The organism is Halobacillus sp. ABA4_118 (assembly GCF_056160205.1).
On sequence record NZ_JBSWWS010000001.1, the window covers coordinates 230,687 to 346,029 of the forward strand.

At 47.5% G+C, this 115,343-nt stretch carries 110 protein-coding genes, 2 tRNA genes and 2 other annotated features (2 of these 114 running past the window's edge); of the genes, 19 read left to right on the plus strand and 93 right to left on the minus strand.

Going from position 1 to position 115,343, the window contains the following annotated elements:
- Positions 1–1,181 carry the 3' portion of a MocR-like transcriptional regulator GabR gene (gabR, locus tag ACXAGL_RS01255; protein WP_474989507.1) on the plus strand. The gene continues 232 nt to the left of window position 1, outside the view, so 1,181 of the gene's 1,413 nt are visible here — the last part of the coding sequence; the start codon falls outside the window, past its left edge; its stop codon occupies positions 1,179–1,181.
- A 149-nt stretch (positions 1,182–1,330) separates the two neighbouring features.
- Here the strand turns inward: gabR and ACXAGL_RS01260 are convergent.
- The 14 genes from ACXAGL_RS01260 to ACXAGL_RS01325 all read right to left on the minus strand — a co-directional run bounded on the left by ACXAGL_RS01260 (position 1,331) and on the right by ACXAGL_RS01325 (position 13,119).
- Positions 1,331–1,404: transfer RNA gene (locus ACXAGL_RS01260), tRNA-Arg, on the minus strand.
- Between the two features lie 13 nt (positions 1,405–1,417).
- Positions 1,418–1,491 (minus strand) — tRNA-Gly (locus ACXAGL_RS01265).
- Between the two features lie 266 nt (positions 1,492–1,757).
- Complete coding sequence (locus ACXAGL_RS01270; protein ID WP_474989509.1) at positions 1,758–2,282, minus strand: metallophosphoesterase; 525 nt, start codon at positions 2,280–2,282, stop codon at positions 1,758–1,760.
- A gap of 15 nt (positions 2,283–2,297) precedes the next feature.
- The gene (locus ACXAGL_RS01275) at positions 2,298–2,891 is read right to left on the minus strand and encodes an XTP/dITP diphosphatase (RefSeq protein WP_474989511.1); all 594 of its coding nucleotides are present in this window, start codon (positions 2,889–2,891) and stop codon (positions 2,298–2,300) included.
- A complete protein-coding gene (gene rph, locus ACXAGL_RS01280; protein ID WP_027955215.1) occupies positions 2,888–3,649 on the minus strand; it encodes a ribonuclease PH in 762 nt (253 codons plus the stop codon). Before rph ends, ACXAGL_RS01275 begins: the two co-directional genes overlap by 4 nt.
- Positions 3,650–3,775: 126 nt before the next feature.
- Entirely contained in the window at positions 3,776–4,855 is a 1,080-nt protein-coding gene (locus ACXAGL_RS01285; protein WP_474969141.1) for a GerMN domain-containing protein, read from the minus strand.
- Between the two features lie 106 nt (positions 4,856–4,961).
- Positions 4,962–5,780 (minus strand): glutamate racemase, encoded by an 819-nt coding sequence (gene racE, locus ACXAGL_RS01290; RefSeq protein ID WP_027955213.1) that lies wholly within the window; start codon positions 5,778–5,780, stop codon positions 4,962–4,964.
- Between the two features lie 21 nt (positions 5,781–5,801).
- Entirely contained in the window at positions 5,802–6,236 is a 435-nt protein-coding gene (locus tag ACXAGL_RS01295) for a MarR family winged helix-turn-helix transcriptional regulator (RefSeq protein ID WP_474972295.1), read from the minus strand.
- A gap of 207 nt (positions 6,237–6,443) precedes the next feature.
- Entirely contained in the window at positions 6,444–6,668 is a 225-nt protein-coding gene (locus tag ACXAGL_RS01300; protein ID WP_008635211.1) for a helix-turn-helix domain-containing protein, read from the minus strand.
- Positions 6,669–6,763: 95 nt separating this feature from the next.
- A complete protein-coding gene (locus ACXAGL_RS01305; protein ID WP_027955211.1) occupies positions 6,764–7,414 on the minus strand; it encodes a response regulator transcription factor in 651 nt (216 codons plus the stop codon).
- On the minus strand, positions 7,411–9,735 hold the full coding sequence (locus ACXAGL_RS01310; protein WP_474989513.1) for an ATP-binding protein: 2,325 nt from the start codon (positions 9,733–9,735) through the stop codon (positions 7,411–7,413). The genes ACXAGL_RS01305 and ACXAGL_RS01310 overlap by 4 nt, the downstream gene beginning before the upstream one ends.
- A 170-nt stretch (positions 9,736–9,905) precedes the next feature.
- Positions 9,906–10,670 carry a succinate dehydrogenase iron-sulfur subunit gene (sdhB, locus tag ACXAGL_RS01315; RefSeq protein ID WP_027955209.1) on the minus strand — a complete coding sequence of 255 codons (765 nt, stop codon included), beginning with the start codon at positions 10,668–10,670 and terminating at the stop codon, positions 9,906–9,908.
- 14 nt (positions 10,671–10,684) lie between these two features.
- Positions 10,685–12,436 (minus strand): succinate dehydrogenase flavoprotein subunit, encoded by a 1,752-nt coding sequence (sdhA, locus tag ACXAGL_RS01320; RefSeq protein WP_474989515.1) that lies wholly within the window; start codon positions 12,434–12,436, stop codon positions 10,685–10,687.
- Between the two features lie 62 nt (positions 12,437–12,498).
- The gene (locus ACXAGL_RS01325) at positions 12,499–13,119 is read right to left on the minus strand and encodes a succinate dehydrogenase cytochrome b558 subunit (RefSeq protein ID WP_474969145.1); all 621 of its coding nucleotides are present in this window, start codon (positions 13,117–13,119) and stop codon (positions 12,499–12,501) included.
- A gap of 280 nt (positions 13,120–13,399) precedes the next feature.
- Between ACXAGL_RS01325 and ACXAGL_RS01330 the strand changes: the two genes are divergently transcribed.
- Positions 13,400–13,843 (plus strand): YslB family protein, encoded by a 444-nt coding sequence (locus tag ACXAGL_RS01330; protein WP_474969146.1) that lies wholly within the window; start codon positions 13,400–13,402, stop codon positions 13,841–13,843.
- 14 nt (positions 13,844–13,857) lie between these two features.
- Here the strand turns inward: ACXAGL_RS01330 and uvrC are convergent, their stop codons facing one another.
- From uvrC to zapA, 12 genes are all read right to left on the minus strand, one after another.
- On the minus strand, positions 13,858–15,672 hold the full coding sequence (gene uvrC / locus ACXAGL_RS01335) for an excinuclease ABC subunit UvrC (protein WP_474989517.1): 1,815 nt from the start codon (positions 15,670–15,672) through the stop codon (positions 13,858–13,860).
- A gap of 117 nt (positions 15,673–15,789) precedes the next feature.
- The gene (gene trxA / locus ACXAGL_RS01340) at positions 15,790–16,146 is read right to left on the minus strand and encodes a thioredoxin (protein ID WP_280513303.1); all 357 of its coding nucleotides are present in this window, start codon (positions 16,144–16,146) and stop codon (positions 15,790–15,792) included.
- 90 nt (positions 16,147–16,236) lie between these two features.
- On the minus strand, positions 16,237–17,217 hold the full coding sequence (locus ACXAGL_RS01345; RefSeq protein ID WP_474969148.1) for an electron transfer flavoprotein subunit alpha/FixB family protein: 981 nt from the start codon (positions 17,215–17,217) through the stop codon (positions 16,237–16,239).
- 27 nt (positions 17,218–17,244) lie between these two features.
- Positions 17,245–18,018: an electron transfer flavoprotein subunit beta/FixA family protein gene (locus ACXAGL_RS01350; protein WP_474971163.1), complete on the minus strand. Its 774-nt coding sequence runs from the start codon at positions 18,016–18,018 to the stop codon at positions 17,245–17,247.
- Between the two features lie 21 nt (positions 18,019–18,039).
- Positions 18,040–18,813 (minus strand): enoyl-CoA hydratase, encoded by a 774-nt coding sequence (locus ACXAGL_RS01355; protein ID WP_474969150.1) that lies wholly within the window; start codon positions 18,811–18,813, stop codon positions 18,040–18,042.
- Positions 18,813–19,415, minus strand: a complete 603-nt coding sequence (locus ACXAGL_RS01360; protein WP_027955200.1) for a TetR/AcrR family transcriptional regulator — start codon at positions 19,413–19,415, stop codon at positions 18,813–18,815. Before ACXAGL_RS01360 ends, ACXAGL_RS01355 begins: the two co-directional genes overlap by 1 nt.
- A gap of 99 nt (positions 19,416–19,514) precedes the next feature.
- Positions 19,515–21,218, minus strand: a complete 1,704-nt coding sequence (locus ACXAGL_RS01365) for a long-chain-fatty-acid--CoA ligase (protein WP_474969151.1) — start codon at positions 21,216–21,218, stop codon at positions 19,515–19,517.
- A 261-nt stretch (positions 21,219–21,479) separates the two neighbouring features.
- The gene (locus tag ACXAGL_RS01370) at positions 21,480–21,887 is read right to left on the minus strand and encodes a DUF350 domain-containing protein (RefSeq protein ID WP_474969152.1); all 408 of its coding nucleotides are present in this window, start codon (positions 21,885–21,887) and stop codon (positions 21,480–21,482) included.
- Positions 21,888–21,917: 30 nt separating this feature from the next.
- The gene (locus tag ACXAGL_RS01375; RefSeq protein ID WP_474989519.1) at positions 21,918–24,266 is read right to left on the minus strand and encodes an endonuclease MutS2; all 2,349 of its coding nucleotides are present in this window, start codon (positions 24,264–24,266) and stop codon (positions 21,918–21,920) included.
- A 22-nt stretch (positions 24,267–24,288) separates the two neighbouring features.
- Positions 24,289–26,007 (minus strand): DNA polymerase/3'-5' exonuclease PolX, encoded by a 1,719-nt coding sequence (gene polX, locus ACXAGL_RS01380; protein ID WP_474989521.1) that lies wholly within the window; start codon positions 26,005–26,007, stop codon positions 24,289–24,291.
- 102 nt (positions 26,008–26,109) lie between these two features.
- Positions 26,110–26,652: a CvpA family protein gene (locus tag ACXAGL_RS01385; protein ID WP_474969155.1), complete on the minus strand. Its 543-nt coding sequence runs from the start codon at positions 26,650–26,652 to the stop codon at positions 26,110–26,112.
- A complete protein-coding gene (zapA, locus tag ACXAGL_RS01390; protein ID WP_474969156.1) occupies positions 26,645–26,938 on the minus strand; it encodes a cell division protein ZapA in 294 nt (97 codons plus the stop codon). Before zapA ends, ACXAGL_RS01385 begins: the two co-directional genes overlap by 8 nt.
- A gap of 151 nt (positions 26,939–27,089) precedes the next feature.
- Between zapA and rnhC the strand changes: the two genes are divergently transcribed.
- Positions 27,090–28,022 (plus strand): ribonuclease HIII, encoded by a 933-nt coding sequence (gene rnhC, locus ACXAGL_RS01395; protein WP_474989523.1) that lies wholly within the window; start codon positions 27,090–27,092, stop codon positions 28,020–28,022.
- A 42-nt stretch (positions 28,023–28,064) separates the two neighbouring features.
- On the opposite strand, the gene pheT is transcribed toward rnhC, so the two are convergent.
- The 3 genes from pheT to ACXAGL_RS01410 all read right to left on the minus strand — a co-directional run bounded on the left by pheT (position 28,065) and on the right by ACXAGL_RS01410 (position 32,595).
- A complete protein-coding gene (gene pheT / locus ACXAGL_RS01400) occupies positions 28,065–30,491 on the minus strand; it encodes a phenylalanine--tRNA ligase subunit beta (RefSeq protein ID WP_474989525.1) in 2,427 nt (808 codons plus the stop codon).
- A gap of 15 nt (positions 30,492–30,506) precedes the next feature.
- The gene (gene pheS / locus ACXAGL_RS01405; RefSeq protein WP_474969160.1) at positions 30,507–31,541 is read right to left on the minus strand and encodes a phenylalanine--tRNA ligase subunit alpha; all 1,035 of its coding nucleotides are present in this window, start codon (positions 31,539–31,541) and stop codon (positions 30,507–30,509) included.
- A gap of 319 nt (positions 31,542–31,860) precedes the next feature.
- On the minus strand, positions 31,861–32,595 hold the full coding sequence (locus tag ACXAGL_RS01410) for a TrmH family RNA methyltransferase (RefSeq protein ID WP_474989527.1): 735 nt from the start codon (positions 32,593–32,595) through the stop codon (positions 31,861–31,863).
- Between the two features lie 111 nt (positions 32,596–32,706).
- Between ACXAGL_RS01410 and sspI the strand changes: the two genes are divergently transcribed.
- On the plus strand, positions 32,707–32,919 hold the full coding sequence (gene sspI / locus ACXAGL_RS01415) for a small acid-soluble spore protein SspI (protein WP_474969163.1): 213 nt from the start codon (positions 32,707–32,709) through the stop codon (positions 32,917–32,919).
- Positions 32,920–32,959: 40 nt separating this feature from the next.
- On the opposite strand, the gene ACXAGL_RS01420 is transcribed toward sspI, so the two are convergent.
- Both ACXAGL_RS01420 and ACXAGL_RS01425 read right to left on the minus strand, forming a co-directional pair.
- The gene (locus ACXAGL_RS01420; RefSeq protein WP_474989529.1) at positions 32,960–34,045 is read right to left on the minus strand and encodes a M42 family metallopeptidase; all 1,086 of its coding nucleotides are present in this window, start codon (positions 34,043–34,045) and stop codon (positions 32,960–32,962) included.
- Between the two features lie 82 nt (positions 34,046–34,127).
- Entirely contained in the window at positions 34,128–34,613 is a 486-nt protein-coding gene (locus ACXAGL_RS01425; RefSeq protein WP_474989531.1) for a dUTP diphosphatase, read from the minus strand.
- A gap of 111 nt (positions 34,614–34,724) precedes the next feature.
- Here ACXAGL_RS01425 and ACXAGL_RS01430 point away from each other — a divergent pair, with 111 nt between their 5' ends.
- A complete protein-coding gene (locus tag ACXAGL_RS01430; RefSeq protein WP_474970425.1) occupies positions 34,725–35,135 on the plus strand; it encodes a sigma-w pathway protein ysdB in 411 nt (136 codons plus the stop codon).
- A gap of 37 nt (positions 35,136–35,172) precedes the next feature.
- Here the strand turns inward: ACXAGL_RS01430 and ACXAGL_RS01435 are convergent, their stop codons facing one another.
- The 25 genes from ACXAGL_RS01435 to citZ form a co-directional block, all read right to left on the minus strand.
- The gene (locus ACXAGL_RS01435; protein ID WP_051254684.1) at positions 35,173–35,745 is read right to left on the minus strand and encodes a TVP38/TMEM64 family protein; all 573 of its coding nucleotides are present in this window, start codon (positions 35,743–35,745) and stop codon (positions 35,173–35,175) included.
- Positions 35,746–35,783: 38 nt separating this feature from the next.
- Entirely contained in the window at positions 35,784–36,056 is a 273-nt protein-coding gene (locus ACXAGL_RS01440) for a DUF1294 domain-containing protein (RefSeq protein WP_474992323.1), read from the minus strand.
- Positions 36,057–36,144: 88 nt separating this feature from the next.
- Positions 36,145–36,501, minus strand: a complete 357-nt coding sequence (gene rplT, locus ACXAGL_RS01445) for a 50S ribosomal protein L20 (protein WP_160836316.1) — start codon at positions 36,499–36,501, stop codon at positions 36,145–36,147.
- A gap of 30 nt (positions 36,502–36,531) precedes the next feature.
- Positions 36,532–36,729, minus strand: coding sequence for a 50S ribosomal protein L35 (gene rpmI / locus ACXAGL_RS01450; protein WP_027955182.1), 198 nt, complete (start codon positions 36,727–36,729; stop codon positions 36,532–36,534).
- A 33-nt stretch (positions 36,730–36,762) separates the two neighbouring features.
- Positions 36,763–37,266 (minus strand): translation initiation factor IF-3, encoded by a 504-nt coding sequence (infC, locus tag ACXAGL_RS01455; RefSeq protein ID WP_160836317.1) that lies wholly within the window; start codon positions 37,264–37,266, stop codon positions 36,763–36,765.
- Positions 37,267–37,347: 81 nt separating this feature from the next.
- Positions 37,348–37,472: a sequence feature (ribosomal protein L20 leader region), on the minus strand.
- A gap of 274 nt (positions 37,473–37,746) precedes the next feature.
- Positions 37,747–39,693, minus strand: a complete 1,947-nt coding sequence (gene thrS / locus ACXAGL_RS01460) for a threonine--tRNA ligase (protein ID WP_474969165.1) — start codon at positions 39,691–39,693, stop codon at positions 37,747–37,749.
- Between the two features lie 334 nt (positions 39,694–40,027).
- Entirely contained in the window at positions 40,028–40,837 is an 810-nt protein-coding gene (gene ytxC, locus ACXAGL_RS01465; RefSeq protein ID WP_474989533.1) for a sporulation protein YtxC, read from the minus strand.
- A 156-nt stretch (positions 40,838–40,993) separates the two neighbouring features.
- Positions 40,994–41,926, minus strand: a complete 933-nt coding sequence (gene dnaI / locus ACXAGL_RS01470; protein WP_474989535.1) for a primosomal protein DnaI — start codon at positions 41,924–41,926, stop codon at positions 40,994–40,996.
- A 17-nt stretch (positions 41,927–41,943) separates the two neighbouring features.
- On the minus strand, positions 41,944–43,296 hold the full coding sequence (locus tag ACXAGL_RS01475) for a replication initiation and membrane attachment family protein (RefSeq protein WP_474971155.1): 1,353 nt from the start codon (positions 43,294–43,296) through the stop codon (positions 41,944–41,946).
- A gap of 58 nt (positions 43,297–43,354) precedes the next feature.
- On the minus strand, positions 43,355–43,819 hold the full coding sequence (gene nrdR, locus ACXAGL_RS01480) for a transcriptional regulator NrdR (RefSeq protein ID WP_027955176.1): 465 nt from the start codon (positions 43,817–43,819) through the stop codon (positions 43,355–43,357).
- 39 nt (positions 43,820–43,858) lie between these two features.
- Entirely contained in the window at positions 43,859–44,233 is a 375-nt protein-coding gene (locus tag ACXAGL_RS01485) for a cytosolic protein (RefSeq protein WP_206935525.1), read from the minus strand.
- 167 nt (positions 44,234–44,400) lie between these two features.
- Complete coding sequence (speD, locus tag ACXAGL_RS01490; RefSeq protein WP_027955174.1) at positions 44,401–44,778, minus strand: adenosylmethionine decarboxylase; 378 nt, start codon at positions 44,776–44,778, stop codon at positions 44,401–44,403.
- 229 nt (positions 44,779–45,007) lie between these two features.
- Positions 45,008–46,042 carry a glyceraldehyde-3-phosphate dehydrogenase gene (locus ACXAGL_RS01495; protein ID WP_027955173.1) on the minus strand — a complete coding sequence of 345 codons (1,035 nt, stop codon included), beginning with the start codon at positions 46,040–46,042 and terminating at the stop codon, positions 45,008–45,010.
- Between the two features lie 130 nt (positions 46,043–46,172).
- On the minus strand, positions 46,173–46,772 hold the full coding sequence (gene coaE, locus ACXAGL_RS01500; RefSeq protein WP_474989537.1) for a dephospho-CoA kinase: 600 nt from the start codon (positions 46,770–46,772) through the stop codon (positions 46,173–46,175).
- 12 nt (positions 46,773–46,784) lie between these two features.
- On the minus strand, positions 46,785–47,381 hold the full coding sequence (locus tag ACXAGL_RS01505; protein ID WP_474969171.1) for a manganese efflux pump: 597 nt from the start codon (positions 47,379–47,381) through the stop codon (positions 46,785–46,787).
- A 44-nt stretch (positions 47,382–47,425) separates the two neighbouring features.
- A complete protein-coding gene (mutM, locus tag ACXAGL_RS01510) occupies positions 47,426–48,265 on the minus strand; it encodes a DNA-formamidopyrimidine glycosylase (protein ID WP_474971153.1) in 840 nt (279 codons plus the stop codon).
- A 16-nt stretch (positions 48,266–48,281) separates the two neighbouring features.
- A complete protein-coding gene (polA, locus tag ACXAGL_RS01515; RefSeq protein WP_474969173.1) occupies positions 48,282–50,921 on the minus strand; it encodes a DNA polymerase I in 2,640 nt (879 codons plus the stop codon).
- 152 nt (positions 50,922–51,073) lie between these two features.
- Positions 51,074–52,003: a protease modulator HflC gene (hflC, locus tag ACXAGL_RS01520; protein WP_474969174.1), complete on the minus strand. Its 930-nt coding sequence runs from the start codon at positions 52,001–52,003 to the stop codon at positions 51,074–51,076.
- Complete coding sequence (hflK, locus tag ACXAGL_RS01525) at positions 52,000–52,968, minus strand: FtsH protease activity modulator HflK (protein WP_474969175.1); 969 nt, start codon at positions 52,966–52,968, stop codon at positions 52,000–52,002. Before hflK ends, hflC begins: the two co-directional genes overlap by 4 nt.
- Before the next feature lie 190 nt (positions 52,969–53,158).
- On the minus strand, positions 53,159–54,916 hold the full coding sequence (pnpS, locus tag ACXAGL_RS01530; RefSeq protein ID WP_474971151.1) for a two-component system histidine kinase PnpS: 1,758 nt from the start codon (positions 54,914–54,916) through the stop codon (positions 53,159–53,161).
- Positions 54,917–55,615, minus strand: coding sequence for a response regulator transcription factor (locus ACXAGL_RS01535; protein WP_422875648.1), 699 nt, complete (start codon positions 55,613–55,615; stop codon positions 54,917–54,919).
- A gap of 214 nt (positions 55,616–55,829) precedes the next feature.
- Positions 55,830–56,306 carry a MaoC family dehydratase gene (locus ACXAGL_RS01540; protein WP_474969177.1) on the minus strand — a complete coding sequence of 159 codons (477 nt, stop codon included), beginning with the start codon at positions 56,304–56,306 and terminating at the stop codon, positions 55,830–55,832.
- Between the two features lie 81 nt (positions 56,307–56,387).
- Positions 56,388–57,326 (minus strand): malate dehydrogenase, encoded by a 939-nt coding sequence (gene mdh, locus ACXAGL_RS01545; protein ID WP_027955163.1) that lies wholly within the window; start codon positions 57,324–57,326, stop codon positions 56,388–56,390.
- 23 nt (positions 57,327–57,349) lie between these two features.
- Positions 57,350–58,624: an NADP-dependent isocitrate dehydrogenase gene (gene icd, locus ACXAGL_RS01550; RefSeq protein ID WP_474969179.1), complete on the minus strand. Its 1,275-nt coding sequence runs from the start codon at positions 58,622–58,624 to the stop codon at positions 57,350–57,352.
- A 103-nt stretch (positions 58,625–58,727) separates the two neighbouring features.
- Positions 58,728–59,846 carry a citrate synthase gene (gene citZ, locus ACXAGL_RS01555; protein ID WP_474989539.1) on the minus strand — a complete coding sequence of 373 codons (1,119 nt, stop codon included), beginning with the start codon at positions 59,844–59,846 and terminating at the stop codon, positions 58,728–58,730.
- A 253-nt stretch (positions 59,847–60,099) separates the two neighbouring features.
- Here citZ and ytvI point away from each other — a divergent pair, with 253 nt between their 5' ends.
- Positions 60,100–61,206: a sporulation integral membrane protein YtvI gene (gene ytvI / locus ACXAGL_RS01560; protein ID WP_474989541.1), complete on the plus strand. Its 1,107-nt coding sequence runs from the start codon at positions 60,100–60,102 to the stop codon at positions 61,204–61,206.
- Positions 61,207–61,238: 32 nt separating this feature from the next.
- On the opposite strand, the gene ACXAGL_RS01565 is transcribed toward ytvI, so the two are convergent.
- The 8 genes from ACXAGL_RS01565 to dnaE all read right to left on the minus strand — a co-directional run bounded on the left by ACXAGL_RS01565 (position 61,239) and on the right by dnaE (position 72,016).
- Entirely contained in the window at positions 61,239–61,631 is a 393-nt protein-coding gene (locus ACXAGL_RS01565; protein ID WP_474969182.1) for an FxsA family protein, read from the minus strand.
- A gap of 100 nt (positions 61,632–61,731) precedes the next feature.
- Positions 61,732–63,495, minus strand: a complete 1,764-nt coding sequence (gene pyk, locus ACXAGL_RS01570) for a pyruvate kinase (RefSeq protein ID WP_027955158.1) — start codon at positions 63,493–63,495, stop codon at positions 61,732–61,734.
- Between the two features lie 30 nt (positions 63,496–63,525).
- Positions 63,526–64,485 (minus strand): 6-phosphofructokinase, encoded by a 960-nt coding sequence (gene pfkA, locus ACXAGL_RS01575; protein ID WP_474969183.1) that lies wholly within the window; start codon positions 64,483–64,485, stop codon positions 63,526–63,528.
- A gap of 220 nt (positions 64,486–64,705) precedes the next feature.
- Positions 64,706–65,668 carry an acetyl-CoA carboxylase carboxyltransferase subunit alpha gene (locus tag ACXAGL_RS01580; protein WP_474969184.1) on the minus strand — a complete coding sequence of 321 codons (963 nt, stop codon included), beginning with the start codon at positions 65,666–65,668 and terminating at the stop codon, positions 64,706–64,708.
- On the minus strand, positions 65,665–66,525 hold the full coding sequence (accD, locus tag ACXAGL_RS01585) for an acetyl-CoA carboxylase, carboxyltransferase subunit beta (RefSeq protein WP_474971148.1): 861 nt from the start codon (positions 66,523–66,525) through the stop codon (positions 65,665–65,667). The genes ACXAGL_RS01580 and accD overlap by 4 nt, the downstream gene beginning before the upstream one ends.
- A 100-nt stretch (positions 66,526–66,625) precedes the next feature.
- A complete protein-coding gene (locus ACXAGL_RS01590; RefSeq protein ID WP_474969186.1) occupies positions 66,626–67,219 on the minus strand; it encodes a FadR/GntR family transcriptional regulator in 594 nt (197 codons plus the stop codon).
- A gap of 78 nt (positions 67,220–67,297) precedes the next feature.
- Entirely contained in the window at positions 67,298–68,536 is a 1,239-nt protein-coding gene (ystJ, locus tag ACXAGL_RS01595; protein ID WP_474969187.1) for an NADP-dependent malic enzyme, read from the minus strand.
- Positions 68,537–68,656: 120 nt separating this feature from the next.
- Positions 68,657–72,016 (minus strand): DNA polymerase III subunit alpha, encoded by a 3,360-nt coding sequence (gene dnaE, locus ACXAGL_RS01600; protein ID WP_474989543.1) that lies wholly within the window; start codon positions 72,014–72,016, stop codon positions 68,657–68,659.
- A 131-nt stretch (positions 72,017–72,147) separates the two neighbouring features.
- On the opposite strand from dnaE, the gene ytrH reads away from it, so the two are divergent.
- Both ytrH and ytrI read left to right on the plus strand, forming a co-directional pair.
- Positions 72,148–72,480 (plus strand): sporulation membrane protein YtrH, encoded by a 333-nt coding sequence (ytrH, locus tag ACXAGL_RS01605; RefSeq protein ID WP_027955151.1) that lies wholly within the window; start codon positions 72,148–72,150, stop codon positions 72,478–72,480.
- Positions 72,480–72,977 carry a sporulation membrane protein YtrI gene (gene ytrI, locus ACXAGL_RS01610; RefSeq protein ID WP_474969189.1) on the plus strand — a complete coding sequence of 166 codons (498 nt, stop codon included), beginning with the start codon at positions 72,480–72,482 and terminating at the stop codon, positions 72,975–72,977. The genes ytrH and ytrI overlap by 1 nt, the downstream gene beginning before the upstream one ends.
- Before the next feature lie 16 nt (positions 72,978–72,993).
- On the opposite strand, the gene ACXAGL_RS01615 is transcribed toward ytrI, so the two are convergent.
- Positions 72,994–73,950, minus strand: coding sequence for a DHH family phosphoesterase (locus ACXAGL_RS01615; protein WP_474989545.1), 957 nt, complete (start codon positions 73,948–73,950; stop codon positions 72,994–72,996).
- 124 nt (positions 73,951–74,074) lie between these two features.
- On the opposite strand from ACXAGL_RS01615, the gene ACXAGL_RS01620 reads away from it, so the two are divergent.
- Positions 74,075–74,377: a YtpI family protein gene (locus ACXAGL_RS01620; RefSeq protein ID WP_027955148.1), complete on the plus strand. Its 303-nt coding sequence runs from the start codon at positions 74,075–74,077 to the stop codon at positions 74,375–74,377.
- Positions 74,378–74,414: 37 nt separating this feature from the next.
- Here ACXAGL_RS01620 and ACXAGL_RS01625 read toward each other — a convergent pair whose 3' ends face one another.
- From ACXAGL_RS01625 to ACXAGL_RS01645, 5 genes are all read right to left on the minus strand, one after another.
- Positions 74,415–75,728 (minus strand): DRTGG domain-containing protein, encoded by a 1,314-nt coding sequence (locus ACXAGL_RS01625; protein WP_474969191.1) that lies wholly within the window; start codon positions 75,726–75,728, stop codon positions 74,415–74,417.
- 175 nt (positions 75,729–75,903) lie between these two features.
- Positions 75,904–76,584, minus strand: a complete 681-nt coding sequence (locus ACXAGL_RS01630) for a metal-dependent hydrolase (protein ID WP_474971146.1) — start codon at positions 76,582–76,584, stop codon at positions 75,904–75,906.
- A 249-nt stretch (positions 76,585–76,833) separates the two neighbouring features.
- Positions 76,834–77,505, minus strand: a complete 672-nt coding sequence (locus ACXAGL_RS01635; protein ID WP_474969193.1) for a PspA/IM30 family protein — start codon at positions 77,503–77,505, stop codon at positions 76,834–76,836.
- 15 nt (positions 77,506–77,520) lie between these two features.
- The gene (locus tag ACXAGL_RS01640; protein WP_474989547.1) at positions 77,521–78,033 is read right to left on the minus strand and encodes a DUF4178 domain-containing protein; all 513 of its coding nucleotides are present in this window, start codon (positions 78,031–78,033) and stop codon (positions 77,521–77,523) included.
- A 94-nt stretch (positions 78,034–78,127) separates the two neighbouring features.
- Complete coding sequence (locus tag ACXAGL_RS01645) at positions 78,128–78,886, minus strand: SDR family oxidoreductase (protein ID WP_474969195.1); 759 nt, start codon at positions 78,884–78,886, stop codon at positions 78,128–78,130.
- 106 nt (positions 78,887–78,992) lie between these two features.
- Here ACXAGL_RS01645 and ACXAGL_RS01650 point away from each other — a divergent pair, with 106 nt between their 5' ends.
- Positions 78,993–80,321: a purine-cytosine permease family protein gene (locus ACXAGL_RS01650; protein WP_474989549.1), complete on the plus strand. Its 1,329-nt coding sequence runs from the start codon at positions 78,993–78,995 to the stop codon at positions 80,319–80,321.
- Between the two features lie 273 nt (positions 80,322–80,594).
- The gene (locus tag ACXAGL_RS01655; RefSeq protein WP_160836355.1) at positions 80,595–81,053 is read left to right on the plus strand and encodes a universal stress protein; all 459 of its coding nucleotides are present in this window, start codon (positions 80,595–80,597) and stop codon (positions 81,051–81,053) included.
- A gap of 171 nt (positions 81,054–81,224) precedes the next feature.
- Here the strand turns inward: ACXAGL_RS01655 and ACXAGL_RS01660 are convergent, their stop codons facing one another.
- The 4 genes from ACXAGL_RS01660 to ACXAGL_RS01675 all read right to left on the minus strand — a co-directional run bounded on the left by ACXAGL_RS01660 (position 81,225) and on the right by ACXAGL_RS01675 (position 84,975).
- Positions 81,225–81,737, minus strand: coding sequence for a MogA/MoaB family molybdenum cofactor biosynthesis protein (locus tag ACXAGL_RS01660; RefSeq protein WP_474971144.1), 513 nt, complete (start codon positions 81,735–81,737; stop codon positions 81,225–81,227).
- A 2-nt stretch (positions 81,738–81,739) separates the two neighbouring features.
- Positions 81,740–82,567 carry an EcsC family protein gene (locus tag ACXAGL_RS01665; RefSeq protein WP_474969198.1) on the minus strand — a complete coding sequence of 276 codons (828 nt, stop codon included), beginning with the start codon at positions 82,565–82,567 and terminating at the stop codon, positions 81,740–81,742.
- Positions 82,568–82,669: 102 nt separating this feature from the next.
- A complete protein-coding gene (locus tag ACXAGL_RS01670; RefSeq protein ID WP_474969199.1) occupies positions 82,670–83,860 on the minus strand; it encodes an acetate kinase in 1,191 nt (396 codons plus the stop codon).
- Between the two features lie 128 nt (positions 83,861–83,988).
- Entirely contained in the window at positions 83,989–84,975 is a 987-nt protein-coding gene (locus tag ACXAGL_RS01675) for a class I SAM-dependent methyltransferase (protein ID WP_474969200.1), read from the minus strand.
- A 230-nt stretch (positions 84,976–85,205) separates the two neighbouring features.
- On the opposite strand from ACXAGL_RS01675, the gene ACXAGL_RS01680 reads away from it, so the two are divergent.
- Complete coding sequence (locus ACXAGL_RS01680; RefSeq protein ID WP_474989551.1) at positions 85,206–86,009, plus strand: NAD kinase; 804 nt, start codon at positions 85,206–85,208, stop codon at positions 86,007–86,009.
- A 47-nt stretch (positions 86,010–86,056) separates the two neighbouring features.
- On the opposite strand, the gene ACXAGL_RS01685 is transcribed toward ACXAGL_RS01680, so the two are convergent.
- From ACXAGL_RS01685 to ezrA, 5 genes are all read right to left on the minus strand, one after another.
- Positions 86,057–87,646, minus strand: a complete 1,590-nt coding sequence (locus ACXAGL_RS01685) for an amidohydrolase (protein WP_474989553.1) — start codon at positions 87,644–87,646, stop codon at positions 86,057–86,059.
- Between the two features lie 106 nt (positions 87,647–87,752).
- Positions 87,753–88,964 (minus strand): tRNA uracil 4-sulfurtransferase ThiI, encoded by a 1,212-nt coding sequence (thiI, locus tag ACXAGL_RS01690; protein ID WP_474969203.1) that lies wholly within the window; start codon positions 88,962–88,964, stop codon positions 87,753–87,755.
- Between the two features lie 7 nt (positions 88,965–88,971).
- Positions 88,972–90,111 carry a cysteine desulfurase family protein gene (locus ACXAGL_RS01695; protein ID WP_474989555.1) on the minus strand — a complete coding sequence of 380 codons (1,140 nt, stop codon included), beginning with the start codon at positions 90,109–90,111 and terminating at the stop codon, positions 88,972–88,974.
- 139 nt (positions 90,112–90,250) lie between these two features.
- Positions 90,251–90,571 carry a hypothetical protein gene (locus ACXAGL_RS01700; RefSeq protein ID WP_474989557.1) on the minus strand — a complete coding sequence of 107 codons (321 nt, stop codon included), beginning with the start codon at positions 90,569–90,571 and terminating at the stop codon, positions 90,251–90,253.
- 11 nt (positions 90,572–90,582) lie between these two features.
- On the minus strand, positions 90,583–92,274 hold the full coding sequence (gene ezrA, locus ACXAGL_RS01705; RefSeq protein ID WP_474989559.1) for a septation ring formation regulator EzrA: 1,692 nt from the start codon (positions 92,272–92,274) through the stop codon (positions 90,583–90,585).
- Between the two features lie 158 nt (positions 92,275–92,432).
- Between ezrA and hisJ the strand changes: the two genes are divergently transcribed.
- Positions 92,433–93,245 carry a histidinol-phosphatase HisJ gene (gene hisJ, locus ACXAGL_RS01710; RefSeq protein ID WP_474989561.1) on the plus strand — a complete coding sequence of 271 codons (813 nt, stop codon included), beginning with the start codon at positions 92,433–92,435 and terminating at the stop codon, positions 93,243–93,245.
- On the opposite strand, the gene refZ is transcribed toward hisJ, so the two are convergent.
- Positions 93,226–93,828: a forespore capture DNA-binding protein RefZ gene (gene refZ / locus ACXAGL_RS01715; RefSeq protein ID WP_474969208.1), complete on the minus strand. Its 603-nt coding sequence runs from the start codon at positions 93,826–93,828 to the stop codon at positions 93,226–93,228. The two genes, hisJ and refZ, sit on opposite strands and share 20 nt — an antisense overlap.
- A gap of 120 nt (positions 93,829–93,948) precedes the next feature.
- On the opposite strand from refZ, the gene ACXAGL_RS01720 reads away from it, so the two are divergent.
- The gene (locus ACXAGL_RS01720) at positions 93,949–94,428 is read left to right on the plus strand and encodes a GAF domain-containing protein (protein WP_474989563.1); all 480 of its coding nucleotides are present in this window, start codon (positions 93,949–93,951) and stop codon (positions 94,426–94,428) included.
- An 87-nt stretch (positions 94,429–94,515) separates the two neighbouring features.
- On the opposite strand, the gene ACXAGL_RS01725 is transcribed toward ACXAGL_RS01720, so the two are convergent.
- Positions 94,516–96,408: a sensor domain-containing diguanylate cyclase gene (locus ACXAGL_RS01725; RefSeq protein WP_474989565.1), complete on the minus strand. Its 1,893-nt coding sequence runs from the start codon at positions 96,406–96,408 to the stop codon at positions 94,516–94,518.
- A 373-nt stretch (positions 96,409–96,781) separates the two neighbouring features.
- On the opposite strand from ACXAGL_RS01725, the gene rpsD reads away from it, so the two are divergent.
- Positions 96,782–97,384 carry a 30S ribosomal protein S4 gene (rpsD, locus tag ACXAGL_RS01730; protein ID WP_027955125.1) on the plus strand — a complete coding sequence of 201 codons (603 nt, stop codon included), beginning with the start codon at positions 96,782–96,784 and terminating at the stop codon, positions 97,382–97,384.
- 36 nt (positions 97,385–97,420) lie between these two features.
- Here the strand turns inward: rpsD and ACXAGL_RS01735 are convergent, their stop codons facing one another.
- Positions 97,421–97,885, minus strand: a complete 465-nt coding sequence (locus tag ACXAGL_RS01735) for a GNAT family N-acetyltransferase (protein WP_474989567.1) — start codon at positions 97,883–97,885, stop codon at positions 97,421–97,423.
- 66 nt (positions 97,886–97,951) lie between these two features.
- Complete coding sequence (gene tyrS, locus ACXAGL_RS01740; protein WP_474989569.1) at positions 97,952–99,217, minus strand: tyrosine--tRNA ligase; 1,266 nt, start codon at positions 99,215–99,217, stop codon at positions 97,952–97,954.
- Between the two features lie 80 nt (positions 99,218–99,297).
- Positions 99,298–99,500 (minus strand) — a binding site (T-box leader).
- A 123-nt stretch (positions 99,501–99,623) separates the two neighbouring features.
- Between tyrS and ACXAGL_RS01745 the strand changes: the two genes are divergently transcribed.
- From ACXAGL_RS01745 to ACXAGL_RS01760, 4 genes are all read left to right on the plus strand, one after another.
- Positions 99,624–102,737 carry a transglycosylase domain-containing protein gene (locus ACXAGL_RS01745; RefSeq protein ID WP_474989571.1) on the plus strand — a complete coding sequence of 1,038 codons (3,114 nt, stop codon included), beginning with the start codon at positions 99,624–99,626 and terminating at the stop codon, positions 102,735–102,737.
- Positions 102,738–102,856: 119 nt separating this feature from the next.
- Entirely contained in the window at positions 102,857–103,504 is a 648-nt protein-coding gene (locus ACXAGL_RS01750; protein WP_474969214.1) for a GNAT family N-acetyltransferase, read from the plus strand.
- Between the two features lie 5 nt (positions 103,505–103,509).
- Positions 103,510–104,163, plus strand: a complete 654-nt coding sequence (locus ACXAGL_RS01755; protein ID WP_474969215.1) for an acetoin utilization AcuB family protein — start codon at positions 103,510–103,512, stop codon at positions 104,161–104,163.
- Positions 104,153–105,325, plus strand: coding sequence for an acetoin utilization protein AcuC (locus ACXAGL_RS01760; protein WP_474989573.1), 1,173 nt, complete (start codon positions 104,153–104,155; stop codon positions 105,323–105,325). The genes ACXAGL_RS01755 and ACXAGL_RS01760 overlap by 11 nt, the downstream gene beginning before the upstream one ends.
- Before the next feature lie 30 nt (positions 105,326–105,355).
- Here the strand turns inward: ACXAGL_RS01760 and motS are convergent, their stop codons facing one another.
- The 10 genes from motS to ACXAGL_RS01810 all read right to left on the minus strand — a co-directional run.
- The gene (motS, locus tag ACXAGL_RS01765) at positions 105,356–106,147 is read right to left on the minus strand and encodes a flagellar motor protein MotS (RefSeq protein ID WP_474989575.1); all 792 of its coding nucleotides are present in this window, start codon (positions 106,145–106,147) and stop codon (positions 105,356–105,358) included.
- The gene (gene motP, locus ACXAGL_RS01770) at positions 106,137–106,961 is read right to left on the minus strand and encodes a flagellar motor protein MotP (RefSeq protein ID WP_474989577.1); all 825 of its coding nucleotides are present in this window, start codon (positions 106,959–106,961) and stop codon (positions 106,137–106,139) included. The genes motS and motP overlap by 11 nt, the downstream gene beginning before the upstream one ends.
- Before the next feature lie 50 nt (positions 106,962–107,011).
- A complete protein-coding gene (gene ccpA / locus ACXAGL_RS01775; RefSeq protein ID WP_474969220.1) occupies positions 107,012–108,013 on the minus strand; it encodes a catabolite control protein A in 1,002 nt (333 codons plus the stop codon).
- A 235-nt stretch (positions 108,014–108,248) separates the two neighbouring features.
- Positions 108,249–109,307 (minus strand): bifunctional 3-deoxy-7-phosphoheptulonate synthase/chorismate mutase, encoded by a 1,059-nt coding sequence (locus ACXAGL_RS01780; RefSeq protein WP_474969221.1) that lies wholly within the window; start codon positions 109,305–109,307, stop codon positions 108,249–108,251.
- A 184-nt stretch (positions 109,308–109,491) separates the two neighbouring features.
- The gene (gene ytxJ, locus ACXAGL_RS01785) at positions 109,492–109,815 is read right to left on the minus strand and encodes a bacillithiol system redox-active protein YtxJ (RefSeq protein WP_474969222.1); all 324 of its coding nucleotides are present in this window, start codon (positions 109,813–109,815) and stop codon (positions 109,492–109,494) included.
- Positions 109,816–109,867: 52 nt separating this feature from the next.
- Positions 109,868–110,290: a YtxH domain-containing protein gene (locus ACXAGL_RS01790; RefSeq protein ID WP_474969223.1), complete on the minus strand. Its 423-nt coding sequence runs from the start codon at positions 110,288–110,290 to the stop codon at positions 109,868–109,870.
- Positions 110,291–110,302: 12 nt separating this feature from the next.
- Positions 110,303–110,722 (minus strand): DUF948 domain-containing protein, encoded by a 420-nt coding sequence (locus tag ACXAGL_RS01795; RefSeq protein WP_027955113.1) that lies wholly within the window; start codon positions 110,720–110,722, stop codon positions 110,303–110,305.
- A gap of 194 nt (positions 110,723–110,916) precedes the next feature.
- Positions 110,917–112,212, minus strand: coding sequence for a UDP-N-acetylmuramate--L-alanine ligase (gene murC / locus ACXAGL_RS01800; protein ID WP_474969224.1), 1,296 nt, complete (start codon positions 112,210–112,212; stop codon positions 110,917–110,919).
- Between the two features lie 190 nt (positions 112,213–112,402).
- Positions 112,403–113,518, minus strand: coding sequence for a nicotinate phosphoribosyltransferase (locus ACXAGL_RS01805; RefSeq protein WP_474969225.1), 1,116 nt, complete (start codon positions 113,516–113,518; stop codon positions 112,403–112,405).
- Between the two features lie 108 nt (positions 113,519–113,626).
- Positions 113,627–115,343: the 3' portion of a DNA translocase FtsK gene (locus ACXAGL_RS01810; RefSeq protein ID WP_474989579.1), read on the minus strand. It continues 1,439 nt past the right edge of the window; only the last 1,717 of its 3,156 coding nucleotides appear in the window; the start codon falls outside the window, past its right edge; the stop codon is at positions 113,627–113,629.

Here is a 115,343-nt window from a genome sequence, read left to right on the forward strand (position 1 = left end):
ATATTACAAGTTACATTAAAAGAAACAAAGAAGACGTTCCTTTCCCAGAGGGTTTGAGAGAGGACTGTACTAAAGATGGATTTCATCCCAAGGTTACATTTTCTCATATTGCCACCGATGCGGAGCATTTCCCTTTTAAGAAATGGAGGAAGTACCAGCAGAAAGTCATGGAGCATCATCGAACCCAACTCGCCCTCCTTCCACATCCTCAAGGGCCATATGAACTCCGCGAATCAATCGCAACGATGATTGCTCTCACCAGGGGCGTTCGGTGCCGGCCCGAACAAATTGTCATCGGATCCGGAACCCAGCCACTAATTCATAAATTAATGTCTTTACAGGCAAAAGATACACAAGTGGCTGTCGAAAATCCTGGGTACCAGCGGTTTTATAATCTACTTAAAAATATGGGTTTCCCGGTAACTCCAGCGACTTTGGACCGACAGGGTATCTCAATTCAGGACCTTTTGGATAGCGATCCTCAATGGGTTTTTGTAACTCCCTCCCACCAGTTTCCTACTGGGACAATCATGCCTATAAATAGAAGAATAGAGCTTCTAAACTGGGCAGCCGAGTCTCCTGGTCGTTACATTGTGGAAGACGACTATGATAGTGAATTTAAATATGGAACGGACCATATCCCTTCCCTTCAGAGTCTCGACCAGAACCAGCAAGTCATCTATACCGGGACCTTTTCGAAAACTCTGCTTCCGAGCCTACGGATCAGCTATATGGTTCTGCCACCCGACTTGTTACAAAGCTACCGGAATGCTTTTGACTATTGGATTGACGGCCCTTCAGGACTCAACTTGTGGACCCTTAAATACTTCATTGATGAAGGGGAATACGGAAGGCACGTTAAGCGGATGAATGCCTATTATAAAGCGAAAAGAGCAGCGCTTATTCGGGAGCTGCGCCAGACGTTTCAAGACAAGATAACAATTCACAACATTCCTGCCGGCCTTCATTTTTTAGTGGATATTGAAACGTCTCTTTCTTATGTTGAGATTGAGGAACGGGCCAGAGAAAACAAAATCGTTCTATATACGATTCGCCGCTTTTTCTTACGGGATTATGAGATGACTGAGAAAGGGAAAAAGAAACTAGTTATTGGTTTTGCTAATATGGAAGATAACAAAATAAGGGAGTCTGTAAGGCGCTTATCTTCTCTTTTCTTCTAGCCGTATGAATTCATGAATCTACATCTTATGGATTATAACGTATTTGTAATAAATCATGAAAAAACTCTAACACAAGGCTTTTTATAGACATAAAAAATTTTCCATAAAAAAACCGAAACCTTTGAAAAGGTTTCGGTTTTTTCATTTAGCGTCCCAGGAGAGATTCGAACTCCCGACCCACAGCTTAGAAGGCTGTTGCTCTATCCAGCTGAGCTACTGGGACAAATAAATATGTATGGAGCGGGTGAAGGGAATCGAACCCTCATCATCAGCTTGGAAGGCTGAGGTTTTACCACTAAACTACACCCGCATATGTAAATGTGTTTCAGCTGCGTTTATCTTTCGCAGCATGCCCCTTCCTCTGAAAGCTTCTTAAGGAAGTAAAGTCCGTCGGGGCAACTCGCAGTGGATTCGGTAGAAGTTCAGCTCGTGGCTGAGATTTTACTACTAAACTACCCGCGCATGTAAAGCTATGTATGTGTGTTTCAAAGGATATTTTTTAACGTCCTTTTGAAGCGGACAAGAATTATTATATTAGGGATTCGCTTATATGTCAACAGATTGCAGCAAAGAATTTTAATTCTTTGCTGCTACTGCTGTTTCCATGGAAAGACCGTCGATTTTCTGCCCGTTCACATGGTAATACTGCAGGCGGACGTGATCGAGATCCTCCCACTCCAGAATGGCGTAGGTCGGTTCTTCGCGGTCACGTGGAAGTCTTGCGCTTCCCGGATTAATGAAGAGGGTGTCCTTCACCTTTTCCGCTCCTGCAATATGCGAATGTCCGAAGCAGGCGATTTGGGCTCCAGCCTCTTCCGCTCTGTAGGACAAGGGCATCAGGGTGGATTTCACTTGAAACAAATGCCCGTGCGTAACGAGGAATGTGATGTCTCCGACAGTGAAAACCTGATCGTTTTCCATTTCGGGTTCGAAGTCACAGTTTCCTTTGGCATAATGAAAGCCTTCCAGCTCCTTCGATCCGTAGGAGAGCTCGGAGTCGCCACAGTGGATCATAGCATCCACGTCGCTGTGACGTTCTTTCACTTCCATTACTTCGTCGGTTAGTCCGTGTGTGTCACTGATGATGAGTACTTTCGGCATCCTTCATCCCCACTTTCAGGATTGAGTTTTCAGCCAGTCTTCGATCTGCACGATGGCATGATGACGGTGGCTGATGGCGTTCTTTTCGTCGGACGTGTGCTCAGCCATCGTCCGGCTGGAGCCTTCCGGGATGAACACAGGATCATATCCGAACCCTTGCTCTCCCTGCGGCTCCCCGGCAATTCGGCCTTCACACGTTCCACGCTTCGTAAACGTCGCTTCTCCCGGTCGTGCGACGGCTACGGCACAGACGAAACGGGCGGTCCGTTCTTCTTCGGACACTCCGTTCAGCTCGTTCAGCAGTTTAGCTGTATTTTTTTCGTCATCTTTTTCTATTCCTGCATAGCGGGCGGAATAAACCCCCGGCTCTCCGTTCAGGGCATCGACCTCTAAACCGGAATCATCGGCTACAACAGGGATGTTCAAGGCACGCATCATCGCTTCTGCTTTAATGACGGCATTCTCCTCAAACGTTTTACCGGTTTCTTCAATATCGATGGAAGGGTCATGATCGAGAAGGGAAACGACGGAGATGCCGTATTTGCAAAACATCTCGCGGAACTCTTTGATCTTCCCTTCGTTCTTAGTGGCGATTAATAGTTCCTTCATGCTTTGGCGGCTCCGGCTTTAGCACGAATCACGTCTGCCCACTCTCCGATTGCTTCTTCCTGAAGCTTGATCAGCTCCTGGACACCTTCGTCGGCAAGAGAAAGCATTTTCTGCAGCTGCTGCATCGAGAAGGTTGCTTCTTCTCCTGTTCCCTGAAGCTCTACGAATTCGCCTTTGCCGGTCATGATGACGTTCATGTCTACTTCAGCACGGCTGTCTTCTTCGTAGCAGAGGTCGAGAACTTCTTTGCCGTCCGGCAGTACCCCGACGGAAATCGCCGTCAAGTAATCGGTGATCGGCAGCTCTTTGATGGATTTTTTGTTCACAAGCTTTCCTAGAGCAAGCACGACAGCTACAAAGGCACCTGTAATGGAAGCGGTCCGCGTGCCACCATCGGCCTGGATGACGTCACAGTCGACCCAGATGGTACGTTCTCCGATTTTATCAAGATCGACGACCGCGCGTAGAGAGCGGCCGATCAGGCGCTGGATTTCCATCGTCCGGCCGGATACTTTCCCTTTAGAAGATTCACGGATGTTGCGTGATTCCGTGGCTCTTGGAAGCATGGCATATTCAGCTGTAATCCAGCCTTTGCCCTGACCACGTAAAAAAGGAGGCACTCGGTCCTCAATGCTGGCATTACAGATCACTTTTGTATCTCCAAAGCTGATGAGTACAGATCCCTCCGGGTGTTTCACATAATCGGTTTCTATTGTGACGGTTCTTAATTCATTGACTTCGCGTTGATCATTTCGCATCAATGATGACCTCCTTTTTCTTCATCATTATCCTTGCCCATCTTAACACAAATTACATACGTGCGGGTAGTTATTCATGAACGTAAAAAGCGCTTCAAAAGTGATTCACTTCTGAAGCGCCGGGTTTTACATTTCTTCAGCACCACTGATGTCGGTTCTTGAAACAGGTTCGGCGAGCGGCTCACCCGCTTCATTGATGACCTGCTCCGATCCTTCGACCTGAACTTCGACCGATTCCACATCCTCAAGATCCGTCATGCTCAACACAAGGCTGGCGAGGGCAGCATCAGACAGGGCCGGCTGATCTGATCCTGTCAGGATTTTTTCATTGAAGGAAAGGGCGAGGACGCCGTTCTCCAGCCGGGAGCTGACCATTTCTGCCCCTTCATGGAAGGGGTTGGTCAATGAGCTGCCGAGCTCAGGCCCTTCAAAAAGGGCCTCCACTCTTGCCGCATATTCATCACTGTCTTCAGCGACACGTGTGGTGACAGGAACGTGGTACACCTGCTCCCCGTTCTGGGCAGGGAAGTAGACGGTAACGGCCTTGCTGTTCAGCACATCGCGCTGCACGCCGACGTTATTATTAATCCCGTCCGCCCGGGAGACGCCCTGGGAGATCGGAGTGCCGTCTACAGGCATGACTTCCTGCTCGTGTCCGTTGATCCACAGCTTAATCCGCTTCACGTTGTCAAACTGAGTGAGTGTGTAGGTCATCGCCTGAAGGATTTTCTCTTCATCCTTGGCCTCGTAATTTTTAAAGTCCTCCGACACATCGACGACAAGCGTTCCATTTTCTTCCGTATTCAACCCAAGAATTTCTGTTCCTGCCGGCAGAACGGCTTCAAACCCGTTCGGCAGCAGATTCGTGACCGGCCCATCCTTCACAAGGTATTCCAACGCCTGGGAAGCGACTTCCTGAGAAGCCGGCAGTTCCACAGTCTGTGGGGCGATCATTCCATTGGCATCCATTAAATAAAGCTCACGAGGGACGGTTGCTGTGGATTCCTGTTCTGTCGAATCCTCTGCTTTCTCTCCATCCTCCTCCGGTGCTGAACCATCCTCTTCCGGTGATGTTGTCACAGCTTCATCCGGAGCATCCATTTTCTCCAGCGACTGTTCTCCTTCAAACAGGCATCCGGCAAGCAGCCCCGTGCACATTAGAAGCACCAGGGCCGTCAAAAAGGATTTATAGCTGTATTTTCTCATTCTTTTCCCCCCTGAGATAGATTGTACTACCATGTATACGAGCCCTCGATTGGAATAGACCAGGGTAATTTGGAGGAGAACAGCATATGAAAAAGCTCCGCCTGTTTCAGGCGGAGCTTGATACGTGTTCCAGTTCTACCGATTTCAGGATCTGAATCGGCTCTTCAAACCAGCTGTTGGCGACGAGACGGAATTTCTCCATATCGCCGGTCGTGTAAAATTCATGCCTTGGTGTATGGTCATCGGTTTCCAGTGCTTTGTGATAGGCAAGAATCAGGCTCGCTTCACGGGCTGTTTCCTCACCGGAGCTGATGACCTGGATGTGATCCCCCATCTCGTTCTGGACCAGATCCTTGATGAGCGGATAATGGGTGCAGCCGAGGATCAATGTATCAATATGATTCATGTCCTTCAATGGCTGCAGCGTTCGGGAAACGATTCCTTCCGCTTTCGGACCGGATAATATCCCCTCTTCGACCATCGGGACAAACGGGGGACAGGCCAGGTCGTTCACCCGGATATCCTGATCAATGGAAGCAAGCGCCTGCGGATAGGCTTTGCTTTCAATAGTCCCTTCTGTACCAATGACGCCGATCCGTTTGTTCTGACTCACCTTGATGGCGGCACGCGCCCCCGGATCAATAACCCCGATGACCGGGATATCCAGTTCTTCCTGCAGCTCAGCCAGCGTATAAGCCGTCGCTGTGTTACAGGCGACAACGAGCATTTTTATATTTTTGCCAAGCAGATAGTTGACCATCTGCCATGTGAATGCCCGCACTTCTTCCTCTGAACGCGGACCGTACGGGCACCGCTTCGTGTCCCCAAGATAGATAAAGGTTTCCTTTGGTAACTGCCTCATCAACTCTCTCGCTACGGTCAGTCCCCCGACGCCAGAATCAATGACTCCGATTGCCTGTTTCACTCTGCATCCCTCTTTTATGGCTTAATGTTCTTCTTCATCGATTTCAATCATGTTCTCATGAAGGACGTGGAGCAGACGGTTCAGCGTTTCCACATCTTCTTCCGGAACATTTCTCAACACGTTTTCCAGGTAGTTCTGTCGTTTTTCGATCACTTCGTGAATGATCTTCTGTCCTTTGCTCAGTACATGGATCCTGACGACCCGGCGGTCCTTCGGGTCCCTGACCCGCTCAACCAGCTCGTTTTTCTCCATACGGTCGACAAGGTCCGTTGTCGTACTGCAGGCCAGGTGTATATGATTGGAGAGTTCCCCGATCGTTAAGTCCCCTTTTTCCATCAGCCACTGCAGCGCTACAAACTGCGGAGCTGTAATCGAGTAATGATTCAGGATAACTCGTCCTCTTTGTTTAATGATCCCGGATATGTAACGAAGTTCCTTCTCTACATCTGCGATCATGGATGTCTGCTGGGTTTCAGCCACATTCAGCACTCCTAACGAAATGACTTGATAAGTATTATTGTGGTCGTTTCTCTCTGAAATTTCAAGGTGAATGTATCCGGTGATACAAAAAACCCTTTCAGGTATGATCATCACCGCGTGACAGACCCTACCTGAAAGGACTCCCTCCAATCCACAGACCAAAGCCTCTGCTGCATCATGGAATTAAAGTTCCAGTTCACCCATACGCAGCAGTTCAACCACTGCCTGGGAACGGCCTTTCACTCCTAGCTTCTGCATGGCATTTGAAATGTGGTTCCGCACAGTTTTCTCCGAAATGAAGAGCTCTTTTGCGATCTCCCTTGTCGTCTTATCCTGTACTAGAAGCTCGAAGACTTCTCGCTCCCGCTTGGTAAGAATTTGTGTTGGCCGATAGCCGTCCTCCTTCACAAGCGTACCCCTCCTTGTTGTTCCTGAGCTTTTCTTGAGGGGAATTATTTAGTCTTTGTATCGTATGAGGGGATTAGCCCCCGTGTGCTACGCATTCATGATTTAGACACAAGCCCGAGTTCCTGGGCTTTGAAAAGGGCTTCGGTCCTGGATCGGACGTTCAGCTTGTTGAAAATTCCGGTGAGCGTGTACTCCACGCTCCGCTGGGACATATGGAGCGTCTGGGCGATTTCCCTGTTGGTGAAACCCGATGCCACTTCCTTCAAAATCGACTGTTCCTTCTCATTCAGGGAAATGCCTTTATTCTCAGCTGATTCGATCGTTTCGGCCGTGCAGGCCTCGGTGCGGCGCAGCTGTTTGAAAAGGTGGAGTGGAATGATCACTTCATCTCTTAGAGCCGCCTTGATCGCTGTAACAAGCTGTTCACTGGCAGCAGTTTTGCTGACAAAGCCGTTGATGTCCGCTTCCACAATCATATTGAAGTGCGTGCTCAAATCAAACCCGGTATAGATCAGCATTTTAATATCCGGGAACGTTTTTCTTAGCCGTTTGGCCAGTTCAATGCCGTTCAGGCCGGGCATATATAAATCCAAAAGCAGCACATCGTAGGCTTTCTTTTCGAGGCAGCTTTCCAGATGATCGGTTTCGTGGATGACATCCACCTGCATATCCCCCTCCTGCTCGAGCATCGCTTTGGTGCCTGCTCCAACAGCGGGGTGGTCGTCGACTATTAATACGTGAATCATACGTGCTGGACCTCCTTGTGTGACGGATAGGGGAAAGTGATGGTCGTCCTGAATCCTTCCCCTGGTGCTGTGGTGATTTCCAGACTTCCATTTAAACCGTTGACCCTCTGCTCAATTCCCGAAAGCCCGATATGGGAAAACAGGTCCCGCTTCATGGAATAATCCATTCCTTTTCCATTATCTGAATAATAGAGAACCACCTGGTCCTTCTTATTGAAAAGAGAGAGTTTGACGATTTTTGCTTCGGAATGCTTCATGGCATTCGTCAACAGTTCCTGGACAATCCGGAAAATTCCGAGAATCCTTTCTTGATCCAGCTCTGATTCAAACCGTTCATGAGAAAAGTAAACGGTGAAATTGGAACGAAGCTGATACTGATGGATCAAATTCTTCAATGACTGCACGAGTCCAAGTTCTTCGATGAAGGCCGGCCGCAGCTCGTTACACGTTTCCCTCGTGAGGTGGATACTGTCCAGAAGAGATTCCTTATACATCTTCAACTCAGCATGAAGACTCGTGGATAAATCGGTCCGGTTGCGGATCAGGTCGTCCATTTTACGGTACAGATACAGCTGCTCCTGGAGCACCGTATCGTGGATATCGATCGACAGCTGCTTCCGCTGGTTCTCCGCAATCGTAAATAAGAGCCGGGACAGCCATGCCGGATACTTCTGCGTCTGATCGTTTCTTAACGTGCGTAGCTCCTTGACCAGATCCTCAATCAAATTCATATTCTCTATCGCAATGTTGGCATGATGGGAGATGGTTTGTAAATACGTTTTTTCATCCCGGTTTAAAGTGGTAAAGTCCTTTTTCCCTCTGCACCAGAGCATCGTCATCTTCTCAAGTGACAGCCCGACGACGACACCAAATCCTTTATCCGTTTCAATGATGGAGCCGATGTCATAAGGGTGATGGAACAGGTGGTCGTCAAAATGGTCGACAATCCCCTCGGGAATTTCATTGTAGACACAGTACATCTTCCGCTTATTATGTTTGGAGAAAATGTAGATGTCGCGTACACTCATCACGTTTTTAATTTCATCCCTCACGACCTTCATCAAATCAACCGCATTGGACTGATCCTTCATGTCGCTGGCCAGCCGGTGCATACTTTCCTGGTAGCTGTACCGTGCTGAAAAGAGAAACCGCTGCATACGGACGTCAAGCCCTTCCTTTAAGGATAAGAAGGCAATCAACGCTGTGTGCATCAATAAATACAGCTGGATATAGGACACCATCGACAAGCCGGATACAATCCACCCGATAACAGCTGTCAGTACGAAAGACGGGAGGACAGAAAGGATAAAGTAATAGCGCAGGCGGTTCATGATGAAATTGATATCAATCAGCTGTTCCCGTGTAATCAAATACATGAATGTGGCTGGAATAGCAATCAGAAACATGGCACCGAACTCCAGCGACACAATGGTCACGCCGGAAACGAGAACAGGGATCAAGTAAAGAAGAATATAAGGGAAAAACGCAACGGTCATTCCGATCGCCATATACTTAAAGACCGGTCCGACAGCGGCATGCCGGTAAATATATACACCCTTGTAGACGATCACAAAGGTAATGATATACAACCCAAGCAGACACGTGAGCGGCACCAGTTGAAAGTAGGACGGGTTTTGAAGAGTTACTAAATAATACGTATCCAGCAGGGAAACACCTGCCATGGCAGCGTATAAGAAATAGAGAATGTTCTTAGAGAACCAGACGACCTTCAATTCCTGAAAGTAATTGTGCAGGAAATGGAGAAGGATAACAGGAGCAATCAGGAATAAACTGGTATTCAAAACAAGACTATACAAGTCATCCCTCACGGCTCCACTGTTACTCAAATAAGCCGTAGCAATTGCCAGGAAATACAAAATTAGCTGTTCGGCCGAATACCGTTTAGGCACCCGTTTATGAACCAGATAAGAGATTCCTAGAATCGCCACAAAAAACAGCGCAGGAAGCAGAATATAAAACACCCAGTGGACCCGGCTGAACTGGTCGATGTCCCTGTACATCCGTACTTGTCCGGAAGATTCCACCGTGAAGGACTGGGCATTTTCCAGTTCATTGAACATCGAAAGAGAATGGTGAAGCCCCGGGTTCCCCCCATCCACAGAGAGAATAACAGATCCCGGCGGGACGTCCTGCCTGTCCGCCCACCCCCCACTCTCTATGTCGGTTATGACCCAGCCGCTTTCCTGCTGTTCAGCATCAATCCCAAGATAAGGCTGGGTTACGGATAAGATTATTAAATAGCACGCTGATACAATAAAAAAGGTCAAAACAATCCATTGAGACCATTTGAAGTTTTTCATACTACGGCTCACCTTCTTACTTGAGCGAATTTCAGTCACATCTATTATACTATCCTTCTCAAGTCCTACAACCCCCTTATAGTCAGAAGAACTTGTAAGTTTTCTGTCCACCTCCTGACAATGACAGTAAAAAAAGGACCCCGGTCGGCTCCGGGGTCCTTCGCAGGGATTTATACCTGTTTATCACTGCCAAAGAAGCTCTTGAAAGATTCAACGGCGGTATCACGGTTCAGTGCCGCGATGGATGTTGTCAAAGGAATGCCTTTCGGACAGGACTGTACGCAGTTTTGTGCGTTCCCGCAGCCCATCAGACCTTCGCCATCCATAATCGTCTGCAGACGCTCGCTCTTGTTCATTTCTCCTGTCGGATGGGAGTTGAACAGGCGCACCTGGGACAATGGTGCAGGTCCGATAAAGTCGGACTTGCTGTTTACGTTTGGGCAGGCTTCCAGGCAGACACCGCATGTCATACATTTGGAAAGCTCATAGGCCCACTGACGCTTGCTTTCGGCCATACGTGGTCCAGGACCAAGATCGTATGTTCCATCGATCGGGATCCAGGCTTTGACCTTCTTCAAGGAATCAAACATCCGGCTCCGGTCAACCGCAAGGTCACGGTTGATCGGGAACGTGGACATCGGCTCCAGGCGGATCGGCTGTTCCAGCTGATCCACGAGCGCTGTACAGGATTGTCGTGGTGTTCCGTTGATCACCATAGAACAGGCCCCGCATACTTCTTCCAGGCAGCCCATGTCCCAATAGACAGGTGTCGTCGCCTGGCCATCTGCATTGACAGGGTTACGGCGGATTTCCATAAGCGCAGAGATGACATTCATATTTTCACGATACGGAATCTCAAACTTCTCTTCATACGGAGACTGATCAGGATCGTCCTGTCGTTTGATGATCATCGTAATCATTTTATTTTCGCTCATGATCGTTACCTCCTTTATTTACTCTTCGAGTAGTCACGTTTACGAGGCTCGATTAAGGATGTATCGACATCGTCATAACGGAAAACCGGCTTGTTATTTTCTTTGTCGTAGCTTGCTACCGTTGTCTTCAGCCATTCTTCATCGTTACGATCCGGGAATTCAGGCTTATAATGGGCACCGCGGCTTTCATTACGGTTATAGGCCCCCTGTGTGATGACACGGGCCAGCTGCAGCATATTCCAAAGCTGGCGGGTAAACATCGCTCCCTGGTTGCTCCAGCGGGATGTATCGTTGATGTTGATGCGTTCATATCGTTCCATCAGCTCAACAATCTTCTTATCCGTCTCCAGCAGCTTGTCATTATCACGGACAACAGTCACGTTATCCGTCATCCATTCCCCAAGCTCTTTATGAATCTGGTAGGCGTTTTCGTCGCCGTCCATACTCATAATGTTCTCGAATTTGTCCTGCTCTTCTTTGACGGCTTTGTCAAACAGCGCTGAACTCATATCGTCTGCAAGGGTTTCAAGACCATCCAGATATTTCACAGCATTCGGACCTGCTTCCATACCGCCGTAAATGGAGGAAAGAAGCGAGTTGGCTCCGAGACGGTTGCCTCCGTGCTGTGTGTAATCACATTCACCAGCGGCAAAAATACCAGGAATGTTGGTCATCTGATCATAGTCGACCCACATGCCGCCCATCGAATAGTGTACGGCTGGGAAAATTTTCATCGGAACCTTCTTCGGATCTTCACCGACGAACTTCTCATAAATCTCTATGATGCCGCCAAGCTTAACATCCAGTTCCTTAGGATCTTTATGGGAGAGGTCAAGGTATACCATGTTTTCTCCGTTGATTCCCAGTTTCTGGTTAACACAAACGTCGAAAATTTCCCTCGTTGCGATATCACGCGGCACAAGGTTTCCGTATGCCGGATATTTTTCCTCAAGGAAATACCAAGGCTCCCCGTCTTTGTATGTCCAGACACGTCCACCTTCTCCACGTGCCGACTCACTCATCAGGCGCAGTTTATCATCGCCGGGAATAGCAGTCGGATGGATCTGGATGAACTCCCCGTTGGCGTAGTTCACACCCTGCTGATACAAGGCTCCGGCAGCAGAGCCCGTGTTGATGACCGAGTTGGTGGACTTGCCAAAGATAATCCCGGGACCTCCGGTTGCCATAATGACGGCATCGGAAGGGAACGCTTTAATTTCATGGGTGCTCAAATTCTGTCCGATCACTCCACGGCCGACACCATCGTCGCCGATAATCGCGGAAAGGAACTCCCAGTTTTCGTATTTCGTTACAAGACCGTTCACCTCGTGGCGGCGGACCTGTTCATCAAGGGCGTACAGCAGCTGCTGCCCTGTCGTAGCTCCCGCATAGGCTGTCCGGTGGTGCTGCGTTCCACCGAAACGTCGGAAATCGAGAAGCCCTTCCGGCGTACGGTTGAACATGACTCCCATACGGTCCAGAAGGTGAATGATGCCGGGCGCTGCATCACACATCGCTTTGACCGGTGGCTGGTTGGCGAGGAAGTCGCCGCCGTAGACCGTATCATCAAAGTGCTCCCACGGGGAATCCCCTTCCCCTTTTGTATTGACGGCCCCGTTAATTCCGCCCTGGGCACATACAGAGTGAGAACGTTTAACGGGCACAATAGATAGAAGATCTACGTGAACCCCTTGTTCTGCTGCTTTAATTGTTGCCATCAAGCCGGCCAGGCCGCCGCCGACAACAACAATATTTTTATTTGTCATGATTGAAGCTCACTCCCTTAAGTACTGAAAATCTATAAAACTGCCATTGTTATGTTCATAGTTTAAATTCCGTAGGCAAACTGAATCAACGTGCGCACTCCCACATAGGAAATGGCAACGAAAACGATGATGCTTACGTAGGTCATGATCTTCTGAGAGCGTGGTGACACGGTGATGCCCCAGCTGACAAAGAAGGACCACAGTCCATTGGAAAAGTGGAAGGTTGTGGAAATTACACCAATTACATAGAACCAGAAGAAGAACGGCTCCGTTAAAATCCCTTCCATCAACTGATAGTTAAGATCCGCCCATCCAAAACCGATGGCGATCCGTGTCTCCCAGACGTGCCACGCAATAAAGATCAGCGTAACAATCCCTGTGATTCTTTGGAAAATGAACATCCAGTTACGGAAATAACTGAAATTAGACAAGTTGCTTTTGGCTGTAAAGGCAATATACACACCGTAAATTGCGTGAAACAACAGTGGTAGGAAAATGATAAAGGTTTCCAGCACATACCGGTAAGGCAGACTCTCCATGAAGTGTGCCGCATCATTGAATGCCTGTGGACCACGTGTTGCAAAATAGTTTACAGTCAAGTGCTGAATCAAAAAGATCCCGATTGGAATAACTCCCAGTAATGAATGTAGTCTTCGATTGACGTATCCGCGCGTTCCCGCCATATTTACCCCCCTCAAGATAGTAACAGATTGAATATGGACATTTTTCAGACAGTTAAGCGCTTTAATTCCGCTTAAAAAAATTATAGGAAAAGCCCCATTCCCTAAACTTGTCTGACGAATGTACAATTTGTGACATGTTTATTGTACTTCTATCCCGAATAAGCGTCAAGAAAGCGGGATTATAAAATGTTCAAAAATACACATTTATTTCCTTTTGATAAAATGAAAGAAATCATATTGCACCACTGAAGATTTCGAGTGATAATAAAGAGAGAAAGGAATGAGCGTTTTGAAAGAATCTACGAAACTAACAACAAGCAACATTTCATCGCTTGTGGGCACCGGAGCAGGGTTCGATTTAATGCGCTACTTCACCCTCCCTGACTTTCTCGGAAAAGATGCCCCTTATCTCCTTTATTACATGGGGAAAAACATGGCCCGTCAGACCAGTCTTGAAACTTTCGATGAGCTCTTTGAATTCTTCCAGTACATGGGCTGGGGAGAGCTCGTTAAAATAAAAGAAAAGAAGACCGAATACACCTTTCACCTGAAAGGGCACATGATCGAAAAACGCCTCCACCAAAAACTGCTGGACGTGGATTTTCGTTTGGAATGCGGATTTCTTTCCGAATCCATTACACAAATGACCGATGATACATATGAGTGCTTTGAAGAAGTAAACAAAAAAGACAATGTCGTGGAAATCAAAGCGATGAAAGCATAAGAAAGAACCAGCTGTTATTCCTCAGCTGGTTCTTCTTGTTCATCAGGATTGTCCTGGTTGTCATTCAAATGAATGAGGATCGTGTTGGCTACAGGTTCCGGGATTCCGAGCTTCGTAATTGAGTGAATATCTGCTTCCTTGATTTCTGTCACGGATTTAAAATGACGAAGCAGGAGGCGTCTCCGCTTCTGACCGACACCAGGAATTTCATCCAGCTCGGACTGGATGGCTCCTTTTCCGCGCAGCTGCCTGTGGAAGGAGATGGCGAATCGGTGAACTTCGTCCTGAATCCGCTGGACGAGGTAAAATTCCTGCGATTTTCTATCCAGATCCACCGGCGAAGGAGGATCTCCATACAGGAGTTCGCTCGTCTTGTGCTTATCGTCCTTGGCAAGGCCGCAGAGCGGAACATCTACCCCAAGCTCGTTCTCCAACACATCAAGGGCGGCGGACATCTGCCCTTTCCCTCCATCTACCACAATCAGATCCGGCAGCGGGAGGTCTTCTTTTAAGACACGCTGGTACCGCCTGCGAATCACTTCACGCATCGTTTCATAGTCATCCGGGCCTTTAACATCCCGGACTTTGTATTTTCTGTACTCTTTTTTATCGGCACGGCCGTCCGTAAAGACGACCATCGCTGAAACCGGATCCGCTCCCTGGATATTGGAGTTATCAAACGCCTCAATCCGGTGCGGGGTTTCGATATGAAGTTTTTCTCCCAGCGATTCCACGGCTTTGATCGTCCGCTCTTCATCACGCTCAATCAAGGCGAACTTCTCTTCAAGGGAAATCTTGGCGTTTTTCATGGCCAGTTCCACCAGTTCCTTCTTGCGCCCGCGCATCGGAATCATCACCTTCGTATCAATGGCGCCTTCCAGAACATCAACGTTCGTCGCCACAGGCACGAGCACCTGCTTTGGATACGGGTGGTTTTGATGCAGGTAAAACCTGGCGATGTAGCTGAGGAAGGTCTCTTCCGGATCATCAAAGAACGGGAACAGCGAGACGTCTCGTTCGATCAGCTTGCCCTGGCGGATGAAAAAGACCTGCACGCACATCCACCCTTTATCATAGCTGTATCCAAAAATATCCCGGTCCACTTGATCGTTCATGGTCATCTTCTGCTGCTCCATGACCGATTCAATGTGTTCAATCTGGTCTCTGAGCTCCTTGGCCCGCTCGAAATCCAGCTCCTCTGAGGCATCGAGCATCTTCTGCTTCAAGTCTTTTTTGATTTCCTTATGACCACCGTTCAGGAAGGATGTAATCTGCTGGACGATTTCATCATTTGTCTGTTTTGTAACCTTGAACTCACAGGGGCCGAGGCACTGGTGCATATGATAGTACAGGCACACACGGTCCGGCATCGTGTTGCACTTTCTCAGAGGGTACAGCCGGTCGAGCAGCTTCTTCGTCTCCCTTGCCGCAATGACGTTCGGATAGGGACCGAAGTATTTCCCCTTATCTTTCTTCACATTCCTCGTTACGATCAGCCGGGGATGACGTTCACCGGTCACTTTCAAATAAGGATAAGTCTTATCATCTTTCAATAGAACATTGTATTTCGGATCATACTTTTTGATCAGGTTCATCTCAAGAATCAGCGCCTCTATTTCAGAGGTGGTGACAATGTATTCAAAATCGACGATCTCCCGCACAAGACGCTGGGTCTTTCCGTCATGGGCTCCGGTAAAGTAGGAGCGCACGCGGTTCTTCAATACTTTGGATTTCCCCACATAAATAATTGTCCCGTGCTTATCTTTCATTAAATAACAGCCGGGCTGGTCTGGTAAAACGGCCAGTTTCTCCTTAATCGTTGAATTCATTGTTTTCACTCCATACTGTCAGAAGGATATATAATGAAAATACCACACGACCGGTACATTTATGCATGATAAAAGCCGCGCTGCATACAGCGCGGCTTTCTACGATCACCTTTTTACTCAGGCATGTTTCGTAATGATTTCAGTTAGCGCTTCTTTAGGCTGGAAGCCGATAACCTGGTCAACAACCTGGCCGTCTTTGAAAAGAAGCAGTGTCGGGATACTCATAACGCCGAATTTACCAGCTGTTTCCTGGTTTTCATCAACATCGAGTTTCACGATTTTTACTTGGTCGCTCATTTCCGCATCGATTTCTTCCAATACAGGAGCGATCATTTTACAAGGTCCGCACCAAGGTGCCCAGAAATCTGCAAGGACAAGTCCCTGGCCTGTTTCTTCTGTAAATGTTTGATCAGTCGCTTTTACAATTGCCATACTATAATTCCTCCTCGACCTTTTAGTCTGTAAAGAGTATATCACTATCTATTGTTAGTGACTAATATTTTGTTTATACCCTATTTAAACATGGAATAAAGCCGAAGCCAAATGATCGGCTCCGGCTTTTTCCTATGCGTTTACTTTCATCTGCTTGATTTCTTCGGTCAGTTTCGGGATGACATCGAACAAGTCACCGACGATGCCGTAATCAGCTACATTGAAAATATTCGCTTCCGGATCTTTATTGACGGCTACAATGACTTTGGAATTGGACATTCCCGCTAAGTGCTGAATCGCACCGGAAATCCCGCAGGCAATGTAGAGGTCCGGTGTAACGACCTTCCCTGTCTGACCGATCTGCAGGGAGTAGTCGCAGTAACCGGCATCACACGCACCACGGGAGGCCCCTACGGTTCCGCCGAGCGCTTCGGCCAGCTGTTCAAGCGGCTCGAATCCTTCTGCACTTTTCACCCCGCGTCCTCCGGCTACAATGACTTTGGCTTCGGATAAATCCACGCCATCGGAGGATTTTTTCAGGACCTCTTTGATGATTGTGCGGATGTTGGAGATTTGGACCTCTTTCTCTGATACCGCACCGGTCAAGGAATCATCACGATTCAGGGACGGGATGTTATTTGGACGAATGGTAGCAAAAATCAGTCCGTCTGTAATCTTTTTCTTTTCAAAAGCTTTACCAGAATAAATGGGACGGGTGAAGACGATATCTCCGCCTTCGACTACAACTTCCGTTGCATCTGAAATCAGCCCGGACTCCAGCCTGCTGGCAAGCTTCGGCGTCAAGTCCTTCCCGATGGCGGTATGCCCCATGATGATCCCTTCCGGAGACTCATCGTCAATCACCTGATGGACTGCCTGGGCATATCCATCGGATGTATACGTTTTCAATTCCGGGTTTGAAACAGTGATGACACGTGCGGCGCCGTAATACACCATTTCCTGTGCCATTTCCTTCAAATCCCCGTCTCCGCAGAGGACACCGACCACTTCGCCGCCATCACTGACGAGATTCGCTGCAGCAATTGCTTCAAAAGTGACGTTACGGAGAGATCCCTCTCTCGCTTCTCCAATGACCAATACTTTTTTGCTCATAACCCATTCTCCTTTCCCTTTGTCTATTTACAGGACTTTCGCTTCAGTTTTTAGTAAGGAAACCAGTTCTTTCACCTGATCGTCGACTTCCCCTTCAAGAACCTTGCCGGCTTCTTTCGCAGGTGGAAGGAAAATCTCCATGGTGGTTGTTTTCGCTTCTACATCATCTTCCTCTAAGTCCAGATCATCTATCTCCAGCTCTTCCAGCGGCTTTTTCTTCGCTTTCATGATTCCAGGAAGAGATGGATAGCGCGGCTCGTTCAACCCTTGCTGGCACGTAACGATCAAGGGCAGGGAAGTTTCCACCTTCTCTACATCCCCTTCCACGTCCCGCTCGATATTCACGGTGCTGCCATCGACTTCGATCTTCGTAATCGTCGTCACACAGGCCATATCCAGCCGTTCTGCCAGGCGTGGGCCGACCTGACCGCTGGCCTCGTCAATCGCGACATTACCAGCTAATATGATGTCGGCTTCCTTATCCTCGAAAAAGGCTTCCAAAATCTTGACGGTTGTAAACTGGTCACCTTCTTCAAGGTCATCCTCTGTATTAACCAAGACGGCTTTGTCCGCCCCCATCGCCAGGGCTGTACGAAGCTGTTTCTCAGCGTCCTCTTCGCCGATCGTTACGACCGTAACCTCACCGCCGTGGGCGTCACGGAGATTGATCGCTTCCTCCACGGCATATTCATCATAAGGGTTGATAATGTATTCAGCTCCGTCATCAGCAATCGCTCCACCATTGACCGCGATCTTTTCCTCTGTATCAAACGTTCTTTTAAGCAGTACATAAATGTTCATTGTCTATGACCTCCTAAAGCATTAATGTTTGAAATCAGGTTTCCTCTTCTCAATAAACGCCTGAATGCCTTCTTTGGCATCCTCTTTCCCAAAGACATCGCCGAAGGCTTCCGCCTCAGCGCGGTTCCCTTCCTCGAACTGAGGATTATGTGTCAGAGGAACGAGATTCATCACATGATGAATCGTCGGACCACTCTTCTCCGCAATAGCAGCGGCCAGTTTTGCCGCCTCTCCATGCACTTCCTCAGCAGAAAAGCTCTTGTTGACCAGCCCGCTGGCCGCCGCTTCCTGCCCGGTGATTGGAACACCCGTCAAAATCATTTCATACGCTTTAGCTGCTCCGACGTATCTCGGAAGCCGCTGGGTCCCTGCAAAGCCTGGTATAATTCCAAGGTTGATTTCCGGAAGTCCAAGTTTGGCATCTTCTGCGGCGTAGCGGATGTGACACGCCATCGCCAGTTCCAGGCCGCCTCCAAGGGCAGCTCCGTGTATGGATGCAATCACTGGGATATGGAAGTTTTCGATCCGCTGAAAAAGCTTCTGTCCCTTGGAGGACAGGGACTTGTAATCATCCGCGCCCTGCAGGGTCGTGAATTCCTTAATATCTGCCCCGGCCGAGAAAAATCTTCCTTCGCCTTTCAGAAGGATGGCCTTGACGGATGCGTCCTGCTCCACCTTATCCAGTTCTGCAGAGAGGTCCTTTAGAATATGGCTCGACAAAGCATTGGCCGGAGGACTCTGCAGGGTGATCTCTGCAACATGGTTTTGGATTTCCATCGTTAATGTTGACAACATTACCTCTCCTCTTCTTCACGATTCCGGGCTAATCCATAGATAATTAAGCTATGGACTTCACTTGCCTGGTCTACTATGTTATAACGCTGATCCTTCATGACCCAGTTGGTTACCGTCTCATCCATCATCCCGAAAATCATCTGACGTACGAGACGGCGGTCCAAGCCATTTCGGAACAGCCCTTCCTCCACACCTTCCTCGACGATTTGGTCGATGACATTCAAATAGCGCTTTAAGACATTGTTGATTTTCTGTCTTAAGTCCTTGTTTGATTGTCTCAGCTCCAACTGGGTGACAATAGCCAGATGGTGATCGGCAGCCAGCTGCTCAAAGTGCGTATGGATCAGCGTATGGAGCTTTTCATCCGCTGACTGCCTGGAGGTGGTTTCCTGCTCAATCTTTTCTATGAACTGCCCCATTTTCTCCTGAAACAGTGAAACGAGGATATCTTCCTTGTTTTTGAAGTATAAATAAATCGTGCCGTCCGCCACTCCTGCTTTTTTAGCAATCTTTGATACCTGTGAGGAATGGTACCCATTTTCAGCAATGACCTCGACCGCTGCATCTATAATCTGTTTGAATTTCGGTTTGTTTTTTTTCATGTGGATATCTCCTTGATCTGTATACTGAAAATGAATGAATCATCATTCATTTATTATATTACATTCAAGGAAATATTCTGTCAACTTTCTTTTTTATGTTTATTGAATACTTTCGGATTCTTCATATTTCGCCTTCTCCTCCTCGACGAGCTGACGGCGCAGAATCTTACCAACAGCCGTCTTCGGAAGCTCATCTCTGAATTCATATAACCTCGGTACTTTAAAGGCCGCCATATGCTTCCTGCAGAATTCATTCAGTTCGTCTTCCGTAATATCGCTGTCCTGCTTTCTAACGATGAAAGCTTTGACGGTTTCCCCGCGATACGGATCCGGTACTCCGACTACAACCGCTTCCTGCACTTCGGAGTGTTCATACAGCACTTCCTCCACTTCACGCGGGTAAATGTTGTACCCACCGGCGATGATCATATCCTTTTTACGGTCCACGATATAGAAATATCCATCTTCGTTCATATAGCCCATATCCCCGGTCCGGAACCAGCCATCTTCACTCAACACCTGAGCCGTTTCCTCCGGACGGTTCCAATATCCCTTCATGACTTGAGGTCCTTTGACGACAATCTCCCCGATTTCTCCATAATCCGCTTCCTCATCCGCATCCATCTTGAAAATTTTCGAGTCTGTGTCCGGCCATGGAATACCGATGCTTCCGCTGACCCGATGGCCCCAGATAAGGTTGGAATGCGTGGTCGGTGACGTTTCAGTCAAACCGTAGCCTTCCACGAGACGGCCCCCGGTGATTTTCTCAAACTGTTCCTGCACTTCAACCGGAAGAGGCGCAGAACCACTGATGCAGGCTTCAATCGAGGATAGATCATACTTCTTCAAGTTCGGATGGTTCAACAGCGCAATATAAATGGTAGGTGCTCCAGGGAAAAGCGTCGGACGCTGTTTCTCGATGACTTTCAATACAGCTTCCGCATCGAATTTCGGCATAAGGATCATTTTGTTGCCCATCATAACCGACAAGTTCATCACCGAAGTCATGCCGTACACGTGGAAAAATGGCAGGATGGCAAGCACCCGCTCTTCTCCGTCCCTGCATTTATACAGCCATTTCTTCGCCATCTGTGTATTGACGATCAAATTGTAATGGGTCAGCATTACCCCTTTTGGAAATCCAGTCGTACCGCCGGTATACTGCAGCAGCGCTAAATCCTCCAAAGGATCCACATCAACCGGCTTTACTTCCCGTGTGCTCTCCTTTAAGAGATGGGTCCAGAGGTGGGTGTCCGTCGATTGCTCGGGCTTAACGAGCACTTGATATTGACGCTTCTGTATAAAAGGATAAATCTTATTCTTAGGAAATGGAAGGTAATCCTTAATTCCCGTCACTATAATATGTTCCAGATCTGTTTCCGGCTTCACATTCGCCGCCTTCGGATACAGGATATCGAGACAAATGATGACCTTGGCCCCAGAGTCCTTCATCTGATACTCCAGTTCCCTCTCCATATACAGCGGGTTCGTCTGAACGACAATCCCACCGGCAAGAAGCACACCGTAATACGCAACGACCGACTGCGGACAGTTGGGCAGCATGATCGAAACACGATCCCCCTTCTCCACACCCAGCTGCTGCAGGTAACTGGCTGCAGCCAGGGATTGATCGTACACTTCCTTATAGGAAAGCTCCTTCCCCATGAAATAAAGCGCTTTCTTTTCTCCGTAAGCTTGAGCGGTATCGCGCAGGTAATCCTGCAGTGGACGTTGGTCGTACTCCATTTCCACCGGTACTTCCGGCGGGTAGTACTTGTGCCATGGACGCTGAAAGTCTGTCATACTCACATGCCCCCTTTTTTATCTTCTCTTCTATTATAACGACACTTCCCCAACATTTGAAATACAATTTAAAATTTTGAGAATATTTGACAAGAATCTACAGAATATAAAAAAATTCACCGGAGTCCGTCTCCGATGAATTCAATCGTTCTCTTCTAGTACACGATACAGCTAAATGATGAAATACAAAATACCGACTATGAGAAATAGAGCGGCAACGACCATGAGGACTTTCGCTAAGGTTTCCAAACGACTCGCTCCCTAAATAATATTCGCCCCGATCACATAGGAAAGACCGACGGATATGATAAGGGAAATAAAACCGACAGCCCTGTTGTCCGCAGCAATTTCCTCGTCTATCTTGAACGAAGGCGTTAAAAATTCAAAGATGAAATACCCGCCAATCAGAAGACAGAAGCCGTAAAGGCCCCATCCCATCGTCTGGGTGAGGGCATCATTATGTTCAATGGAGAAGCGGAATATGTTAGCGATTCCGAATAATTTCCCGCCCGTAGCCATAGCTACGGCGAGATTGCCTTTTTTTATTTCCTCCCAGTTGTTATAGGAAGTCACAATTTCAAAAATCGCCATGAATACGACCAGACACAGGACGACAACACTGTAACTGGCGGCTGTTTCCACTAATGGATGTTCCCAAAAATCAGTCATACTTGCTCCCGCTCCCCTTTTCGTTGAACATTAGCGGAGTTCCAGTACGGTGACTCCACTTCCACCTTCATTCATACCCCCTGCACGGTGGGAGGCTATGCTCCGGTGGTTTTTCGCATAGTTCTGAACCGCTGTCCGCAGCGCTCCTGTACCTTTTCCGTGAATGATGGACACTTGCGGATATGCGGCAAGCAGTGCATCATCCACATACTTCTCCAACCGGTTCAGGGCATCTTCGTAACGCTCCCCGCGCAGGTCCAGTTCTGGTTTTACATGAAAACTTTTCCCTTTGACCGTCGCCATCGGCTTTTCTTTATAAGGCTCCTTAGCTTTTACGAATTCCAGTTCTTTTCGTTTCGCTTTTACTTTCATAACTCCAACTTGAACCTGATATTCGTTTTTTCCCGTCTGATCCACGATGGTGCCCTGCTGGTTCAGTGTAAGCAGCTTCACTTCGTCACCCGGCTTCAGTTCTTTTGTTTCTTTCTTTTTAGGTGTCGGAGCTTCCTTGGCTTTTTTCTTCGCCAGTTCTGGCTGCGCCTCGTCGAACATCTTCCGGGCTTCAATCCACTCGTGCTCTTTCATCTGCGACTGGGTTTTCATATTCCGGATTTCGCCGACAATGGTTTCTGCCTCTTCACGGGCCTGCTGGATCGCTTTTTCCGCTTTCTGCTCCGCTTTTTCATACAGCTTTTCCCGCTGATTCTCGAACTGGTTCCATTTTTCCTCCAGTTCACGCTTCAGCTTCTCTGCCTCGGCGAGCATCTCTTCGGCTTCTTCATAATCGCGTTCGGCTTCACGTTTAGATTCTTCGAGAGAGGCAATCATATTTTCCACACTCTGTGAATCGACACCGATATGGCTTTTCGCAGATTCAATCACGTTTTCCTTCAGACCAAGACGTCTGGATATCTCAAAAGCGTTACTGCGTCCCGGGACGCCGATCAACAGCCGGTATGTCGGCTTCAATGTCTGGATATCAAACTCCACAGACGCATTAATGACCCCGTCCCGGTTATATCCGTAGGCTTTCAGCTCAGGATAGTGAGTCGTTGCGATGACGCGGGCATCCCGTTGAACGACCTCATCCAGGATTGACATCGCAAGAGCAGCCCCCTCCTGCGGGTCTGTTCCTGCTCCCAACTCATCGAATAAGACGAGGGATTGATGGTCGACCTTATCTAAAATATCCACGATATTGGTCATATGGGAAGAGAACGTAGATAAGCTCTGTTCGATGGACTGCTCATCCCCTATATCCGCATAAACTTCTTTGAATACCGCAAGCTCACATCCATCAAGCGCGGGGACCTGCAGGCCGGACTGAGCCATAAGCGTACATAAGCCTACCAGCTTCAGGGTGACGGTTTTACCCCCGGTGTTCGGACCGGTGATGACAATGGATGTGTAATCCTCTCCGATCTCGATATCGTTCGGGACTACTTCCTCACCGTCAATCAAGGGGTGTCTCGCCTGTTTCATCTTAATACGGCCTTCATTATTCATGGCAGGCATGGAGGCTTTCATCTGCTGTCCGAGTTTGGCTCTGGCAAACATGAAGTCGATCTGTCCAAGAATCTGTACATTGTACGACAGGACCGCGTGTTCCTCCGCAATCGATTCAGATAGTTCTTTGAGAATCTTTTCAATCTCATTTCTTTCCTTCACGCGAGCTTCCTGCAGGTTATTGTTCAAATCCACGACGGATTGAGGTTCGATAAACAAGGTGGCTCCTGAAGAAGACTGATCATGGACAATCCCTCCAATTGAGCCACGGTACTCTTGTTTGACCGGGAGGACGTAACGTTCGTTACGGATGGTCACAATGGAGTCTGAGAGCATTTTGGATTTTGATTTTGTAAAGGAATCCATTTTGTCCCTCACCCGGCTCTCATACGTACGGATGCTGGAGCGGATGGTGCGGAGTTTTTCAGAAGCCCCATCCATCACTGTTCCATGCTCGTCGATGCAGTTCCTGATTTCCTGCTCCAGTTCTTTTAATGGAACAAGACTGGCGGCCAGTTCTCTCAGAATCGGCATTTCCGGATCTTCCATATCATCTATGAAACGCTTCAGCTGACGGCCGCCGTAAATGGTGCTCGCTATATCCAGACACTCCAGCGGGCTCAGTGTTCCGCCGATGGTCGTGCGCTTGATGCTCGGCTTAATATCAAAAATCCCACCAAGAGGCACATGCCCTTTTAAACGGAGGACCTGCCCGGCTTCATCTGTTTCTTTCTGCAGCTGGATGACTTCATCAAGTTCTGATGACGGCTTGAGTGCTGCTGTTTTCTCTTTTCCCAAAGAAGAGGCTGCCTGCTCGTTCAGCTGTTCAATAATCTTTTTATATTCAAGTACATGAAGGATTCTTTGATTCATGCCTGACCGACTCCTTTTATTCCTACTTACGAATCTTACATTGGTCCATGAACCGCTCTTTCGTCCATGTGTTCACGACCGTTTCTTTTCTTAACCAGCCTTTACGGGCCGTGCCGACCCCGATTCTCATGTGCTCCAGCATAGCGTAGCTGTGAGCATCCGTGTTGATGGCGATATTCACACCAGCTTCCTGGGCCTTCATGAGCCACTCCCAGTTCAAATCAAGACGGTTGGGGTTGGCGTTCAGCTCAAGAATGGTACCTGTGCGTGCCGCTCCTTCAATCAACTGTTCCAGATTTACCGCGTAGCCTTCACGGCGTCCAATCAAACGTCCCGTAGGGTGGGCAATCATATGCACATGCGGGTTCTCAAGGGCATTCATCAATCGTTCCATAATCTGCTCCTCGGATTGTTGGAAGCTTGAGTGGATCGATGCGATTACGAAGTCCATCTCTTGAAGAAAGTCATCCTCAAAGTCGAGGCTTCCGTCTGGGAGGATGTCCATCTCTATGCCTGCAAATATATGAAAATCTTCCATCGTTTCATTGATTTCTTCAATTTCTTTCCGCTGCTCGCGCAATCGTTTTTCATTCAAACCGTTTGCCACTCTCAAATACTTGGAGTGGTCGGTAATGACGATGTAGTCATACCCTTTTTCCTTCGCTCTTTCCGCCATTTCCTTAATGGACTGGGCGCCGTCACTCCACGTCGAGTGCATATGAAGATCGGAGCGTATATCAGGAAGATCGACAAATTGGATCTTTTCCTTAAATTTTTCAACCTCTCCATAATTCTCACGGACCTCCGGAGGAATGAAATGGAGGTCAAAATGCTTAAAGAAGTCTTCCTCGGATTCAAAGGTTTTCACTTCACCCGTATGGATGTCTTCAATTCCGTACTCGCTGATTTTTTCATCCTGCTCTTTCGCCAGCTGTCTCATGGCCACGTTATGGTCTTTGGATCCGGTAAAATGATGAAGGGTGGTCGCAAATTCATGAGGCGCCACAATACGGAAGTCAATGCCGATGTCATAGCCCTCATGGACAACGATGGAAACCTTTGTTTCCCCGGAAGCGACGACTTCTTTCACGTCTGGATAAGCCAGAAGCTCATCTCTTGTTGCTGCCGGATTCTCCGACGCAATAATAAAATCAAGATCCTTGATCGTTTCTCTCATTCTCCGCAGACTTCCTGCGCGGGAAAAGCGCTCAAACGTCTCCGCCTGCTCCAAGTAAGCTTCCACCTTTTCTGCCAGCGGCAGCATGATGGCAATCGGCAGACGCTCCGGGCGGGAATTTGCCTCTTCAAGAGCTTTCAGCATTTTTTCGGCAGACTTTTTACCGAAACCTTCCAGTTCCTCCACCCTGCCGGACTCCAGTGCTTCCTTCAGCGTTTCTGCGTCCGTCACTTCAAGCTTTTGGTAGAGCTTGGCCAGCTTTTTGCCGCCCAGTCCCGGCAGGTCCAGAAGAGGAACGAGTCCTTCAGGCACTTCTGCCTGCAGCTGCTTCAGCGTATCTGATTCTTCGTTGGCGATATATTCGTCGATGACCGCCGCCGTTCCTTTCCCGATCCCATTCATCTTTGTAAAATCATCTATCTCACTCAGGGAGCGGTCATCCCGCTCCAACGCCTGGGCCGCTTTCCGGTAGGCGGATATTTTAAATGGATTTTCGCCTTTCAATTCCAAATAAACAGCGATTTGTTCCAGCAATTTAATGACCTGTTTCTTATCGACAGCCATTGTTCATCGTCTCCTTTTTATATGAGTGATGCAGATGCTCATGAAAAAACCGCCATGATTACTATCACAGCGGCTCAACCTTCATTCCAAAATCGTACCTGCTCAGCCCGCTACGTGTTCAATCCACAGATTTTCCAATTCATTGGAAAGCACCGGCGTATGTTCAATGATCAGCTGGGCTAACAGGGACCCGTCCAACGCACTCTGCACCCCGGCTACAGGTACCAGCGCGGCTATGTACAACACGACAAATAGAATGACATAGTTTTCGACGAAGCCCAGTATGCCACCCAGCAGGGTATTCAATGAATTCAAAATCGGCAGCTCCGATACGAAATCCAGCATGGAGGCTATAATATGAAGCACAATCTTCGCTCCGAAAAACAGGATGGCAAAAGCCACTGCGTTATAAAAAGCCTGTTCAAGCGGGAGGTTATCCAGAAATACAGCCCACGAGGCGTCTGCCGGCAGTTCGGGGTAGGGAACCCACAGGGTCAGCTTCGGGGAGAGATCGTCATAATAGATGACAGCTGCCACAAAGGCAACGATAAATCCGATTAAATGAAAGAGCTGAAGGATGAAACCTCTCTTCAACCCGGTAAGTATTCCGATAAACATAAGAAACAATAGCAGTAAATCAATCATTTTTTCTGTCGTCCTCTTTCTCCAGCTTTTCAATATAATTCATAAGTTCCGCACATTCGTCTTTTAATTTAATGTATTCATTCATTGTATTTACAGCGGTCAATACAGCGAGCATGGAAGTATCCAGACTAGGGTTCGCTTCATGGATTTCGCGCATTTTTTGATCCACCAGACTCGATACCATACGGATATGATGAGGCTCTTCATGACCAACTATCGTGTAAGATCGTTTATTGATCTCCACGGTGATTCTTTTTTTCTCTTGGTCTGACTGCGACACATTCATACCCCCTAGTTTCTCTCAATCCTAAACTTAATATTAACATGACTATTCTCCTTAGGGAAACCAATATGGATGTTTTTCGCAAATGTTCTCATTTTTACGCCGTTCTGCTATACTGTGGTTATTATTTTGGTACGAAAGAAAGGAACGAATTATGCCTCAAGTTGTCTTAACACTGCCCACCTCAACCTTAGAGAAAATGAAAACCTATTACGCATCCCAGAGCAAGCCGAATGTCCCTTCCAGTGCATTATTTGCTGCAAAAACAACGGCCTGCACCATTACCGCCTACCGCTCCGGGAAAGTCCTCTTCCAAGGAAAAAATCCTGAAGAAGAAGCCGACAAATGGGGGACCGGATCTTCTGCATCCGGTCAGAAGAAAAAGAGTTCCTCCCACCACCGCTATCATCCGTCAGAAAGCTTATTCACCAGCTCTCATATCGGGTCAGATGAAGCAGGAACCGGTGACTACTTCGGCCCCATCACTGTCGCTGCCGCTTATGTAACAGCGGAGCAGATTCCACAATTGAAGGCCATCGGTGTTAAGGACTCCAAAAATCTGTCAGATGCACAGATTACCGACCTGGCCAAGGACCTGGCTGCCTTAAAAATCCCATACAGTCTGCTGCGTCTGCCTAATAAAAAATACAACCAGCTGCAGAAAAAAGGATGGAGCCAGGGGAAAATGAAAACGATCCTTCACCACCAGGCCATCAACCGGCTTTTGGAAAAAATCGCCCCCGAAAAGCCGGAAGGAATTTTGATTGACCAGTTTTCCCAGCCGGATGTCTACCAAAAGCATCTGCGGTCTGAAAAACAGCAGCTTCAGGAAAACGTCTACTTCATGACGAAAGCGGAAAGCTATTCCATTGCCGTAGCAGCTGGATCGATCATTGCCCGGTCAGCTTTCGTCAAAGCGATGGACACGCTTGAATTCGATACGGGGCTGCCGATTCCAAAGGGCGCTTCAGGGAAAGTGGATAAGGCCGCTGCCGCCGTCATTGAAGCATACGGAGAAGACAAGCTCGATGAACTGGCGAAAGTCCACTTTGCCAACACCGATAAAGCGAAGAAATTTGTGAAATGACAGAGAAAACCCCCGCCGGGGCATCCCGGCGGGGGTTTTGCATTACCCGCGAAGTTCTGCTTCGTGCTTGTCTTTAACAGCAGCTAAGATTTGCTCATGGGCTTCTTCTACTTCCTGGTCTTTCAGAGTACGAACAGGATCAAGATAAAGCAGACGGAAGGCAAGGGACTTCTTGCCAGCTTCCAGATGCTCTCCCTGATAGACGTCGAACACTTGAACATCTTTCACAAGCGGCGCACCTGCTTCAGAAATCGTCGCTTCAATCGCACCTGCTGATACATCCTCGTCCACGACCAGCGCGATATCCCTTGAAACAGAAGGATGTCTCGGAATGACACGGAACGTCTCTTCTTTTTCATAAGACTGGAACAAGGCTTCAAGGTTTAGATCGAACACGTAAGTTTCTTTCAAGCCGAATTCTTTCTGCAGCTTCGGATGTACCTGACCAGCAAAGCCTGCGATACGGCCTTCATGACGGATGACAGCTGTACGGCCCGGGTGCATGGATGGCAGTTTCGCCTTTTCGTAAGTGAAGGAAAGGCCGAGCTGATCTCCAAGACCTTCGACAATGCCTTTGACGACAAAGAAGTCGACCGCTTTTTTCTCCTGCTGCCACAAATGAGATGTCCAGTCGCCGGTAAGGGCTCCTGAGGCACGCAGCATTTCGGACGGCTGTTTCGTCACTTCCTGCTCATCACTGATGAATACCGTACCTACTTCATAATAGGCCAGGTTCTCTTGTCGACGGGCAACGTTATAAGATAGGGATTCCAGCAATTCAGGCAGGATGCTCAACCTTAGATAGGCGTGATCCTCACTCATCGGCATAGCCAGACCTACAGGGCTCACGGCTGCTTCCTCTACTTCCGGACTGACGAGCATAACGGCTTTATCTTTATGTGTCAGGGAGTACGTAATGGTTTCGTGAAGACCTGCACCTTCGAAGTATGCTTTCACGCGGCGTTTCAACTGTTGATTCACAGTGAGTCCGCCTGCCTGTGATTCTCCTTCCGGAAGGGTGAATGGCAGATTATCATAGCCGTAGATACGGGCAACTTCCTCAAGGATATCTTCAAAAATGGTGATATCGCCGCGGCGGGTAGGAATCGTTACATCAAACTGCCCGCCGTCCTGGTTGTATACAAACTGCAGACGACGGAAAATATCAGCCATTTCCTCGTTGGAAATCTCGGTACCGAGCCGGTCGTTGATCACACTCGTATGGACGGTTACCTGCTTTTCGGAACGGTCAAGCTTGTCGAAGGAAGCATTCCCTTCCAGCACACGGCCTCCGGCATACTTTTGAAGAAGCTCACAGGCACGCTTTCCGGCGCGTTCTACGCGGTTAGGGTCCACCCCTTTTTCAAAACGTGAGCTTGATTCACTGCGCAGCCCGTGGTCCTTGGAAGCTTCACGAACGACAGAAGGGGCAAAATACGCGGCTTCCAGGATGATCGTTGTCGTGTCTTCCTGGACTTCCGATTCCGCTCCGCCCATCACACCGGCGATCGCATGCGGTTTTTCCCCATTCGTTATGACCAGGTGACGGCTGTTCAATGTGCGCTCCTGGTCATCCAATGTGACGATTTTCTCGCCATTTTCCGCTCGACGTGTGCGGATGGTTTGAGAACCGAAGCGGTCATAGTCAAATGCGTGAAGGGGCTGGCCGTACTCCATTAACACGTAGTTGGTAATATCCACAACATTATTGATCGGACGGATTCCAGCAGCTGTCAGACGGTTGCGCATCCATAACGGTGATGGGCCGACCTGAACATCCTTGATAACGAAAGCGCCGTAATAAGGATTGGCCTCTGGGTCGTCTACTTCAACCGCAAGCAGATCAGATGCTTTCTCATCAATGGTTTCAACTTTTTCTTCAGCCAGTGTGTAGGCGCCGTCAATCGCAGCAGCCACTTCATAAGCCACTCCCGCCATACTCATCGCATCCGAACGGTTCGGAGTCAGTCCAAGCTCAATGATCAAATCATCAAGGTTCAGTTCAGAGACAGCGTCGGCACCGATTTCTGTATCCTCCGGGAATACGAATATCCCTTCTGCATATTCCTTAGGTACATCCTTTTCATCCACACCAAGCTCTTGAAGGGAACAGATCATCCCGTTGGAGGCTTCCCCGCGGAGCTTCGTTTTCTTAATTTTGAAGTTCCCCGGAAGGACAGCTCCCGGTACAGCGACTGCGACTTTCTGACCTTCGGCCACGTTTGGCGCGCCACATACGATCTGAAGCATTTCTTCACCAACGTCAACCTGACAGAGATTCAGTTTATCCGCATTCGGATGCTGCACACAGGATGTCACTTGTCCAACCACGACCCCCGTGACGCCCTCTGCTACAGGCTCTACGCTTTCTACTTCAATCCCCGTTTTTGTAATGATTTCAGCCAGGTCCTCCGGAGAGTAGGCGCTGACATCAATGTATTCGTTCAACCAGTTTAAAGATACAAGCATTTTTCCATTCCTCCCTTAAGCTTTATGATACTGTTCCAAGAACCGGATATCGTTGGTATAGAAGTGACGGATATCGTCGACCCCGTATTTCAGCATGGCGATCCGTTCAGGTCCCATTCCGAAAGCAAAGCCGGAGTATTCGCTGGAATCGTAGCCGGCCATTTCCAATACGTTCGGGTGGACCATGCCCCCGCCGAGAATTTCAATCCAGCCCGTTCCCTTACAGACGGAACAGCCTTTACCTCCGCACACTTTACAGGAAATATCCATCTCAACCGATGGTTCTGTGAACGGGAAGAAACTTGGACGAAGGCGGATTTCACGTTCCGCTCCGAACATCTGCTTCGCAAATGCATTCAGTACGCCTTTCAGATCACTCATGCGGACATGCTTATCTACAAGCAGACCTTCAATCTGGGTGAACTGGTGGGAGTGCGTGGCATCATCGGTGTCACGGCGGTACACTTTACCAGGACAGATCATTTTCACAGGTTCAGCACCGTTTCTTGTCCCCATCGTTCTTGCTTGTACAGGCGAGGTATGGGTACGCATCAACAACTCTTCTGTAACATAGAAGGAATCCTGCATATCACGGGCCGGGTGGCCTTTCGGCAGATTCAACGCCTCGAAGTTGTAATAATCGGTTTCTACCTCTGGTCCTTCCTTGATTTCAAAGCCCATACCGATGAATAAATCCTCAATTTCTTCTACAATGCTCGTCAACAGGTGCGGACCGCCTACGTGAACCGGACGGGCTGGAAGGGTTACATCAATGCTTTCCTCTTCCAGCTGTTTCTCAAGCGCCTCGTCCTCAAGACCTGTCTGTTTCGCTTCGATCGCTTCTGCAATGCTCTCACGCACGTCATTGGCGAGCTGTCCGATGACCGGGCGCTCTTCCTTCGATAATTTGCCCATGCCGCGGAGTACTTCCGTGATCGGTCCTTTCTTCCCTAGATACTCGACACGAATGTCTTTCAACCCTTGAATGGAATCAGCGTTCTCCACCTTCTGCAACGCTTCCTGTTTCAGCTGCTCTAAACGTTCCTTCATCAGTAATTCCTCCTTTAATGAAAATAAAAAAAGCCCCCTCCCTGTAAAAAGGGACGAGACTTGTATGGTTTGTTTCGCGGTACCACCCTTGTTGACACCTGTGGTGCCCACTTGTATGAAATAACGGACGTTCATCCGGGCCGAAACGGCCAGCTCCAGAGTGAAATTTCAACGAATGTCACGATGGCAGCACTCCCAGTCTATGGTGCTTCCTCCCTGAAACGATTCCCATTCATTTACTTTGCTCTATCTCAGCTATTGATCGATGTAATTATTAGAACTGCATTTATTATAGTCAAAGTTGCTGCTGGATGCAACCTCAGCTTTTCAAATGATACATAAGAACAGCACCCGCAATGGCAGCATTCAATGACTCCGCCTGTCCATATATCGGGATATACACCTGCTGATCTGCCGCCTCGACAAGTTCTTGAGAGATGCCGCTGCCTTCATTTCCAACCACTAAAGCAGCTTTCTCAGGAACCGCCAGCTCTTTATATGAGACGGCGTTCTCCAGCGCAGAGGCCCAGATTTCCACACCCTGATCCTTCAATTCGTGCACGTAAGCGCCGAGGCCTCCTGTAAAGACCGGTAAATGAAACAGAGATCCTTGAGAAGCACGGATCACTTTATCATTAAAAATATCCACAGAACCCGTACCGACAATGACCTGGTCGAAACCGGCAGCATCTGCTGTACGGATCAGTGTCCCGATATTTCCCGGATCCTGGACAGCATCCAGCATCAAAGTAAGACTTCCCGGCGTAAAAGTATAATCTTCTTTAGCGACAACCGCTGCAATTCCTTGAGGCGTTTCGGTTTCAGCAACAGCCGCAAAAACATCACGGCTGACAATCGTATAAGGAATATCATCCGGAAGTTCGATGTCCGTTTCTTCGCGGACGATCAATTCTTTAACGGTCCAGCCGCTTTTCATCACCTCTTCAAACAGATGAAACCCTTCTACAAGAAACGTACCTGTTTGATTTCTATACTTTCGTTTATGTAGTTTCTTCCAATCCTTCACTTTTGCATTTTGTAAGGAAGTGAGCATTATCGTCCCTCTTTTCCTGGTTATTTCTCATTCATCATACATAGCCGCACCACGGTTGGTCAAACTAATCATGAATAATTTTCGAATCCTATTACAAAGGAGGACTTGACGATGAATTTAAATCTGCGCGCAGCGATTCTGTCCAATGTCAGCAATCATAATGCCGAACAGCTTGAAGCCACTATTGATGATGCCCTGCAGAAGGGTGAGGAAAAAATGCTTCCCGGGCTTGGCGTATTCTTTGAAATGCTGTGGAAAGAATCCGATGAACAAGAACGCCAGGAAATTCTTGATACATTAGAACAAGGCTTAAAACAGAAATAAGCACGAAAAAAGCCAGCCCTTTACGGCTGGCTTTTTAGTATTACTGGAAGGTGATTTCTTTGACTGTATCCGCATCCAGACCTTTAATAACTTCTACAATTAAGCGGACCGCATTTTCAAAATCATCACGGTGAAGCATAGCCGCATGAGAGTGAATATAACGCGTAGCAATCGTAATAGAAAGAGCTGGAACCCCGTCATGGCTTAAGTGGATGGCACCCGAGTCCGTTCCACCCCCGGCAAGGGAATCAAACTGATAAGGAATGTCGTTCGCATCCGCTGTATCCGTAACAAAATCACGAAGTCCTTTATGGGAAATCATAGAGGCATCGTACAGGATGATCTGCGGGCCGTCTCCCATTTTACTGGAAGCGTCTTTGTCCGATACACCCGGAGTATCCCCGGCAATACCGACATCGACACCAAAAGCAATATCCGGGTTGATCAGGTTGGCGGATGTGCGGGCACCGCGGAGACCGACCTCTTCCTGAACCGTTCCGACACCGTAAACCGTATTCGGGTGTTTTTCACCTTTCAACTGCTTCAGCACTTCAATCGCAATGGCACAGCCGATGCGGTTATCCCATGCTTTAGCCAGCAGCATTTTTTCATTTTTCATCTGTGTGAATTCAAAATATGGAACGACAGAATCTCCCGGCTTCACACCGAATTCCATTGCCTCTTCACGGCTGGAAGCGCCGATATCGATGAACATATCCTTGATTTCCACAGCCTTCTTACGCTGCTCCGCAGGCAGGATGTGCGGTGGTTTCGATCCGATCACACCGGTGAGGTCACCATTGCGTGTCATGATCGTGACACGCTGGGCGAGCATAACCTGACTCCACCATCCTCCCACGGTCTGGAAGTAAATATAGCCATGATCATCAATGCGGGTAACCATGAATCCTACCTCATCGAGGTGACCGGCAACCATAACACTCGGGCCCTTTTTATTTCCTACTTTCTTCGCAATCAGACTTCCAAGATTATCTGTGAAGACTTCATCCGCATAGGGAGTGATGTACTGCTTCATGACGTCACGGGCTTCCCTTTCGTTTCCCGGTACACCTTTCGCGTCCGTCAGATCTTTCATCATCTGCAGTGTTTCATCTTTTTTAGCCATATGTATTCAAATCCTCCTTTTTCTATCCAATGTTATTATAAACCTTTTGAAGCGATTTCACAAAAATTCTGCCATTTTGTGATCAATAGCCCTGGTCCTGTCTTTTAAAATTCACTTCATTTTTATTTATATACGCTTCTTTCAGTTCCTCTGCCGTAATTCCGATGGTCCGCCCTAAGGATACGTAGGCACGAAACAGCTTTTCGTAGTTTCCCTTCGTCTGTTCATGACGAAACGTCTCCACACTGCTGTATACGTCCAAAAATGCTTCCGTCTCTGTCACAGAACGGCCCTCTTCTTCCTGGCTGGTATAGCGGAAGTCCAGATCCAAACCAAGGGACAACAGGAAATGAACCCCATCTACATACTCTTCCTGAATGACCGATGGAGCGCTCGGCCCTTTCGTACTCCAAAATTTAAAGCAGCGTGTTTCATTCGCCAGCTCCCCAAGCTCTACAAATAAGGCCAGGATTTTGGATTCGACATAAGCGCTTTTCTCCAAATTGTGCTGCTGTTCAATATAATGATCCAGTTTTTCCTGCATCTGATATAACGATTCCCAAAACATTGGTTGTCCCTCCTAAAAAAATCATCGATAATAATGTATCATTTTCTGAAACAAAAAGACATGCTGATACGTATAGGAGGCACGTACCTTCAAGGAAGGAGTCCGATGTCCATGATCATCCTTTTGTTCAGACTGCTGCTGCTTCTGGCGATAGCCTTTATTATGTACACCGCTTATAAATTCATCGTCAATCCAAGGAGAAAGCTGGATCTTGCCCGGGATAAAAAAGAATTTTACTTTCATGATAACCAGGAAGATACGAAAGAGAATTTCCTGATGACTTTGAAAGGTCATGTGTTTGAAGGGGAAAAATATTTAGGGACAACCGAAGATGCCTTTGAGGTCGTTACGATCAATGTAAGCGCCCACGACCCGAACAAGCTTCAAGGGCTCGAACGGGAGGATATATACTTTATGGAACAAGAAATCCTCCTCCGTTATCCGCATGCTTCCATCGAATGGAAGTACCCGATCAACCGACTGATTATCCATCCCTTGAAAAATAACGATGACTTCCATTAAAACAACCCCCTGCCCTTTGCTGCAGAGGGTTGTTCTTTTATGGATTCGTCTGGAAGAAATCGTTCCATAGAAACACTTCACTTTTCTTCCGGATCATGAAACTTACACCAACAAGCGCGCCTGAAAAAGCGACCATCATCGGCAGCGAAAAAAGCGTGACCCACTGACCGACAGAGGTGTAAATAAAGGCAAGCGGAAAATTAGCAAATAAAGATGATTTCGCATAATCCTTAAAATCTGCGCTGCTCTCAATAAGACAATACGACAACAGGTGAAAGTGAATAAAAGGAACAAGACGCAGCACAGCTACCTGCTTGACGGACAGGGATGCCTGTTTTTTCATCCATCGTTCCTTGATTCCCGCCATCCTTTTCATCACCCAAGGCACCATACGGATCGTCCGGTAAAACAACAGGCTGGATATCATCGTTCCAATCACCGAGTACGCGGTACCCGCAATCGGTCCGAACAACACGCCTCCGGTTATGCAGACAAGCATGACCGGGAGAAACAAAAAAGGCCGAAGCAGATGAATTCCGATAAACAAGAGCGGCGCCCAGGCTTCCTGATGTTCCAACCATGCCAGCACTGCTGTCGTTGTCCCGCCCACGTCAATCCCCTCCCTGCCTACATCTTATGACAGGATACTCAGGTATAGAACCGCACGTACAAATACCCGGTTAACACGACATGCGCGGCTATGAGGAATGGGAAACCGACGGCAAACGATTTATGCTTCGTCTTATGACGAAACACCTTCATCCCGAGTACTCCTCCTAATGCGCCTCCCAGCAAAGCTGCCATCCATAACCGCTTTTCAGGCACTCTCCACTTCTGTTCTCCAGCTCTCTTTTTGTCCACCCCCATCAGGATAAACAGCCAGATATTCACTCCGAAGTAATACAATCCTGCATACATCATCACCTTCACGCTCCCCTTATGTATTCGAACAGGGTATAAAAAAAAAAAGCCATTTCCAACCGGACGGAAATGGCTCTTTCTCATAAAATTACTTAAGAGCAGATTTTGCTTGCTCTGCAAGACTTGCGAAACCTTGGGCGTCGTTGACAGCAAGGTCAGCAAGCATCTTACGGTTCACTTCGATACCCGCAAGTTTAAGACCGTGCATAAGACGGCTGTAGGAAATGTCGTTCAAACGCGCTGCAGCGTTGATACGAGCGATCCAAAGCTTACGGAAATCGCGCTTTTTCTGACGACGGTCGCGGTAAGCGTACTGTCCTGATTTCATTACCTGCTGTTTAGCAGTTTTAAATAGTGCATGTTTTGAACCATAATAACCTTTTGCTAGTTTAAGGACACGGTTACGACGTTGACGTGTCACTGTTCCACCTTTTACTCGTGGCATGGTAATCCCTCCTAATTAAATCAGTCTTTATTAGTCTTTCGGAAGCATATGCTTGATACGGCGGTAGTCTCCTGCAGAAACCAGTGCCTCTTTACGAAGCTTACGCTTTTGCTTAGTTGATTTGTTCGCGAACAAGTGGCTTGTGAAAGCGTGGGAACGTTTCACTTTACCTGTCCCAGTTTTTTTGAAGCGTTTTTGAGAACCTTTATGGGTCTTCATTTTTGGCATGTGAATTTCCTCCTTTAAACTTGATACTTTGTCTTACTTCTCACCGAGAGGAGCAAGCATTAAGAACATGCTGCGACCTTCCATTTTAGGCTTGGTCTCAACTTGGGCGACATCTTTGCACTCTTCAGCCAGGCGTTCGAGTACTTTCTGCCCTAGTTCTTTGTGTGTGATGGCACGTCCGCGGAAACGGACAGATGCTTTCACTTTGTCACCTTTAGACAAGAACTTGCGTGCGTTACGAAGTTTTGTGTTGAAGTCGTGGTCTTCAATCCCTGGACTGAGACGCACTTCCTTCACTTTGATGACGGTTTGTTTCTTACGAGCTTCTTTTTCTTTCTTCTGCTGCTCGAAACGATATTTTCCGTAGTCCATCACTCGGCAAACCGGAGGCTTCGCATTTGGGGCCACCATAACAAGATCAAGATTTGCGTTTGCTGCAATATCAAGCGCTTCGTTACGGGATTTAACTCCAAGCTGCTCACCATTCACGTCGATCAGACGGACTTCACGGGCACGGATTTTTTCATTAACGTTCATGTTATCCTTGCTAATATCGAGCCACCTCCAAATAGTTTTAGAAAACTTATATGAGATCTGTCATCGACAAGATTCCTGCTGAAAATAAAAAAAGTGTCGGTACATATTCTGCACCCACACGTATCCTAACATTTAAGGAATTAGTGACCTGCCAACTGCTTTATCAGCGTCGATCAGGTGAGAAGCGGGTGCTCCTACTTGTCTCTAGATCCGTTCATTCAGTTACCTAAACAATAATAGCATGCCTGATGATGCATGTCAACAATCAAATGTTGTTTATCTGACTACCTAATCAAGGATAATCGAAATCAAGATAAAAATCAATCCCTTTCCTGCAAACCAATACCTGGAGAAGAAAGAAGCGGCCTCTGCCCGTGGATAACCAGCGTGAAAACAAAGCGAGATAAAATGATAAAAACCCATACCAGGATGAGAACTCACCTTGGTATGGGTTTATAAAAACGTCTCCGCTTCATCTGATTACTTTCTCAGAAGCTTCTGCTCAATTTCATTTTTGATTTCAGACTTGAATGTGTCTACAGATTTTGTAGCAGAGTCCTGTTCTCCGTATCGGCGGACGTTTACCGCATGGTCTTCGATTTCCTTATCTCCAACGACAAGCTGGAACGGGATTTTCTGCATTTGTGCTTCACGGATTTTATAGCCGATCTTTTCATTCCGCTCATCCACTTCGACACGCACACCGGCTTCCCGAAGTTCATCTTCCAGTTTTTTCGCATAATCCAGATGGACGTCGGCAGATACAGGAATGATTTTCGCCTGGACAGGGGCCAGCCATGTCGGGAAGACGCCTTTGTATTCTTCAATAAGGAAGGCAACAAAACGTTCCATCGTCGACACGACACCACGGTGAATAACGACCGGACGGTGATCGGCTCCATCCTCCCCGACATATGTCAAATCAAAGCGTTCCGGAAGGTGGAAGTCCAGCTGGACCGTCGAAAGCGTTTCGTCCTTACCAAGCGCTGTTTTCACTTGAACATCCAGTTTCGGACCGTAGAAAGCAGCTTCCCCTTCGGCTTCCACATACTCCAGTTTCATGTCTTCCATCGTTTCTTTCAGCATCCCCTGCGCTTTATCCCACATCGCATCATTGTCGATGTACTTCTCCTTATCCTCCGGGTCACGGTAGGACAGACGGAAGTAGTAATCGTTGATACCGAAATCACGGTAGACTTCCTGAACGAGACGGACTACACGCTTGAATTCATCTTTCAGCTGATCCGGGCGGGCAAAAATATGCGCATCATTCAATGTCATGGCACGCACACGCTGCAGGCCGGCAAGAGCTCCGGACATTTCATAACGGTGCATCGTACCAAGCTCAGCAATACGGACAGGCAGGTTCCGGTAGCTGTGCATCTGATTTTTATAAACCATCATATGGTGCGGGCAGTTCATCGGTCGAAGAACAAGGTCTTCGTTGTCCATTTCCATTGTCGGGAACATATCATCCTGATAGTGATCCCAGTGTCCGCTTGTTTTATACAGGTCAACACTTCCCAGAACAGGTGTATACACGTGATCATATCCCAGACGCTCTTCTGTATCTACAATGTAACGCTCAATCGTGCGACGAATGGTCGAGCCTTTTGGCAGCCACATTGGAAGTCCCTGACCGACCTTCTGATTGATCGTAAAGATCTCCAGTTCCTTACCGAGCTTACGGTGATCGCGTTCCTTCGCTTCTTCAAGCATCTGCAGGTATTCATCCAGATGGGCTTTTTTCTCAAAGGCCGTTCCGTAAATACGTTGAAGCATTTGGTTGTCGCTGTCCCCTCTCCAGTAGGCACCGGAAATGCTCAACAGCTTGAAGACCTTGATTTTACTTGTCTGTGGAACGTGAACGCCGCGGCAGAGATCAAAGAATTCCCCCTGCTGATAAATCGTCACCTGTTCGCCTTCAGGGATAGCTTCGATCAGTTCAAGCTTCAGCTCATCGCCGATTTCCTTATACTTTTCGATCGCTTCCTCCCTTGAAAGCTCTATGCGTTCAATTTCGTGGTTTTCATCTACAATCTTCTGCATTTCCTTTTCGATCTTCGGAAGATCTTCCGGTGTCAGGGATTCCTCCATATCGATATCATAATAAAACCCATTCTCAATGACCGGACCAACGCCAAGTTTGACGTTTCCATAAAGGCGTTTAACGGCCTGTGCCATCAGGTGGGCTGTAGAGTGGCGCACCACTTCCAAGCCTTCTGGATTTTTATAGGTAAGAATCTCAATTTCCCCATCCTGTTCAATCGGACGTCGCAGGTCGTAGGGTTCGCCGTCCAGCTTTACGGCCAGGGCCTGCTTTTTCAAGCCTGAAGAAATCGATTTAGCGATGTCTTCACCTGTCGTCCCTCTCTCAAACTCCTTGATGTTTCCGTCTGGGAACTTGATTTGAATCGCATCCGCCATGTGTAACACTCCTTTTCTAAATAAATATAAAAAAACGCCCATCCCTCAGCATAGTGCTAAGGGACGAGCGTTGTCTCTCGTGGTTCCACCCAGGTTCCCGCATCCTCGCAAGGCTGCGGCTTCATTATCCTTAACGCGGATCAGTCGCTGTCCATTACTCTGAATCATTTCACAGACAGGGCTCCAAGGTGGTAAACGATAAGCCGTTAAGAAGGAGCTTCCAGCCGATGACTCCCCTCTCTGATCATACGCCACTTTCCGTTCGTATCCTTATCAAAGCCATTGATTTAATATGTACGTATTATATCCATTTGCGAAAAGGAAATCAAGGGCTTTAAAAAGGAAATTGCGATTTGGGCTTCCAGACAGCCTTTTCCTCAAAGATATTCATCAGCAGTTCCAAATTGGAATTCTCCGCCTGATCGGAGTAAATAATGATTTCCTCTGGAGCATGGACGAGCGCCGGCGTGACCGGCCATTCAAGAGGAAGATCAGACACGGCTTCATCCGGGTACTGCTTTTGGTAGAGACGCGTCTCCGAATCACTCAGCGGATTGCCTTCATCATGGAAGTAAGTCAGTCCACGGTCCTCGAGAATATGAAGAAGCTGCACCCCCGTATCCTGATGATGAACACGGTGACGCCACGAATCGACCAGCAGCTGATACGATTCCTCCTGCTTATACTCATCAATGACCTTGCCTGTGTAATCCGTCAGGCACCTGTGGACATGTGCCAGACAGCCGGCACTCAAGTCATCAAACAGGACGGTATCCCTTACATGCACGTACTCCTGTATATAGGACTTGATGTAGTGGTGAATAGGCGGAAGCCGCAGACCCGCAGGAGGATGGGAGTCAAAGTCCTGCTCAATCTCAAGAATGCGCTGAATTTCATCGGCATCCTCGAAATGATAGGAGAACCGGAGGACCCCTTCCATCCAGGCAGGAATTTTCCTTTTCCTGACAACATGATGCAGCGCACGCACGACATCCACATAGGCCGACTCCCTTGAGGAAGCATGCATCAATGTGACAGAAAAATGTTTCCCGTTCTCCTCATAAACCCACAGCTTCTGCTCGGAAACGATGGCATTATAAAACGTTTCGGCTTCCAGACGCTTGGAAAAAGATAAGTCAAACACCAGAATTCCCCCCTCATCCCGACTTTCCATCCTATGTCTATCATCAATGCTTCCCGGAAGCATAGAAAATATCATCAAGACCGGCTCGTCTTTTCTTTGTTATATTTATGAGAGGGATAGGTAAATCATGTCACTGACCTTCCTGTTCGCAAAGATTTATGAACGTCTGTTCTGACCGCCGACATAAACCGTTTCACTCAGCTGTTTGATCCGTTCGGTAATCCGCTTGGCTTTCACTTGTTCCACATCGCCGCGGCTGCTTGTCATCAACACTTTTTCAAGTTCGTTCAGCGTATAGTTGGACGTAAAAAAGACGGGCAGACGCTCCATCATCCGATAGTGCAGGATACTGCCTAATATCTCATCCCTGAACCAGGCCGACTGGGATTCTGCCCCGATATCGTCCAGCATTAACACCGGCGTTTCCTTAAAGGCGGTAATTTTATCATTGAGGGAATCATCTTTGATGGATGATTTCATTTCCCTTACAAATTCAGGCATATAAATGATCATCGATGGGATCTGCTTGTCACTGAGAGCATTGGCAATGGCCCCGAGGAAATACGTTTTCCCTACACCGAACGGTCCATGGAAATACAGGCCTTTTGCAGGAAGCTCCTCCCCGAGCGTTTCAATGTACTTGACGGTTTGCGCTACCGCCCCTCCGCGGTCGGGGTCTTCCAGATCCATTCGTTCCAGCGATGCTTCCAGGATTTCTCTCGGCATATGCAGGCTGCTTACCAATGATTTCTGATACGACTGCTGTTCCTGTGAACGCTGGCGTCTGCATTTATCATAAATCAGTTTGATGTCGGTTCCCTCCACCTCCAACGATGGAACGTATCCGGGCAGGATGTTGATACACCCCTCCCTCGACGGACATTTTTCGCAGTTTTTCGATTGGGTCTGGTATTCATAAAGCTTGATCAAATGCTTCTCCACCGCTTTTTCATCCAGGCCTTCATTTTCGTGCATCAGACGCTGGACTTCAGCAGAGCCCAGGACTTCCGCTTTCATTTGATTGTAGCGCTGCTGAAACTGCTTGTTATCTTTCATCCATTTTTTCAACGATTGCTGAATGGGCTCCATTCCATTCACCCCTTACTCTAGTTTCCTCTATTGGTCAGCCTCGCGATTCTGGCTGCGATATCTTCTTTATCGACCTGAGGCTCAGCAGACGCGGCGGCAGGCTGCTTCTCTTCCTGTTTATTAAACCAGACAGGAATAACTTCGTCTTTTTGGGAAGTCCGCTTCTGTGTTTTCTGACGGCCCCACTGCTGATATTTCTGATGTTCTGCCTTGGCCAGATTCATGGCCTGGCGCACAGTGGTCACGTTTTTACGCGCCCAATGACTGGCGATTTTTTCCATGTAGGATTTCGACAGTTTCATATCCGTTTTCAACATCACATAATGGACAAGCACGTTCATAACCCCGGCTGTGATGCCTTGTTCGGTCATAACATCCCGGATCAGCTTCAAATCCTGTTCCGATGCACGGTTGCCATTGGACAAATCCTCAAGGAGTTCCCTCGGAGAAATCTGCTCGAGCATTTCAACAAACTGGTCTTCCTTGGATCCTGTCGTCTCTTTTTCCATGGAGGCCCATTTCTCACGATCATCGACAGAGGCGGGCTGTACATTTTTTTCTTCTTTCATAAAATCGTGACAGGCAGCCTTAAACTCTTCCTCGACCAAGCAGTGATTTTCATCTATAGCCCATGTCACCGCTTTTTCCAATTCCACGTTGGACAAATCATACAACGTCGCCAGCTGAATGATCAGTTTCTTATTCCGCCCCGTTAAAATCCGTTCACTTGGATACATTCTCTTCTGAAGGGCTTGGCGGAGCCAGGTGAAATCGACGCGGCTTTCCGAGGTTCGTGGACCGCGGTATTCCTGAAAACGCTTCTGCTCCGCAATCACTTCGGTTTCCCTCTGCACAGACTCTATCATTTTATGATGAAACACTTCGTCGAAAGAAGCCGTGATTTCTTCATATCCTTCCACCGAAGGCTCGGGCTTAACAAATCGGCTTTTTACCTGTTCATACTTCTCCTGACCCAACTCATGGGTCAGGAGAAGCGCGAGCATGTCATCCTGGAAAAATTCCTCCGGCGTAAAAGGGGGATGGACCGCATATATATAGACGGTCTGATCGCTCTCTTCGTTCGACCGAAACGTTCTCAGCAATCCAAGAGCCTCCAGCCTCCCCCTGGCTTCATAAATTTTATCCAGAGGAGCGGAAAGGTAAGCCATCAATGAATGGTGGGTCTGAATCGCATCCTGATCCGCAAGATCCGCTTCAGAAAGCAGTATATGGTAGAGAGATACAGCCAGACGTCCAACAATCGGTTGGTATAGATGGGATAACGAACGATGAAAATTTCGAGGCATTTCTCCGCCGTTCCTGATTTTAAAACCGTCTACAGGCAGCAGTCTGCCAATGGAATGATTCATCGTCTACACCTCCTTCGTTCATCCAAATCTATGAAAAAGAAAATGAGCCGGCTCAGGCTCATTCGTCATGATCATCTTTAATTAATTCCTTCAATTCGTCAATAAATACGTTTATATCCTTAAACTGCCGGTAAACGGACGCAAACCGGACGTAGGCCACTTCATCAACTTCGGAGAGACGGCCCATGACCATTTCACCGATATCCTCACTCAGCACTTCTGAAACGCCGCGGTTCCTCAGTTCCTTTTCAATATCAAGCGTAACGGCTTCAAGCTTTTCCACTTCAACCGGACGCTTTTCACAGGCTCTGATCAACCCACGCATCAACTTTTCCCTGCTGAATTCCTCCCGCGTTCCCTCTTTTTTCACGACAATCAGAGGGACCTCTTCAATCCGCTCAAACGTTGTAAAACGAAAGCCGCACTGTTCACACTCTCTCCGTCTTCTGATTGTCTGACCTTCCTCTATTGGTCTTGAATCGAGCACTTTCGTGCTTTTGTAGTGACAGTTTGGACACTTCACCTTTGATCAACTCCACATCGTCTTCGTTTCATCATCTGATCATCCGGGATCCACAGCTGTAAACTGCCGGTCCAGCTGTTCATAGAACTGCACGATCAGATTACGGCTGTAGCCGAAATCCACAGGGCCTCCTGAATCAGTGGTGACCGAAAAGTCCACGGCCGTGCGGAACGGACGGACCATAATAATTGTTGCGACAACAAACGCCCGCCGTTTTCCTTTATAAGTGATCGTCAGTTCTCCGCGCTCCCTGGAGACGGCTTTGATCTCAGATGGTGAAGGGAACATTTCTTCCACGGCGCGGAAAACCTCATCATGCTTGGCTTTGTAATAGTGTGTGATAAGCGCCGTGTCCTTATGCTGTTCACTGGTTTCGGAATGAGTGCTGAGATACCTGGAAATAAATGCTTTCACTAATCTGACTCCTTCAGTCCATTCGACATAATCTTAATTTATTTTAACATGACTTTAAAAAATTAGAAACGGTTTTACAGAAGGAGAGGGCAGACAGCCTGATCCAATAGGTAAGCAGAAAAAAAAGCCATGCAGAACCTTCTGCATGACTTTCTCGTTTTGAGCGTTTACAGAGCACGGGCTTCCTTGACTTCTACAGGACCCATCCCTCTTGGTACTTCAACCGTTTCATTCCGGCCGGCTTCCAAAGCTTCCACAATGTAGTGCGCAGCTACATTCGGATCGATCCGGTCTCCACACGTATACACGTCAATGCTTGCATATCCGTGCTCCGGGAAGCTGTGTATCGTCAGATGTGACTCTGAAATGATAACAACTCCACTAACACCGTGAGGGGCAAACTTGTGAAAAGCCACCTCTCTCACTTCTGCACCGGCTTTCAGTGCAGCATCAACAAAAACCTGTTCTATATACGACATATCGTTCAATTTTGATTCATTACAATCCCATAGTTCAGCAATTACGTGTCTTCCCATTGTATCCATAACGGATCCCCCTTTGTACATTAACTTCTTCCCCTCTGAAATTGCGGCCATGTACTACCACGGGGGAAAGTTAGTCCTGAGAGGTCCTAACCCTTTGAGTAGACATGAAGATTTTTGAAATTCAGAAGTTCAAAAGAAAGTATAAAGGGTTTATCCCGTTTTTGCAAGATATATTTAAGAAGCCTGAAAAGGGCCGTGAAGAGTCTTCACCTGGAATCAGAGGCGTCCTTTAAGACACTCTCGCCGTCCTTTCCTGTTTCAATAATTTTCCCACATATTTCGCCAGATCAACAACGCGGCAGGAGTAGCCCCACTCATTATCATACCAGGCAAGCACTTTCACTTTTGAGCCTTCCATCACCTGTGTGGACAGCCCATCAATGATGGCGGAAGACGGAGAGGTCGTGTAATCGATGGATACCAGAGGTTCATCGCTGTACTCCAGAATGCCTTTCATGTCCCTCTGTGAGGCAGATGCGAACGCTTCATTCAACTCTTCCTTCGTAACCGCTTTCTTTAGATCGACGACTAAGTCCACTAAAGAGACGTTCGGTGTCGGTACACGTAAAGCCATTCCATTCAACTTTCCCTTCATACTTGGAATGACATCTCCCAGGGCTTTGGCTGCCCCTGTGGAGGTCGGTATGATCGACTGTGTACACCCTCGGGCTCTCCGCAGATCCTTGTGAGGGTTATCCAGGTTCTTCTGATCATTGGTAAATGAATGAACCGTCGTCATCAAGCCGTTTTCAATACCGAATTCATCTTCCAGCACTTTGACTACCGGCGCCAGACAGTTGGTCGTGCAGGAAGCATTGGAAATAACATCATGCGTTTCAGGGGAATAGGAATCCTCATTGACCCCCATCACAATGGTCGCATCGACTTCCTTACCCGGAGCTGTAATGATGACTTTTTTTGCGCCTGCATCCAGATGGAGAGCAGCCTCATCCTTCGTACGGAACTTCCCGGTAGCTTCGATTACGATGTCCACACCAAGCTCTTTCCAAGGGAGCTCAGCCGGGTTTCTCGTAGAACAGAGCTTGATTTTCTTCCCATTTACCATTAACCCTTCAGGAATCGTACGTACTTCTCCGTCGAATCGTCCATGAACACTGTCATATTTCACCATGTGAGCGATCGTTTCAGCAGGATAGCTGGCATTGACAGCCACAAGCTCCACGGTATCATCTACTGCCGCCTGTCTGAATACCATACGTCCGATTCTTCCCAAGCCATTAATGGCGATCTTTGTTTTCCCCATGATGTTCCAGCCCCCTATATATGATATACTTTTTGGATCATTTCTAGGAATAGTATAACATATTGTAAGCGCTTTTGAAGTGGGTTCAATAATTTTACACAAAAATAACACGTCTTTCTCAGACGTGTTATTATACGAGGTTCCACCGGTGAAGTATGTCTCTTAATTGGAGAAAGCTTTCCTCTTTTGTTCCATTATTATCGATCACCGCATCCGCCATTTCCGCTTTGCGGGTGACAGGAATCTGCGAAGCGATCCGCTTCTGCGCATCTTCCCTCGATGAGCCATCCCGTTCCATCAGCCTTTGGAGCTGCGTTTCCTCATCGACCGCAACGACAAGCACCTTTTCTACATAATCCGTCAGTCCACTCTCATATAGAAGGGGAATATCCAGGACGACAGCATCGGCTTCTTTTGTTTTATAAGATTCCCGCCGCCGGATCATTTCTTCCCGGACACGAGGGTGAACGATGCCGTTCAGTTCTTTCCTTCGTTCTTCACTGCTGAAGATCACCTTCCCGAGCTTTTTCCGGTCCAGTGTTCCATCCTCAAAAAGGACGTCTTTCCCAAAAACCCGTACGATGTCCTCATAGGCAGGCTCACCGGGGCGGACGACATCCCTTGATATTTGATCCGCATCGATGACAGGAATCTCCCACTCATCGAACATGCGGGATACGGTACTTTTTCCACTTGCGATACTACCGGTTAAACCAATGACCAGTGTCATAAAACCCTTCCTTTACGATAGCTTGATCAAGCCGATGATTATTAATAGAACCCCCGGGAGAATGGAGATGCTTTCCACCCTGTTCGTCAATTTTGCACCGGCCATCATCCCAGTTCCAAGCATGAGAAACGTAGATGAAGCGATAAGCCCACCCGTCAATAGAACGGGAAGACCGATCAGCGCTCCGCTTATGCCCGCCCCTATAGTATCAAGGGAGAGGGCGGTTCCAAGCAGCCACACTTCTTTTCCTTGAATTCCTCCGGACCTATCCACATCAGCGGTCACCGGATCATTCAAAACTTTTGCAGGGTTCAGCCAGGGGTCCTGCTGATCCTCAGTATGTTTTTTAAAAAACTGTCTTAAAAAATAAATGCCGATGGCAATTAAGGCCACCGCTCCAGCCTTTTCCGCCATCTCCGGTTTGACAACATGAACGAGCAGCTGACCAAAGTAGGAGGAAAGAAGAAAAACCATACCTGAAACAGAGGCAATCACCACAATGCCCCAGAATGCGAGTTTTACTTTTTTCAACCCGAGCACACAGCCAATCCCGAAGCTGTCGACACTCACGGCTGTCACAAATAAAAAAATGAACATCCCGATGCCCATACCGCCCACTCCTTTAACATGGAAGTGGGATAGTATATGGCTGTTTATTCAGATACGTGAAGCGGCTGGCAGACTGGACAGACGTGCGTGCCCCTGCCGCCGACTTTCGTTTTAACAATCGGTGTCCCACAGTTCAGGCACTCCATATCCTGCTTTCCATACACACGGAGCTGCTGTTGGAACATTCCGATTTCACCCTGGCTGTTTAAGTAGGAGCGGATCGTCGTGCCTCCCTGCTCAATCGCCTCCAGAATGACAGTGATGCTCGCTTCCCGGATGCTTTCGGCCTCTTCTCTCGTCAATGTATTGGCAATTCTCTCCGGGTGAAGGCCGGCTCGGAACAGCGCTTCGTCTACATAGATATTGCCAAGACCGGCAACAATGGACTGATCAAGGAGCACCGCCTTCATGTTGCGGCTCGTTTTCAGCAGCCTCTGATGAAAATAATCGAGGGTGAAAGCTTCGTCAAAAGGATCGGGACCGAGCTGGACCAGTGGTTTATTCAAGGCTTCCTCGCCCTTTTTAAACGCATGCATCGTCCCGAACTTCCGGACATCGTTGTAGCGGAGCTCTGTTCCATCTGTAAAATGGAAAATCACATGGGTATGCTTCGGTTTCTCAAGTGTTCCATCATAAACGCCGAATTTCCCCTCCATCCGCAGATGGGAAACGAGGGCAATGTCATCAAGGTGGAAAATGAGAAACTTCCCCTTACGATCGATATCGATGATGGACTGTCCTCTAAGCAGGTCACCGAAGGCATTGGGATCCTTCGGCTGTTTAATGATGTTCCCCCAGAAAATGGAGACATCCTTTATTTCTTTTCCTACGGTTAAATGCTTTAAAGTTTTTCTTACAGTTTCCACTTCTGGTAATTCCGGCATCTTTCATTCTCCTTACTTATTTCGCATCGTACCATGTATTTCCATAAGAGGAATCCACTTTCAATGGTACATCAAGCTCTACGGTGTTTTCCATAACGTCTGCGACGAGCGTTTCCAGCTTTTTAACTTCGGCTTCCGGCGCTTCAATGATGAGTTCATCGTGCACCTGCAGGAGAACTCTTGCTTCCATCTTTTCTTCCTGGAGCTTTTCTTCCAGATCGATCATGGCTTTTTTAATGACATCGGCCGCACTTCCCTGGATCGGGGTATTCATTGCCGTCCGTTCAGCAAAGCTGCGCTTATTGAAATTCCGGCTTGTAATATCCGGAAGATAACGCCGGCGGTTCATGAACGTCCGCACATAGCCCGTTTCCTTCGCTTCACGGACAGACTCCTCCATGTAGGTTTTGACTCCCGGATAACTTTCCAAATATTTATCAATGAACGCCTGCGCTTCTTTTCTCGGAATACCGAGACTCTGAGACAAACCATAATCGCTGATTCCATAGACAATGCCGAAGTTGACGGCTTTCGCCTGTCTGCGCATGTCACCCGTAACGTCCGGAGCCGGCACGCCGAAGACTTCCGAGGCGGTCTGCGTGTGAATGTCCTTATCCGCCCGGAATGCTTCAATCAGCTTCTCATCCCCTGCAATGTGAGCCAGAACACGCAGTTCAATCTGGGAATAGTCACTGGCAAACATGACCCAGCCTTCTCTGGACGGAATGAACGCCTGGCGGATTTTCCGTCCTTCCTCAAGCCGGATCGGAATGTTCTGCAGGTTCGGATCCGTGGAACTCAACCGTCCTGTCTGGGTAAGCGCCTGATTGAAACGGGTGTGGATCTTACCGGTATCTTCATGAACGACCTTCAGCAGTCCTTCGATATAGGTGGATTTCAACTTGGACAACTGACGGTTCAACAGAATTTTAGAAATGATTTCGTGTTGATCCTCCAGCTGTTCCAATACATCTGCGGAGGTGGAATAGCCTGTTTTCGTTTTCTTAATGACAGGAAGGCCGAGTTTTTCGAACAAAATCGGTCCAAGCTGTTTTGGAGAATTCAAATTGAACTCTTCGCCCGCCAGCTCATAGACTTCCTGTTCTACTTTATTCAAACGCTCTTCAAGCTCTGCCCCCATTTCCTGCAGACGGCCGACATCCACTGAGACGCCCCGGTGCTCCATACGTCCGAGAATAACAGCCAGAGGCATTTCCAGCTCAACGAGAAGCTCAAACTGTTCATTAGCCTTCAGCTGTTCCTCCATATTCCCTTTCAGCTTATACAGGGTGGCAGCCTTCCTTGCAATATGCTCGTAGACGACCTGATCGTCGTCCGGTCGCTTCATTTTCGCTCCTTTTCCGTAGACCTCTTCATCATATTGGACCGCGGTCTCCCCCATTCGATGGGCGATGGCGGGAATATCATGATTATTTTCAGAAGGGTTCAGCAGGTAGGAAGCAAGAAGCAGATCAAAGCTGATCCCTTTGATGTCCACGTCATGTCTCATGAGAGCTACAGCGGTCTGTTTTGCATCGAAGACCCATTTTTCCTTGGACGCATCCTCCGCCCAGGAGACGAATGCTTCTGATTTCACCGCATTCTCCATGGAAACGACGACTTTGGAATCGTCATTGACGATGGCAATCCCTTCAACTGGAGCGGTATGATAATTTTCATAAAGCATTTCCACCACAAGGGCTTCTGCACCAGTGAATAAATCAGAAGTTACCTCTTCTACAACCTCAACATCAATCTCCGGCAGCGCCTCTGCGACAGACTCTCCTTCTCCACCTTCCTGGATCCTCGGAAGGAGTGACTGGAAGCCGAGTTCTTTGAAGAAACCGCTCACCTGCTGCGTTTGATATCCTTCAAAGCCAATCGTATCGACGCTGACTTCAATCGGGGCATTTCTCTCGATGGTTACGAGCTGCTGACTCATGAAAGCATTGCCGCGGTTTGTCTCCAGCTTTTCTTTCAGCTTTTTACCACTGACCTCGTCCAGGTTCTCATACAGGTTTTCCAACGTATCAAACTGCTTCAGCAGTTTAACGGCCGTTTTCTCTCCAACACCGGGAACACCCGGGATGTTATCGGAGTTATCTCCCATAAGGGCTTTCAAGTCGATAATCTGATCTGCCCGCACCTCCATTTTTTCCATCAGGAAAGAAGGGGTATATGTATCGACGTTCGTAATCCCTTTCTTCGTAAGGCTGACCGTGATCTGATCATTAACCAGCTGTAGAAGATCCTTGTCTCCGGAGATGACCTTCACCTCATGACCTTTCTCTCCAGCCTGGGTCGCCAGCGTACCGATAATATCATCTGCCTCAAAGTTCGGAAGCTGATAATATTTCACTCCAAACGCATCGAGCAGTTCCTTAAGTACAGGAAACTGTTCGGACAGCTCAGATGGTGTTTTCTGCCTTCCACCTTTGTATTCCTGGTACGTTTCATGACGAAAAGTCGTTTTCCCGGCATCAAATGCGACAAGAAGATGATCGGGCTGGTCTTCCTCCAGTATTTTAAGCAGCATTGTCGTAAAACCATAGACGGCGTTCGTGTATACACCTTTATCATTATTAAGCAGCGGCAGGGCAAAAAAGGCCCGGTAAGCAATACTGTTTCCATCAATCAATACAACTTTCTCAGCCATAAACTCACTCCTTAACTGGAAATGCCTTTCTCTCCTGTAAAGAGGAGCGTCTGCATTTTCCAGCGTAATTATTCCAGTGTTCCCTTAAAGAAAACGCCTTTTCCTTCATTCTACCATGATTCATGGAGAGAAGGAAAAGGCGCACCCCGCCGTTATTCGTAGTAGCCGAGAAGCAGGTCGGCGTATGGTGATCCCTGAGGCAGAATAATCGTTGTTTCACCGTCAATGGTTTTCTTGTATGACTCCAGCGTCCGGTACAATTGATAAAATTCAGGATCCTCAGAGAAGGAATTGTTATAAATCTGCGCAGCCTCCTGTTCACCTTCCGCCCGGATCTTTTCCGCATCGGCCCTGGCTGTAGACAGCATCTCTTTGACTTCTCTATCCACAGAAGCCCGGATCCGGCTTTTTTCCGCTTCCCCTTCCGACAAATACGTCTGGGCAATTTTCTCCCTGTCCGTGATCATCTGATTGAACACGGCCTCCTCGTTCGCCTGAGGAAGATCCGAACGCTTAATACGGACGTCATCCACGACTATACCGTAATTATCACGATCCAGGTATTCATTCACCCGCTTGGCAATTTCTTCGTTCAATGTTCCCCGTGAACTTTCTTCCTCATTGATGATTTCAGAAAAATTCATTTTCCCAAGTTCCGCCCGGACGATCGAAAAGATGAATTCTCCCATCCGCGCTTCCGCACTCATCATTGTTCTCGCATTGGAAATCATTTTCTCAGGGTCAGAGATACTCCAGACAGCATAGTTATCAATGATCATCCTTTTTTTATCAAGCGTGGTGATTTCCTTCTCATCCACGTCATACACCATTTTCTTTTGAGAAAGCGTGGATACCTCCTGAATCATCGGTATCTTGAATTTCAAGCCGGGACTTTCGTGGATTTTAATGACATCACCGAACTGCCTTACTACCTTATATTCCCCTTCTTTGACAATCACTACAGAACTAAGGGCGATCAATATCAAGCCGGCAGCAGCTACTAAAGCAAGGCCGCCTTTGATGAATTTTCGAAAATCCTTCTGCTGCTTTTCATTGATATCCTGAATTCGATCGTCGGTCATGATTGCTCCTCCTCTTCTTGTTCTGTTTCCTCGCCATCTTCCTGTGCAGGTGCGGCAGGCTGATTCTGCTGCTGAAGAGGAAGGTACTTCATCGTATCTCCATCATCGTTCATCACATACACATCTGCTTCAGGCAGGACTTCCTCGAGCGTTTCCATGACAAGACGCTCTCTTGTTACACTTTCGTTACCTTGATATTCACTTAGCAGTGCATCAAATTTGGACACCGCTCCTTCCGCTGTGCGGACCCTGTCCACCTTGTCCCCTTCTGCTCTTTGTATAATGGCATCTTTTTCACCTTTGGCTTCCTCCCGCATCTGGTTGGCATACTTTTCAGCTTCGTTCACTTTGCTTTGTTTTTGTTCACGCGCATCCGTCACCTTTGTAAAGGCACTGCGGACGTCTTCGTTGGGCAGGTCCACCTCCTGCAGACGGACGTCTATGATGGATATCCCAATCTCATAGCCTTCAATCAGACGGACAAGGTCTTCTCTTACTTCGTTTTCGATTTCAGCCTTTCCTGATGTTAGCGCCTCGTCAATTTCACTGCTGCCTATGACCCCTCTCAGTGTGGATGAGGTGGCGTTAAACAGCACCTGCTCAGGGTTCTCCGATGCAAATAAGTAACCGGACGGATCTGTGATTTTCCATTGAACGACAAGGTCCGCCTGCACGATCATGTCGTCTCCTGTAATCATCGTCACTTTATCAGCCTCTTCTCCCTCTTCATCAAAACCAAAATCAAGGCTGAATGTTTCCTTGGACATTTTCTCTACTTCCTGCACAGGCCACGGCATCTTAAAATGAAGACCGGGCTCTGTAATGCCATCCTCCGCTTCTCCGAACGTAAGCACGACCGCCTGCTCGGACTCATCAACGGTGTACCATGTGGTCATGAATACGACAAGCAGGACCGCCGCCCCGGCAATTAAGCCGGCCCACTTATATATCTGTTTCAGACTCATGTCGATTTCCCCTTTATATGTAGATTACTAATATTTACGAAACTGTAACAAAAAGGTTTCAAAACCTCGTTTTTTGACATAAAAAAAGACAGAAGCGAGGGAAGCTTCTGCCAATAAGAGAAAACACCTTGGATGAAAGGGTTTCAAAGATATTTTATCGAAACATTGTTAATGCCAATTTAATGAAATATTAATTTTCCGTAAACTTCTTCGGAATTTCAACATGGAAGGTCGTCCCTTGATCTACTACACTCTCCACGTGGATGTTTCCGTGATGGGCTTCTACGATATGCTTGACGATAGCCAGACCGAGCCCTGTACCACCAGAATTCCGGCTTCTTGCCTTATCCACACGATAAAAGCGTTCGAAAATCCTCGGAACCTCGTCTTCCGGAATACCTACACCATTGTCAGACACGGAAATCATCACCGTTTCTTCTTTTTCTCTAAATGTTAATGAAACCCCTCCATCATCACGACTATAGTTAATCGCATTGGCCAGTAAGTTCATAAACACCTGTTTTAAACGACTGGAATCTCCGCGGATAATGGTTTCCCCTTCCACAAATGCCTGAAGGTGCACGCCTTTTTGCTCAGCATGCTGCCCGACAATGGGTAAAAGATCGTGTAGAAGACGCTGGACATCGACTTTCTCAATATTGAGAAGAAAATCTTCCCTCTCCAGTTTGGACAGCTCCAGGAGATCCTGAATAAGAGATTGAAGACGACCGCTTTCCTTCAATATAATCTGAAGAAACTGCTCCAGCATCTGCTCATCCTTCATTGCGCCGTCCAGAAGCGTTTCTGAAAACCCGCGGATGGAGGTGATCGGTGTTTTCAGCTCATGGGAGACGTTAGCCACAAAGTCCTTTCTCATCTGCTCCAAATGCTTCAATTCTGAAATATCATGAAAGACCAGCACAACGCCTTTCCATTTCCGGCCTTCACTGAAAATAGGGGCTCCTGTGACCTCAAGGTGTTTCCGATCGATATTGACCGGGAGCACAAATGTTTCACTGATGGTTTCTTCAAACATATAAATCTTTTTAACCGTCTCATGAATGGTCGTATATGGAATGGCATCGTGGTAAAGATATCCGATGTAATCCTTCTGCTCCCCGCCGAAAGTCTCCATAAAGGCACGGTTGGTCAAAAGGATGTACCCTTTTTCATCGATCAGCATCAGACCGTTACCCATATTGTTAATAACTGCTTCCAGCTGGTTCTCCTGCATCCCCTTCGTACTGGTCATTTCCTGAAGGTTGCGCGCAAGGATATTAATCGACTGACTAAGCTGACCAGCTTCACCGAAGTGCCCTTCATACGTGCGCGCCTTATAATTCCCTTCTGCCAGTTCATTCGCTACATCAGCTGCCGAACGGATCGGACGGATGTATTTTGAAAAGACATTGTAGCCAAGAACGAAGATTATCACCAGTCCGATTAACAGTGTACATCCGATCAACAGCCAGATGTTCTTTGTAATGTTGGTTAAAGAATTGACCGGCGAGAGGAGAATGAGCGTCCCGTCGACATCGTTGACCTGATTATCAACCGAATAATAAAAGATATTGTCGATCAAGTACCCTTCATTATCTTCAATCTGTTCGGCCTTCACTCTAGTCAGGATATGCTGTTTTTCACTATTACTGATAATGGGAACAGCCTCCACAGTATCCAGCAGTGTATCACCATCATCTGAAATGAAGACCATTCCGGTATTCAGCTGATCACTGAATTCTAAAAGTTCATCCTGACTGACATCCTCTTCATCCGTGAATCTCTCCAGGTAGGTGACGAAATACCGGCTTTCAAGCTCCACCCGCTCTTCAAAAATGTTTATGAAATACCCGCGCGTCAGCTGGGCAAGAATGACACCAAGACCAAGCATGACGATGACGACGAGTACGGAGTATGTCATGAGTGGTCTTGTATTGGAGGAAGCCATTTATTTCGGCTCCTCCATCTTATAGCCCAGGCCGCGGATCGTCTTGATATACACCGGTTTTTTCGTGTCCGGTTCAATTTTCTCCCGCAGATGACTGACGTGGACATCAACAATACGGGTATCTCCAGCAAAATCATAATTCCAGACCGCGCTCAGCAGCTGGTCCCTGGATAAGACACGTCCGAGGTTCTGCCCTAAATAGAGAAGCAGTTCAAACTCCTTTGGTGTGAATGTCAGAGGCTTGTCTTTAATGGATGCCTCATACTGCTCCGGATAAATCACCAAATCGGCCACTTGAATCATTTTCATTTCCGGACCGGCCGGTTCGCGTACCATCCTTCTTAAGATCGCTTTAATCCGAGCGACAACTTCTCTTGGACTGAAAGGTTTCGTCAGGTAGTCGTCCGCCCCAAGCTCCAGGCCGAGCACCTTATCGAATTCATCATCCTTGGCTGTTAACATCAAAATCGGCGTGGACACCTGCATCTGACGGAGCTGTTTACACACTTCCATGCCATCCATCCCTGGAAGCATAACGTCCAGAACGATGAGGTCGAACGTGGATTTTGATGCTTTTTCAAGCGCATCCGTTCCGGAATAGGCTACTTCCGTTTCAAATCCTGCCTGGTCTATATTGTATTTCAACAATGTTACGATGGATTCTTCATCATCGACAATTAGTATTCTTTGTTGTTCCAATCCCATCACCTCAACTGCAAAGTTAATCTCATCATACAATGAAGTTTACATTTTGAATACGGATCTTTATGATTTTTACTTAATTTTAATATAGTCCCAATTCCTGTCTTCATACGTGAAGACTCTATTTCTACACCCATTAAAGAAACAGGCCTGCGGGATAAAACCCCGCAGGCCTGTTTGAGAGAGCTTGTCCATAAGACGAGAGAATGACTCAATAAAAGTTTTCGAGAGAAACGGCATTCATAGAGGCCGGCTCATATGGCGGAATAACCGTCAGTTGTCCCTTGATGACTTCTTTTCCTTCCTCGTCATATCCGTGCATATCCACAACGACGTAATGTTCCTGATGATTAATATCCGTTATTTCAGCATGAAACCGGACTTCTGCATAGTGGTAAAGAGGGTGGGGATAACTTAACTGCTGATGTATGATATGACTCCCCGGTCCCGGAAGATGCATGGACACGATGGATGATGCCATACCACACAGCATAACGCTGGGTACGATCGGCTGTTTGAAGGGGGTCTGGGATGCATAATCATGTTGAATATAAAGCGGATTTGCATCATCGGTCAGCCCAAGGTAGATAAGCAGATCCCGGTCTTCTACTCTCGATGTGGTTGTAAAAGTATCGCCTACTTTCAAAGCCTGTATTTTTCTGCCGAGTTTTCTTTTCTTCCCAATCATGGCAGCCACTCCTTTTTTGAAAGCGTTTGCTTATTTGGTGTAAAAAAGGGGTCCGAGATATCCCCGAACCCCTTCTCTTCTTTATTTTAATACATGGAGGACATTTTTAACAGAGTCAGCTGATTGATCCAGCTGTTGTTTTTCTTCCTCTGTCAATTCGAGCTCAATGACTTCCTCAATACCGTTACCACCAAGGATGGTAGGCACACCGAGGTAAATACCGTCATACCCGTACTCACCTTCCAGGTAGGCGATGGCTGGGATAATACGACGCTGATCCTTCAAGATCGCCTCGGCCATTTGAACAAGAGAAGCGGCAGGAGCGTAATAGGCGCTGCCGTTTCCAAGCAGACCTACAATTTCTCCTCCCCCTTTTCTCGTGCGTTCGACAATCGCCTCGAGACGCTCTTTTGAAATCAGGCGTTCAAGCGGAATACCTCCCGCAAAGGAATAACGAAGCATTGGTACCATATCGTCCCCGTGGCCGCCGAGCACAAAGCCTGTGACGTCCTTCACGGAAATGTTCAATTCCTCTGCCACGAACGTACGGAACCTGGCTGTATCCAAAACACCGGACTGACCTATGACCCGGTTTTTAGGAAGACCGGCTTCCTGGAAGACGGAATAGGTCATTGCATCGACAGGGTTCGTCAATACAACGATGAAACAGTCCGGGGAGTTTTTCACAATCTCTTTCGTTACGCTCTTCATTATCTTGGAGTTGGTGCTGACAAGATCATCACGGCTCATCCCGGGTTTCCGGGCAATACCGGCGGTAATGATCACCAGGTCGGAACCTTCCGTATCCGCATAGTCCGAAGTTCCCTGGATTTTCGCGTCAAACCCCTGGACAGGGCTGGCTTCCAGCATATCCAGTGCCTTCCCTTTCGTCGGATCTTCCATATCCGGAACATCTACAAGGACGACATCCCCAAGTTCCTTCTGAGCAAGCATTAATGCCGTCGTTGCACCAGTAAATCCGGCACCGATGACAGAGATTTTCCTTCTTTGAATACTCATCGTTCCTCTCCTTCCACTTGCCATTAGTCCATGTTCTTAATCAGTTCGTCACCAAACTCTGAACATTTCACTTCTGTTGCCCCTTCCATCATACGGGCGAAGTCGTAAGTAACGACCTTGCTTCCAATGGTTTTATCCATGGATTGAGCAATAAGATCAGCCGCTTCTCTCCAGCCAAGGTGTTCAAGCATAAGGACACCGGACAGGATGACAGATGATGGATTCACTTTATCAAGCCCGGCATATTTAGGAGCGGTACCGTGAGTCGCTTCAAAAATAGCATGGCCGGTTTCGAAGTTAATATTTGCTCCAGGAGCAATTCCGATCCCGCCGACTTGAGCAGCAAGAGCATCAGAAATATAATCTCCGTTCAAGTTCATCGTAGCAACGACGTCGAATTCTTTCGGACGTGTCAGGATCTGTTGAAGGAAAATGTCAGCTATCGCATCTTTAACGATGATTTTGCCTTCCGCTTCCGCCTCATCCTGAGCTTTGTTGGCTGCATCCTTGCCTTCTTTCTCAACGATGCGGTCATATTCAGCCCATGTAAAGACTTTGCCTGCATACTCTTCTTCTGCTACTTCGTAACCCCATGTCTTGAAGGCACCTTCTGTGAACTTCATGATGTTTCCTTTGTGGACAAGCGTTACGTTCCTGCGTCCTTCGTTGATCGCATAATCAATCGCCGCACGGACCAGACGTTTCGTACCCTCTTCAGATACTGGTTTGATACCGATACCGGAAGTTTCAGGGAAACGAACGTTATGTACACCCATTTCGTTCTGCAGAAAATCGATGACTTTTTTGACTTCCGGAGTGCCCTTCTGCCACTCAATACCTGCATAAATATCTTCAGTATTCTCACGGAAGATCGCCATATCCGTATCTTCAGGACGTTTTACCGGAGAAGGGACGCCTTTGAAGTAGCGGACCGGACGAAGACATGTGAATAGATCCAATTCCTGACGCAGCGCTACGTTCAAGGAACGGATTCCACCACCGATTGGAGTCGTCAGAGGTCCTTTGATTGCAATCTTATAATCGCGGATCGTATCCAGTGTAGCTTCCGGAAGCCATTCCCCTGTCTGATCATAGGCTTTCTGACCAGCAAGGACTTCTTTCCACTCAATCGATTTCTGACCATTATAGGCTTTATCTACAGCTGCTTCAATGACGCGGCTGGCTGCTGCCCAGATGTCAGGACCGATACCATCACCTTCAATATATGGGATCACCGGACGATCAGGTACGTTTAATGTTCCGTTTTGTTCTACTGCGATTTTTTGTGCTTGTGTCAAAATAAACCCTCCTAAATTTTCTGTAATCATGGATGATTCATCCTATTCTATCATACGTTAAAATAGGATGAATAAAAAGCCGGTACAACTTCACTGCCGGTTATTAACGGTCTTCAATCGGCGTGTACGTCTGGCCTTTAGGCCCTGCATACTCCGCACGAGGACGGATCAAGCGGTTGTTGGAATATTGTTCAAGGATATGAGCAAGCCATCCAGACACACGGCTGACGGCGAAAATCGGCGTGAACAAATCGTGATCGATTCCAAGACTGTGATAGACAGAAGCAGAATAGAAGTCCACGTTTGCCGGCAGTCCTTTGTTTTCCTTGATATAATCTTCAATCTTAATAGACATTTCATAGTATTTGGAGTGGCCGGTCAGCTTTGTGAGCTCACGGGACATCTCTTTCAAATGCTTGGCGCGTGGATCACCGGAACGATAGACACGGTGGCCCATCCCCATGATTTTCTCTTTGTTTTCAAGTTTCTTCTCAATGGCCGGTACGGCATCTTCCACACTATCAATTTCCGTAAGCATCTTCATCACACGCTCATTGGCACCACCATGAAGCGGTCCTTTCAGTGCCCCGATAGCCGCTGTTACACCGGAATATACATCGGATAAAGTGGCAACACAAACACGGGCTGTGAATGTAGATGCGTTCAATTCATGGTCTGCGTGCAGGACAAGCGCTTTGTTGAAGGCTTCAACTTCAAGATCTTCCGGGTCTTTTCCATTCAGCATGTAAAGGAAATTCGCTGCAAAGCTGAGTTCTTTTTTAGGTGAGACAGGCTCCTTCCCTTTACGGATCCGGGCAAAAGCCGTGACCACAGTAGGAATTTTCGCCTGCAGACGAAGCGCCTTGCGGTTGTTCGCTTCCTCTTCCATCACATCGGATTCAGAATCGTACAGACCGAGCATTGAAACGGCTGTACGCAGGGCAGCCATTGGATGAACGGTCGTTAAATCATAGGATTTAAGATGATCAATGACCTCTTTTGGAATATCCATATTGGAAATTAAATCTTCTTTGAACTCTTTCAATTCCTGTGAATTAGGAAGCTTTAAGTTCCAAAGAAGGTAGATCACTTCTTCAAAGCTTGAGTTATTAGCTAAATCATCGATATCGTACCCAACATACGTAAGCTTATCGTCTATGATGGAACTGATGGATGATTCCGTTGCTGTAATCCCTTCAAGACCTTTAGTTGATGATGACATACAATCTCTCCCTTTCGAAAAGTTCCAAACGAATGCTTGTCCGTTTGACAAGAAAACGCTTTACATTTAACAGAATCCCTTAATAGGAAAATGACCCCACAAACAATTATAAAGTATTCTGAAGAGAATGTGAATTGAAACCGTTTAATTTTGATGGAATTTATCGAACCTTTTTCCTTTTATTCCCTTAGTGAACAGGGTGCAAACAGGGCAGAAGTCTTACAATCCACATCGAAAAAAGAGGGTGCCGGAGTTGACCAACCACCTTATTTCCATCATTTTAAGGTCCGTTCTGCTTCTTGGAGGCTTAACGGCAGCAGCTATGCTTTTCCTGTTCCTATGGAATTATTTACATCCTTTTCTGAGTGCCTACCTTTTTGCAGCACTTCTTCGTCCTTTCATCCTTCTGATATCCCGCAGGCTTCATCTGCCCCGTTTCCTTTCTATTCTACTTGTTCTCGGGATGTTCACCCTGCTTGCACTCAGCATCTTCGCCCTTGTGGTAGCTGAGCTGATCAAGGGATTTCAGCACTATTCCACAGACCTCCCTGCTCAGGCAGCTGCTTTATCAGTGTTTATAATGAATCAAGGAAGAGAATGGGCGGAACCGTTGACGTTAAGACTGCAGTCCTCTCTGGAGCACTCCGGAATCGTGACCTCTTCCATTGATGAATACCTGCAGGCGGTGCAGAGCCAGGCAGGACGGGTAAGTATGGATTTGTTAAGCGGGGTGTTCGAAGGTATCCGGTATATCGCAGGGATGATTCCGACTTCTTTAGCTTACACAGGTATTGTTATGATCGGTACTTTTTTCTTCAGTAAGGATTGGGAAGCGATTCACCGCCCTTTCCGGAGGATTATTCCAGCTGTTGTCCTGGACCGTGCCGAACAGGTGCGTGTTGAAATCGGAAAGACATTCAAAGGACTGATCAAGGCTCAATGTATGCTTGTAAGCATCAGCACCCTCATAATAGGTAGCGGACTCTATCTGCTTGATGCTCCCCACGCTCTCACGGTAACGGCTGCCGCCTGTCTGGTCGACTTCATTCCTTATGTAGGGACAGGGGTGATTTTCATTCCATGGATGCTGTTCCAGTTTTTTTCTGGAGATTTCCCAATGACGATTGGGCTTGCTGTTCTATATGCTGTCGTCGTTACGACAAGGCAGCTTCTGGAGCCCAAGCTGATGGCCGATCAATTCGGTGCCCCCCCCATTGTCCTGCTGCTTACCTTTGCGGCGGGCTTTCAACTTCTCGGCGTCTATGGAATCATGCTCAGTCCGCTTTTGCTGATGGTCATACAGACATTAAAGAGGACTGGAGCTTTTAAAGAACTCTTTCATTTTATTACAGCAAAATAAAGCTCCATTTCCAGAACGGAAATGGAGTCTTTTTATTTTCTGTAAATGGTCACGGTTCCTTTATCCATTGCTTTCTGAATCGCCCGTTTCACAAGTCCTTTTAACGGCGTTCTCGTCATGGGCAGGAGAAGGATGAATCCTGCGGCGTCTGTAATGAACCCAGGCGTTAACAGGACAGCTCCTCCTACAAGGATACAAGCCCCGTCCAATAAAGCATCCTGAGGCATACGCCCCTGCTGCATAGAGAGCTGGACATTCTGGATCGTTTCCATCCCTTGTTTCTTGGCAAGCCAGGCTCCCAGGGCCCCCGTACTGATGATCAGAAGGATGACCCACCATGGACCGATGACATTTCCGGCCCCGATCAGCAGACCGATTTCCAATGCGGGTATGATCAATATGAGGATGAATAACCAGCGAAACATAGCATCTTCCCTTCTTTTCCTTTCCTCCATTATACCTTTTTAAAGCTGTAAGGTAAAAAATAAAAGGCAGGGATCTCATCCCTGCCTTTCCTTCTATCTATTACAGGACGCTTGCATGTCCTTCGTAAATGTCACCACGGGAACTGTCGATGGTAAGATCGGAACCATCCTTGATCAGTTCAAGAGCATTTGGTACGCCCACGATAACCGGGATACCAAGGCTTAGTCCGACAACGGCTGCGTGGGAAGTCAGACCGCCTTCAAGTGTAACGATTCCTGCCGCTTTTTCGATGGCAGGCATCATGTCACGGTCTGTTCCGTGAGTCACGATGATATCACCGTCTTCTACACGGTTGATGGCATCCTGAGCATCTTTAGCGATGATGGCACGACCATACGCGCTCTTCTGGCCGACACCCTGGCCTTTGACCAAAACATCACCGATAACGTGAACTTTCATCAGGTTGGTTGTACCGCTCTCTCCAACAGGTACACCACCCGTAATGATGACACGATCCCCGCGGTCAGCTAGGCCGGAAGCAAGGCTGCGTTCAACCGCAACGTCTAGCATGTCATCCGTAGAGTACGCGCGCGGTCCCATGACTGCATACACTCCCCATACAAGTGAAAGCTTACGGTTGACCTCTTCGTCAGACGTAATCGCTACGATCGGAGCTTTTGGACGATACTTGGAGATCATGCGGGCTGTATGTCCACTTTCAGTCGGCGTAACAATGGCGGCTGCATCCAGGTTGATCGCTGTGTGGGTAACAGACTGGCTGATGGCATCCGTAATCGTCATATCACTGTGCTTGGAGCGGTCCTGCAACAGGGATACGTGGTTCAAGCCTGTTTCTGTTTTGGAAGCAATATTATGCATCGTTTGGACGGCTTCCACCGGATAGTCACCAGCAGCTGTTTCGCCGGAAAGCATGATCGCATCGGTGCCGTCAAAAATGGCATTGGCTACGTCAGAGGCTTCCGCACGCGTTGGACGTGGGTTGCGCTGCATGGAATCTAGCATTTGTGTGGCCGTAATAACCGGCTTGCCGGCTTTATTGCATTTGCGGATCAACTGCTTCTGCACAAGAGGTACATCTTCTGCTGGAATTTCAACACCAAGGTCACCACGGGCAACCATCAATCCATCACTGACTTCAAGAATTTCGTCGATGTTGTCGACACCTTCCTGGTTCTCGATTTTTGGAATGATTTGAATGTGGTTGGCGTTATGCTTTTCAAGAAGTTCTTTGATTTCAAGAACATCAGACGCACGGCGTACGAAAGACGCAGCGATGAAGTCAACACCCTGCTCAATACCGAACTCGATATCCTTGGCATCTTTTTCTGTAATACCGGGCAGATTGACGCTCACGTTTGGAACGTTGACGCCTTTTTTGTTTTTCAATGGTCCATTGTTAAGGACCGTTGTCTTGATTTCTTCATTTTCCTTGTCCACTTCTTCCACCTGAAGTTCCACAAGACCGTCATCAAGAAGAATTTTGGATCCAGGGTGTACGTCGTTGATGAGACCGGAATAAGTCACAGAGAAACGCCCTGCATCCCCTTCGATATCCTTCATGGATACGTAGGCTGTGGATCCTTTTTCAAGGTAGCACTCTCCACCTTTTAGAGAACCGGTACGAATTTCCGGACCTTTGGTATCCAGAAGAATCGCTACAGTCTTCCCTACGGCTTTTGAAGCTTCACGAATGTTTGTGATACGTGCACCATGTTCGTCGAAGTCTCCATGTGAAAAGTTCAGACGGGCAACATTCATCCCTGATTCGATAAGCTGTGTCAACTTTTCTACAGATTCAGACGCTGGTCCAATCGTGCTGACGATTTTTGTTTTTCTAAACATATTATTTCCTCCTCTAGTGCCTCTTACGTTTTATATAGATAGTTCTTTGGAAAGACGATACATATCAAGGTCAACCGTATGCTTGGCGTTCAAAATCTCCACAATGTCATGGTCCACCAGTTTGTTCGCTTGGATACCGACCATGCGGCCTGCTTTTCCTTCGAGAAGCAGATCGACGGCATAAGCGCCTAAGCGGCTTGCAAGAACTCTATCTGCAGCGCTCGGGGAGCCTCCGCGCTGGGTATGCCCCAGTACAGTGACACGGGATTCCAAGCCGGCAGCTTCATCAATGCGGCGGGCAAGTTCGCCTCCGGTGCAGACGCCTTCGGCAACGATGATAATGCTGTGTTTCTTGCCACGTTCATGTCCTCTTCGAAGACGATCGATAATATCTCCCAGCTCATCTTCCGCTTCCGGAATCATGATACTTTCCGCACCATCTGCAAGTCCAGCCCAAAGGGCAAGGTCCCCTGCATCGCGGCCCATGACTTCTATGATGAACGTCCGCTCATGGGACGTAGCTGTATCACGAATTTTGTCGATGGCATCAATAATGGTATTCAATGCTGTATCAAACCCGATTGTGAAATCAGTTCCAGGTATGTCGTTATCAATCGTTCCTGGTACACCGATGCATGGGTAGCCTTTTTCCGTAAGTTTCTTAGCCCCCATAAAGGTACCATCACCACCGACAGCTATCAAGCCTTCAATGCCATGTTTTTTTAATTGTTCAATCCCTTTCAACTGACCCTCTTCGGTTTTGAACTCTTCACAACGGGCAGAATAAAGCTTGGTTCCTCCACGCTGAATGATGTCACCCACGGATCCAAGTTCCATTTTTTCGATATCACCGTCGATCAAACCCTGGTAACCGTACTTGATCCCGTACACTTCAATGTCATGATAGATCGCTTTCCTGACAACTGAACGGATGGCCGCGTTCATACCCGGGGCGTCTCCACCACTCGTAAGTACTCCAATTTTTTTCATTCTCATCACCTCAAAAGTAATCTATTTATGTTGTTTCCAACTAAAGATGAATTGAAACCTCAGTCCCCCTGATCTCTAGGACTCCCTTTACAGTCTACCCTTTTCTGCACAGCTGGACCATTCTTTTTCCCGTGATAACGTTACCATCCTGTAAAGATGCGAAAAGCCGCACGAAATGTGCGACCTTCCAATAACGGACCTTTATATTTCAACCCTATCATTATAAATCAAGATATGAGTAATCGCCAATGTTTTTATATTTTTTGAAACGATTCTCCAGCAGTTGATCATGATTCAAGGTGTGAAGTTCATTCAGGGAATCGGTCAGGACCTGCTTAATTTCCTGCGCCTGTGTCTCGACATCGCGGTGGGCTCCACCCCTCACTTCCGGGATGACACCGTCAATGACGTTTAATTTCTTCAAGTCGTAGGAAGTAATCTTCATCGATTCGGCAGCTTCCTGAGCAAGACCTGCATCCTTCCATAAAATGGACGATGCTCCTTCTGGAGAAATAACGGAATACGTGGAGTTTTCCAGCATGAAAATTTTATCTCCGATGCCAAGTCCGAGAGCTCCACCACTTCCTCCTTCACCAATGACAATACAGATGATAGGCACAGTCAAGCCGGCCATTTCCATCAAATTGCGGGCAATCGCTTCACTCTGCCCGCGTTCTTCTGCTGCTTTCCCTGGATAAGCGCCTTTCGTATCGATGAACGTAATGATCGGGCGCTTGAACTTCTCTGCCTGTTTCATTAAACGAAGCGCTTTACGATAGCCTTCCGGATGAGGCATCCCGAAGTTACGCCGGATGTTTTCTTTCGTATCCTTCCCCCGCTGATGACCAATGACTGTGACGGGCTGTTCATTGAATCTGGCAATTCCGGAAACGATTGCCGCATCATCACCGAATGTACGATCCCCGTGAAGCTCCAGGAAATCTGTAAATAAGTGCTCAATATAATCAAGAGTCGTGGGCCGTTCCGGGTGGCGGGCCATTTGGACTCTGTCCCATGGTGCCATCCGATCATAAACGTCCGTTTCCAGTTTTTCCAGACGTTTTTCCAGCTTGGCGATTTCATCGCTTAAATCCATTTCACTGCTGTCTGTGAGCTGTTTCAAATCTACAATTTTTTCTCTTAGTTCGATGACTGGTTTTTCAAATTCTAACACGTGTTTCATAACCGGCTTCCTCCTACTGCGTGAAGATCCAGAACAGTTGTCAGTGTCTCTCTCAGCTCATGGCGGTGGACAACACGGTCCAGCTGGCCATGCTCCAACAGAAATTCAGCCGTCTGAAAATCATCCGGCAGTTTTTCCCGGATGGTCTGTTCAATAATTCTTCGTCCCGCAAAACCAATCAAAGCTCCAGGTTCTGCAAAGTTATAATCACCAAGGGAAGCAAAACTGGCGGATACACCGCCTGTAGTCGGGTGAGTCATGACAGAAATAAACAAACCTCCATCTGCATGAAGGCGCTGCAGCGCTACAGAAGTTTTTCCCATCTGCATGAGACTGAGGACTCCTTCCTGCATACGTGCGCCCCCGGATGCCGTAAAGATGATAAATGGAATTCCTTCTTCGCGGGCCTTTTCAATGGCGTTCGTTATTTTTTCACCGACCACGGACCCCATACTTCCCATTCTGAACCGGGCATCCATGACAGCTACAGCCGCCTCAAGGCCGTTCATCCGAGCTTTCCCAGTGACTACAGCTTCATTGAGGTCGGATTTCAACCGGTCTTTTTCCAATTTCTCTTCGTAATCTGGAAAGCCGAGCGGGTTACTTGAAATCATATGTTTATCCCACTCTGTAAACGTCCCCTCATCGAATAGGTGCTCAATCCGTTCATAGGCATTGAGGCGGTGATGATGATCACAATATGGGCAGACATTCATATTCCGATTTAATTCTTTACGATAGAAGATTTTTTGACAGTTGGGGCATTTCTGCATTAAACCTTCCGGTACATCCTGTTTGGCTTCCTGGCTTGGTATGGATGCATACCTTTTTTTCTTGCTGAAAAAGTCTCTAAGCAAGGTGATTCCTCCTTTGGGACAAAGCTTCCTTTCTATTCAATATACAAAAAGTACTTTGCGTAATACCACTGAATTTGTCGTTATGGTTTCGACATCATTTTCAACGATAGAGCTGTATGATATCCATTGTACTGCCCTTCTGCAGGGTTTCCACCACAGCATCATACCAGCTTTTATCATAGTGCACATGATGTACGGTATTGGTAAATCCGGCTATAAACTGCCACATGGAAAAAAGCAGCTCCTGCCCACATGTAGAAAAAAGGTAGTCAAACACATGGTGATGCCTTTCCTTACCAACATGTCCTTCTATGATGTCTTTTAGACGGTACAGCTGTTCGCTGGTCAGTTTATGCTGCAGAATCGTCAATACTTCTTTTTCGATCATCTGCATAGCTGTCAATAGTTCCTCTTTTGTCCTCTTTTCCGTCAACAGGAAGTTCGACAGCAGTTCAACCATATGATACGGGCGGTAGGATCTCATATAGGTACCTTCTCCGCGGCGGGTTTCAATCAGACCGAGCAGTTCCATGGCGCGGAACGCCTCGCGGATCGATGACCTTCCTACACCGAGCTGTTCGCTTAGTTCGCGTTCAGAAGGCAGCTTATCGCCAGGGCTCAATTGATTCTCCTCAATGTAGGCTTTCAATTGATACAAAACCCCTTCATATACCTTCCCTTGTGGTTTAGTCAACGTACCCGAACACCTCTTTCCCGCTTTTATCCTATGGCCATATGTAAGGGGAAAGATCTCTTTCCCCTTTTCCGGCACTTATTCTTCATCAATTAAAGTGAGCTGTCTCGTCTTTTCTGCCACCTCTTCAGGGTCTACATGATGACGGGCTACGCCTGATTCCATCGCAGCCTTTGCAACGCTTGCTGCCACAGCTGGAGCTACACGCGGGTCAAAGGGAGCAGGAATAACATAGTCCTCATTCAAGTCTTCATCACTTACAAGGGAAGCAATCGCCTCCGCAGCTGCGATTTTCATTTTTTCATTGATTCGAGTCGCGCGTACATCAAGAGCCCCTCGGAAGATTCCTGGAAAAGCCAGAACGTTGTTCACCTGGTTAGGAAAATCGGATCGTCCTGTACCGATGACACGAGCCCCAGCTTCCTTCGCATCGTCCGGCATGATTTCCGGTTCCGGGTTGGCCATGGCAAAAATGATGGAGTCATCCTTCATACGGGAGACCGTTTCCTTGGACAACAAACCACCAACAGATACACCGATGAAGACGTCAGCATCTTCCATGACTTCCTCAAGAGCGCCTTCGACACGGTCTTTATTCGTAATTTTAGCAATTTCATCTTTGACATCATTCATTCCGTAGTCGCGGCCTTCAAAGATAGCGCCTTTGGAATCACACATAATAATATCACGTACACCGAAATGATAAAGTAATTTGATAATAGCAATTCCTGCGGCCCCTGCCCCGTTGGCCACCACTTTAATATCCGACCATGATTTTCCTGTGAGCTTCAAAGCGTTCATCAGACCTGCGACCGTCACGATAGCCGTTCCGTGCTGATCATCATGGAAGATAGGGATGTTCGTTTCCTTCTTCAACCGCTCTTCAATAATGAAGCAGTTTGGTGCAGCGATATCCTCCAGGTTTACGCCGCCAAACGTGGGCTCCATCAACTTCACCGTCTGCACAATCTGATCGATCTCTCTCGTGTTCAGGCAGATAGGAAAAGCATCAACACCGGCAAAGCTTTTGAACAATGCGGCTTTCCCCTCCATGACTGGAAGAGCAGCTTCAGGACCGATATTTCCAAGTCCAAGCACGGCAGAACCGTCACTGACCACGGCCACCATGTTCCCCTTCATCGTATAATCGTAGACCGTTTCTTTATGGTCGTAGATTTCCTTACATGGCTCAGCCACTCCAGGGGAGTAGGCAAGACTTAGATCCTTAGCATTCCGTACAGGTACTTTTGAATGTGTTTCCAGTTTCCCCTTGTTCACCCGGTGTATATGCAATGCTTCATCTCGCAGATTTGACACAACAACACGCTCCTTTAAATGAATGATAGAACCGACCCAGGTGGTCTGACCACCAGTAACTCCTTAATTATAACAGATGATAAGGTCGTGTAAAGATTTTCAAAAATATGGACTTAGTTTTTAATTTTCCGCCTTCTTTTTGTTACTTCTTAATGCGACATTTTTCTCCCCAAAAAATGCGTTCAACTGATCAAGACAGTCTCTGGTGGGCTGAAGGCCATAACTTTCGTCAAGGCGGTAGGTCTTCCGATCTTCTGACCGGAAAAGAAAAACTGGTGTATTCCCCGGGAAATATTGTGCCGTTTCTTTTAACTGTTGAAGGGCTTCATTTTCGTTTTCATCCGTTACTTTAACGAACAGCCGTCTTTCTCCCTGAGCTGACTCATGGGATGGTTCATCCAGTTCAAAAGGCTGAAGGGACTGAATAATAAGCTGCTTCCTTCCGTTTCTTTCCTCTACTTTCCCCGACGTTGTCACAAGCATCTGTTCTTTCAGCCACACTTTGACGTCCCGGTACGTATCCGGAAAGATGACAGCATCCACTTCAGCACTTTCATCACTCATGGATAAAAAGGCCATCGGGTCCCCGCGCTTTGTACGAATTTCCCGAATGCTGTCAACGACCGCAGCCGTATCGACTTTTTTATTCATTTTCATCCTGAATAGCTGAGCAAGAGCAAGGATGCCTCTTCTCCGGAGAGATTTCCGCTGACTCTCAAGGGGATGATCAGATAAATAAGTGCCGAGGACTTCTTTTTCCATCGCCAGATTCTTCAAAAGCGGAAAAGGTTCCACATCCACCATATCCATGACCATTTCCTGATCGAAGAAACCGGGCTGGTCCTGGAATTCCTTGAACAATTCCCCCTGCTCAAGAGCCTGATCGATGGTGGCCAGAGCACTTGCACGGTTGGAGTGCAGTTCATCAAAAGCCCCGGCAATAATGAGCCCTTCAATCACTTTCCGCGATACAATTTTCGTATCCACACGCAGACAGAAGTCGTTCAAATGGCGGAAAGGCTGTTGTCCACGCCCTTCTACAATCGCTTTAGCCGCCTGATACCCTACGCCTTTGATGGAAAGAAAACCCATAGTGATTTCCCTACGCTGCCCCTGAGCAGTCGCCCCGCTTTTATTTATGGAAGGAGCCTTCACCCGTACGTGCATCTCCCGCGCTTCCCGAATGTATGCGGCCAGTTTGTCCCGGTCTCCCAGATTCGCGTTGATAAGCTCGGCCATGAATGCAGACGGATGATGAGCTTTCATAAAGGCCAGCTGGTAGGAAATTAAGCTGTAGGCAACAGCGTGGCTCCGGTTGAATCCATAATTGGAAAATTTGACAATCCAGTCAAACAGCTGCTCAGCCACCTGCTTGGAATATCCATTTTCCAATGCTCCTGATACAAATGCTTTCCTCTCACTCTCCAAAACCCCGGCCTGCTTCTTGCTGACCGCTCTCCGAAGCATGTCCGCCTGTCCAAGCGAATAGCCCGCAGCAAGTCCCGCCACCTGCATAATCTGCTCCTGATAGACGAGTACGCCATAAGTCGGGCTTAAAATTCTTTCCAGATCCTCGTGTGGAAGTTCGATCGCTGCTTTCTTGTTCTTTCTTTCAATGTAAGTATCGATATATTCCATCGGACCCGGCCGGTAGAGGGCGTTAACGGCGACCACATCTTCAAAATGAGTGGGCTTCAGCTTTGTGAGTACCTGCTTCATGCCCTGCGACTCCAATTGGAAGACACCATTGGTTTTTCCTTCCGAGAGCAGGGAGAAGGTTGCAGCATCATTCAATGGAATCTGATCCAGAGAAAAGGACCGGTTTCCCGCCCTTTGAATCTTCCGTTCCAGATTTTCCATAAAGGTCAAGTTCCTCAGTCCCAGAAAATCAATTTTCAAAAGACCGATTTTTTCCAAATCCCCCATAGTAAGCTGTGTTACATACACCTCTCCCTGGCTTTTCATTAAAGGTGTATATTCCATCAGCGGTTTTTCTGAAAGCACGACCCCTGCCGCATGTGTGGAAATATGGCGGGGAAGGCCCTCCAGCTTGGCTGCAATTTTGAACAGATGCTTCAGTTTTTCCGAGTTTCTAATATAATCTTTCAATTCTTCCGACTGACGGACGATTTCTACAAGAGGTTGAGCCGCCTGCTTCGGCAGCTGATGAAGGATAAAAGACGCATCGCTCTCCTCAATATGGAGAACCTTGAACAATTCCCTCAGCACACTTTTTGCAGCGAATGTACCGAACGTGCTGATTTGAGCTGCATGCTGCCTTCCATACTTTTCAGCTACATAGGAAATGACCTCCTCCCTGCGCTGGTCAGGAAAATCGATGTCGATATCCGGCATCGTAATACGTTCCGGATTTAAGAACCGTTCAAAGAGCAGTTGATATTCGAGCGGATCCACCTTCGTGATGTCGAGAAGATAAGCGACAATCGACCCAGCCGCCGATCCCCTCCCAGGTCCGGCATTGATCCCCTTTGCGCGGGCAAAATCGATAAAGTCCCAGACAATTAAAAAGTAATCACTGAAACCCATGGATTCAATGACACTTAATTCATGGTCCAGCCGCTCGACAGCCTCTGCCTTGCCGGCATATTTTTTCTTCAGGGCACGCTCGCAGAGTTCACGCAGATAGTCCGCTCCGCTTTTCCCTTCCGGTGCCGGATATGTAGGAAGAAGCTGCTGGTTCAGATCCATGTCCCATTGACAGCGGCGCGCGATGTGGTCTGCTGTTTCAAGGACTTCCGGCCACCATTCCCCAAAGAAGGATTCCATCTCTTCCGCACTTTTTAAGTAGAAGGGGCCGTGAGCACTCTTCGGTGTATAACGCGTACCTTCATCCACCGCCCGTAAGCATTGATAGGCGTCGGCTTCCTCTTTTTTTATGTAACGCACGTCCCCGACAGCCGTTACCTGCAGCCCTTTTTCATCCGCCCATTCCCGCAGAGGGGTGTGCAGCTGCCGTTCAGAATGAAGATCCACATCTTGAATACTTAAGTAAAAGTCCTCTTTCTTCACTGCGTGCATCCATCGGTTCAACCCGTCCTCCATATGCTCGAACATCCGGTCGGATAAGGGTTCTCCCCATGGAGAGGCAGAGGTCATATGAATGACGATCAGCCCCTGACTCACGTCGGCGAACGTTTCCAGATTCAACGGATGATCTTTTGTATTGGCCCACGTAGCTATTTTCATCAGGTTTTTATACCCGGTCTGATTCGTCGCGAGAAGCCGAACGGGATGGAGAAGGGAACGGTCCTCGATGGTCGTCGTTAAACCGATTACCGGCTTGATCCCCTGTGCCCGGCATTCCTCATAAAATGCCAGCGCTCCGCTCAACGTGTTCTCATCCGTCAAAGCGATGGATTCAAACCCAAGGGCCTTCGCCTCATGGACCAAATCGTTAATCTTCACCGTACTCTTCATAAGACTATAGCCGCTGCGGACATTTAAATGGGTGAAAGTCATTTCGTACACCTTCTTTCATGTGTAAATTATAGCTACTATTGGATAGGGAATAAAGCCCTCTGCATAAAACCACAGGAAAAAGAATATTCGTTTAAATAGAAACACATTTTCCAGGCGGAAAGAGGGACAAGATGGAAGACCGTTTAATCGTATCCATGATCCAATGCTTCTTTATCGCTTTTGGAGTTATTGTAGGTGGAACACTGATTGGAAGTATCGGCAGTTACTTAACAGGGGAAGCTCCGCTGACCGCCATGTTCCGCATCGCCAAAAGTTTAAGAATCTGGGCTGTTGTTGCAGCCATCGGGGGAACCTTCGATGCCATCAGCAACTTTGAAAAAGGCATTCTCGACGGATCCACTTTCGATATGTTCAAGCAGATCGTCATAATCGTTGCGGCTATGGGCGGGGTGAAGGCAGCACTTCTGTTGTTTGAGTGGCTGCTTGGAGAAGAGGTGACCTGATGCATTTCCCTCCTTACCATAAAAGCAGGGAATGGAGGCGTTTTTTCGCCGGTGTGCTGCTGGGCACCCTGGCCGGCTGGCTCTTTTTTCTTTATACTCATGGGCAGCTTCAGCAGAAATACACGGAAGAACACATCGCCTTGACTACAGAGCTGCATGAACTGGAAGTGAAGTATGAGGGACTGCTGAACAATAAAAACCAGGATTCTGAATCCGCACCACTGACGGTGGGCGAAATGGACGTATCCTACACCAATGCCAAAAAGCTGGAAGTCGACCTGCTTACGCAGCACCAGCTGACAACGATGGTCAAGGATCAGCTTTCTTCCCTGCCAGGGAAGCCTGTAAAAGTGGTAGCTGATCAGGCGGATCTGATCTTAACCGCCCTTGAAAACAAAAACTATGTGGTGGATGACTTCACTTACCAATTGAAAGTGAACCGGCTGATCATTTCAGAAGTCATTACGTTAAGACTTGAAATAAAGCTGGTACGTTAAAAACGAGCAGGCCATCTTATGCCTGCTCGTTTCGATATGCTTTACAAACCTCTTCCAATTCCCGGGCAATGTCCTCGGTTTCTGCCCAGTCGGAAGCAGAAGCCCCGGAGGCCATCGGATGTCCACCACCATGATGAGCAGCGGCGACTCCGTTAATCACCGGACCTTTGGAACGCAGGCGGACGCGGATATTATCTTCTTCTTCCACGAAGAACGCCCACGCAAGAATGCCCTCAATATCTCCGAGAAGGCCGACCAGCTGGCTCGTTTCGGTCGCTGTCACACCAAATCGCTCCAGTGTATCCTTATCAAGACGAATGGTGGAATAGCCGGCCGGGTGAAGCGTGAAGTTCTCAAGAACATAGCCTTTTAACCTGGCTACGTGGACAGGAGTCTTATACATTTCGTTAAACAGGGAAGATCGATCAAAATCGTAATGCACTAAATCCGCAGCATAGGAGAGCGTTTTTTTCGTAGTGCTTGGAAAAAGAAAGCGCCCGGTATCCCCTACAATTCCTGCATACAGAAGCCTTGCAGAACGTTCATTCATTTTCAGCCCGGCCTCGATTCCTTCCATATATAAATGATAGATCATTTCGGAGGTGGAGCTGGATGTCGTATCCACCCATTGAATATCTCCATACTGATCGACGTCAGGGTGATGATCAATTTTCACGAGCTGTTTTCCTGTTCCAAATCTCTGGTCGTCAATACGGGCCTGATTGGCTGTGTCACAGACGATGACTAAAGCTTCCTTAAAAGTATCATCAGCAATATCATCCATTTCGGCAAGAAATGCCAGTGAGGGCTCCCCTTCGCCTGCAAGGTACACCTGCTTTTCTGGAAAGCTCGCACGAATCATTTCGGCAAGACCGGCCTGGGAACCATAGGCATCGGGATCCGGCCGGACATGGCGGTGGATAATGATAGTCGAATAAGATTTAATGGACTGAATGATGGCTTGTGTAGACATGAAATAAAGCCTCCTTTTAATTTTTTCCTGACAACCGCCTGCAGAATTCCCGGCCCAGGTAGCCTTTTCCAACAAAACAAGCTACAATGAAAAGGAATTCTTAACGATCAGGAGTCGATTCACCTTGATTATTTTTCCGATTCTCATCTTAGTTTCCCTTGTTCTTTACATTTACTACAAAGTGATGGTCATCCGGGCCCGGGATCCACTTACACAGGAATACTTGAACAGCAGATCGAAGATTTTCCTCGGCGGATTCTTGTTTTTCTTTGCGATTAACCAGTATGTATTTTATCAAACAAGGCTTTCCTTGTTTGTCGGGCTGGTTTTCCTTATCCTCGGAGCTGCACAGGCTCGGCTCGGCTTTAAGGCGAGCCGCCATTACCAGCAGGAATATAAAAAGCAGGAAGCCCGTTCACAGACCTGAATGCTTCACAAAGCCGCTGCCCGGACAGCGGCTTTTTTTATCGATCGATCAACTGAGCCATAAGAAGGGCTTTTCCGACAATCGATTTTCCGTGATGAACTTCAATGTCCACCTTAGCAAATTTGCGGCCGACTTCTAAAATCTGTGGAATAATTTCAATATCACTTTCAATTTGAACCGGCTTGATAAAATAGACGGAAATATTTTCGACGACCAGATCCCCTTTTTTGTACTTCCGGAGCATCCGGCTGGAGGCCTCTGTAATCAAGGACACAAAAACGCCGTACGACATCGTGCCAAGCTGGTTGGTCATCTGCGGAGTCACCGTCGTGCTCCAGCGCTGCGGGCTCTGATCGCTCTCCACCATCACCATCCGGTTTGTAGCCAGATCATCGATGGTTTCTCCAACTTGAGGCTGCCGTTGAATGTGCTGCAGCGCCTTCAGTACATCCTGCCGGGAGATAATCCCCTGGAATTTATGGCTGGTGTCAACGACCGGCATCAGTTCGATTCCTTCCCACACCATCACATGCGCCGCATTAGCCAGGGATGTCGTCGTGTGAGCCGTCATCGGATTACGGGTCATCACCTTATCGATCCTGACCGTTTTCTCCTGCCCGATGACATCTTTAGAAGTGACAATTCCAACCACACGGTTCTGCTCATCCACCACCGGATAGCGGCTGTGCTTCGTTTCATCATTCAGGTCATGCCAGCGCTGGACAGTATCCCTTGTGGAAAGATACCTGGAATCTTCAAAAGAAGTGTAGATATCATCCACCAGCACGATTTCCTTTTTGATGAGCTGATCGTAAATGGCTCTATTAATCATTGTCGCTACAGTAAATGTATCATAACTTGTAGAAATAACAGGGAGCTTCTTTTCGTCGGCTAGTTTTTTCACGGTATCTGTCGTATCAAATCCACCCGTTACTAACACAGCCGCCCCCTCCTTCACTGCAAGTTCATGGGCATTCGTCCGGTTTCCGACAATGAGGAGGGAACCCGCTTCAGTATAACGCATCATCGCTTCCAGTTTCATAGCTCCGATAACAAACTTCCCAAGGGTTTTATAAAGGCCTTCTCTGCCGCCCAGAACCTGCCCATCAACGACGTTGACAATTTCAGCGAACGTCAGACGCTCAATATTCTCTTTCTTCTTCTTCTCAATCCGGATGGTCCCCACACGCTCCATCGTACTGACAAGATGCTGGTTTTCCGCTTCCTTAATGGCACGATAGGCCGTTCCTTCACTGACATTCAGCGCTTTTGCAATCCCGCGTACGGATATTTTACTTCCTACCGATAAGGACTCGATGTGCTCCAGGATCTGTTCATGTTTTGTAGCCATTCACCCACCAAACTTTCTATCTGTACTAGTCATTTCTCACTTTATTGTTATTATACAACTGATACAGATGTTCTGCAATTTCTTCCAGAAATCAGGGGGCATGGTTTCGAGGATTAAACCGGTATTGGATAAAAAAAAGCGGCAGAGCCACAATGACCCGCCGCTTTTCAACTCTCTACAATTCTATGACTTCTCCAGGCTGAAGCGCACGTCCTGTTCCAGGCTTCACCTGTGAAGCAAATCCTTCTCCATCCTGATTGATGAGATCGAAGGTGTTATAGTGAACTGGAACGACCTGTTTCGCCTGCAGCCATTCTGCTGCGGTTAAAGCATCCTCGGGTCCCATCGTGAAATTATCCCCGATCGGAAGAAAAGCCAGATCAATATCATTGCGTTCCCCGATCAGTTTCATATCAGAAAACAACCCGGTATCCCCGGCGTGGAAAATGGTTTTGCCATCGATAGTCAGCAGGATCCCCGTCGGCATGCCTGTATAGACAATCGTGCCATCCTCTTCTGTATAAGCTGAACCATGAAAAGCCTGGGTGAACTTCACATGTCCGAAATCAAATTCATGCCCCCCGCCGATATGCATCGGGTGGGCATTTAACCCTTTGTTTCCAAGATAGGTAGCCAGTTCAAACGGAGCAACAATCTGCGCATTGGTCCGTTCGGCAATCTCGAACGTGTCCCCTACGTGATCGTTATGTCCATGAGTCAGCAGAATGACATCCGGTTCCACCTGATCGGCATCCAAATCCGTGTTCCCGTTATCGGATATGAATGGGTCAAACAAAATCGTTTTTCCATTGGCTTCCACTTTGACTACGGCATGTCCATGATAAGAAACTTTCATCCTTCCACTCCTTCTCACAAAAGTAATGTATACGGCCGGATGCATTTATCCAGCGCTTTCCATTTCCTTCTACACTTTTTTTCATTTCCCTGTCTTTCTACTCCTAAAACACAGGCGGACTTTTTCAGAGGAAGTCCTTGATCTCCACCGCTATCCGCTAAGAAAGGACGTGTCTGACCTATCCCGAAGCAGAGCTGTGCCAGAGGTATTCATACATACGAAAACCCCCGGAAGCCGGGGGTCTCACCGTTACTCTTTATTCATTTTACGCTTCAGCGCCTGCAGTTCATCATCCACATCATCTTTTTTGTCCATTTCCTCGAATTCATCATCAATGGAGCGGGCTTCTGATGAAAGATCATCACTCGTATCCGCCTCCGCTTCATACTGCATGACCTTTTCTTCCATACGCTCAAAACCTTGACGGGATTCATCCCCGCCGATGCTGGACATGGTCCGGTTCATCTTCGTACGGGTTTTCGCTGATTCCGCACGGGCTTTCAAGGAATCTTTCTTCAGTTTCATTTCCTGGTATTCTTTCTTCATTTCATCGAGCTTTTCACGGAGATTGGAAGCGTCTGTCTGCGCTTGTTCCCAGGACGCTTTCAACTGCTCGGCCTGTTCCTGATGATTTTTCTTATCTTCCAGGGCGCGGCGGGCAAGATCTTCATTACCCGCTTCAATGGCTTTTTCCGCCTGCTGCATCCGCTTATCCGCAAGAGCCTGGGCATCATCGTACTTGCGCTTCAGCATTTTCTCATTGGCGATCTGCTTAGCAACAGCGCTCTCTGCTTCACGAATGTCATTTTCCATGTCCCTCATAAATTGGTCGAGCATTTTCACTGGATCTTCAGCTTTATCGAGCATCGCATTCATTTCAGAACCTACGACCGTCTTCACACGTTTGAAAAATTTGAACATGTAAATTCCTCCTTATTATTTAGAACCTGCTATAATTTTCAATTCATACGCTTCGATGTCTGACCCGATACTGACTTCAACTTCCGTCCCCCAGGCTTCCACACTCAGGTATGTTTCTTCATCTTCAGATATATAGTCCGCATAGTTGACGGTCCGGCCGTTCACGTTCGCACTGCGGCCTTCCCCTGTCACCTGGGCTTCCCCTTCTTCATCCTTCGTGTAGGTCACACCTTCGTATTCAAGAAAAGCGGGGTACGGCCTGCTCACGGGCAGATTGACCTTCTCATACATCCCAAGCTCCAGCTCGTCATCCATTTCAGCAGCGAGCCATTTGGTTCGATTCCCTTCCAGCAGCTGATAGGCATACCATTCATAAGAACCGTCCCGGTAGGTGATTTTCCCTACTACTTCGTAATCGGCGAGGTCGTAGGTCACGATATCTCCTACTTCAATCGTCAGCGGCGTCCGTTCTTTCACCTCGGGCACCTGCTGGTCTTTCTTTTGAAACAATCGAGAGAAAAAACCCAATCCTTCACTTCCCTTCTGCTTTGCCCTGTGTACCTTATGTACGGAAAGCCACGGGCAGAGGTTTCACTTTTTCAAAAATATTCACCTTTCTCCCTTAACGATGGCGGTGGATGACATCAAGACCGCCGGTGACTTCGTATATTGTGCCTGTAATCATATCCGAGCGTTCATCACAGAGAAAATCGATGGTCCGTGCGATATCCTCTCCTGTCCCGGGTCTTCCTATCGGTGTCTCCTCATCCGTCGTATTCCGGCTTTGATCGATGGATGACTCCTTCCATTCACCTACAATATTCCCGGGGCAGATCATATTTGAGGTGATGCCGTGCTCGGCTTCCTCATAGGCAATCGTTTTGGTCAGGGAAACGAGCCCGACTTTCGCTGCAGCGAAGGCTGATCGGTAAATCCATCCGGATGCCGCATGAGCTCCTTGAAATCCATAATTGATGATCCGGCCGAAATGCTGTCTGCGCATATATGGAATGGTCAGCTTAAGCAGGTAAAAGACGGCATCCAGATTCCCACGGATCATTTGATTCCATTCTTCTTTAGAATAGTCCATCAGCTTTTTCCGTTCAAATATATAAGGCCCTGCATTATTAATTAAGAAGTCGATGCGGCCGTAGCGGTCCACCGCCTCCGCGACCACACGTTCCAAATCCTGTTCCACTGTGACATCCGCCTTCACGAGCTGAATACGCCCGCGCGCGGAAGCAAAGTCATTCAGGAGTGTCTGCGCCTTCTGCTCGTCGTTAAAATAGGTCACCGTTACGGAATACCCCTGAGCAAGCATGTGTTCCGTAACTTTTCTGCCGAGGCCTTTCGTGCCGGCTGTTATGATGGCATGGCGCATCTAAACCCCTCCTTTTATCAATCCGTCTCTATTTTCAAACAGTTGTATTGTTTACTTCTTCTGCCCCGTTCTGTACAATGAGCTCGTCAGAAAGGACGTGACAATCATGAGAGCTGCTGCAGGCAGTAAGTCTGTTGTGGAGAGGTACGGACTTGAAGCCGTCCCTGCCCATCAGAAAAATACGCCCTGGTACCGTTTCGCTTTTATCCAGATGGCCGTTGCGGCCAATGCCGGAAACTTCCTCGTTCCCGCTCTTGCTGTCATGGAAGGCGGGCTTTCCTTTTGGAGCGCTGTTCTCTGCACCTGTGCAGGCGCCTGGCTTGGGTTTCTATTTGTATCCTATTTATCTTTACCCGGGGCAAGGCTCGGCATCCCAGCCCAGTATGCGATCCGCACGATGCTTGGTGTCCGGGGCGCCCAGTTTCTATCATCTCCTGTAAGGAGCTTGACTTCTCTGTACTGGTTTGCGGTCCAGACCATCGGAGGAACGTACGTCATTCAAGAACTGGTATCCAGAATTACCGGAGCTGCGCTTCCCTTCTGGATTGTTTCCCTACCGTTATCTCTGTTGATGGTCCTATTAGCTATCCTCGGTTTTAACGCCGTTAAGAAAGCGACTAGTTATTTCCTTCCGCTCCTGCTTTTTGGAGAGGGGACTATGCTCTATGTATACTTTACTACAAACAATGAATCCGGTGCATCCTTAACGCTTGCTATGGATGGCTGGAGCGGCTCTATCCCGATGATGCTGTTCTTCTCAAGTCTGGCCTTCGTCCAGTATGTTTCTGGAGTGAGCGCATCAGCTGATATGACGAGATATGCGCAGACACCGGCCCAAGGTTTCTGGGGACTGCTTACAGGCAACGCCGCCGGGTTTCTTTTAACAGCAGTGATTGGATGTGCCTCAGCTACTCTTTATGGAAGTCTCAACCCTTACGTATCCTCTTCAAACCAGACGGCATCCCCCGTGATCATCGCGGTGATTACATTGACAGCTGTGATTTCCATGATCAGCATCAACGTCAGCAATGCCTATACCGGTGGTTTCAGTCTTCTCAACATTTTCCCTAAGCTTTCCAGGGTGCAGAGTGCCGTGCTTTTTGGCAGCGCAGGCGTTATTCTGAGTGGATTTCCAGACCTCGTGAATGAAGCGGAGTCATTTATCTCTCTTCTCGGCGGCTTGATCATTCCGATTTCTGCCTTTATTGTCAGTAATTTCCTTGTGGTGAAACGCAGTCGTCTGACCAACGAGGATTTGAACCTGCTTGCTTCTGCCCCGGCTGTCAATCGGGCAGCGATGGGGGCAGTGACCATCGGGACACTGTTGTACTTTATCTTTCCGGACGATTGGTCCCCCGGGTTTCTTACCTTTGTAGTGATTGCAGTGATATACCCGCTCACCCAGAGATACGCTGAAGAGCACAAGGAATCATAAGTTACGAAAAATCCCCCGCTTTTTTTCTGGCGGGGGACTTCTTATTTATCGACGTTTTTGACGACGGTCACCGGACTGGTAGCTCTCATTCAATGCACTCACAATCCGGCGTTGATCCATGCTTTCTTTTTCAAGAGGGTTCATTGGCTTCTTCATTGCTATCACCTCTGTCTTATTGTTCACACAATTCTCCCGATTATGTATGGAACAGCCGTCTACAACAGCGGATCGCATGATATAATAAAAGTAATTAAATGGGAGGGGGTAATTGGGATGACTTATGAATATAAAGATATCGTCGTTGCCGTGGATGGTTCCGTTACAGCAGAGGAGGCTTTTTCAAAAGCGATCGACATAGCCAACCGAAACGGGGCAAAACTGATTCTTGCTCACGTCGTGGATACAAGAGCTTTTGCTACTGTGGAAGCGTATGACCGTTCCTTAGCGATACGGGCAGAGCAGTACGCCACGGAGCTGTTGAACGACTATCAAAAGAAAGCGGAACAAGCCGGCGTCACCAACGTCGTGATTGATATTGAGTATGGGTCACCGAAAGTGAAAATCGCTAAAGATATTGCGCCTAAACACCACGCTGATTTAATTATCTGCGGTGCGACCGGTCTGAATGCAATGGAACGCTTCTTTATCGGAAGTGTTTCCGAGCACATTACCCGCTATTCCCCATGTGACGTTCTCGTTGTCCGGGCCGGTGCCGATAAACAAGAGAAGTAAAGAGCCCTTTTAAGGGCTCCTTCAGGCTGTCGAGACTTTCTCGACAGCCTTGTTTTTTTCGATTTTAAGCACTCCCAAGGGGCTTTCGCTCCTGGCGGTAGGAAAGAAAAAGCTTGTAAAGAAACAGAGGTCTCTCTACAAGCTGAAGGAGCCTCTCCAAGGGCTCCTTTTTCATTGATCTTTTCTTAATTCACGGACAACATGGCGAAGTTCCGGTAAAATCAGCTTTTCCATAGCCAGTTTCACCGCTCCTGTTGAACCAGGCGTGGCAAAGACCGCTTTTCCACCTGCCACCCCCGCCGCTGCCCTGGATAGGATAGCGGCAGATCCAATGTCTTCGGTGTAGCTGAGCATACGGAAAATCTCTCCAAAGCCCGGCATTTCCTTTTCAAAAACACGTTCCACTGCTTCAATCGTGACATCCCTGGCAGCGATTCCTGTGCCGCCATTCAGTAAAATGACGTCCATAGAGGGATGAGCCATGTACTCGCGAAGTTCTTGGAGAATGGACGCTTTCTCATCAGGCACAATCGAAGAGCGGAGGATTTCATGATTGTGCTCCAGCAGTTTTTCCTTCATCAGTCTGCCGCTCTTATCCGTATCCACTGTCCTTGTATCACTAACGGTAATGATCCCGCAGCGGACAGGCCCTTTTACTGCTTGCTTATGTTCATCAACAGACACGTTCAGCCTCCTTCCTCACTCGTGATGTGACGATACTGGTAAAATTTCATAGCGAATTCCGTCACCCGCTTCGTTAAATGGTAGTTCGAATATGCGCCGATGGCTATGCTTATAAAGGGAAGACCCTGCACCAGTTTTTTTCTGAACATCAAAATGAACAGGGACTTGAAGCAGTGCTTCAGCGGCTGCTCGAGCCATCCTTCATCCGTCAGGCGGTCATCACCGGCAACAATGAAGTTATGTTCTTTTTTCTCGACTTCCTGAATCAAATCTTCCCAGGCCTGCGCTTTCAAACGCTTGGGTAGTGTCGCCGCATGAAACACCTTCAAGGAAATCATCATTTCGTAAGGATGATTCATTTCATGGCCAAAGGTAAGTCCGATCAATTGAATGGCCCGGATGTTCATAAGCATCATCATCGGATAGTCGACACCGAGAAACAACCATCCTCCAGCCCCCGTCAATCCACCCTGAGCAAAAGAATACAGACGCCCACGAGCCATCTGCTGCTCAGCAATGTAAGTCAATTGATCAGTGGTCAACTCTTTTTCCATATCCTGAATGTGATGGATGTTGGAAGAAAAGATCCTGCCGGCGGTCAAAATCCGCTCACGCGCCTCATATTGATAGGACGTCCCTTGGAGAAACGCATGGGTGTGGAAGAACCACGCATCCAGCTTGGAAAAGAATTTATCTCTGACTCCAGGGTCCAGGTTCTGAAAATTTTGATGCATCCATTGATCATACATGTTTTCAAAATCATTCGGCTGGTACTGCCGGAACTGCTGAAGCCATACCTCAAGTTCTCTACGGATTCGATCATCAGCCAATCCATTCTCCCCCTTATAAGGCAGCCTTTTCCTCTATTGTAGCCTTAACAACGAAAAAAAAGCAATGAACCCGGAGAACCGGATTCACTGCTTTGACCTTTCTTATAAACCTTTTTCCACAGTATCGCGGGCAATCATGACTTCCTCGTTGGTAGGAATGACCATAACTTTGACCGGAGAGTGCGGGTAGTTCACAAACGCTTCTTTTCCACGGACTTTGTTCAAGGATGGATCCCAGTAAACACCCATGAACTCCAATCCTTTAAGGACACGTTCACGCATTGTGATACTGTTTTCACCAACACCTGCTGTGAAGATGATGCCATCGATTCCGTGCATGCGGGCGGCGTAGGAACCAATATATTTGTGGATACGGGCTGCGAACACTTCGAGAGCAAGCTCTGCACGTTCGTCCCCTTCATTCGCCTGCACTTCGATGTCTCTCAGATCGCTGGAGAAACCGGAAAGAGCCAGCATTCCACTTTCTTTATTCAATACATTCATAACCTCTGACGCTGTCTTACCCGTCTTTTCCATAATGAATGGAATAAGGGCAGGGTCAATGTTCCCGGAACGGGTTCCCATTGTTACCCCGGCAAGCGGTGTGAAGCCCATGGATGTATCAATGGATTTTCCACCTTCAATCGCTGCAATACTTGCTCCATTACCAAGGTGGCAGGAAAGCAGACGAAGCTCCTCAACCGGACGGCCGAGCATTTCCGCTGCACGCTCGGAAACATACTTATGAGACGTACCGTGGAAACCATATTTACGAATGCCGTACTCTTCATAGTACTCATATGGCAGGCTGTACAAGTAAGACTGCTCAGGCATGGACTGGTGGAAGGCTGTATCGAAAACGGCCACGTGCGGAACGTTCGGCAGCACTTCACGGAAAGCATTGATTCCTGTCAGGTTGGCAGGGTTATGCAGCGGTGCAAGGTCCGATACCTCTTCGATTTCTTCAATCACTTCGTCTGTAATCAATACAGATTCACTGAAGCGCTCGCCTCCGTGGACGACACGGTGGCCGACACCGTTAATTTCATCCAGAGAGTTGATGATGCCGTTGGCTGTCAGCTTATCCAAAAGCATTTTTACCGCTTCGGCATGATCAGGAATTTCTGTTACCGCTTTATCTTCTTCATCATTAAATTCAATGGTGAACACAGCGTCATCCAGACCGATCCGCTCGACGAGGCCTTTTGTAACGACTGTTTCCTCAGGCATTTCGATCAGTTGGAATTTCAACGATGAACTGCCGGCATTGATAGCAAGAATGTTATTACTCAACGATGCTCATCCCCTTAACTATAGGTTCGTAACTTTCTACCATTACTATTTAATCACCCGCACCCTTTGATTTCAAGGCAGTTCGGTGATGTTAACGTTTACTTGTTATATTCATTATTTTCTCACAATTACCGGCTTTTATATTCATCAAACCAGGCGTTCATTTGACTGAGGATATCCGCCATACCATTTGGATTTTTAAAGGACGGCAGTTTCACAAGAAGGGCCTGTTTCGGCGCTTTTGTATCCTTCCCTTTCTTCTGCAGGATTAGTATGCTCTTGCCGTGCTTCTCATCCTTAAAGAGAGAATCAGAAAGCTGAAGCATTCCTACAATATGGGCGTGTTCACGCAGGTAGGCATTCAAAGCTTTGGACTGATCGCTTTCAAACAGGAAGTTCGGCACGATGAACATCAGGTACCCGCCTTCTTTCGTGTAGTTCAGTCCCTGTTCAATGAATAAGTGATGAGCGTAGGAAAGGCCTTCTTCTGCTTTTAACTCATACTTCGCTGCCTGCGCGTCATCCGGATAGTAACCCACCGGAAGATCTCCCATAACAAAATCAACAGGCTCCATTAAAAACGGGGCCAGGCTGTCCTGGTGGAAGAACTCAATCTTGTTTTTCTGCAGGTTGGCGTTGGTGACTGCCAGCTGGATCAATGTAGGATCCACTTCACTGGCATAAGCGTTCACCGGCATGTCAAGCTGGTTCATCACCGACGTAATCAAGTTGGCACTTCCCGCAGCCGGATCGAAGATTTTCAATTCCTCCTCGCCTTCAAACAAGCGGGAGGCGAGATACCCCATAAACATCGCGACAGAATCCGGAGTGATCAAGTGCTGCTGCTGTGTGGCTCCTTTCATCCCTTTCAGAATCGCCAGCTGAACAGCTTTCCGGATTTCTTCCTTCTCATGATTGTCCTTATTCACTTTCGTCAATTCATTTGTCAAATACGTTTGAAGGTTTTCACTCATGTCATCAAACGGCTGACCGTTGAATAATACATCCATTGTTTCCGCAATGGATTCGAGGTAGGTAATATTCATATCCTCTGAAATCGTTGTTGCTGTATCATCAATCCATTGAAATAGTTGTTCTACATGTTCCTGCTTCATAACTATTAGACTCCTTCTCCGTAAAATTCCAAAGAAATGACGCACGTTGTCAATAACAAAATGCGCCCGTTTACGTACTTGTTCCATTATGGTCTAAACTAACCATAACGAAAACCATGCCGTAATTCAACAATGTGAAACTTTCCCGATTTATTTGAAAACTGTGTGCGCTTACACTTTTGAAATGATATGATATGGCTGAAGCTGTACAACTTAAAGGAGGAGTCATGATGACAGATCAACGTAGAAACCTATACTTTTATTATCATCAAAAAACCGAACTTCAGGATAAATTAGAAGCTCTCTTCCAGCTGGCAAGGGACAACGATTTCCAAATTGTTGAAAATTCTAATGACGCCAATATCATTATTGCTGTCGGAGGAGACGGGGCCTTTCTTCAAGCTGTCAGAAAAACGGGATTCCGGCAGGACTGCCTGTATGTAGGGATCCGCAGTGAGAATGAAGCCGGCCTGTACTGTGACTTTAATATTGATGATCACGATGAAATGATCGAAGCCATGAAAAATGCAGAAGTAGAGGTACGGCGCTTCCCTGTTATCGATACCACCATCAACGATGAATCCACCTTCTCCTGCCTGAATGAATGCAGTGTACGGTCGACATTGATTAAATCCATTGTCATTGATGTGTATATTGATGATCTTCATTTTGAAACGTTCCGGGGAGACGGATTGATCATCGCCACTCCAACTGGAAGTACAGCCTACAACAAATCCATCAATGGAGCCGTTGTCGATCCAAAACTCCCGTGCTTCCAAATCAGTGAGCTTGCCTCCTTGAATAACAACCGTTACCGGACCCTCGGTTCATCCTTCATCCTCAGTGGAGAAAGAACCTTGAACCTTAAAGTCAGACAAGATGGAAACGACTACCCGATTATCGGCATGGACAATGAAGCGTTCTCCATCCGAAACATCCATGACGTTACAGTAAACCTCAGTGAAAAAGTGATCAAAACGGTCAAGCTTAAAAATAATACGTACTGGGATCGTGTGAAACGCACCTTCCTATAACCATCACAAAAGGCCTCCGCGGAAAATATCCGTGGAGGCCTTTGATATCAGGAGCGCTGATAGACAATATCTTCGTCGACCACTGTCATCGTCACTTTTGCATCTGCAAGTTCATGCGATTTCAGTGCAAAGAGGTCTCTGTCCAGCACTGTAAAGTCAGCGGTGAATCCAGGCTGGATCATCCCCTGCTCTCCCTCTTTATGAATCGCTTCTGCACTTCCTTTCGTATACAGACAGACGGCTTCATAAACGCTCAGCTTTTCTTCTGCCTGGTACACTTCATGATCATAGGAGGCTCTTCGGTCCACCGCAGCCCGGATTCCAAGAAGCGGATTAATTTCTTCAATTGGAGCATCCGATCCACCGGCACACGTAAGGCCGGCATCCAGAAGCGTTTTCCACGAATACGAGTTTTTCAGACGCATGTTCCCAAGCCTTTCCATCACCCACGGAAAGTCAGAAGCTACGAAGGTCGGCTGAATATCCAGAACGACGTTCAAATGCTGAAGCTTATGAATCAATTCACTGCTTAAAATCTGGGCGTGAATGATACGGTCACGCTCGCCTGTCTTGAGAGGATTTCTGGCTACTGCATCTGCTACAGCTTCCACCGCTCCGTCTCCGATAGCATGAACGGCCACAGGCATGTTCCGCTTCCGTGCTTCGCCGACGAGGGTGTCCAGTTCCTCCTGCGTATGGATGGCTACCCCATAATTGTCCGGATCATCCGCATAAGGTTGTTTCAACCAGGCTGTCCGTCCTCCAAGAGCTCCATCAGAAAAAATTTTCAACGCTCCCAGTTCTACAAAGTCCGTTCCCTGTTTGAATCCAAGCCCATACGCATCCACCTGCTCGATTACACCGTGATGAATGAGCAGGTGGGCCCTGAACTTTGTTGTTTTCCCGTCAATCACACCCAAAAAGGCGTCATAGGTTCTTTTGAATCCTCCGTAATAGTTCAAATCCTCACTGTGACCACCGACAAGTCCGAAGGCATGCATATCCTTGACCGCAAGATCTGCTGCTTTCCTTAAATATTCCGGTGTAACCTCAGGCATGGCTGATTTGATCAGATCCTGAGCTTTATCGTGGAAATATCCGGTCACACGTCCGGACTCATCTTTAACGACCACCCCTCCCTGAGGATCGGGAGTACGATCTGTAACCTTCGCAAGCTCCATGGCTTTTGTATTGGCAAGCAGAGCATGACGACAGACCCGCGTAAGCATCATGGGATGATCTCTGGAGATTTCGTCCAGTTCGTCCTTATGTATGATCCGCTTTTCCTCCCACTGATTTTCATTCCAGCCATCCCCGATAATCCATTCACCTTCAGGAAGCTGTTCCGCGTGCAGCTGAAGGGCCTGCTTGACTTCCTCGGCCGATTTCATAAAAGATAAATCCAGACGCATCAGCCGTTCGCCGTGACCGAGGATGTGCAGGTGACTGTCTGTAAAACCAGGGTACATCACCGCGCCCTTCAGATCGATTTCTTCCTTAATATCATCTTTATAGGATTCAAACAAATCCTGAGTATCCCCTACAGCTTTTATGCGCCCGCCTTCAGTCACAACAGATTCCACCCAAGCGTCTTCAGCTGTCAGGGTATAAATTTTTCCACCATACCAAAGCTTCATGCCAACACTTCCTCTCTTTTCATTTACTACTATCTATAACATATTCAGGAAAAAAAGAGAACTGTAAACAAAACCCTGACCTAGGATAGGTCAGGGTTTCAAGAGCTTATAAGAGATCATCAAAAGCGTCTTCCTGCTGGTCCGTACTTCCCTTCGCATCGACTTCGATGGTGTAGGATTCACGGACCGCCTTCTCAAGATCTTCCGAAAAGTCGGTATTGGATTCGTAGTAATTTGCATTCGCTCTTGTCGGTTTTGTTTTCGGCGCTTTTGGTACGAAGACCGTACAGCAGTCTTCAAATGGACGGATCGAAATATCATACGTTCCTATTTTCCGGGAAATATCAATGATTTCAAGCTTATCCATCGCTGCAAGTGGACGGATCACAGGGTAATTGGTTACTTCATTGATGGTGTTCATACTCTCCATCGTCTGGCTGGCCACCTGACCAAGACTTTCGCCTGTCGTTATGGACAGAATTCCCTGCTGCTCCGCGATTTTCTCACTTATTCTCATCATCATCCGTCTCGTAATCGTCATGCTGTACCCGGACGGCATTTCACGGTGAATCTTCTGCTGAACAGCTGTGAACGGGATGACATGGATTTTCACCTTGCTTCCGAACTTAGCCAGTTCCTGGGCAAGATCAATCACTTTCTGTTTCGCACGTTCACTCGTATAAGGCGGAGAATGGAAGTGGACCGCTTCAAGTTCCACCCCGCGCTTCATCGTCAAATACCCGGCCACAGGACTGTCGATTCCTCCGGAAAGCATCAGCAGACTCTTTCCTGTCGTACCCGCCGGAAGACCGCCGGCTCCCGGATAATCACGTGCCGTGATGAGGACACCTTCGTGGCGGACCTCCACTTTGATCTCTACGTCAGGATGGTGGACATCGACCGTGACACCGTCTGTGTTCCTAAGGATATGCCCGCCAAGCATCGGGTTGATTTCCTGGGATGGAAGCGGGAATGATTTGTCCGTTCGCTTGGAAGAGATTTTAAAGGTCCGGGCTCCTTCAGCATCACGAAAAGCCAGCAGAACAGCATCTTTCATCGCTTCCTCTGTCTGCTCAACCTTCACAGCAAAGCTCAGGCTGTGAATCCCAAATACCTTCTGGCACGCTTCCATAACCTTCTGAGGATGCTCTCCATTTAAGTGTACATACATACGCCCCTGGGTCTTTTCAATCGTCGTTTCAGGGAACTCCTTGAGTTTACCCGACAAATTGTACTTCAGCTTCTGTTCAAATAACTTTTTATTTTTTCCTTTTAACGCCATTTCACCATAACGGATCATAATACGATCGAATTTCATTGATTGCTCACCTCATTGCAGCTTGTAAGTGATGGACAGCTTCATCCAGTGCATCTACAAATTGTTTAATATCCTCTTCCGTATTCTGTGAAGAAAAACTGACTCTTAACGCTGATGTGGTACGGTCATAATCAAAATTACAAGCCTTCAGGACAGCACTCACATCCGGCTGCTTGGAGGAGCAGGCGGACTTGGTCGAAATATAAATTTCTTTCTCCCCTAATGCGTGGATGACCACTTCAGGTTTCAAGCCGGGTATAGAAAAATTCGTAATGTGGGAAACGCCATCCTCTGGAGAGTTCAACACACAATAGGACCGTTTCCTTAAGGCTTCCCTAAGCCGGGATCTCAACTTCCATAAATGGTCCCGGTGATGGTGCTCTTTTTCCTTCAGGATGCGGAGGGCTTTAACAAAGGCTACCGTTCCAGGGAGGTTCTCGGTACCCGCTCTCAATTCAGCTTCCTGGCTTCCCCCATGAAGCATTGGGAATAAGGAAACACGCTTCCGGACAAGAAGGGCCCCGGTCCCTTTCACACCATGAATTTTATGACCCGAAATGGTACACAAATCAATGCCCCATTCATTCATGGGAAGATCGATTTTACCAAGTCCCTGGACATGGTCTACATGAAAGTGAATTTTCGGATGTGCTTTCAGTTTCTGTCCGATGTCCTTAATGGGCTGAATGGAACCCAGCTCGTTATTTACAGACATCACACTGACTAAAATGGTATCCGGCCTGACGGCATTCATAACAGCTCCAGCATCTACAAGGCCGTGTCGATTTACGTCTATATAGGTAACTTCAAAGCCCAATGACTCCAAGGCTCGAAAAGCTTCCATGACAGATGGGTGCTCAATAGAAGTTGTAATCAGATGTTTTCCTCTATTTTGATGCTGCAGAGCCACCCCTTTCACCGCCATATTGTTCCCCTCTGTACCACCAGAGGTAAAGATCACCTCATTCGGGTCCACATGCAGCAGACTGGCTGCCTGCTTTCGGGAACGATCAAGCAGCCGCTCCACTTCACTTCCCAGACTGTGAATGGAGGAAGGATTGGCGAAATACTGCTCTGCGGCTTTCTGGAAACTTGCCAGCACTTCCGGATAAGGCTGGGTCGTCGCGCTGTTATCCAAGTATATCATTGGCTTTGACTCCTTTTTTCGAATTGCAGTCCATAATTCTACCACACCAACGGCAGAAATGAAACAGCCGGCCCCCGCCGCAGCCCCGCAAAAAAAGGCATCTGCAGGACTGCAGATGCCTTTTTCACCGGAAGACGGCTTATTCCATTGAATCCAAATGTTCCAGGATCGTATCTATACTCAGCTTTCCATCTTCCGTCACATCATCCACCCAGGACTGTGTGTATTCCATGCTTCCCAAAATATCTTCAGGCTGACCTTCAGAAAATAGGATGGCGGACGGGTTCTCACTATCCGTCTGCTTCATCAGCTTTTCCTCCACTCCGTCGTCCAGCCGGATGTAGCTGTGTTCCGATGCGGGAAGACGTCCGCTGTCACCAGGCAGGAGGAGAAAAACAAGTACTGTTGTCCATAGGAGGACGACACCTGCGGATAAGCCTATTAGCAGTTTTTTTCTCATGCATCCACGTCCTAGACAAGCATTTCTTCTTCTGCTTCCATTTTCTCAAGCGCTCCGGGGTCTACTTCTTTTACCGCTTCAGCCGCCAGAGTTAAAGCTTCGTCATACTGATAGGAGCGGAACTTCTCTTCAGCTTCAAGCAGCTTAGCCGCCAGCAGTGGATGCTTGCTCCGATATCGATTCCCATGTTGGATGAGGCGCTCTGATAAATGAGCTTTATCCATCACCTTTTCAGCATCGTTTCTCAGTTTTTCCACCAGTTCAACCGCTTCGTCTAAAGATGCGTGAACATCATTCATATCCAGGGGCTGTTTCTCCAGGTTTTGAAAAACTTCATCCACTTTTTCACTCGCTGCTTTCATATCTTCAAAGATAAAAACAGGAATTCCCGGGATATTACTCCTCTTGAGACGACGGTGGGTTTCCATCAACAGCTCTTCCATTTTTCTCAACTGCTGCTTCGCCTCGCGTTCGTCTTTCCTCAGGTTTTCCACCCGCTCCTGGAAGAATTCATGTTTCTCCTGGAGGTCAGCGGTCTGTTTCTGCAGCTGTTCCAGATCATCACGCAGTTCGGAATAGGCGGTTTCCCCATCCTGGCGCTTGAATTCGAGACTGATCATTTTCTTTCTCAGCTGATTGAACCAGTTTTTCAATCCTTGGTGGGATTCCACATCATCTTCTTCGAGCTGATAGGTTACAAGCAGCTCATTCAGTTCTTGTTCTGTCACACTCAACATGCTTTCCAGCTCATCCAGCTTCGCTTTAAGAGGTTCAAACTGTTTTTCTACATATTGATGAGCAACGGCTTCGCCTTCCAGCACCTGATACATCTCCTGGATCCTGGACTCAATGGCTTCTACAGCTTCCTGAACATCGGATTGATCCCCTTGCTCCAGCTTTTCAAAAGCTTCAGTCAGTGTGCGCTCATGTTTATGTATTTCCGGCAGAAATTCGAAATGGGTAATCCGATAGCCTTCTGCTTTCATTTCCTCGATTCCGCTTTTCAACTCCCTCAGCTGTTCCGGAAGTTCAACTTTCACTTTACGGTACCGTTCGGGGAAAGCTTCTACATCCTCCTGAAGCAGGACGGTCTCTTCCTTAACGGTCTGCACCAGTTTATTGGCCTCCAGGTAATCCCCCTGCTCTGTCAGCTGTTCAAACTGGGACAGCTTTTCTTTCTGTGCATCCACCCTTTTTTCAAAAAAACTGACGGCTTTCCCGTACTGGTGACGGTTCTGGATCAGACGTTTCGTCAATTCTTTCAATTCAGGAGCGATGGATTCGATTTCCACACGGCTCTCTTTTTCAGAGTTCAGAAGATATTCCAATTCTGTCAGCATCGTTTTTATATCTTCTTCAATCGATTCCAGTTTCTTTTCAGTATTTTCAATCACGGACCTGACTTTCTTCAGCCGGTATTTGTCGGCCGCTTCCTCTGCGTCAAAAAGGTATTCTTCCAGTTCGGGCAGTTCTTTTGTAAGGATTTGATCCCAACGTTCACGCCATGTTTCGAACTTTTCTTGTGTCTCGCCGGAAAGGTTCAGGTTTTTTACTTTGGATAATTCCTCCGTTACGCGCCGGTTCATAATATCCATTTTCCAACCTTCCAGACGATCCACTTCATCATAGACCTTTTTACGCCAAATCAGCCCGATGATGAACATTGCAATAAGTAGTAATATAGCCCCTATGACGTACTTCATAAATAGCCTCCTTACAATAAACATGTCCTACGGATGAATTACGTTCCGATATGTGATTTAGTTGTTTATAATGATACCATGTAAAACAGCCTTTTGGCTAAATTATTTCAAAATTATTAGTGTACTGACAAAAAATTCTATTAAAGGAGGACGGCCGGATGAAAGATGGTCACATCCATACTCCCTACTGCCCTCACGGGTCGAAGGATTCGCTTGAAAGTTATATAGAAAATGCCATAAAAGCAGGATATTCGGCGTTGACGTTCACCGAACACGCTCCTCTTCCTGATTCCTTTACAGATCCCGCACCAGCTAAAGACAGCAGCATGACAATCGAGGACCTGGAAAACTACCTGGCGGATCTGGCCGGGCTGCAGAAACAATACAAAAAGGACCTGACGATTTTGAAAGGACTCGAAGTGGATTATATCGAAGGGTACGAGAAGAAAATCTCATCGTTTCTTGACACCTATGGTCCGGAACTGGACGACAGCATCCTCTCCGTCCATTTTCTCAAAGGGAACAGGGCGTGGTACTGTATCGATTACAGTCCGGATATGTTCGAAGAGGCAGCGGCAGACTTCGGAAGCATAGAGGCTCTCTACCACGCCTATTACGAAGCCCTTGCCCAATCCGTCCGAACCCCCTTAGGCTCTTATAAACCAAAACGCATCGGCCACATGACTTTAGTAAGGAAGTTTCAGAAGCTTTATCCCGGTCCGGAAGAATGGCCGGCCAGTGCTTCCCGCTTTTTGACCCTGGTCAGGGAACATGGCTTTGAACTCGATTATAACGGGGCAGGAATGAAAAAAATCCACTGTAAAGAAACCTACCCGCCGCTTGCCATCGCCCGGGAGGCTTCTTCCATGGGAATTCCATTGATTTATGGATCGGATGCCCATACCGCTTCTGCTTTGAAGCAGGGCTGGGAAGCTGTTGATCATTCCTTGATCAAACCCTGGCCGCGATAAGCTGTACTGATTGATGTTCATTCATTAAGTCGCTGTATACCTCAACAAAATGGTCAATGGAGGCTTCTGTAATAAACGGATCTTTAAATTCATGAGGCATCGTGAAGGGGGCATTCAAGAGCCCCTTCAGCTGTAAAAGGCAGAGCTTCTCTTTGAAGGTCACTTCAATGTGGGAATGTTTATCAAATAAAATCTGCGTGAACAAGTGATTTTCCTTAGCCAGATAGGTGACGAGCATTTCCCTGGCGAAAACGGTATTCAGGGAAAGCTCCCGGTTTAAGAGACAGGATAGTTGATAATGAGTCTGTTTATAATGTAGAATTTGCTTCACTAACGAATGAAGACGGCTGCCATCCTCAGAGGGCTGCTCACTTTCAAGCATTTCAAGATAGGGTTCAAAGTAACTGACAGCGAGCGATTCAAAAAGGCCCTGCTTGCTTTTGAAGTAGTAATGGATCAATGAAACATTCACATTGGCTGCCTTAGCAATATCTCTGACCGATGTTCCATTAAACCCCTGGCTGTAGAATAGGCGGCAGGCTACGTCCAACACTTTGTTGCGTGTTCCATTCGGTCGATTCATTATTTTTTCCCCCTCGGGATAGGATTCTCTATAATCTTGGGAAATCCTGCTTAGAATCGCCCTGCAAATCCCGACAAATCTCCCATGTTTTGTCGAATAAAAATGATTAGGAGGTCTATGATGTTCCAATCCATGACTTATTCAGGTACAAAAGAGCAGCAGTATGATCTGCTTAATAAGCAGTTGAAAGCCTTGATCGAGGATGAAAAAGATGCTGTGGCCAACCTTTCCAACGCATCGTCCCTGCTCAACCAGTTCCTCGATGATGTAAACTGGGTCGGCTTTTATGTATGGAAAGAAGACGAGCTTGTGCTCGGACCATTCCAGGGTATGCCCGCCTGTGTACGCATTCCCTCTGGAAGAGGCGTATGCGGGACAGCCGTCGCTGAAAGAAAAGTTCAGCGCGTAGAAGATGTCCACGCTTTCCCGGGCCATATCGCCTGCGATGCAGCCAGTCAGTCCGAAATTGTCGTTCCCGTTGTTAAAAACGGAGACATTTACGGCGTTCTGGATATCGACAGTCCTTCTAAAGGCCGCTTCGATGAAGTGGACGAGCAGAAGCTGGTCGAGTTCGTGGAAACTCTACAACACTATATTTAATAGACAAAAAAGTCCCGTTCTTTTAAAGAATGGGACTTTATTATATCTATCTCCCCTTTGAATTCGCTGATACCAAGAACATAGAGGTTAAATATCTGGATCATTTTTTTTAGTGCAGTTCCGTCCTGCTTTTTTTGCTTGATAGAGGGCGCGGTCGGCTTGAAGGATAAGCGCTTTCCTTTCCGGTCTGCCATGTATCGCTTTCCAGGAGGCAAACCCGCAGGATACGGTGACCCCTGGATGGGTCTCTGAAGCGATTCGCTCACGGATACTTTCCGTGATTTGAAAGGCCTCTCCTGCACTGGTCGAAGGGAAATACACGGCCAGCTCCTCCCCACCCCAGCGCGCGGCCAGGCCGGAAGAACCAGCCATTTCCTCCTGGATCACCGCCGCAGCCTGGCAGATGACTTCGTCTCCTGTCTGATGTCCATACGTGTCATTCACCGCTTTGAAATGATCGATATCTACCAATATTAAATGCCCCTGCTCATCTTCCTTGATGTGCTTATCCAAACGATCATCCAGATAAATCCTGGAATGAAGTTTTGTTAAGTAATCGGTGATCACTGTTCGTTCCAGTTCCTCTTGAAGGATGGAATTGGCAAAGGCTAGAGCCGAATGTTGAACAAGGGACTGCAGAAGCTTAAAGGAATCAAAGGAGAAAAAAGACGGTTTCTTATGCAGGACGACCGCAAACCCGGTTTGTTGTTGATGATCCTTCATGGGAACCGCCATCAGTGATCGGTAAGGATGAAGGACATCCGCACTCTCCCCATGAAGATCACTGATAAAAACCGGACCGCCGCCCTCCCTTTCGAACAGCGATTGGATAGCTGAAACTTCTTCAAGATTGAAAACCGAGGCGAAGTAGTTGGAACTGCCTTCCAGGACGCTCGCTCCCCCTTCCCCTGCATAGGTAAGAAAGCCTGCCTCGTCTGCTTGAAAAACTTCCTGGATCTGTTCTACCATAAATGCCGCCTTTTCCGACAGTTTGGTATAGGAATTCAAACGCTGGGAGGCTGCGGTAATAATTTGGAGGTCATTATTCTGTTTCCGGGCCTGCTCATATAAACGTGCATTCTCAAATGCCTTTCCCGCCGTACCGGCAATTTGTATGAAGAACTCCACCTCTTCCCCCCTGATAGGAAGGGTATAGGGAATAGTAATCTGAAGCACGCCATACACGCCCTGCCTCCCTTTAAGCGGTGCATATAATAAGAACTCCTGCCCATTCGGATTTTCAATGATTCGAAATTCCCCTGTGATAAAAGCCTGAAGACCCGGATTGCTGCTGAAGCTTTCATTATAGGAGAGGACGTACACAGGCAGGTCAGCCATTTCCTCAAACTCCTGAGAAAGGTGAAGATGGTATTGAAAGGATGGGTACACTTCAGAAAGCGTCGCAATGATCTCCTTTAACACGGTTTGTATATCAATAGAGGAATGAAAGTGAGCGGTCACATTCAAAAGACGCTCAAACATTCTCTTCTCTTCCTTCATCGTATAAAAGGCATCCGCTTTTTCTATAATCTTCTCCAAGCTTTCAGCTGCAGCTTTCAGATCGGAGGAAGGCATCAGAGAAGAAGCTTTAGTTCTGTAAGTGAAAGCCAGATACCCGACGACTTCTCCCATTTTTTTCAAAGGAAGGACAATCACCTGATCATCATGACCAGGTTGTGTCAGCATATGCCGCTTTATAGAAGGAGCAGGCATCTCCTCTTCCGGACCGGGTGCAGCAGCCATGGCAGAGGATTGATGAAAATAGACGGGTGTATCTTCTTGTCTGTAAAGCTGATACACGCCTCTCCATTGATGAAACATGTAGCAGGCTGTGCCCTCTGCGTGCATAAAATCCTTCATTTCCTTCATCAGCCTGATGAGGAATGGTTCAAACGCAGGGGGCGTCTCAGTCATCATCCATTCAAAGAGACGACTGTTCAAGCGGTTAAACTTCATTTCGATAGAGCATGGGACACTCATCCGATTCACCTGTCTTCCCGCACACACTTTTAAGTATATTGTACCATCTCTTTATACCCAAAAACAGATATGTATATGTAAAAAATGACAATCCAATGTGCTGTGACAGCAGACACGCGGTATACGTTGAAAATCTTTAATAAAAAAGCAGAGAACACCTTGACTTCCTCTATTATTCTTTATATAATATTCGTTGTGTAAAATAAATGGCAGCCTATGTGAGCCGCCGTTGTTATCATTTTGTTCCTCTAAGGAGGTGCATCGTGTAACCCTCTGCTGCTGGGGCGATGGTGCATGAAAACATAATGAGCAATGGAAGCAGGACACACTGTTTTTATTTTATGCGAAATAAAATAAAAAGGAGGAAATTCCTATGGCACGATATACAGGTCCAACTTGGAAAAAATCACGTCGCTATGGTATTTCTTTAAGCGGAACAGGTAAGGAGCTTGAAAAGCGCCCTTACGCACCAGGACAACACGGTCCTAACCAACGTAAAAAACTTTCTGAATTCGGTCTTCAGCTTCAAGAGAAGCAGAAGCTTCGTTTCATGTACGGCTTGACTGAGCGTCAATTCCGCCGCATGTTCGAAGAAGCCGGAAATATGAAAGGTATCCACGGTGAGAACTTCATGATTCTTCTTGAATCTCGTCTGGATAACCTTGTGTACCGCCTCGGTCTTGCACGTACACGCAGCCAGGCGCGTCAGCTTGTTACACACGGTCACGTTACTGTTAATGGCGGCCGCGTTGACATTCCATCCTACCGCGTAGCTCCTGGTCAAGTGATCAGCCTTCGCGAAAAATCTCAAAAGCTTAACGTCGTAGAAGAGGCGATCGAAGTGAACAACTTCGTTCCAGAATACCTTACTTTCGACGAAGACAAGCGTGAGGGTACGTACACTCGTTTCCCTGAGCGTTCTGAGCTTCCATCTGAAATCAACGAAGCTCTTATCGTTGAATTCTACTCTCGTTAATAGCTTTTCAAAAAAACCGCCTTTCCGGCGGTTTTTTTATTTATCCTTGATGCTTAAAGATTTCTTGAAGAAAACACGGGCGTCATCCCTTCCTACTTCCTCCCATCCCATGGTTGTATAGAACGCTGCATTTTCTGTCAGGAGTACATGCGTGGCCAGGCGCATTTCCACACACCCACGATCAAGGGCCTGCTGCTCTGCAAAATCCAAAAGCTTCCGACCTAACCCCCGTCCTTGATAATCCGGATCCACAGCAATGTTGGCGACCTGTGTGCAGGAGAAGTCAAACGTAAGAATAACAGCACCTATGATTTCCCCTTCCCTTTCTATTACCCATACGGGATAGGAGGCGATCTCTTCTTCATAATCTACATCCAATGGTGGAAGTCTTTTTCCTTTCATCCGTTCTTCATAAACCCTGTATGCTTTTTGCATACAAGTTTTCAACTGCGGCGCATCTCCTGCTGCAGCTTCTCTTATCAACCCTTGGTTTTCACCCATCGATTCATCGTGCCTCCCGGTTTCATTATAGAAAAAAGCAGGGGAATCCCTGCTTTTTTCGTGATATTAGTAACGGATAAGGAAATACTTCTTCTTCCCTCTACGAATGATCGTAAAGCGGTCTTCCATCCGTTCTTCCTGCTGAATGGTATGTTTCAGATCCTGGTTCCGCTCCCCATTGATGTAAATTGCACCGTTGCTGATATCTTCCCGCGCCTGGCGCTTGGACGATGAGATCCCGGCATCTACCAACAAATCAAGCAGCTGAGGGTCTTTGGATTCAGACGTAAAGGACGGGACATCTTTAAAGCCTTGTTCAATTTCTTCCCCTGTGAGAGCTTTGATATCGCCGCTGAATAAAGCTTCTGAAATACGCTCCGCCTGCTGAAGTGCTTTTTCATCATGGACAAGCTTCGTCATTTCCTCTGCAAGTCGGCGCTGCGCCACACGTTTTTCCGGACGCTCCTGAAGCTCTTTTTCAAGTGCTGAAATTTCATCCATGCCCATGAATGTAAAGACCTTCAAGTAACGGATCACATCACGGTCATCTGCATTGATCCAGAACTGGTAAAACTCGTATGGAGAAGTTTTTTCAGGATCAAGCCAAACCGCTCCACCCGCAGTTTTTCCGAATTTGGATCCATCTGCTTTCGTAATAAGAGGAACAGTCAGTCCGTAAGCTTCTACTTCTTCCTCCCCCGCTGTAGAACGGCGCAGAAGTTCAAGACCCGCTGTAATGTTTCCCCACTGATCACTGCCGCCGATCTGCAGCGTACAGTTTTCTTTCTGATACAGCTGTTGGAAGTCCAGGGACTGTAGAATCATGTAGCTGAATTCTGTGAAGCTGATCCCCTGTTCAATCCGGGATTCCACGGAATCCTTTGCCAGCATGTAATTGACGCCAAAGTGCTTCCCTGTATCCCGCAGAAAGTCGATGATTGACATTTGAGAAAGCCAGTCGTGGTTATTGCGTGCGACAGCAGCATTTTCCCCATCATCAAAGTTAAGGATCTTAGCAAGCTGATCCTTGATACGGTCGCTGTATCCTTTCACAACATCAGCACTGTTCAATTGACGTTCTGATGACCGTCCGCTTGGGTCTCCGATCATCCCTGTTCCACCACCGACAAGAGCAATCGGACGGTGACCCGCTACTTGGAACCTTTTCAACATCAGTACAGGAAGCAGGTGGCCGATATGCAGGCTGTCAGCCGTTGGGTCAAACCCACAGTACAATGTCACCTGATTGTTCTCCAAATGCTTTTGCAGGCCTTCTTCATCCGTCATTTGATTGACCAGTCCCCGCTGATGCAGATCCTCTAATAAATTCATTACAAACACTCCTCTACTTGTCATAACTTCCATTAAGCTGTGGTTTCAGATTCGGAACACAAAAAAGACCCCATCCCTGAAAAAGGGACGAGGTCTTCGCGGTACCACCCTTGTTGCACATAAAACGTGCCACTTCTATCGATAACGGTTTCCACCGTCTTCTGATTCCTACCAGAAGATGCTCCGGGTCGTAATTCGAAATCCAATATGTACTGACTCGCACCAACCGTCAGCTCTCTGCAACAGGGATCTTCATTCTACTTCAATCCATCCACGCACACTTATGAAACTATGTACTATATTTAACACATCCCAGAAAAAAATGCAACAAAATCCCAAGTCCCGTCGTGTCTTAATACAGAGGGGTATGTTATAATATTGTTGGATTTTTTAGGAGGTTTTATTCATGTCTAATAACCAGAAGAACGGTCGAAATAAGATAGATTTCCGCTCTTTATGGGAGCAGGGGCGTATACAGAAAAACACTCGGATCACATACGATGTCGTTTGGAACGTCATCTTATTTTTTATCATTATCGGTGTGATCGGTTTGTTTTTCGCCGGCGGTGTCGGAGCTGGATACTTTGCCTCTCTCGTAAAGGATGAGCCGGTACGGAGCCAGGCGGATATGGAAGATGATATTTACAATTATTCGCAGACGTCGACGATGTTATTCACGGACGAAACAGAAATTGGAGATGTCAGTTCCGACCTGTACCGGGAGGTCGTTGAGCTCGATCAAGTCAGTGATTATTTAAGAAATGCCGTCATCGCTACGGAAGACGAGTATTTCAAAGAGCACCAGGGTGTTGTCCCGAAAGCCGTCATGCGTGCGGTCGTTCAGGAAGTGACGAACTCCTCCGTGAAAACCGGTGGAAGTACACTGACTCAGCAGCTCGTTAAAAACCAGATTTTAACGAACGAAGTATCATTTGAGCGGAAGGCCAAGGAAATGCTCATTGCCCTCCGGATCGAGCGTTTCTTTGAAAAAGAAGAAATACTCGAAGCTTACTTGAACATCGTCCCGTTCGGGCGGAATGCGAACGGGCAGAACGTAGCGGGTGTACAGACAGCTGCCCAGGGCATCTTCGGCGTAAATGCCGGTGAACTCTCCTTGGCCCAATCGGCTTTTATTGCCGGCCTGCCACAATCCCCCTTCGGTTATACCCCTTTCAACAATGATGGGACGATTAAGGACGAAGAAGGACTGGAACCCGGCATAGACCGGATGCACGAAGTGCTCGAACGTATGCTGGAAGCGGAATACATTACAAAAGCGGAATACGACGAGGCGATGACTTTCTCGTTGAACGATGAAACGCTGGCTGATGCTAAACCAACAGCAATCAGCGAATACCCCGCCATCAACCAGGAAGTACAGAGTCGTGCTAGAGGTCTCATTAAAGATTACTTAATGAAAGAAAACGGTCATACCCAGGAAGACCTGGACGATGATGAAGAACTGGCCCGGGAGTACGATGAACTGGCGGAGCGGGAAATGTCCTCCGGCGGTTATCAAATCCATACAACACTGGATAAAGAAGTTTATGATGCGATGCAGGATGTAAAAGACTCCTATTCATCCAACTGGCCAGTGAAAACCGTTCCCATCCGTGATGAAAACGGAGATCCTACAGGGGATACCAAAGATATTTCCCTCCAGCTTGGCAGCGTAATAATAGAAAACTCCACAGGGAAAATTCACGGGTTTATTGGCGGACATGACTTTGATGAGACAAACCTCAACCATGCCACACAGGCCTACCGTTCCAACGGTAGTACGATGAAGCCGCTGCTCGTCTATGGTCCGAGCTTTGACATGGGGGCTGCCCAGCCGGGATCCGTTATTGCCGATGTCCCTTATTATTACGACAGCGGTACAGAGGTAAGGAACTTCTCCAGAAGCCATAAAGGCTTTGTCAGTGCCCGATATGCGCTGGCCCAGTCCTATAATGTGCCAGCTGTTAAACAGTACAATGAGATTAAGAGCGATAACCCAGTAAAAAGTTATTTAGAGAAAATGGGGATGAAAGATCGATTACACAAGGAGGACTATACGAATGAATCCATGGCCCTCGGCGCATTAACCTACGGCATATCCGTCGAACAGAATGTGAATGCATTTGCTACTTTTGCCAACATGGGTAAATTCGTCGATGCGTATATGATTGAAAAAATTGAAACGAAGGACGGGGAGACCGTCTATCAGCACGAAGCGGAAGAAACAGAGGTGTTCAGTCCGCAGGCCTCCTACCTTACCCTGGATGTCATGAAAGATGTACTCGATTACGGGACAGGCTCCCGTGTACGCGGGCTGCTCGCTAACCGCGGTGTCGAGTGGGCGGGTAAAACCGGGACATCACAGGCAACGAAAGACTCCTGGTTTGTTGCTACGAACCCGAATGTCTCTGTCGGAATGTGGACAGGGTTTGATGAAGGCAACATGCAGAACATGAACTACAACCAGCGGACACAGGGGCTGTGGGCCGATGTAGTCAATGCAGTCACGGAATTACGTCCGGAACTGATGGCTCCAAGCAATGATTTCGAGAACCCGGGCGGGCTTGTAACGAGTTCCTACTGTGCGACATCAGGAATGCTGCCTTCTGACTTATGCTCATCCGCAGGCCTTGTAGACAGTGACATTTTTGATGCCGACTATGCTCCATCAAAAGTCGATGACAGCTTGATCGGCGGCGACTTCGTACGCGTGAAAGATAAATTGGTTATCGCTGGACCGGATACTCCGCGTGAATTCGTCAAAGACGGCGGCGGTGTCACATTGAGTCCTGAATGGCTGGATGAGGAAGGATTGACTTCCTCTGAAGAATTAAGTGAATTAATTCCTAATTCATCTCGATGGAGCAATGTAGCTCTGCCTTCCTCTTCTTCCATCGGATCAACCGTGTCGTCCATTGATAATGATGGCAAAGCGCCTTCCGCTCCGGGATCGGTTTCTGCCAGCGGGTCAACCATCAGCTGGAATGCATCCGGAAGCAGCGATGTCGTCGGGTACCGGGTCTACCGCGCTTCTGAGCCGGGTGGCAGCTATTCCCTGCTTGGCAGCACAGTGAACACGTCGTACAGCCTTTCAGGCGAAGGTGTCTACGCGGTTCGATCGGTGGATTATTTCGGTCAATCATCCAGTCTTTCCTCTTCCGTGACGGTCGGAAATCCAGGGGCGCCGGAGCCTGAACCGGAGCCGGAGCCGGACCCTGAGCCGGAACCGGAACCAGAGCCGGAACCAGAAGAGGATACGAATGATTCCAGTAGTGAAAACAGCAGCGAAGGTAACAATGGCAACAACGATGAAAACACGAACGACTCCAATGCAGACGAGTCAAATGAAAGTACAGAAGAGAATAATGATTCCGCTAATGACAATAATCAAAGCGGCGAATCCGATGACTCAGAAGGTAATTCCGATGATGGTTCAAGCGATACACCACCGGAAGAAGACGCAGATAACGAAAACAGCGACGAGTCCAGCGGAGATGAAACAACGGAAAATCAAGAATAAATGAATCAAACCAGCCCATCATGGGCTGGTTTTCTTTTTGGAGAACAATTAACAATCCCATATTTTGTTGTATAATAGAAGCAATCGCTCTATGAATCTCTTTTTCAGGTGGTGACTGAATGAATCATGAAAAAACTTATTACAGCGAATCCTTCAGCTCTGAGCATGGGCCGATTATTGTTGAAGGACCGCTGACATCAGAAGAATTATCACATTTTACGTTTAACGAAGGCCTTGTCGCTTTCCGACCGCCGGAAAAACAATTTGAAGCTGTAAAGAGCATCGCGGATTTCGAAGAAGGCCGGATCATCATTGCAAGAAACAGCGAAGAGATCATCGGCTATGTGACCTACCTGCATCCAGACCCCCTGGAACGGTGGTCGGAAGGAAACATGGAAGATTTGATTGAACTGGGCGCCATTGAAGTCAGCCCGAAGTTTCGCGGGTACCGGATTGGCTCACGTCTCTTGAAACTTTCCATGATGGATGACTATATGGAAAATTACATTATCATTTCCACTGAATATTACTGGCATTGGGACTTGAAAGGAACAGGGCTGAACATATGGGATTATCGAAAGGTCATGGAAAAGATGATGGCTGCAGGCGGATTGACCCCTTCCCCCACCGATGATCCTGAAATCATATCCCACCCAGCCAACTGCCTTATGGTCAGAGTAGGCAGCCGGGTTCCTGAATCATCAGTAGAGACATTTGATCAACTGCGCTTTTTAACGAGGCACCGAAATCGCCAGCTGAGGAGGTAGCGGAATTGTTAGTAGAAGAAATCATGAAGGACCAGGTGATTACACTTACTCCGGATGAAACGATTGAAACAGCGTTGAAACTTCTCCATGAACACCATATCCGGCATATCCCTATTATAGACGAGGACCGGGCTGTCATAGGTATTGTTTCTGACCGTGATGTCAGAGATGCCAGTCCATCGATTTTGGAAGAAGACACCGGACAGGAGGAACTGCAGTATCCGATCCGCTCCATCATGACTTATCCGGTGACGACCGTGCACCCTCTTGATTTTGTCGAAGAAACAGCTTCCATCTTTTATGAACAGGAAATTGCCTGTGTTCCTGTCACCAGAGACGGGAAACTGGTCGGAATTGTAACGGAAAAAGACATGCTCTATACGTTGATTCAATTAACGGGCACCCACGTCCAGAGTTCCCAGATTGAAGTGAAAGTCATGAACAAACCAGGGATTCTTCCTCAAGTGACGCAAGTATTCGGAAAACGCAAAGTGAATATCAGCTCCATCCTCATTTATCCTTACAAGCCGGATGCCAAGTACAAAGTCGTCGTGGTCCGGATTCAGACGATGAACCCACTTCCCACCGTTGAAGATCTGGAGGAAGCAGGCTATGAAGTTTTGTGGCCTAAGAAGCCGGAGAGTCCCTATGACTTGTAAAGCAGGATTTGTATACTCCAACGATTTCACTTCCTATCGGTTCCGGGATGACCATCCTTTCAATCAGATGAGAGTCGTCCTGGCAAAGGAACTTCTGGATGCAGCAGGCATGCTTGAGGAAAATCACTTGATCACTCCCAGAATGGCAACAGAGGAAGAACTCCGTCTTGCCCACAGTCCAGCATATATCCAGGCGGTGAAAAAAGCATCAGAAGGTAAATTGTCGGAAGAGGAAGGGCTTGAATACGGAATAGGAACAGAAGATACACCAATGTTTGAAGGTATGCATGAAGCTTCACAGCTGCTTGTAGGCAGTACATTGTCTGCTATTGATGCGGTTCTTGACGGTGATGTCACACACGCCCTTAATCTGGGAGGCGGCCTCCATCATGGATTTGAACGCAAAGCCTCAGGCTTCTGTATTTACAATGACGGAGCCGTAGGTATTAAATACATCCGCCGGAAATACGATTACAAGGTCCTTTATGTTGATACAGACGCTCATCACGGGGATGGCGTACAGTGGGCCTTTTACGATGATCCCAACGTCTGTACACTGTCCATCCACGAAACAGGGCGGTACCTGTTTCCCGGTACAGGACATGTGAATGAACGAGGATTGAAAGAAGGATACGGATATTCTTTTAACCTGCCAATCGATGCCTTCACTGAGGATGAGTCATTTCTGCACGTTTATGAATCCGCTTTCAAGGAAATTACCGATTATTTCAAGCCCGACATCATTATTACGCAGAACGGGGCGGATGCTCATTTCCTTGATCCTCTGACCCATCTAAGCTCAACGATGGCCATTTACGAGCGCATACCTGCAATTGCCCATGAACTGGCTCATCAATACTGTGAAGGGCGCTGGGTGGCACTTGGCGGGGGCGGGTATGACATCTGGCGTGTTGTCCCGAGAGCTTGGGCTCAAATTTGGAAAGTTATGTTGGAAGAAGAACCTTTTACAGGTCCCCTCCCTGTCGAATGGCTGAAGAAATGGGAAAAAAAATCCCCCGTTTCTCTACCCGATGCATGGAACGATCCACCAAACGCTTTCAAACCTATACCGAGAAGGGAAGAAATTACAGAAAAGAACAATAAGCTGTTGGAAAAAGCACTGCAGCTGATTCATAACCAAAAGAAATTCAATTCCTTGTAGTAAAAAAAGCCACTACTTATGTAGTGGCTTTTAAGATCCGGAATTTTCGTAAGCCGGATCTAAAATGACAATTTCAACCCTTCGGTTCCTGCTCCAGTTCTCCTCAGAATCATTAGGAGCGACCGGTCTCGTCTCTCCGTAAGCAACAGCGGTAAACCTCTTCGGGTCCATGTCCTCCGTGTTATCCAGGATATACCGGATAACACTGCTCGCCCGTGCTCCGGACAATTCCCAGTTTGAAGGATAGCGGTAGCTGGAAATCTGACGGTTATCCGTATGCCCTTCCACTTTGACAAAGTTCGGAATGTTTTCAAGCAGGGTGCCTACCTTGGATAAGAACGGCTTAGCCTGGTCCAGAATTTCTGCCTCACTTGTTTCAAAGAGCAGCTGTTCTTCAAGAACGAGGACGACGCCGCGGTCGGAATTTGTCGCAGCAATAATGTCGCTCAAATCGTTTTCCTTCAGGTATTCATCGATCTCCTGCTTCAGTTCATCCAGGTCCTGCTCCTTTTCCGCTTCAGCCTCACTTGATTGTGAAGATTCCGCTTCTTCCGGCGGCATGTCAAATTCATTATTCTTTTCACCGTTTTCCTCTATCTCAGCCTGATCAGTGGGATTCTCGTTTTCCACAGCAGAAGGATAAAAGTCCAGGATCATCCGGTTTCGGAAGCTTTCTGCTATCGCCTCAAATTTATCGAGGTTAATCTGGGACATGGAAAATAAAAGAATAAAGAATACAAGGACAAGGGTGATCATGTCTGCATATGTAGTCATCCATTTGGGTGCGCCGTCCTGCTTCTTCTTTTTAGGTCTACGCCTCATTGGCTGCTTCCCCAAGTGGATCGTTTTGTTCTTCGTCTTCCAGAATCTTCTTATCATTTTCAGACAGGAATGCTCCCAGTTTTTCTTCCAGAAGTTTCGGGTTCTGGCCGGACTGGACGCCGATGACCCCTTCGATGATAATCTGCTTCATGAACACTTCCTGGTCCGTTTTGTTCTCAAGTTTCCCCGCCATCGGAATGAAAACAAGGTTGGCGAGCAGTGTTCCATAGAAAGTAGTAAGAAGAGCGACGGCCATTTTAGGACCAAGCTCTTCCGGAGTGGATAAGCTGGAAAGCATCAGGACAAGACCAATCAGCGTTCCAATCATTCCCCAGGCAGGAGCATATTCCCCCGCCTTTTCAATAAGAGCTCTTCCTTTTTGGTGCCGCTCTTCCACAGCGGAAATCTCCGCATTCATAATTTCATTAATGACATCAGGCTCTACACCGTCAACAGCCAGAAGAATCCCTTTCCTTATAAAAGGATCCTCCACTTCCTCAAGCTCAGCTTCCAAGGCAAGCAGCCCTTCCCTCCGGGCCCGCTCAGAAAGCCTCACAAAGAGGCTGATCAGCTCTCTCAGGTTCATGCTGCTTTCTTTGAAGGCTTCCTTCGTCACACGGAAGGTCAGCTTCACTTCAGTAAGATTGAAGTTCACGAGAATAGCGGCGGCCAGCCCTCCCAGCACAATCACGATAGAGGATATTTGTATAAAGGAGGCGGCCCCTCCGATGCCTGCGTTGGACATGATTCCAACCATAACCATAGCAAATCCAAGAGTAATTCCTATGGGAGTCATTAAATCTTTTTTTGTCATTTCACTCTCTCCTCAGTTCGAACAAGTACCTTTTAGTACATATATCGGTACTATTTCTGCTGAGTTGAGTTTCTTTCAATAATTCGGTGTGGAAGAACCACGTTCTGTTCCTCTACTTCTTCTTTGTTCATGAATTTCGTAAGCAGACGCATGGCCACTGCTCCGATGTCATACATTGGCTGTACAACAGTGGAAAGCGTTGGACGCACCATGGTAGCCAGACGTGTATTATCAAAACCGAATACTTCCATATCCTCAGGTACACGAATGCCGCGGTCCTGCGCTCCGTGAATAACCCCGAGGGCCATTTCATCAGAAGAAACGAAAACGGCTGACGGCTGTTCGTCCATCTCAAGGATCTGCTCAAGCGCTTCATGACCGGAATCGTAGGAATAATCTCCAGTTACGATGTATTTGTCAGCATCCTCGACGCCCTTTTCACTCATGGCACGTTTGAAGCCTGTCACTTTTCTTGTATTGATTAATGTATTCTCCGGTCCGGAAATGAAGGCAATCCGCTCGTTATTGGAGTCCAGAAGCATCTTCGTTGCATCATAGGCCGCTTCTTCATAATCAATGTTTACAGATGGCGTTTCCTGAGTCTCATCAACAGTCGCCGCCAGCGCAATCGGTACAGAAGACGTCTTGAACTCACGGATGTGGTCATCGGTAATGTCGCCACCCATGAAGATCAGTCCATCCACCTGCTTGCCGAGCATGGCATTGATCAAATGAAGCTCTTTGTCTTTGTTCTGGTCTGAGTTACTTAAGATAATGTTATAGTTGTACATGGTTGCGATATCTTCAATTCCCCGTGCCAATTCTGCGAAGAAAATGCTGGAGATATCCGGAATAATGACACCCACTGTCGTTGTCTTCTTACTCGCAAGACCTCTCGCTACTGCGTTTGGACGGTAGCCGAGCCGTTCAATCGCATCATGTACTTTCTTTCTTGTGGCGGGTTTCACATTCGGGTTCCCGTTGACGACCCGCGAAACGGTTGCCATTGAAACGTTAGCTTCGCGTGCTACATCATATATTGTTACATTCATCTAATTTCCTCCTCATCGAATCCTGTCGTACCGTAGTACTTATAAGAACAATCATACGACAGATCGCCTGCCTGCGCAATAATCATACGGTTCTCTAGAGTTTGTACCCTATCCATTATAACGGATTCCTAAATTCGTGCAAAAGGTTACTTATAGTCTTCCTGATTTTTTTAGAAACTATGAATAAAAAATAAGACAGGCTGTTTGATCAGCCTGTCTTTATCTTTTTTCTCCGTTATTTTTTCAGTTCTTCCATGAAGGCGTGGAAGGTCGGAATATCCATCTGCTGAGCTGAATCCGAAAGAGCAACAGCCGGATCCGGGTGAACTTCAGCCATGACACCATCGGCACCGACAGCGATTGCTGCTTTCGCTGTAGGAAGCAGTAGGTCGCGACGGCCGGTTGAGTGCGTTACATCCACCATGACCGGCAGGTGGGTTTCCTGCTTAAGGATCGGGACAGCGGAAATGTCCAATGTATTCCTTGTTGCTTTTTCGTAGGTGCGGATACCGCGCTCACAGAGAATGATGTTTTCATTCCCACGTGAGATGATGTATTCAGCTGCATTGATGAACTCGGCAATCGTTGCTGACAATCCACGTTTAAGTAGTACCGGCTTGTTCACAGAACCTGCGGCTTTCAGAAGCTCGAAGTTCTGCATGTTTCGGGCACCGATTTGAATGACATCCAGGTATTCCAGAGCTTCTTCCAGGTCTCCTGGGTTCACGATTTCACTGACGACTGCAAGTCCCTGCTCATCTGCCGCCTGTTTCAAAATCTTCAATCCTTCCAGACCAAGTCCCTGGAAGTCATATGGAGAAGTTCTCGGTTTGAAGGCTCCACCACGAAGCAGTGTCAGACCTTCTGCTTTCACAGCTTTGGCCACTTCAGATACCTGCTCGTAGCTTTCCACCGCACATGGCCCCATAACAAAGGAAGGTGTGCCGTTTCCGACTTGTTCTCCTTTTATTTCAACGACTGTATCTTCAGGCTTTTTCTTCCTGGATACAAGCAGTGCTTTACGGTGGTCATCTTCCTGCAGTTCCAGCGCTGCTTTGAAGATTTCCTTGAATAAATGTACGATTGTTGAATCCTCGAAAGGTCCATCATTGTGCTGGGACAACTGGTCCAGCATCGCTCTCTCCCTTACTGGATCGAAGCGGTTCATCCCCTGCTGTTCTTTGATCTGACCAATTTCCTTTACCAGATCACCGCGTTTATTGATTAAACTCAAAAGGTCTAAATTAACCTTATCCAACTCGCTGCGCAACTGGTCAAGCTTTTGATTACTCATGCTTACGTCCCCCTACAATGATATTTGATAATTAGAATCATAAGTATTATGAAATAATTAGGGACAATTATAGCTAACTTTTTGAATATTGTCATCCCTTTGAAAGTGTTTTCATGAAAAACTGGCTAAAAAGTTGGAGGAAGGATCAAGCTTATCTTGAACCTTCCTCCATAAAACCGTGTTCTTATGCTGTGACTTCTTTCAGCTGATCTGCTGTAATTGCGCCATGGCTGTCGTGCCATACCACCTGCCCGTTTTTAAAATAAAGGGCCTGTGGGGATTCATGCTGGACATCATATTCCGCAGCAATATGATTGGACAAATCTCTTGCCTCCTGGATATGAAGAATGTAGCACGGTACATCCGCTCCGTCGGTGAACTGCTTATATTGGTGATGAGCAAACGTGCTGACCGGGCATGTTAAACTGTGCTTGAGCAGGATAAATGCCTCTTTTTCGCTAACCACCTGTTCAAATGCCTGTTTGTCTTGAATCACTTCGATTGTCATTTCTATTCCTCCTAAAAGAAAGATGGAGACTGCGGACAGTCTCCATACTGTGTCAAATATTTGTCGATGTCGTAGAGTCCTGCTGTCTTTCCAGCTCCTGAGCAGCTTCCTCGATGGCTTCAGCTACTTCCTGAGCGGCTCTTTCCGCTTCATCTTCTTCATTTGTACGGATGTTTTTCACTTTGTCCTTCATCAGTCCGCTCCACTCCTGAGATTTTTCAGAAACGGATTTTGTCAGATGGGAAGAGGATTCAACAGCACGGTCTTTCCATTCTCCGCCCTTTTCATAAGCGACATCCTTCCACTCGCCGGCACGCTCTCTCAACTCCCCGGAGCCTTGATTGATGTTCTCGCGCAGTTCACGTCCGGATTTCGGAGCAAAGAGCAAGGCAACAGCTGCACCGACTAAACCGCCGATCAGCGAACCCAGTACAAAATCTCTACCATTATTTTGTTCTTTGTTTTGTTGTCCCATGTTAATTCCTCCTTATGAATTCTTATCTTCTTTCTTCGCTTTCTTCCAAAGGCTGATCGCCACCTGCCCCCACTTGACTGCCTGGGCAGCTGAGTCTGTGTGCTCATTGGCTGACTGAGTAAAACCCTTGGATACAGAACGTATGGATTGGTTAAATTCCTGTACGGTATCCCCTATACCCTTTACACCATCAACTAATGTATTGAGTTTCTGCGATTTCTCGCCTACATCCTCAGCCAGCTTATTCGTTTTATTCAACAGCTCAGTGGTCTCAAGAGTGATGCCTTCCATTTGTTTCTCTACACCCTCAAGGGTATCAGCGACGTTGTTCATTGTACGGCGTACAGCCGTTAACGTTCTTGCTAAGAAAATTACAAGAACAGCAAAAGCCACTGCTGCAATTAAAGCAGCAATGTAAAGGATATTGATCATTCCCCCTGCACACTCCTTCTTATGTAATCAACACAGTTTAGTTATTGCCCTAATCAGGCTTTTCCTAAACGTGAAGGCTGCTTATAAATGGACATATTCGCTATCTTAAACATAATATCCTTTTTTTATCAGCCAATTTTCTACTTTTATTGAAAAAACATGCGGCTTTTCAAAGTTGAAAGCCGCATGCCTGCTTAATTGTACTGCTTTTCGTAAGCGTCCTGGAACTTTTGAATATCCCCGGCTCCCATGAAAAGAAGAACAGCATCATCATACTCGGCCAGCTGCTGCGTTTCATCCAGTTGAAGGACCTTGGATTCAGGAATCAGCTCCTGCAGATGGTCAATGGTCAGTTTTCCGCCATTTTCACGGGCCGAACCAAAGATATCGCACAAGTATACATGATCCGCTTCCTTCAAGCTTTCCGCAAACTCATTCAAGAACGTTTTTGTCCTTGTAAAGGTATGGGGCTGGAAAATAGCGATGACCGGTCGATCGGCATATTTCTTACGTGCTGAGTCGATGGTCGCTGTAATTTCGATCGGGTGATGGGCATAGTCATCGACAAGAATCTGATTATGCCAGACCTTTTCGGTAAAGCGGCGCTTTACACCTTTAAATGTGGCAAGCTTTTTGATCTGCTCCGGCTGCATCTGCTCATAATGGCAGAGAGCAATCACGCTGAGGGCATTCAAAACGGTGTGGTTTCCGTACTGCGGGATCGTGAATGTATCATAAAAGTTGTTGCGCACAAACACGTCAAACGTCGTTCCATCTTCACCTTCACGGATATTCTGAGCCTGGAAATCGTTCGTGTCAGCCAGTCCATAGTAAAGGACAGGGACGTTGGCCTGAATATGCTGCAGATGCTCATCATCCCCGCACGCAATAATCCCTTTCTTCACCTGTTTTGCCATCTGTTGAAAGGCCTGGAAAACATCCTCCACACTTGAGAAGTAATCCGGGTGGTCAAAGTCAATGTTTGTCATGATGGCATAATCCGGCTCATAAGCAAGAAAATGACGGCGGTACTCGCATGCTTCAAAAGCAAAGTATTGACTGTCTTCATGACCCTGCCCGGTTCCGTCCCCTATCAGGAAGGACGTCGGGTAGTTCTCTGTCAGCACATGTGCAAGAAGGCCGGTTGTCGACGTTTTCCCGTGTGCGCCTGTGACAGCTATACTTGTATACTTCTGCAGCCACTCACCTAAAAAATCGTGGTACCGGTAAAACGGCAGACCTTTCTCCCTGGCTGCCACGATTTCTTCATGATCGTCCCCAAAGGCATTTCCGGCAATAATCGTCTGGCCGTCAGTAATGTTTTCTTCTGAAAAAGACATGATCTCTATATTTTTAGCTTCTAGTACGTCTTGTGTAAAAAAGCGTTTATCTACGTCTGATCCTTGAACTTTCTCGCCCGAGTCGTGGAGAATCTGGGCAAGCGAACTCATTCCAGTTCCTTTGATACCAATGAAATGGTAAGTTGTCATAAACAAGAACCTCCAAAATAAAGTGGGTCACTTTAGGTATAGTATATGTAACGAGGATCGATCTGCGCTTCACCTCTCTGCACAGATGAGTCCTTGTCTGCATTTCCTTATCTTATCACGGAAATCGCTTTAGAAAAAGCAGGACCTGCCGGGAAGGCACCAACGAGGATCGTCCGCACCTTCCAAACTGCTATTCGGCTGGTCCTGTATATTCTACATATTCCAGTCTTGGATTCGGTTTGAAACGACGGCCTTCCTTGGCTTCCGCTTCGCCATCAATGATGACGTTATCCCCCGTAAATCCGATTCCTATCTTCAAGAGGCTTCCACCTACTCCATACATATCAACAGGAACTTTTTTCTCTTCAAACGCGCGGATACGTTCCTTCGTGAACCCGCCGCTCACGACAATCTTCACATGACGGAATCCTTCCTGATCCAATGCCCGGCGTAAGGCAAAGATTAATTCAGGATTGACCCCTCTCGGATCAAATGTCCCCATCAGATGCTGATTTCTCAGGAAATATTTGTCCACGAGATTCCTTGACGTATCCAGGCGGACGCCTTTCAACTCGTCTCCGAATTCCCGGGCAACGCTAAGGGAATCTGTAATGACATCATTATTATAATCAACGAGAGCCATGAGCTGATCGTCCGGGAATTGTTCATGATAGGCTTTTGTAGCCGCGACTACATCACCTTTAAACATTTGGATCAGCGCGTGGGGCATCGTACCCATTCCTTCTTTCCCCCACCATTCATTCATGGCGTGGGTGGCCTGGGCAGTCGATCCCCCGATGAATGCAGAATATCCATCCCCGGACTGCTGCGTAAAGTGGTCATCCCGGTCTCCCATAAAAATAATCGGTTTTTGTTTGCCGGAGGATCTGGCCGCTTTTACGACATTGTAGACATTGGTGGCCACAGATGTACGCCGGGCCAGAATACCGTCAATGATCCCCTCCAGAAATCCGAAATATTGATAAGGGCCCGTGACTGTAAGAACAGTTTCATACGGACTGATCTTATCGCCATCTTTCAGAGAATGAATCTCCAATTCCTCCGGATGGTCCGCAAAGGTATGGATAAGGGCAATCACTTCATCCGTCCCGCATAAAACGGCATGATCCTTCTGGAAAAACTGCATCGTCACCTTATTATCAGGAAGGTGGCTTTTAACGATATCCCGGGTCTTCAAAAAATAGACGGCAGAGAACCAGCCTTCAGCAACGCGTTCATCAAACTTGAATGTCTTGTTGGTCAGTCGGCTGATCTCCCCATTTAATTTAAGTGCAATTTCCTTCATGGCTTAACTCCTTAAACATATAGGTCGTAATTGGTCGAATTTTTATTCATAGTCCATCATATAAAATTGAGACCTGTTTCACAAGCCTTTCGACCAATCTCCAAGATTTTAGTCCATTATTTCTTCGATCTGCTGTCTGGTCAGAAGGACATCCCTCGGTTTGCTTCCCTTCTGTTCAGAAATAATCCCATAGTCCTCCATCTGGTCAATGAGGCGGGCGGCTCTATTGTACCCGACTTTGAAGCGGCGCTGGATCAAAGAGGCACTGGCTCCGTTCTGAGCAAGGACGAAATCAACCGCTTCATCAAACAGCTCATCCGTCTCTTCTTCTGTCGATACCTGCTTGATCAATTCATCCTGATGGAACAGATACTGAGGAGGAGCCATTTTCTTCACAAAGCTCGTGACCCGTTCAATTTCGTCATCTGATACGAAAGCTCCCTGAATCCGGACAGGCTGACCTGAACCATTTTCAACGAAAAGCATGTCCCCTTTTCCTAACAGCTTCTCGGCACCTGACGAATCGATGATGGTACGGGAATCCACCTGGGAAGATACACTGAAGGCGATCCTCGTTGGAATATTCGCTTTGATAAGGCCTGTAATGACATCTACAGACGGACGCTGAGTAGCAAGCAGCAGGTGAATGCCACAGGCACGAGCCTTTTGAGCAATCCGGCAGATGGCATCTTCGACATCCTGCGGAGAAACCATCATCAGGTCGGCAAGCTCATCAATCACGATTACAAGATAAGGAAGCTTCTCAGAAGCACGTCCCTGTTTAATCATCTTATCGTTGAAACGCTCCACATCCCTGACGCCTTCGGCTACGAACTTTTCATACCGCTCTTCCATTTCTTTTACGGCCCACTTCAGAGCTGTCGTGGCCGCTTTTACATCAGTAATGACTGGTGCGACTAAATGAGGGAGGTCATTGTAAGGCGCCAGTTCCACCATCTTAGGATCAATCAGCAGAAACTTCACATCATCATAGTGTGCTTTGTATAACAAGCTGACAAGAATGGTGTTGATACACACACTTTTCCCTGAACCTGTAGCCCCTGCAATCAACCCGTGCGGCATCTTTTTCAGGTTGGTCACAATCGACTCCCCACCGATATCAAGGCCGAGTCCGACAGAAAGCGGGGACTGTTCTTGAGAAAAGGCTTCATCCTCAAAAATCTCCTGCAGTCCCACCATCTGTGGCTGTTTGTTGGGAACTTCAATTCCGACGGCCTGCTTTCCTGGAATCGGAGCTTCTATACGTATATCTTTTGCAGCCATGCTCAGTTTTATATCATCCGCGAGGTTGGTGATTTTGCTTACTTTCACTCCCGGCTCCGGCTGAACTTCGAAACGTGTGACAGAAGGGCCCTTCATTGCATTGATAACATTCGCCCGGACATGGAAGTGACGCAGGGTTGTTTCGAGCAGTTCCATCTGCCCGGTAATCCAGCTGTCATCATCTGTGGATGGACGGACAGGATCCTCGAGTAGATGCAGCGGTGTCTGATATTCACTCCGTACATATTCAGGAGGTCTTCTTCCTGCTTCTTCTTCCTGTTCAGGTGCTGGTTTCTCCACCTGAGCTTCCTTCGTTTGGACAGTTTCAGGCTTGGGTTCTTCCTGTTTAGGAGCTTCCGTCTTCTGATGATCTCTTGACCGCTTATCCCGAGGCGTCATAAGCACATTAAATGGCACGCTTCTTCTGGAAGAGGATTTTCGTGTTTCCTCTTGGTCTTCCCGGGATCCTGACGGTTTTTCCCCAAGCGGTTGGGGCTCCATGTCTTCTTCCGTTCCCCTCTCCTGTTCATCCAATTCAGAC

What these genes read in the sequence shown, in the direction of transcription:
- ACXAGL_RS01440 (WP_474992323.1), bottom strand. Translation starts at nt 36,056, where the DNA reads ATGATGTATGCAGGATTGTATTACTTCGGAGTGAATATCTGGCTGTTT.
- ACXAGL_RS01675 (WP_474969200.1), bottom strand. Translation starts at nt 84,975, where the DNA reads ATGAAGCAGGAACATGTAGAACAACTATTTCAATGGATTGATGATACA.
- sdhA (WP_474989515.1), bottom strand. Translation starts at nt 12,436, where the DNA reads ATGACAAATAAAAATATTGTTGTTGTCGGCGGCGGCCTGGCCGGCTTG.
- ytxJ (WP_474969222.1), bottom strand. Translation starts at nt 109,815, where the DNA reads ATGACAATCGAAGTGATTCAAGACAAACAGGCATTTGAACAGGTGGTT.
- ACXAGL_RS01310 (WP_474989513.1), bottom strand. Translation starts at nt 9,735, where the DNA reads ATGAAAAACTTCAAATGGTCTCAATGGATTGTTTTGACCTTTTTTATT.
- ACXAGL_RS01475 (WP_474971155.1), bottom strand. Translation starts at nt 43,296, where the DNA reads ATGAATCATTCCATTGGCAGACTGCTGCCTGTAGACGGTTTTAAAATC.
- ccpA (WP_474969220.1), bottom strand. Translation starts at nt 108,013, where the DNA reads ATGAATGTAACAATATATGATGTAGCACGCGAAGCTAACGTTTCAATG.
- motP (WP_474989577.1), bottom strand. Translation starts at nt 106,961, where the DNA reads ATGACAAAAAAAGATTTAATGACTCCCATAGGAATTACTCTTGGATTT.
- sdhB (WP_027955209.1), bottom strand. Translation starts at nt 10,670, where the DNA reads ATGAGCGAAAATAAAATGATTACGATGATCATCAAACGACAGGACGAT.
- ACXAGL_RS01540 (WP_474969177.1), bottom strand. Translation starts at nt 56,306, where the DNA reads ATGATTGGGAAGAAAAGAAAACTCGGCAGAAAAATACAGGCTTTGAAA.
- polA (WP_474969173.1), bottom strand. Translation starts at nt 50,921, where the DNA reads ATGGCTGAGAAAGTTGTATTGATTGATGGAAACAGTATTGCTTACCGG.
- ACXAGL_RS01495 (WP_027955173.1), bottom strand. Translation starts at nt 46,042, where the DNA reads ATGGGGAAAACAAAGATCGCCATTAATGGCTTGGGAAGAATCGGACGT.
- ACXAGL_RS01680 (WP_474989551.1), top strand. Translation starts at nt 85,206, where the DNA reads ATGACAGATCAACGTAGAAACCTATACTTTTATTATCATCAAAAAACC.
- rpsD (WP_027955125.1), top strand. Translation starts at nt 96,782, where the DNA reads ATGGCACGATATACAGGTCCAACTTGGAAAAAATCACGTCGCTATGGT.
- ACXAGL_RS01385 (WP_474969155.1), bottom strand. Translation starts at nt 26,652, where the DNA reads ATGATTGATTTACTGCTATTGTTTCTTATGTTTATCGGAATACTTACC.
- ACXAGL_RS01750 (WP_474969214.1), top strand. Translation starts at nt 102,857, where the DNA reads ATGAATCATGAAAAAACTTATTACAGCGAATCCTTCAGCTCTGAGCAT.
- rpmI (WP_027955182.1), bottom strand. Translation starts at nt 36,729, where the DNA reads ATGCCAAAAATGAAGACCCATAAAGGTTCTCAAAAACGCTTCAAAAAA.
- ACXAGL_RS01760 (WP_474989573.1), top strand. Translation starts at nt 104,153, where the DNA reads ATGACTTGTAAAGCAGGATTTGTATACTCCAACGATTTCACTTCCTAT.
- ACXAGL_RS01295 (WP_474972295.1), bottom strand. Translation starts at nt 6,236, where the DNA reads ATGATCGCAGATGTAGAGAAGGAACTTCGTTACATATCCGGGATCATT.
- ACXAGL_RS01695 (WP_474989555.1), bottom strand. Translation starts at nt 90,111, where the DNA reads ATGATATACTTGGATAACAGCGCGACGACCCAGCCTTATCCGGAAGTG.
- sspI (WP_474969163.1), top strand. Translation starts at nt 32,707, where the DNA reads ATGAATTTAAATCTGCGCGCAGCGATTCTGTCCAATGTCAGCAATCAT.
- refZ (WP_474969208.1), bottom strand. Translation starts at nt 93,828, where the DNA reads ATGAATCGACCGAATGGAACACGCAACAAAGTGTTGGACGTAGCCTGC.
- hflC (WP_474969174.1), bottom strand. Translation starts at nt 52,003, where the DNA reads ATGACCGACGATCGAATTCAGGATATCAATGAAAAGCAGCAGAAGGAT.
- pyk (WP_027955158.1), bottom strand. Translation starts at nt 63,495, where the DNA reads ATGTTTAGAAAAACAAAAATCGTCAGCACGATTGGACCAGCGTCTGAA.
- infC (WP_160836317.1), bottom strand. Translation starts at nt 37,266, where the DNA reads ATGAACGTTAATGAAAAAATCCGTGCCCGTGAAGTCCGTCTGATCGAC.
- coaE (WP_474989537.1), bottom strand. Translation starts at nt 46,772, where the DNA reads ATGACACTGGTCATTGGTTTAACCGGTAGTATCGCAAGTGGAAAAAGT.
- ACXAGL_RS01805 (WP_474969225.1), bottom strand. Translation starts at nt 113,518, where the DNA reads ATGAAGGAAATTGCACTTAAATTAAATGGGGAGATCAGCCGACTGACC.
- pnpS (WP_474971151.1), bottom strand. Translation starts at nt 54,916, where the DNA reads ATGGCTTCCTCCAATACAAGACCACTCATGACATACTCCGTACTCGTC.
- rnhC (WP_474989523.1), top strand. Translation starts at nt 27,090, where the DNA reads ATGCCTCAAGTTGTCTTAACACTGCCCACCTCAACCTTAGAGAAAATG.
- ACXAGL_RS01370 (WP_474969152.1), bottom strand. Translation starts at nt 21,887, where the DNA reads ATGACTGATTTTTGGGAACATCCATTAGTGGAAACAGCCGCCAGTTAC.
- zapA (WP_474969156.1), bottom strand. Translation starts at nt 26,938, where the DNA reads ATGAATGTGTCGCAGTCAGACCAAGAGAAAAAAAGAATCACCGTGGAG.
- mutM (WP_474971153.1), bottom strand. Translation starts at nt 48,265, where the DNA reads ATGCCGGAATTACCAGAAGTGGAAACTGTAAGAAAAACTTTAAAGCAT.
- ACXAGL_RS01655 (WP_160836355.1), top strand. Translation starts at nt 80,595, where the DNA reads ATGACTTATGAATATAAAGATATCGTCGTTGCCGTGGATGGTTCCGTT.
- ACXAGL_RS01355 (WP_474969150.1), bottom strand. Translation starts at nt 18,813, where the DNA reads ATGTTGTCAACATTAACGATGGAAATCCAAAACCATGTTGCAGAGATC.
- ACXAGL_RS01685 (WP_474989553.1), bottom strand. Translation starts at nt 87,646, where the DNA reads ATGAAGCTTTGGTATGGTGGAAAAATTTATACCCTGACAGCTGAAGAC.
- mdh (WP_027955163.1), bottom strand. Translation starts at nt 57,326, where the DNA reads ATGAGTATTCAAAGAAGGAAAATCTCTGTCATCGGTGCCGGATTTACT.
- ACXAGL_RS01270 (WP_474989509.1), bottom strand. Translation starts at nt 2,282, where the DNA reads ATGCCGAAAGTACTCATCATCAGTGACACACACGGACTAACCGACGAA.
- ACXAGL_RS01790 (WP_474969223.1), bottom strand. Translation starts at nt 110,290, where the DNA reads ATGGGACAACAAAACAAAGAACAAAATAATGGTAGAGATTTTGTACTG.
- thrS (WP_474969165.1), bottom strand. Translation starts at nt 39,693, where the DNA reads ATGGCGGATGCGATTCAAATCAAGTTCCCAGACGGAAACATCAAGGAG.
- polX (WP_474989521.1), bottom strand. Translation starts at nt 26,007, where the DNA reads ATGGCTGTCGATAAGAAACAGGTCATTAAATTGCTGGAACAAATCGCT.
- ACXAGL_RS01285 (WP_474969141.1), bottom strand. Translation starts at nt 4,855, where the DNA reads ATGAGAAAATACAGCTATAAATCCTTTTTGACGGCCCTGGTGCTTCTA.
- ACXAGL_RS01410 (WP_474989527.1), bottom strand. Translation starts at nt 32,595, where the DNA reads ATGCTCACTTCCTTACAAAATGCAAAAGTGAAGGATTGGAAGAAACTA.
- ACXAGL_RS01420 (WP_474989529.1), bottom strand. Translation starts at nt 34,045, where the DNA reads ATGGCTAAAAAAGATGAAACACTGCAGATGATGAAAGATCTGACGGAC.
- ytrI (WP_474969189.1), top strand. Translation starts at nt 72,480, where the DNA reads ATGCATTTCCCTCCTTACCATAAAAGCAGGGAATGGAGGCGTTTTTTC.
- hflK (WP_474969175.1), bottom strand. Translation starts at nt 52,968, where the DNA reads ATGAGTCTGAAACAGATATATAAGTGGGCCGGCTTAATTGCCGGGGCG.
- ACXAGL_RS01360 (WP_027955200.1), bottom strand. Translation starts at nt 19,415, where the DNA reads ATGAAAAAAAACAAACCGAAATTCAAACAGATTATAGATGCAGCGGTC.
- ACXAGL_RS01720 (WP_474989563.1), top strand. Translation starts at nt 93,949, where the DNA reads ATGTTCCAATCCATGACTTATTCAGGTACAAAAGAGCAGCAGTATGAT.
- tyrS (WP_474989569.1), bottom strand. Translation starts at nt 99,217, where the DNA reads ATGAATTTATTAGAGGATCTGCATCAGCGGGGACTGGTCAATCAAATG.
- ACXAGL_RS01700 (WP_474989557.1), bottom strand. Translation starts at nt 90,571, where the DNA reads ATGAGAAAAAAACTGCTAATAGGCTTATCCGCAGGTGTCGTCCTCCTA.
- ACXAGL_RS01365 (WP_474969151.1), bottom strand. Translation starts at nt 21,218, where the DNA reads ATGACAGACTTTCAGCGTCCATGGCACAAGTACTACCCGCCGGAAGTA.
- ACXAGL_RS01780 (WP_474969221.1), bottom strand. Translation starts at nt 109,307, where the DNA reads ATGAGTAATCAAAAGCTTGACCAGTTGCGCAGCGAGTTGGATAAGGTT.
- ACXAGL_RS01505 (WP_474969171.1), bottom strand. Translation starts at nt 47,381, where the DNA reads ATGGGCATCGGGATGTTCATTTTTTTATTTGTGACAGCCGTGAGTGTC.
- citZ (WP_474989539.1), bottom strand. Translation starts at nt 59,846, where the DNA reads ATGTCATCATCAACTAAAGGTCTTGAAGGGATTACAGCAACGGAATCA.
- ACXAGL_RS01630 (WP_474971146.1), bottom strand. Translation starts at nt 76,584, where the DNA reads ATGAAAGTTTCTTATCATGGACATGCCGTAGTCAAAGTGGAAGCCAAT.
- ACXAGL_RS01350 (WP_474971163.1), bottom strand. Translation starts at nt 18,018, where the DNA reads ATGAACATTTATGTACTGCTTAAAAGAACGTTTGATACAGAGGAAAAG.
- ACXAGL_RS01645 (WP_474969195.1), bottom strand. Translation starts at nt 78,886, where the DNA reads ATGCGCCATGCCATCATAACAGCCGGCACGAAAGGCCTCGGCAGAAAA.
- ACXAGL_RS01375 (WP_474989519.1), bottom strand. Translation starts at nt 24,266, where the DNA reads ATGAATCAAAGAATCCTTCATGTACTTGAATATAAAAAGATTATTGAA.
- pfkA (WP_474969183.1), bottom strand. Translation starts at nt 64,485, where the DNA reads ATGAAAAAAATTGGAGTACTTACGAGTGGTGGAGACGCCCCGGGTATG.
- murC (WP_474969224.1), bottom strand. Translation starts at nt 112,212, where the DNA reads ATGACAACTTACCATTTCATTGGTATCAAAGGAACTGGAATGAGTTCG.
- ACXAGL_RS01625 (WP_474969191.1), bottom strand. Translation starts at nt 75,728, where the DNA reads ATGGCTACAAAACATGAACAGATCCTGGAGCACATCGAGTCCTTATCG.
- ACXAGL_RS01615 (WP_474989545.1), bottom strand. Translation starts at nt 73,950, where the DNA reads ATGTCTACACAAGCCATCATTCAGTCCATTAAATCTTATTCGACTATC.
- ACXAGL_RS01275 (WP_474989511.1), bottom strand. Translation starts at nt 2,891, where the DNA reads ATGAAGGAACTATTAATCGCCACTAAGAACGAAGGGAAGATCAAAGAG.
- ACXAGL_RS01650 (WP_474989549.1), top strand. Translation starts at nt 78,993, where the DNA reads ATGAGAGCTGCTGCAGGCAGTAAGTCTGTTGTGGAGAGGTACGGACTT.
- ezrA (WP_474989559.1), bottom strand. Translation starts at nt 92,274, where the DNA reads ATGAAGTACGTCATAGGGGCTATATTACTACTTATTGCAATGTTCATC.
- ACXAGL_RS01325 (WP_474969145.1), bottom strand. Translation starts at nt 13,119, where the DNA reads ATGGCGGGAACGCGCGGATACGTCAATCGAAGACTACATTCATTACTG.
- ACXAGL_RS01305 (WP_027955211.1), bottom strand. Translation starts at nt 7,414, where the DNA reads ATGATTCACGTATTAATAGTCGACGACCACCCCGCTGTTGGAGCAGGC.
- thiI (WP_474969203.1), bottom strand. Translation starts at nt 88,964, where the DNA reads ATGAAATTCGATCGTATTATGATCCGTTATGGTGAAATGGCGTTAAAA.
- pheS (WP_474969160.1), bottom strand. Translation starts at nt 31,541, where the DNA reads ATGAAGGAACGTTTAGAGCAGCTGAAACAGGAAGCGTTGCAGAAGGTG.
- ACXAGL_RS01795 (WP_027955113.1), bottom strand. Translation starts at nt 110,722, where the DNA reads ATGATCAATATCCTTTACATTGCTGCTTTAATTGCAGCAGTGGCTTTT.
- dnaE (WP_474989543.1), bottom strand. Translation starts at nt 72,016, where the DNA reads ATGACTTTCACCCATTTAAATGTCCGCAGCGGCTATAGTCTTATGAAG.
- hisJ (WP_474989561.1), top strand. Translation starts at nt 92,433, where the DNA reads ATGAAAGATGGTCACATCCATACTCCCTACTGCCCTCACGGGTCGAAG.
- dnaI (WP_474989535.1), bottom strand. Translation starts at nt 41,926, where the DNA reads ATGGAGCCCATTCAGCAATCGTTGAAAAAATGGATGAAAGATAACAAG.
- ACXAGL_RS01725 (WP_474989565.1), bottom strand. Translation starts at nt 96,408, where the DNA reads ATGAGTGTCCCATGCTCTATCGAAATGAAGTTTAACCGCTTGAACAGT.
- ytrH (WP_027955151.1), top strand. Translation starts at nt 72,148, where the DNA reads ATGGAAGACCGTTTAATCGTATCCATGATCCAATGCTTCTTTATCGCT.
- ACXAGL_RS01635 (WP_474969193.1), bottom strand. Translation starts at nt 77,505, where the DNA reads ATGTTCAAATTTTTCAAACGTGTGAAGACGGTCGTAGGTTCTGAAATG.
- speD (WP_027955174.1), bottom strand. Translation starts at nt 44,778, where the DNA reads ATGGATACAATGGGAAGACACGTAATTGCTGAACTATGGGATTGTAAT.
- ACXAGL_RS01330 (WP_474969146.1), top strand. Translation starts at nt 13,400, where the DNA reads ATGAGCGTTTTGAAAGAATCTACGAAACTAACAACAAGCAACATTTCA.
- motS (WP_474989575.1), bottom strand. Translation starts at nt 106,147, where the DNA reads ATGAGGCGTAGACCTAAAAAGAAGAAGCAGGACGGCGCACCCAAATGG.
- ACXAGL_RS01345 (WP_474969148.1), bottom strand. Translation starts at nt 17,217, where the DNA reads ATGAGCAAAAAAGTATTGGTCATTGGAGAAGCGAGAGAGGGATCTCTC.
- rplT (WP_160836316.1), bottom strand. Translation starts at nt 36,501, where the DNA reads ATGCCACGAGTAAAAGGTGGAACAGTGACACGTCAACGTCGTAACCGT.
- rph (WP_027955215.1), bottom strand. Translation starts at nt 3,649, where the DNA reads ATGCGAAATGATCAACGCGAAGTCAATGAATTAAGAACCGTCACAATA.
- ACXAGL_RS01580 (WP_474969184.1), bottom strand. Translation starts at nt 65,668, where the DNA reads ATGAAACACGTGTTAGAATTTGAAAAACCAGTCATCGAACTAAGAGAA.
- ACXAGL_RS01735 (WP_474989567.1), bottom strand. Translation starts at nt 97,885, where the DNA reads ATGGGTGAAAACCAAGGGTTGATAAGAGAAGCTGCAGCAGGAGATGCG.
- pheT (WP_474989525.1), bottom strand. Translation starts at nt 30,491, where the DNA reads ATGCTTGTATCTTTAAACTGGTTGAACGAATACATTGATGTCAGCGCC.
- ACXAGL_RS01565 (WP_474969182.1), bottom strand. Translation starts at nt 61,631, where the DNA reads ATGTTTCGCTGGTTATTCATCCTCATATTGATCATACCCGCATTGGAA.
- ACXAGL_RS01425 (WP_474989531.1), bottom strand. Translation starts at nt 34,613, where the DNA reads ATGTTTTGGGAATCGTTATATCAGATGCAGGAAAAACTGGATCATTAT.
- uvrC (WP_474989517.1), bottom strand. Translation starts at nt 15,672, where the DNA reads ATGAATTCAACGATTAAGGAGAAACTGGCCGTTTTACCAGACCAGCCC.
- ACXAGL_RS01430 (WP_474970425.1), top strand. Translation starts at nt 34,725, where the DNA reads ATGATCATCCTTTTGTTCAGACTGCTGCTGCTTCTGGCGATAGCCTTT.
- ACXAGL_RS01745 (WP_474989571.1), top strand. Translation starts at nt 99,624, where the DNA reads ATGTCTAATAACCAGAAGAACGGTCGAAATAAGATAGATTTCCGCTCT.